Origin of the sequence: Pseudomonas sp. NPDC090755, assembly GCF_044769005.1 — a bacterium.
In the GTDB taxonomy this organism is placed as follows: domain Bacteria; phylum Pseudomonadota; class Gammaproteobacteria; order Pseudomonadales; family Pseudomonadaceae; genus Aquipseudomonas.
Genome location: NZ_JBIVXC010000012.1, coordinates 57,672 through 170,413 on the forward strand (window position 1 = coordinate 57,672; position 112,742 = coordinate 170,413).

101 protein-coding genes, 2 tRNA genes and 1 pseudogene (2 of these 104 cut by a window edge) are annotated in these 112,742 nt (G+C 63.3%); 25 read left to right on the forward strand and 79 right to left on the reverse strand.

Annotated elements, in window-relative coordinates; genetic code table 11:
• The 10 genes from ACIQUS_RS17995 to ACIQUS_RS18040 form a co-directional block, all read right to left on the reverse strand.
• Positions 1–433, reverse strand: the start of a protein-coding gene (locus ACIQUS_RS17995; protein ID WP_403049165.1) for a DUF1329 domain-containing protein. The gene continues 950 nt to the left of window position 1, outside the view; the window shows 433 of its 1,383 coding nt (coding positions 1–433); it begins with the start codon at positions 431–433; its stop codon lies beyond the left edge, outside the window.
• 80 nt (positions 434–513) lie between these two features.
• Positions 514–2,202 carry a class I adenylate-forming enzyme family protein gene (locus ACIQUS_RS18000; RefSeq protein ID WP_403049168.1) on the reverse strand — a complete coding sequence of 563 codons (1,689 nt, stop codon included), beginning with the start codon at positions 2,200–2,202 and terminating at the stop codon, positions 514–516.
• Positions 2,195–3,355, reverse strand: coding sequence for an acyl-CoA dehydrogenase family protein (locus ACIQUS_RS18005; protein WP_403049171.1), 1,161 nt, complete (start codon positions 3,353–3,355; stop codon positions 2,195–2,197). The genes ACIQUS_RS18000 and ACIQUS_RS18005 overlap by 8 nt, the downstream gene beginning before the upstream one ends.
• The gene (locus tag ACIQUS_RS18010; protein ID WP_403049174.1) at positions 3,352–4,557 is read right to left on the reverse strand and encodes an acyl-CoA dehydrogenase family protein; all 1,206 of its coding nucleotides are present in this window, start codon (positions 4,555–4,557) and stop codon (positions 3,352–3,354) included. The genes ACIQUS_RS18005 and ACIQUS_RS18010 overlap by 4 nt, the downstream gene beginning before the upstream one ends.
• Positions 4,558–4,663: 106 nt before the next feature.
• Positions 4,664–5,833, reverse strand: coding sequence for an acyl-CoA dehydrogenase family protein (locus tag ACIQUS_RS18015; RefSeq protein ID WP_403049177.1), 1,170 nt, complete (start codon positions 5,831–5,833; stop codon positions 4,664–4,666).
• Between the two features lie 10 nt (positions 5,834–5,843).
• Positions 5,844–7,022: a lipid-transfer protein gene (locus ACIQUS_RS18020; RefSeq protein WP_403049180.1), complete on the reverse strand. Its 1,179-nt coding sequence runs from the start codon at positions 7,020–7,022 to the stop codon at positions 5,844–5,846.
• A 17-nt stretch (positions 7,023–7,039) separates the two neighbouring features.
• Complete coding sequence (locus ACIQUS_RS18025; protein ID WP_285863393.1) at positions 7,040–7,459, reverse strand: MaoC family dehydratase; 420 nt, start codon at positions 7,457–7,459, stop codon at positions 7,040–7,042.
• A complete protein-coding gene (locus ACIQUS_RS18030; protein ID WP_403049184.1) occupies positions 7,431–8,564 on the reverse strand; it encodes an acyl-CoA dehydrogenase family protein in 1,134 nt (377 codons plus the stop codon). Before ACIQUS_RS18030 ends, ACIQUS_RS18025 begins: the two co-directional genes overlap by 29 nt.
• The gene (locus ACIQUS_RS18035) at positions 8,549–9,541 is read right to left on the reverse strand and encodes a bifunctional MaoC family dehydratase N-terminal/OB-fold nucleic acid binding domain-containing protein (protein ID WP_403049187.1); all 993 of its coding nucleotides are present in this window, start codon (positions 9,539–9,541) and stop codon (positions 8,549–8,551) included. Before ACIQUS_RS18035 ends, ACIQUS_RS18030 begins: the two co-directional genes overlap by 16 nt.
• Positions 9,542–9,597: 56 nt before the next feature.
• The gene (locus tag ACIQUS_RS18040) at positions 9,598–10,383 is read right to left on the reverse strand and encodes an SDR family oxidoreductase (RefSeq protein WP_403049190.1); all 786 of its coding nucleotides are present in this window, start codon (positions 10,381–10,383) and stop codon (positions 9,598–9,600) included.
• 135 nt (positions 10,384–10,518) lie between these two features.
• Here ACIQUS_RS18040 and ACIQUS_RS18045 point away from each other — a divergent pair, with 135 nt between their 5' ends.
• Positions 10,519–11,304, forward strand: a complete 786-nt coding sequence (locus ACIQUS_RS18045) for an enoyl-CoA hydratase (RefSeq protein WP_403049193.1) — start codon at positions 10,519–10,521, stop codon at positions 11,302–11,304.
• A gap of 160 nt (positions 11,305–11,464) precedes the next feature.
• Here the strand turns inward: ACIQUS_RS18045 and ACIQUS_RS18050 are convergent, their stop codons facing one another.
• The 6 genes from ACIQUS_RS18050 to ACIQUS_RS18075 all read right to left on the reverse strand — a co-directional run bounded on the left by ACIQUS_RS18050 (position 11,465) and on the right by ACIQUS_RS18075 (position 20,764).
• Entirely contained in the window at positions 11,465–12,223 is a 759-nt protein-coding gene (locus tag ACIQUS_RS18050; protein ID WP_403049196.1) for an SDR family oxidoreductase, read from the reverse strand.
• The gene (locus ACIQUS_RS18055; RefSeq protein WP_403049199.1) at positions 12,220–13,920 is read right to left on the reverse strand and encodes an FAD-binding protein; all 1,701 of its coding nucleotides are present in this window, start codon (positions 13,918–13,920) and stop codon (positions 12,220–12,222) included. Before ACIQUS_RS18055 ends, ACIQUS_RS18050 begins: the two co-directional genes overlap by 4 nt.
• A gap of 8 nt (positions 13,921–13,928) precedes the next feature.
• Complete coding sequence (locus ACIQUS_RS18060; protein WP_403049202.1) at positions 13,929–15,638, reverse strand: FAD-binding protein; 1,710 nt, start codon at positions 15,636–15,638, stop codon at positions 13,929–13,931.
• A gap of 125 nt (positions 15,639–15,763) precedes the next feature.
• Complete coding sequence (locus tag ACIQUS_RS18065; protein ID WP_403049205.1) at positions 15,764–17,290, reverse strand: MFS transporter; 1,527 nt, start codon at positions 17,288–17,290, stop codon at positions 15,764–15,766.
• A gap of 416 nt (positions 17,291–17,706) precedes the next feature.
• Positions 17,707–19,275: an amidase gene (locus ACIQUS_RS18070; protein WP_403049208.1), complete on the reverse strand. Its 1,569-nt coding sequence runs from the start codon at positions 19,273–19,275 to the stop codon at positions 17,707–17,709.
• 52 nt (positions 19,276–19,327) lie between these two features.
• Entirely contained in the window at positions 19,328–20,764 is a 1,437-nt protein-coding gene (locus ACIQUS_RS18075) for a coniferyl aldehyde dehydrogenase (protein WP_403049211.1), read from the reverse strand.
• A 178-nt stretch (positions 20,765–20,942) separates the two neighbouring features.
• Here ACIQUS_RS18075 and ACIQUS_RS18080 point away from each other — a divergent pair, with 178 nt between their 5' ends.
• Positions 20,943–21,926 carry a flavin reductase gene (locus ACIQUS_RS18080; RefSeq protein WP_403049214.1) on the forward strand — a complete coding sequence of 328 codons (984 nt, stop codon included), beginning with the start codon at positions 20,943–20,945 and terminating at the stop codon, positions 21,924–21,926.
• Entirely contained in the window at positions 21,911–23,230 is a 1,320-nt protein-coding gene (locus tag ACIQUS_RS18085) for a spinster family MFS transporter (protein WP_403049217.1), read from the forward strand. The genes ACIQUS_RS18080 and ACIQUS_RS18085 overlap by 16 nt, the downstream gene beginning before the upstream one ends.
• Before the next feature lie 628 nt (positions 23,231–23,858).
• On the opposite strand, the gene ACIQUS_RS18090 is transcribed toward ACIQUS_RS18085, so the two are convergent.
• Genes ACIQUS_RS18090 through ACIQUS_RS18100 form a run of 3 tightly spaced genes read right to left on the reverse strand, consistent with a single transcriptional unit; the run spans position 23,859 to position 27,456 of the window.
• Complete coding sequence (locus ACIQUS_RS18090) at positions 23,859–24,884, reverse strand: histone deacetylase family protein (protein WP_403049220.1); 1,026 nt, start codon at positions 24,882–24,884, stop codon at positions 23,859–23,861.
• Positions 24,885–24,894: 10 nt separating this feature from the next.
• Positions 24,895–26,124: a Zn-dependent hydrolase gene (locus tag ACIQUS_RS18095; RefSeq protein ID WP_403049223.1), complete on the reverse strand. Its 1,230-nt coding sequence runs from the start codon at positions 26,122–26,124 to the stop codon at positions 24,895–24,897.
• A gap of 27 nt (positions 26,125–26,151) precedes the next feature.
• Entirely contained in the window at positions 26,152–27,456 is a 1,305-nt protein-coding gene (locus tag ACIQUS_RS18100) for an MFS transporter (protein WP_403049226.1), read from the reverse strand.
• Between the two features lie 167 nt (positions 27,457–27,623).
• Here ACIQUS_RS18100 and ACIQUS_RS18105 point away from each other — a divergent pair, with 167 nt between their 5' ends.
• The 3 genes from ACIQUS_RS18105 to ACIQUS_RS18115 all read left to right on the forward strand — a co-directional run bounded on the left by ACIQUS_RS18105 (position 27,624) and on the right by ACIQUS_RS18115 (position 32,430).
• Positions 27,624–28,559: a LysR family transcriptional regulator gene (locus ACIQUS_RS18105; protein ID WP_403049229.1), complete on the forward strand. Its 936-nt coding sequence runs from the start codon at positions 27,624–27,626 to the stop codon at positions 28,557–28,559.
• Between the two features lie 291 nt (positions 28,560–28,850).
• Entirely contained in the window at positions 28,851–30,239 is a 1,389-nt protein-coding gene (locus tag ACIQUS_RS18110) for an APC family permease (RefSeq protein WP_403049232.1), read from the forward strand.
• 64 nt (positions 30,240–30,303) lie between these two features.
• Entirely contained in the window at positions 30,304–32,430 is a 2,127-nt protein-coding gene (locus ACIQUS_RS18115) for a methyl-accepting chemotaxis protein (RefSeq protein ID WP_403049235.1), read from the forward strand.
• 10 nt (positions 32,431–32,440) lie between these two features.
• Here ACIQUS_RS18115 and ACIQUS_RS18120 read toward each other — a convergent pair whose 3' ends face one another.
• The 6 genes from ACIQUS_RS18120 to ACIQUS_RS18145 form a co-directional block, all read right to left on the reverse strand.
• Positions 32,441–38,224 carry a CHAT domain-containing protein gene (locus ACIQUS_RS18120; protein ID WP_403049238.1) on the reverse strand — a complete coding sequence of 1,928 codons (5,784 nt, stop codon included), beginning with the start codon at positions 38,222–38,224 and terminating at the stop codon, positions 32,441–32,443.
• Positions 38,225–38,368: 144 nt separating this feature from the next.
• Complete coding sequence (locus ACIQUS_RS18125) at positions 38,369–38,491, reverse strand: hypothetical protein (protein ID WP_403049241.1); 123 nt, start codon at positions 38,489–38,491, stop codon at positions 38,369–38,371.
• A 54-nt stretch (positions 38,492–38,545) separates the two neighbouring features.
• Positions 38,546–39,775 (reverse strand): phospholipase D-like domain-containing protein, encoded by a 1,230-nt coding sequence (locus tag ACIQUS_RS18130; protein ID WP_403049244.1) that lies wholly within the window; start codon positions 39,773–39,775, stop codon positions 38,546–38,548.
• Between the two features lie 192 nt (positions 39,776–39,967).
• Positions 39,968–41,320, reverse strand: a complete 1,353-nt coding sequence (locus ACIQUS_RS18135; protein WP_403049247.1) for an MFS transporter — start codon at positions 41,318–41,320, stop codon at positions 39,968–39,970.
• A gap of 53 nt (positions 41,321–41,373) precedes the next feature.
• Complete coding sequence (locus ACIQUS_RS18140; protein WP_403049250.1) at positions 41,374–42,897, reverse strand: class I adenylate-forming enzyme family protein; 1,524 nt, start codon at positions 42,895–42,897, stop codon at positions 41,374–41,376.
• Between the two features lie 2 nt (positions 42,898–42,899).
• The gene (locus tag ACIQUS_RS18145) at positions 42,900–44,078 is read right to left on the reverse strand and encodes an acetyl-CoA acetyltransferase (protein ID WP_403049253.1); all 1,179 of its coding nucleotides are present in this window, start codon (positions 44,076–44,078) and stop codon (positions 42,900–42,902) included.
• 148 nt (positions 44,079–44,226) lie between these two features.
• Between ACIQUS_RS18145 and ACIQUS_RS18150 the strand changes: the two genes are divergently transcribed.
• From ACIQUS_RS18150 to ACIQUS_RS18175, 6 genes are all read left to right on the forward strand, one after another.
• Positions 44,227–44,799, forward strand: coding sequence for a LuxR C-terminal-related transcriptional regulator (locus ACIQUS_RS18150; RefSeq protein ID WP_403049256.1), 573 nt, complete (start codon positions 44,227–44,229; stop codon positions 44,797–44,799).
• An 845-nt stretch (positions 44,800–45,644) separates the two neighbouring features.
• Positions 45,645–45,842 (forward strand): hypothetical protein, encoded by a 198-nt coding sequence (locus tag ACIQUS_RS18155; protein WP_403049259.1) that lies wholly within the window; start codon positions 45,645–45,647, stop codon positions 45,840–45,842.
• A 370-nt stretch (positions 45,843–46,212) separates the two neighbouring features.
• Positions 46,213–46,776, forward strand: coding sequence for an FMN reductase (gene msuE / locus ACIQUS_RS18160; RefSeq protein ID WP_403049262.1), 564 nt, complete (start codon positions 46,213–46,215; stop codon positions 46,774–46,776).
• Between the two features lie 11 nt (positions 46,777–46,787).
• On the forward strand, positions 46,788–47,933 hold the full coding sequence (ssuD, locus tag ACIQUS_RS18165; RefSeq protein ID WP_403049265.1) for an FMNH2-dependent alkanesulfonate monooxygenase: 1,146 nt from the start codon (positions 46,788–46,790) through the stop codon (positions 47,931–47,933).
• Positions 47,934–47,976: 43 nt separating this feature from the next.
• Positions 47,977–49,167, forward strand: a complete 1,191-nt coding sequence (locus ACIQUS_RS18170) for an acyl-CoA dehydrogenase family protein (RefSeq protein ID WP_403049268.1) — start codon at positions 47,977–47,979, stop codon at positions 49,165–49,167.
• A gap of 9 nt (positions 49,168–49,176) precedes the next feature.
• Positions 49,177–50,277, forward strand: a complete 1,101-nt coding sequence (locus ACIQUS_RS18175; protein WP_403049271.1) for a sigma-54 interaction domain-containing protein — start codon at positions 49,177–49,179, stop codon at positions 50,275–50,277.
• On the opposite strand, the gene ACIQUS_RS18180 is transcribed toward ACIQUS_RS18175, so the two are convergent.
• The 8 genes from ACIQUS_RS18180 to ACIQUS_RS18215 form a co-directional block, all read right to left on the reverse strand.
• Positions 50,261–51,304 carry a methionine ABC transporter ATP-binding protein gene (locus ACIQUS_RS18180; protein ID WP_403049274.1) on the reverse strand — a complete coding sequence of 348 codons (1,044 nt, stop codon included), beginning with the start codon at positions 51,302–51,304 and terminating at the stop codon, positions 50,261–50,263. The two genes, ACIQUS_RS18175 and ACIQUS_RS18180, sit on opposite strands and share 17 nt — an antisense overlap.
• 36 nt (positions 51,305–51,340) lie before the next feature.
• Complete coding sequence (locus ACIQUS_RS18185) at positions 51,341–52,111, reverse strand: MetQ/NlpA family ABC transporter substrate-binding protein (RefSeq protein WP_403049277.1); 771 nt, start codon at positions 52,109–52,111, stop codon at positions 51,341–51,343.
• A 91-nt stretch (positions 52,112–52,202) separates the two neighbouring features.
• On the reverse strand, positions 52,203–52,868 hold the full coding sequence (locus ACIQUS_RS18190; RefSeq protein WP_403049280.1) for a methionine ABC transporter permease: 666 nt from the start codon (positions 52,866–52,868) through the stop codon (positions 52,203–52,205).
• 7 nt (positions 52,869–52,875) lie between these two features.
• Positions 52,876–54,093 carry an SfnB family sulfur acquisition oxidoreductase gene (locus ACIQUS_RS18195; protein WP_403049283.1) on the reverse strand — a complete coding sequence of 406 codons (1,218 nt, stop codon included), beginning with the start codon at positions 54,091–54,093 and terminating at the stop codon, positions 52,876–52,878.
• Positions 54,094–54,121: 28 nt separating this feature from the next.
• On the reverse strand, positions 54,122–55,525 hold the full coding sequence (locus ACIQUS_RS18200; protein WP_403049286.1) for an LLM class flavin-dependent oxidoreductase: 1,404 nt from the start codon (positions 55,523–55,525) through the stop codon (positions 54,122–54,124).
• A gap of 210 nt (positions 55,526–55,735) precedes the next feature.
• Positions 55,736–56,452 carry a hypothetical protein gene (locus tag ACIQUS_RS18205; protein ID WP_403049289.1) on the reverse strand — a complete coding sequence of 239 codons (717 nt, stop codon included), beginning with the start codon at positions 56,450–56,452 and terminating at the stop codon, positions 55,736–55,738.
• A 77-nt stretch (positions 56,453–56,529) separates the two neighbouring features.
• On the reverse strand, positions 56,530–57,381 hold the full coding sequence (locus ACIQUS_RS18210; RefSeq protein WP_403049292.1) for a hypothetical protein: 852 nt from the start codon (positions 57,379–57,381) through the stop codon (positions 56,530–56,532).
• Between the two features lie 312 nt (positions 57,382–57,693).
• On the reverse strand, positions 57,694–58,485 hold the full coding sequence (locus ACIQUS_RS18215; protein ID WP_403049295.1) for an SDR family NAD(P)-dependent oxidoreductase: 792 nt from the start codon (positions 58,483–58,485) through the stop codon (positions 57,694–57,696).
• 103 nt (positions 58,486–58,588) lie between these two features.
• On the opposite strand from ACIQUS_RS18215, the gene ACIQUS_RS18220 reads away from it, so the two are divergent.
• Positions 58,589–59,542 (forward strand): GlxA family transcriptional regulator, encoded by a 954-nt coding sequence (locus ACIQUS_RS18220; protein ID WP_403049298.1) that lies wholly within the window; start codon positions 58,589–58,591, stop codon positions 59,540–59,542.
• On the opposite strand, the gene ACIQUS_RS18225 is transcribed toward ACIQUS_RS18220, so the two are convergent.
• The 3 genes from ACIQUS_RS18225 to ACIQUS_RS18235 all read right to left on the reverse strand — a co-directional run bounded on the left by ACIQUS_RS18225 (position 59,537) and on the right by ACIQUS_RS18235 (position 64,447).
• On the reverse strand, positions 59,537–62,659 hold the full coding sequence (locus ACIQUS_RS18225) for an efflux RND transporter permease subunit (RefSeq protein ID WP_403049301.1): 3,123 nt from the start codon (positions 62,657–62,659) through the stop codon (positions 59,537–59,539). The genes ACIQUS_RS18220 and ACIQUS_RS18225 overlap by 6 nt on opposite strands.
• The gene (locus ACIQUS_RS18230) at positions 62,646–63,746 is read right to left on the reverse strand and encodes an efflux RND transporter periplasmic adaptor subunit (RefSeq protein WP_403049304.1); all 1,101 of its coding nucleotides are present in this window, start codon (positions 63,744–63,746) and stop codon (positions 62,646–62,648) included. The genes ACIQUS_RS18225 and ACIQUS_RS18230 overlap by 14 nt, the downstream gene beginning before the upstream one ends.
• A gap of 65 nt (positions 63,747–63,811) precedes the next feature.
• Positions 63,812–64,447, reverse strand: a complete 636-nt coding sequence (locus ACIQUS_RS18235) for a TetR/AcrR family transcriptional regulator (protein ID WP_403049307.1) — start codon at positions 64,445–64,447, stop codon at positions 63,812–63,814.
• Between the two features lie 78 nt (positions 64,448–64,525).
• On the opposite strand from ACIQUS_RS18235, the gene ACIQUS_RS18240 reads away from it, so the two are divergent.
• Positions 64,526–65,992 (forward strand): efflux transporter outer membrane subunit, encoded by a 1,467-nt coding sequence (locus ACIQUS_RS18240; RefSeq protein WP_403049310.1) that lies wholly within the window; start codon positions 64,526–64,528, stop codon positions 65,990–65,992.
• Between the two features lie 316 nt (positions 65,993–66,308).
• Here ACIQUS_RS18240 and ACIQUS_RS18245 read toward each other — a convergent pair whose 3' ends face one another.
• The 5 genes from ACIQUS_RS18245 to ACIQUS_RS18265 all read right to left on the reverse strand — a co-directional run bounded on the left by ACIQUS_RS18245 (position 66,309) and on the right by ACIQUS_RS18265 (position 73,684).
• A complete protein-coding gene (locus ACIQUS_RS18245) occupies positions 66,309–67,262 on the reverse strand; it encodes a PD-(D/E)XK motif protein (RefSeq protein ID WP_403049313.1) in 954 nt (317 codons plus the stop codon).
• Positions 67,255–69,573, reverse strand: a complete 2,319-nt coding sequence (locus tag ACIQUS_RS18250; protein ID WP_403049316.1) for a Z1 domain-containing protein — start codon at positions 69,571–69,573, stop codon at positions 67,255–67,257. Before ACIQUS_RS18250 ends, ACIQUS_RS18245 begins: the two co-directional genes overlap by 8 nt.
• Complete coding sequence (locus ACIQUS_RS18255) at positions 69,573–71,591, reverse strand: ATP-binding protein (RefSeq protein ID WP_403049319.1); 2,019 nt, start codon at positions 71,589–71,591, stop codon at positions 69,573–69,575. The genes ACIQUS_RS18250 and ACIQUS_RS18255 overlap by 1 nt, the downstream gene beginning before the upstream one ends.
• A complete protein-coding gene (locus ACIQUS_RS18260; RefSeq protein ID WP_403049322.1) occupies positions 71,588–73,249 on the reverse strand; it encodes a DNA cytosine methyltransferase in 1,662 nt (553 codons plus the stop codon). Before ACIQUS_RS18260 ends, ACIQUS_RS18255 begins: the two co-directional genes overlap by 4 nt.
• A gap of 267 nt (positions 73,250–73,516) precedes the next feature.
• On the reverse strand, positions 73,517–73,684 hold the full coding sequence (locus tag ACIQUS_RS18265) for a hypothetical protein (RefSeq protein ID WP_403049325.1): 168 nt from the start codon (positions 73,682–73,684) through the stop codon (positions 73,517–73,519).
• Between ACIQUS_RS18265 and ACIQUS_RS18270 the strand changes: the two genes are divergently transcribed.
• Entirely contained in the window at positions 73,683–74,162 is a 480-nt protein-coding gene (locus ACIQUS_RS18270; protein ID WP_403049328.1) for a very short patch repair endonuclease, read from the forward strand. The two genes, ACIQUS_RS18265 and ACIQUS_RS18270, sit on opposite strands and share 2 nt — an antisense overlap.
• A gap of 691 nt (positions 74,163–74,853) precedes the next feature.
• Here the strand turns inward: ACIQUS_RS18270 and ACIQUS_RS18275 are convergent.
• A complete protein-coding gene (locus tag ACIQUS_RS18275) occupies positions 74,854–75,147 on the reverse strand; it encodes a DUF3077 domain-containing protein (RefSeq protein WP_403049331.1) in 294 nt (97 codons plus the stop codon).
• Between the two features lie 126 nt (positions 75,148–75,273).
• Entirely contained in the window at positions 75,274–75,501 is a 228-nt protein-coding gene (locus tag ACIQUS_RS18280) for a hypothetical protein (RefSeq protein ID WP_403049334.1), read from the reverse strand.
• A 1,063-nt stretch (positions 75,502–76,564) separates the two neighbouring features.
• On the opposite strand from ACIQUS_RS18280, the gene ACIQUS_RS18285 reads away from it, so the two are divergent.
• Positions 76,565–76,807: an HNH endonuclease gene (locus tag ACIQUS_RS18285; protein WP_403049463.1), complete on the forward strand. Its 243-nt coding sequence runs from the start codon at positions 76,565–76,567 to the stop codon at positions 76,805–76,807.
• 145 nt (positions 76,808–76,952) lie between these two features.
• On the opposite strand, the gene gspM is transcribed toward ACIQUS_RS18285, so the two are convergent.
• The 23 genes and pseudogenes from gspM to thrS all read right to left on the reverse strand — a co-directional run bounded on the left by gspM (position 76,953) and on the right by thrS (position 97,102).
• Complete coding sequence (gspM, locus tag ACIQUS_RS18290) at positions 76,953–77,426, reverse strand: type II secretion system protein GspM (protein ID WP_403049337.1); 474 nt, start codon at positions 77,424–77,426, stop codon at positions 76,953–76,955.
• Positions 77,427–77,429: 3 nt separating this feature from the next.
• A complete protein-coding gene (gene gspL / locus ACIQUS_RS18295; RefSeq protein WP_403049340.1) occupies positions 77,430–78,515 on the reverse strand; it encodes a type II secretion system protein GspL in 1,086 nt (361 codons plus the stop codon).
• 6 nt (positions 78,516–78,521) lie between these two features.
• A complete protein-coding gene (gspK, locus tag ACIQUS_RS18300) occupies positions 78,522–79,397 on the reverse strand; it encodes a type II secretion system minor pseudopilin GspK (protein WP_403049343.1) in 876 nt (291 codons plus the stop codon).
• Positions 79,390–79,986, reverse strand: a complete 597-nt coding sequence (gene gspJ, locus ACIQUS_RS18305) for a type II secretion system minor pseudopilin GspJ (protein WP_403049346.1) — start codon at positions 79,984–79,986, stop codon at positions 79,390–79,392. Before gspJ ends, gspK begins: the two co-directional genes overlap by 8 nt.
• Entirely contained in the window at positions 79,983–80,360 is a 378-nt protein-coding gene (gspI, locus tag ACIQUS_RS18310) for a type II secretion system minor pseudopilin GspI (protein WP_403049349.1), read from the reverse strand. Before gspI ends, gspJ begins: the two co-directional genes overlap by 4 nt.
• The gene (gene gspH, locus ACIQUS_RS18315; protein WP_403049352.1) at positions 80,344–80,835 is read right to left on the reverse strand and encodes a type II secretion system minor pseudopilin GspH; all 492 of its coding nucleotides are present in this window, start codon (positions 80,833–80,835) and stop codon (positions 80,344–80,346) included. Before gspH ends, gspI begins: the two co-directional genes overlap by 17 nt.
• A 1-nt stretch (position 80,836) precedes the next feature.
• Positions 80,837–81,265 carry a type II secretion system major pseudopilin GspG gene (gspG, locus tag ACIQUS_RS18320; RefSeq protein WP_403049355.1) on the reverse strand — a complete coding sequence of 143 codons (429 nt, stop codon included), beginning with the start codon at positions 81,263–81,265 and terminating at the stop codon, positions 80,837–80,839.
• 15 nt (positions 81,266–81,280) lie between these two features.
• Entirely contained in the window at positions 81,281–82,486 is a 1,206-nt protein-coding gene (gene gspF, locus ACIQUS_RS18325; RefSeq protein ID WP_403049358.1) for a type II secretion system inner membrane protein GspF, read from the reverse strand.
• Positions 82,487–82,488: 2 nt separating this feature from the next.
• Positions 82,489–83,973, reverse strand: coding sequence for a type II secretion system ATPase GspE (gspE, locus tag ACIQUS_RS18330; RefSeq protein ID WP_403049361.1), 1,485 nt, complete (start codon positions 83,971–83,973; stop codon positions 82,489–82,491).
• A complete protein-coding gene (gene gspD / locus ACIQUS_RS18335) occupies positions 83,970–85,856 on the reverse strand; it encodes a type II secretion system secretin GspD (RefSeq protein ID WP_403049364.1) in 1,887 nt (628 codons plus the stop codon). The genes gspE and gspD overlap by 4 nt, the downstream gene beginning before the upstream one ends.
• Positions 85,853–86,416 (reverse strand): type II secretion system protein N, encoded by a 564-nt coding sequence (locus tag ACIQUS_RS18340; RefSeq protein WP_403049367.1) that lies wholly within the window; start codon positions 86,414–86,416, stop codon positions 85,853–85,855. The genes gspD and ACIQUS_RS18340 overlap by 4 nt, the downstream gene beginning before the upstream one ends.
• Positions 86,416–86,928, reverse strand: coding sequence for a cytochrome b/b6 domain-containing protein (locus ACIQUS_RS18345; RefSeq protein WP_403049370.1), 513 nt, complete (start codon positions 86,926–86,928; stop codon positions 86,416–86,418). The genes ACIQUS_RS18340 and ACIQUS_RS18345 overlap by 1 nt, the downstream gene beginning before the upstream one ends.
• 55 nt (positions 86,929–86,983) lie before the next feature.
• Positions 86,984–88,483 (reverse strand): N-acetylglucosamine-binding protein GbpA, encoded by a 1,500-nt coding sequence (gene gbpA / locus ACIQUS_RS18350; protein ID WP_403049373.1) that lies wholly within the window; start codon positions 88,481–88,483, stop codon positions 86,984–86,986.
• A gap of 548 nt (positions 88,484–89,031) precedes the next feature.
• Positions 89,032–89,489: pseudogene (locus tag ACIQUS_RS18355) on the reverse strand (transposase); the annotation flags it as partial.
• A 150-nt stretch (positions 89,490–89,639) separates the two neighbouring features.
• Positions 89,640–89,716, reverse strand: a tRNA-Pro gene (locus tag ACIQUS_RS18360).
• A 94-nt stretch (positions 89,717–89,810) separates the two neighbouring features.
• Positions 89,811–90,167, reverse strand: coding sequence for a MerR family transcriptional regulator (locus ACIQUS_RS18365; protein ID WP_403049376.1), 357 nt, complete (start codon positions 90,165–90,167; stop codon positions 89,811–89,813).
• Entirely contained in the window at positions 90,148–90,450 is a 303-nt protein-coding gene (gene ihfA, locus ACIQUS_RS18370) for an integration host factor subunit alpha (protein ID WP_002553164.1), read from the reverse strand. The genes ACIQUS_RS18365 and ihfA overlap by 20 nt, the downstream gene beginning before the upstream one ends.
• A gap of 3 nt (positions 90,451–90,453) precedes the next feature.
• A complete protein-coding gene (gene pheT, locus ACIQUS_RS18375) occupies positions 90,454–92,829 on the reverse strand; it encodes a phenylalanine--tRNA ligase subunit beta (protein WP_403049379.1) in 2,376 nt (791 codons plus the stop codon).
• Positions 92,830–92,864: 35 nt separating this feature from the next.
• A complete protein-coding gene (gene pheS / locus ACIQUS_RS18380; protein ID WP_403049382.1) occupies positions 92,865–93,881 on the reverse strand; it encodes a phenylalanine--tRNA ligase subunit alpha in 1,017 nt (338 codons plus the stop codon).
• 107 nt (positions 93,882–93,988) lie between these two features.
• On the reverse strand, positions 93,989–94,345 hold the full coding sequence (rplT, locus tag ACIQUS_RS18385) for a 50S ribosomal protein L20 (RefSeq protein WP_095159233.1): 357 nt from the start codon (positions 94,343–94,345) through the stop codon (positions 93,989–93,991).
• Positions 94,346–94,373: 28 nt separating this feature from the next.
• Entirely contained in the window at positions 94,374–94,568 is a 195-nt protein-coding gene (gene rpmI / locus ACIQUS_RS18390; RefSeq protein WP_009394045.1) for a 50S ribosomal protein L35, read from the reverse strand.
• 60 nt (positions 94,569–94,628) lie between these two features.
• A complete protein-coding gene (infC, locus tag ACIQUS_RS18395) occupies positions 94,629–95,180 on the reverse strand; it encodes a translation initiation factor IF-3 (protein WP_403049466.1) in 552 nt (183 codons plus the stop codon).
• A complete protein-coding gene (gene thrS / locus ACIQUS_RS18400) occupies positions 95,180–97,102 on the reverse strand; it encodes a threonine--tRNA ligase (RefSeq protein WP_403049385.1) in 1,923 nt (640 codons plus the stop codon). The genes infC and thrS overlap by 1 nt, the downstream gene beginning before the upstream one ends.
• 143 nt (positions 97,103–97,245) lie before the next feature.
• On the opposite strand from thrS, the gene ACIQUS_RS18405 reads away from it, so the two are divergent.
• The 3 genes from ACIQUS_RS18405 to ACIQUS_RS18415 all read left to right on the forward strand — a co-directional run bounded on the left by ACIQUS_RS18405 (position 97,246) and on the right by ACIQUS_RS18415 (position 98,112).
• Positions 97,246–97,404, forward strand: a complete 159-nt coding sequence (locus ACIQUS_RS18405) for a hypothetical protein (protein WP_403049388.1) — start codon at positions 97,246–97,248, stop codon at positions 97,402–97,404.
• 27 nt (positions 97,405–97,431) lie between these two features.
• A complete protein-coding gene (locus ACIQUS_RS18410; protein WP_403049391.1) occupies positions 97,432–97,740 on the forward strand; it encodes a hypothetical protein in 309 nt (102 codons plus the stop codon).
• A gap of 159 nt (positions 97,741–97,899) precedes the next feature.
• The gene (locus ACIQUS_RS18415; protein ID WP_007956027.1) at positions 97,900–98,112 is read left to right on the forward strand and encodes a cold-shock protein; all 213 of its coding nucleotides are present in this window, start codon (positions 97,900–97,902) and stop codon (positions 98,110–98,112) included.
• A 172-nt stretch (positions 98,113–98,284) separates the two neighbouring features.
• On the opposite strand, the gene ACIQUS_RS18420 is transcribed toward ACIQUS_RS18415, so the two are convergent.
• Both ACIQUS_RS18420 and ACIQUS_RS18425 read right to left on the reverse strand, forming a co-directional pair.
• Positions 98,285–98,599, reverse strand: a complete 315-nt coding sequence (locus ACIQUS_RS18420; protein ID WP_403049395.1) for an I78 family peptidase inhibitor — start codon at positions 98,597–98,599, stop codon at positions 98,285–98,287.
• 130 nt (positions 98,600–98,729) lie between these two features.
• Entirely contained in the window at positions 98,730–99,032 is a 303-nt protein-coding gene (locus ACIQUS_RS18425) for a hypothetical protein (RefSeq protein WP_403049398.1), read from the reverse strand.
• Between the two features lie 194 nt (positions 99,033–99,226).
• Here ACIQUS_RS18425 and ACIQUS_RS18430 point away from each other — a divergent pair, with 194 nt between their 5' ends.
• On the forward strand, positions 99,227–99,421 hold the full coding sequence (locus ACIQUS_RS18430) for a hypothetical protein (protein ID WP_403049401.1): 195 nt from the start codon (positions 99,227–99,229) through the stop codon (positions 99,419–99,421).
• Here the strand turns inward: ACIQUS_RS18430 and ACIQUS_RS18435 are convergent.
• The 7 genes from ACIQUS_RS18435 to ACIQUS_RS18465 are packed head-to-tail and all read right to left on the reverse strand — an operon-like array spanning position 99,405 to position 106,239.
• Positions 99,405–100,349, reverse strand: a complete 945-nt coding sequence (locus tag ACIQUS_RS18435; RefSeq protein WP_403049404.1) for a nucleoside hydrolase — start codon at positions 100,347–100,349, stop codon at positions 99,405–99,407. The genes ACIQUS_RS18430 and ACIQUS_RS18435 overlap by 17 nt on opposite strands.
• Positions 100,350–100,754, reverse strand: a complete 405-nt coding sequence (rbsD, locus tag ACIQUS_RS18440; protein WP_403049407.1) for a D-ribose pyranase — start codon at positions 100,752–100,754, stop codon at positions 100,350–100,352. It abuts the gene before it with no gap.
• Positions 100,751–101,659 (reverse strand): ribokinase, encoded by a 909-nt coding sequence (rbsK, locus tag ACIQUS_RS18445; protein ID WP_403049410.1) that lies wholly within the window; start codon positions 101,657–101,659, stop codon positions 100,751–100,753. The genes rbsD and rbsK overlap by 4 nt, the downstream gene beginning before the upstream one ends.
• Before the next feature lie 13 nt (positions 101,660–101,672).
• Positions 101,673–102,695, reverse strand: coding sequence for a LacI family DNA-binding transcriptional regulator (locus ACIQUS_RS18450; RefSeq protein WP_403049413.1), 1,023 nt, complete (start codon positions 102,693–102,695; stop codon positions 101,673–101,675).
• 3 nt (positions 102,696–102,698) lie between these two features.
• Complete coding sequence (locus ACIQUS_RS18455) at positions 102,699–103,691, reverse strand: ABC transporter permease (RefSeq protein WP_403049416.1); 993 nt, start codon at positions 103,689–103,691, stop codon at positions 102,699–102,701.
• Positions 103,688–105,238, reverse strand: a complete 1,551-nt coding sequence (locus ACIQUS_RS18460) for a sugar ABC transporter ATP-binding protein (protein WP_403049418.1) — start codon at positions 105,236–105,238, stop codon at positions 103,688–103,690. Before ACIQUS_RS18460 ends, ACIQUS_RS18455 begins: the two co-directional genes overlap by 4 nt.
• A gap of 47 nt (positions 105,239–105,285) precedes the next feature.
• A complete protein-coding gene (locus tag ACIQUS_RS18465) occupies positions 105,286–106,239 on the reverse strand; it encodes a sugar ABC transporter substrate-binding protein (protein WP_403049421.1) in 954 nt (317 codons plus the stop codon).
• A gap of 334 nt (positions 106,240–106,573) precedes the next feature.
• Here ACIQUS_RS18465 and ACIQUS_RS18470 point away from each other — a divergent pair, with 334 nt between their 5' ends.
• From ACIQUS_RS18470 to ACIQUS_RS18480, 3 genes are all read left to right on the forward strand, one after another.
• Positions 106,574–107,662 carry an asparaginase gene (locus tag ACIQUS_RS18470; protein WP_403049424.1) on the forward strand — a complete coding sequence of 363 codons (1,089 nt, stop codon included), beginning with the start codon at positions 106,574–106,576 and terminating at the stop codon, positions 107,660–107,662.
• A 158-nt stretch (positions 107,663–107,820) separates the two neighbouring features.
• Positions 107,821–108,090, forward strand: a complete 270-nt coding sequence (locus ACIQUS_RS18475; RefSeq protein ID WP_403049427.1) for a DUF1654 domain-containing protein — start codon at positions 107,821–107,823, stop codon at positions 108,088–108,090.
• 6 nt (positions 108,091–108,096) lie between these two features.
• Positions 108,097–108,789 (forward strand): endonuclease, encoded by a 693-nt coding sequence (locus ACIQUS_RS18480; RefSeq protein ID WP_403049430.1) that lies wholly within the window; start codon positions 108,097–108,099, stop codon positions 108,787–108,789.
• Between the two features lie 3 nt (positions 108,790–108,792).
• Here ACIQUS_RS18480 and ACIQUS_RS18485 read toward each other — a convergent pair whose 3' ends face one another.
• From ACIQUS_RS18485 to ACIQUS_RS18500, 4 genes are all read right to left on the reverse strand, one after another.
• The gene (locus ACIQUS_RS18485; RefSeq protein WP_403049433.1) at positions 108,793–109,218 is read right to left on the reverse strand and encodes a GTP pyrophosphokinase; all 426 of its coding nucleotides are present in this window, start codon (positions 109,216–109,218) and stop codon (positions 108,793–108,795) included.
• Positions 109,219–109,231: 13 nt separating this feature from the next.
• The gene (locus ACIQUS_RS18490) at positions 109,232–109,753 is read right to left on the reverse strand and encodes a GNAT family N-acetyltransferase (RefSeq protein WP_403049436.1); all 522 of its coding nucleotides are present in this window, start codon (positions 109,751–109,753) and stop codon (positions 109,232–109,234) included.
• A 53-nt stretch (positions 109,754–109,806) separates the two neighbouring features.
• A complete protein-coding gene (locus tag ACIQUS_RS18495; protein WP_403049439.1) occupies positions 109,807–110,376 on the reverse strand; it encodes an SPOR domain-containing protein in 570 nt (189 codons plus the stop codon).
• 183 nt (positions 110,377–110,559) lie between these two features.
• Positions 110,560–110,636, reverse strand: a tRNA-Val gene (locus tag ACIQUS_RS18500).
• Between the two features lie 265 nt (positions 110,637–110,901).
• Between ACIQUS_RS18500 and ACIQUS_RS18505 the strand changes: the two genes are divergently transcribed.
• The gene (locus tag ACIQUS_RS18505) at positions 110,902–112,227 is read left to right on the forward strand and encodes a hypothetical protein (protein ID WP_403049442.1); all 1,326 of its coding nucleotides are present in this window, start codon (positions 110,902–110,904) and stop codon (positions 112,225–112,227) included.
• Positions 112,228–112,401: 174 nt separating this feature from the next.
• A protein-coding gene (locus ACIQUS_RS18510; RefSeq protein ID WP_403049445.1) for an amine dehydrogenase large subunit crosses the window boundary here: on the forward strand, positions 112,402–112,742 show its 5' portion. The gene runs 814 nt beyond the window's last position; 341 of the gene's 1,155 nt are visible here — the first part of the coding sequence; it begins with the start codon at positions 112,402–112,404; its stop codon lies beyond the right edge, outside the window.

Consider the following 112,742-nt stretch of genomic DNA (forward strand, 5'->3'; position numbering starts at 1 on the left):
GGGCGTTGTACTTGACCCGCTCGCAGACGTAGTCCGGGTAGCGGAAGTCCCTGTGGCCGGGGTAGATGTTCATCTTGTAGCTATCGGGGTACTTCTTGAGCAGGGCCTTCTGCCCTTCGGTCAGGCGCGATTCGTACTGGGCCATGTTCTGCGCGGTGATCACCAGGATCGGCTTTTCCGCAGCGTACGGGTCCACCGGCTGGTCGCCGGAGAATTTCACATGACTCCAGCCCGGCACCTCGCCCAGGTACTTGCCGGTATAAGGCGGGATGCTGCCATCGGCGTTGCCGGCTTTTTCGGCACCGACACAGGTCAGTTCCTTGCCCAGCTTGTCGGCTTCCTGGGGCGACACCTGTGCCGCCGCGCTACCGATCAGGCCGGTATTGACCACCATCGTGGCCGCGAGCACGACACCTGTTGTTGTTATTTTCATGTATTGCCTCCTTCGCTGATAAGGCTTTCGGGTAGTCCCCATTCTTCGCGTTCTGGCTGTGTATTCATCGTCCGGAAAGACTAAGAATCGAACGCGCCGACAAATTGCTGCAGCTGGGCCTTGAGCACTTTGCCGGTGGCGTTGCGCGGAAACGGCGTGGCATGCAGGTAGACCTGTGCCGGCACCTTGTAGGCCGCAAGGCGAGCGGCGATGAAGGCCTGGATCGCACTCGCCTCCAGCTGCGGCTCAGCGCGCACCGCCAGGGCGACCGCCTCGCCCAGCTGGCTGTCGGCAACGGCAAAGGCCGCCGCCTCCTGCACCCCGGGCATGTCGCCGATGCAGGCTTCGATCTCGGCTGCCGAAATCTTCTCGCCGCCGCGGTTGATCAGGTCCTTGACCCGCCCGCTGATGTACAGGAAGCCCTCGTCATCGAGGTAGCCGGTGTCGCCGGTGTCGAGCCAACCATCGCGCAAGGTCACGGCGTTCTGCGCGGCCTGGTTCCAGTAGCCGCTCATCAGGGTCGGCGAGCGCAGCCAGATCAGCCCGGGACTGCCCGCTGGCAAGGGGTGCTGCGGGTCATCGCCGATGCGGACATCGACAATCGGCAGCGGCCAGCCACAACTGCCCGGTTTGTAGACGAACTGGTCACCGCCAACGGCCGCACCGATGCCGTTGCTTTCGGTCAGGCCATAGCCGCTGCCGCCGATGGCGTCGGGCTTGCGTTCGATCATGCTGGCCAGCAGGCTGCTGGACGACGCGCCGCCGCCCAGCCCCAGGCCGAACAAACTGGCGGTGTCGGCACCGCCGAAGCGTGGCGAGGCCAGCAATTGCTGCATCATCACCGGCGCGCCGTTGAACTGCGTGCAGCGCTCGTCACGGATCAGGTCCAGCGCCCGCTCCACCTCCCATTTGTACATCAGCACCAGGCGTCGTCCGGCACGCAGGGCCAGGAGGAACTGCGCGTGCAAACCGCTGACATGGAACAGCGGCACCGCCATCAGGGTGGTCGGCGCCAGGCCGCTGTTGATCACCACGCCGATCCGCTCGGGCGAGCTCATGGCGCAGAACGCGCCCTGGAATTCCAGCGCGGTCAGTGACTGGCAGATCGCCCGGTGGCTGGACAGCACGCCCTTGGCGCGGCTGGTGGTGCCGGAGGTGTAGAGGATCAGTGCCGCGGCGTCGGGGTCAGGTTGCAGGCTCGGCACCGGCAAGGGCGTTGCGGCCAGCAGGTCCTCATAGCGCTGGCAGCGCCTGGGCAGTACCTGGTCGGGTGCGGTGCCGACGACGATGGCCGACAGTTGCCCATCCCCCAGGTCACCCTCCAGCACCCGCAGCCGCGCCTCATCACACAACAGCAGGCAGGCGCCGCTGTCCTGCAGGCCGTGCAGCAGCTCGTCGCGCAACCCCCAGCTGTTGAGCGGCACGCACACCGCACCGCAGCGCTGGATCGCGGCGAAGGCCACCAGCCAGGCCGGCTGGTTGCGCATGGCGATCGCCACACGCTCACCCGCTTGCAGGTTGAAGGTGCCGACAAGTTGCCCGGCCAGGCGGTCGACCTGATCGAAGTACTGGGCGAAGGTCAGGCGCAGGTCCTGCCACACCAGAAATTCACGGTCGCCATGCGCGCGGCCGGCGTCGATGGCCTGCAGCAGGTCTGGCGCAGTGTGGCGAAAACAGCGGGGGCCGCCGTCTTCGGGGGTCACGACTTCAAAGGGCGAGCCTGGGGCAATCAGTTGCGCCCAGGCGTTGTGCCAACGTTGCTCAGTCATGCTGTTCCCCCTGGGCCAGGGCCCCGTAGCGCTGGCAATGGAAGTCACGATCGCCCAGGCTTGCCTGGGCCACGCGCACGCGCTTGAGGTACAGGCCGACGTCCAGCTCGTCGGTCACGCCGATGCCGCCGTGCATCTGCACCGCTTCGTTGGCGACCTTGATCGCAGTATCGCCGGCTTTCCATTTCGCCAGGCTGACCAGGCGGCCGCGGGCGGCGGCGTCCAGGGTGTCGTCATCCAGGGCCGACAATGCGGCCATGACCGCGCTGCGGCTCAGGGCCAGGTCGACATACAGCTGCGCGGCGCGGTGTTGCAGGGCCTGGAAACTGCCGATCGGGGTGTCGAACTGCACCCGGGTCTTGAGGTAGTCCAGGGTGGTTTCGAACAGGTGCCCGGCGGCGCCCAGCAGTTCGGCAGCCAGGCAGGCGCGGCCCCGGTCCAGGGCCAGGTCGAGGCTGGCCCAGCCCTCGCCCGCCTGGCCGAGCAGGGCCTCGGCGCCAACCCGCACCTGCTGCAACTGCAACCGTGCGCAGTTGCGTGCATCGATCAGCGGCAAGGCGCTGACACTCAGGCCCGGGGTATCGGCCGGCAGCAGGAACAGGCTGATGCCCTGGGGATCTCCCGCAAGCCCGGCCACCCTCGCCGCCACCAGGTAGGCATCGGCGCCCAGGCCATCGAGTACCCAGTACTTGTCACCGTTCAGGCAGTAACCGTCGCCGTCGGCCCGGGCCTGCAGCGCAGTGCTTTGCGGCGCGTGGCGGGCCTGCTCGTCCAGGGCCAGGGCCAGGCGCAGGTCACCGGCGATCACCGGCGCCAGCCAGCGGGCCTGCTGCGCGGCATTGCCGGCCAGGTGCAACAGCGAGCCGCCGAGCACCACGCTGGACAGCAAGGGCGTGGCCGCAAGATTACGGCCAATTGACTCGAAGACAGGCCCCAGGCCCATACAACCAAAATCCAGCCCACCCAGTTGCTCAGGGAAGGGAATGGCGCTCCAGCCCAGCGCCACCGCCTCGCGCCACAGCTGTGGATCGAAGCCACTGGCGCTGCCCTCGTCACGCAGCCGGCGCTGGGCCACAACCGGGCTGCGGGCGGCGAGAAAATCCCGCGCGCTGTCGGCCAGCAGGCGCTGCTCGTCGCTGTAGACCAGGTTCATGGCGTCACTCCTTTCTTGGCTTCGGGCAGGCCAAGCACGCGCTTGGCAATCACATTGAGCTGCACCTCCGACGCACCGCCGGAGATGGTCAGGGCATAGCTGTTGAGCCAGCCGCGGGTAATGGCCAGTTGCGGATCGTTGCCGGCCTCGGCCTGCCAGCCCATGGCATGGCCGCCCATGAGGTCGAGCAGCACCTCGAACTTGTCGCGCTCCTGCTCGGTGTGCACCAGCTTCATGGTCGCCATCAGGCCGCTGATGTCATCGCCGGCCTGGGCTGCCTGGCCCATGCGCTGCACGGTCAGGTCATAGGCACGCTCGTTCATCGCGCAGGCCAGGGCACGACCGTGCAACACGTGTTCGCCCTGCCCTTGCGGACGCGGCAGGTACTGGCGCAGCAGGGCCAGCAGGTCGACATGGGACGGCAGGCTGATCTCGCCGAACTTGGACATGGCCTTGCGCTCGTGCTGGAGCAGGCGCTTGGCCAGGTTCCAGCCGCCGTTGAGCGGCCCGATCAGTTGCGTCTTGGGCACCTTCACCCCATCGAAGAACACCTGGCAGAACGCCGACTTGCCGCTGATCAGGTCGATGGGCACCGGATTGACGCCGGGGCTGCGCATGTCCAGCACGATCAGGCTGATGCCTTCATGCTTGGGCGCGCTCGGGTCGGTGCGCACCAGGGCGTACATCCAGTCGGACTTGTCGCCATAGGACGTCCAGATCTTGCTGCCATCGACCACGAAGTGATCGCCGGCATCGCGGGCGCTCATCTTCAGGCTGGCCAGGTCCGAGCCTGCATTGGGCTCGGAAAAGCCCTGGCACCAACGCACTTCGCCACGGGCCATGGGCGGCAGCAAGGTGCGCTTCTGTTCCTCGCTGCCGAATTCCAGCAGCAGCGGGCCGAGCATCCACACGCCCAGGTTGATTTGCGGCGGCCGGCACTTGAGGCGGCGCAATTCGCCCTCCAGCACGGCCAGCTGCTCGGCGTCCAAACCGGCGCCGCCGTAGGCTGGCGGCCACTCGGGGCAGAACCAGCCCTTGTCGCGCATGCGTTCGAACCACAGCTGCGCGTCGCTGCTGGGGAACTGCGGCTGCTGCGCGCCCCAGACCACGTCGCCCTCGCCCATGGCGGTGCGCATCGATGGCGGGCAGTTGGCCTCAAGCCAAGCCCGGGTGTCGTGCCTGAATTGCTCGATGGTGCTCATATGATTGACCCTTGTTTTTGTTTGATTTGCAGGAGCGGGCTTGTCCCGCGATGCGATGTGACTGACAGACCGCATTCGCGGGGCAAGCCCGCTCCTACACCGGGCGCTAGCGCTGTGGACGCGGCATGCCCAGGCCGAACTGGGCGATCAGTTCGCGCTGGATCTCGTTGGTGCCGCCGCCGAAGGTCACCGTCACCGACGCGCGCACTTCGTATTCCAGCTCGCCCTGCAGCAAGGCCGCGGCCGAGCCGCTGCGCAGCGCGCCATTGGCGCCGAGGATGGCGGCCAGGCGACGAAGGATCTCGATGGCCGACTCCGAGCCGTAGACCTTGGTGGTCGAGGCCAGCGCCACGTCCACCCGGTCGCGTTCAAGATCGGCGGCGATCCTGAAGTTGATCAGGCGCATGGCCTCAAGGCGCGCATAGCACTCGGCCAGGGAGGTGCGTACCCAGGCCTTGTCCACCGCCCGGCGCCCCTGCTCGTCGCGGCTGCGCGCCCACAGGTAGACCCGGCGGAACAGCCCGGCGACCTTGTCCGACCAGGAGCCCAGACCCAGGCGCTCGTGGTTGAGCTGCGCGGTGATCAGCTTCCAGCCGCCGTGCAGCTCGCCCACCAGCATGTCGCGGGGCACGCGCACGTTGTCGTAGTAGGTGGCGGCGGTCGGGTTGCTGGTGGTCGGGATCAGGGTGCTGGAGAAGCCGGGCAATTGCGTGTCGAGGATCAGGATCGACACGCCCTTGTGCCGGGCCCGCTCCGGGTCGGTGCGCGCCGCCAGCCAGATGTAGTCGGCCGACTCGGCACCGGAGGTCCACAGCTTGTTGCCGTTGACCACGAAGTGCTCGCCGTCGAGCCGGGCACTCGTCTTGAGTACCGCCAGGTCGCTGCCGGCACCGGGCTCGGAATAGCCGATGGCGAACATGATTTCGCCCCCTGCGATGCCGGGCAGGAAGCGCTCTTTTTGCGCTGCGCTGCCATGGGCGATCAGCGCAGGGCCCACGGTGCTGATGGTCACGAACGGCAAGGGCGCGCCGGCGATATTGGCCTCTTCGAAGAAGATCAACTGCTCGGTGGCGGCATAGCCCTGGCCGCCGTGTTCCTTGGGCCAGCCGACCGCCAGCCAGCCGTCGCGGCCCATCTGGCGCACGGTCTGGCGGAACAGTTCGCCGCCCTCCTGGCCGCGCAGCTGCTCGCGCAGTTGCGGGGTCATCAGGGCCTGGAAGTAGTCGCGCACCTTCAGGCGCAGCTGCTGTTGCTCGGGAGTAAGATCGACGAACATAAGCTGCTCCTTAGGCCGCGCCGAGAATCAGGCCGCTGGTGGGCACGCCGGTACCGGCAGTCACCAGCACGTTGTGTACATCGGCCACCTGGTTGACCGCCGTGCCGCGCACCTGGCGCACCGCTTCGGCGACGCCGTTCATGCCATGGATATAGGCCTCGCCCAACTGGCCGCCGTGGGTGTTGATCGGCAGCTTGCCGCCCCGGGCATGGTGGCCGGCGCGGATGAATTCCTTGGCCTCGCCGCGCGGGGCCAGGCCGAATTCTTCCAGCTGCGGCAGTACGAACGGGGTGAAGTGGTCGTAGATCACCGCGGTCTGCAGGTCCTCAGGGCCCAGCTTCGACTGGCGGTACAGCTCGCGGGCCACCACGCCCATCTCCGGCAGGCCGGTGATGTCGTCACGGTAGAACGAGGTCATGATCTGCTGGCCGTCGGTGATGCCCTGGGAGCCGGCCTTGATGATCACCGGCTTGTTCGGCAGGTCGCGGGCGCGCTCGGCCGAGGTGATGACCATGGCCACCGCGCCGTCGGACTCCTGGCAGCAGTCGAGCAGGTGCAGGGGCTCGCAGATCCAGCGCGAGGCCTGGTGCTCTTCCAGGGTAATGGGCTTGCCGTGGAAGAACGCCGCCGGGTTGGTCGCGGCGAAGTCGCGCACCGCCACCGCCACCCGGCCGAAGTCTTCGGACGTGGCGCCGTAGGTGTGCATGTAGCGCTGGGCGAACATGCCGACCCAGGCCGCCGGGGTGTGGAAGCCGTGGGGCATGTACCAGCCGTAGTTGACGTTCTCGAAGATCGGCGTCGAGGCAAAGCCGTAGGTACCGGTGCCGAAGCGGTACCAGGAGCGCTCGTTCATCGCCCGGTAGACCACCACCACCTTGGCCACCCCGGTGGCCACCGCCATGGCCGCATGCATCACCGGCCCACAGGCCGCGCCGCCGCCGTGGGGTACCTGGGAGAAGAACTTGACGTCCTTGCAGCCGAGCAGGCGGGCAATCTCGTACTCGGGCACCTTGTCCACCGAGTAGGAGCTGAAGCCCTCGACCTCGGAGGGGTCGATGCCGGCGTCCTTGAGTGCGCTCAAGGTGGCTTCCATGGCCAGGTGCAGCTCGGTGCGGCCGGAGTGCTTGGAAAATTCGGTGGCGCCCAGGCCAACAATGGCGGCGCGCCCGCTGATCGATGAATCGGTCATCTGTGTGTCTCCCCCTGTCAGGGCAGGATCAGCGCGACCGTGCCGGTCACGTGATTGCCCATGGAATTCTTGCCGCTCAGGGTCACTTCCACCGTGCGGGTGGCCGGGTCCTGGCGGGTCACGCTGCCGTTGAAGGTCATGCAGTCGCCGGGGTAGTTGGGTGCACCCAGCTTGATCTTCAGCGACACGAACTGCGCCAGCGGGCCGGCCCAGCCTTCGACGAAGCGCTGGACCAGGCCGTTGGTAGTGAGGATGTTCATGAAGATGTGCTGCGAGCCCAGGGCCTTGGCCGCTTCCAGGTCATGGTGACCGGGGAAGTAGTCGCGGGTGGCGATCGCGCCACCTGTGATCAGGCCGACGGTGATGGGAATCGCCAGCGCCGGCAACGCTTCGCCGGGCTGCACGTCTTCAAAGCGCTTGGTGTTCTTCGAGGTCATATTTCCATCCCAGCTTGTCGTTATCGCCCAGCCAGTCGCCGAGGCGTTCCAGGCATGCCGCCGATCCTCCCAGGGCAAGGCCCAGGGCACGGCTCCAGTAGAGAAAACGGTGAATCGGGTAGGTCAGGTCGACGCCTATCCCGCCATGCACGTGCTGCGCGCTGTGGCCGATGCGGTGCCCGGCCTCGCAGGCCAGCCAGGCCGTGGCCAGCGCCTCGCAAGGCGCCCCAAGGCCGGCATCGAGTCGGTAGCACAGCTGCCAGAGCGCACTGCGCAGGGCTTCCAGGTCGATGTGCGCATCGGCCATGCGCATCTGCACGGCCTGGAAGCTGCCGATCGGCCGGTCGAACTGCTCGCGTTCGCTGACATAGGCCACGGTGCGGCGGATGTGCGCTTCGCTGACGCCCAGTTGCAAGGCTGCCAGGGCCGCCTGTACACGCGGCTCCAGCCAGTCCAGTGCCGGCCCCGGCAACAGCTGCTCGGCGCTGATGCGCAGGCCTTCGATCTCGACGTCGGCCACAGGCTCGCCATGGGTGAGCACACCGGGCACGCATCGCACCTGCGCTGTACCCAGGTCCACCAGTACCAGGCGTGGCTGGCCTTCGGCCTCGGCCAGCACCAGCGCGGCCTGGGCCTGCTGGCCGAAGGCGAGCGCGGCGACCTTGCCGTCCAGCACCCAGCCACCTTCGCAAGGCCGGGCCTGCAGCTCGATACCGCAGGCACTGGCACGGGCCTCGATAGACAGGCTCAACAGCACCTCGGCGCTGGCCGCCCGTGCAGCCCAGGTCGCCGCTTCGCCCAGGGCGAAGTGCGCCAGGGTCGCCGCCGCCAGTTGATGACGCCACAGCGGCACCTGGCCCAGGCTGCGCCCCTGGGCCTGGAGCACCAGCATCAGCTCGGTGATGCCCAGGTCGCTGCCGCCGGCCTGTTCGGGAATGGCCAGGGCATGCAGGCCGGTCTCCACGCACAGGCCCCAGAGGTCGCTCATCATCGCTTCGCCGCTGTTGTCCCACTGGCGCAGGGCATCGTCGTCGCAATGGTCGGTGAACAGGCTGTCGGCCATCTCGGCGATGGCGCGCTGGTCTTCGCTCAGTTCGAAGTCCATGTGCCCTCCTCGACCGGCGACGGCCGGAACAATGGCAGGGTCAGCTGCTCATCGAAGGTCTGGAACTCGACCTGCAGGCGCTGGCCGATCTTCAGCTGGCCGGACTCGACGCCGACCAGGCCGGCGATCAGGCGCACGCCTTCCTCCAACTCGATCAGGCCGATGGGGTTGGGGTGCTCGAACGGCGCCACCACCGGGTAGTGCATGACTACGAAGGAATACAGGCTGCCCCGGCCACTGGCCTGGACGCTGTCCCAGTCGAAGCTGTGGCACTTGATGCACACCGGTGCCGGCGGATGACGCAAGGTCGCGCAGGCGGTGCAGCGCTGGATCAGCAACTGCCCCTTGGTGCAGCCATCCCAGAAAAACCGGGTGTCGTCGCTGATGCCGGGCAGCGGTCGCTTGGCCACCGCCGGTGCTTCTACAGCCGGTGCCGGGGCAGCCGCTGCGGCCGGACGGAACTTGAACACGCGAAACAGCAACTCGCCCACCGGCTCGTCGCCGCCGGCTTTCTCGACGAAGTGGCTCATCACCAGAGTGACGAAGAAGCCGGTGCCCAGGGCGGTGGTCTTCTCGTCGCCGACCGACTCCAGGCGGGTGGTGTAGTACAGCTTTTCGCCCAGGCGCAGCGGCCGGGTGAAACTCAGTTCGGAGTTGACCGCCACCGTCGAGGTGTAGCCTTCGGCCTCGAACAGCTTGAGCACCTCGTAGGGGTTCTCGTCGGTGGAGCCTGGCGGGTAGTTGTTGGCGTGAAAGCCCTCCAGGGTCCACACCTGGAGCATCGCCGGCGGTGCGATCAGGCCTTCGTGGACGGTTTCGAGGGCCGCGGCCGGGTCGGTGTAGAGGGGGTTTTCCACGCCCATGATCTCGCACCACTGGCGAATCATCGGCGCGTTGACCTCGTCCCAGGCATACACCCGCCCGTACTGGCGCCCCACCAGGGCGCTCACATTGGACAGCAATTGTGGATCTGCCACAGTCGTCTCCTGCAAAGTGAGGGCAGCGCCCGGCACCCGGGCGCTGCCGGGGTGAATCAGGTCGGCAGCACCTGGGCCGCGTCGAGGAAGGCCGGACGCTCGCCGCCGCCATGCAGCAGCAGGTTGCAGCCGCTGGCGTAGGCGGCGAGCGGCGAAGCCATGTACAGGCAGGCGTTGGCGATGTCTTCGGCCACCGCCATGCGCCCGGCAGGAATGCCGGCGCTGACGGCGGCGATGCCGGCGTCGGTGCCGTAGTGCAGATGCGCCTGCTCGGTCAGCACCAGGCCGGGGCTGACCGCCACCACCCGCACCTTCGGCGCCCACTCCACCGCCAGCGACTGCACCAGCGCCAGCACCCCGGCCTTGGCCGCGCCGTAGGCAGCGGTGCCGGGCGAGGAGCGCAAGGCGCTGATGCTGCCGATGAACAGGATGCAGCCGCCTTCGGCCTGTGCCTGCATCAGCCGGTTGGCGTGCTGGGCGACATTGAAGGGCGCGATCAGGTTGAGGCGGATGATGCTCTCGTGAAACCGTGGTGAGGCTTCGGCGGCCGGTGCCCGGGGGCTGCCGCCGGCGTTGTTGACCAGTACATCGAGACGGCCGTACTCGCGGCCAATCGTGTCGAACAGCGCCTGCAGCGACTCGCTGTCGCGCACGTCCGCCGGCATGAACGCAGCGCTGTTGCTGCCGTGTGACGGCAGCAACAGCGGCGCATGCCGGGCGCAAACAATCACGCGTGCCCCGGCGGCGAGAAACTCGCTGGCGATACCCGCGCCGATCCCCTTGGTGCCGCCCGTGACGAGCACCACCTTGCCGCTGTAATCCAACCCCGCGTGCTGACCCATGTCGTGCTCCTTGTGCTTCTGACCAGGGTCACTCTAGGGACAACCTGCAGCGCGTTCTTCGTCTGAACGGACGATGAATCGACCCGGTGCGCTGGTGACACTGACGGCCATCGCCACGCGCGCACGAGGATCATCATGCTTGATGCCACCGCTCCACCCGTCCTGCTCGACCACCCCCTGCCCGGCGTGGCCCGGCTGCGCCTGCACCGGCCCCAGGCCACCAATGCCCTGAGCCTGGAACTGCAGGCGCTGCTGTCGTCGCACTTCACTGCCCTGGCCCAGGACCCCGGGGTGCGCTGCATCCTGCTCACCGGCGGCGACAAGGTGTTTGCCGCCGGTGGCGACATCACCAGCATGGCCGGGGTCGGCGCCATCGACATCTACAAGCGCCACACCGAACGGGTCTGGGCGCCGATACAACACTGCCCCAAGCCTGTGATCGCCGCAGTATGCGGCTATGCCTATGGCGGCGGCTGCGAACTGGCGATGCTCGCCGACCTGATCGTCGCCGGTCGCAGTGCGCGCTTCTGCCAGCCGGAAATCCGCATCGGCATCATGCCCGGCATCGGCGGCACCCAGCGCCTGGTGCGGGCGGTGGGCAAGGTCAAGGCCATGCGCATGGCGCTGACCGGACAACCGATCAGCGCCGAGGAAGCCTGGGTGGCCGGCCTGGTCAGTGACCTGGTGGACGATGACCAGGTACAGGCCAAGGCGCTGGAGCTGGCGGCGCTGATTGCCGGGATGCCGGCGCTGGCCGCCGAGCAGATCAAGGAGGTGATCCTGGCGGGCATGGACGGGCCGCTGGAAACGGGGTTGGCCCTGGAGCGCAAGGCCAACGCCCTGCTGTTCGCCTCGCGCGACCAGAAAGAAGGCATGCAGGCGTTCATCGACAAGCGCGCGCCGCAGTTCGAAGGACACTGACACCTCTGTAGCCGCTGCCGCCAGGCTGCGATCGGCCGCGCAGCGGTCGTAAAACCTGACCTGCCGCGTACTTCCGGCCAACCGAGTCGGCCGGGTTGCGACTGCTACGCAGTCGATCGCAGCCTGGCGGCAGCGGCTACAAAAGCGTCCAGGATGAGCGTCAGATACTCATCAACAACTGACCACTGTCGATACGCATCTCCATGCCATTGATCGCCCGCGACTCGTCACTGGCCAGGAACAGCACGCTCGCCGCCACATCCTCGGGCAGGCACATGCGCTGCATCGGGTCGTTGTCGATGGTCATGCGCTCGGGGTCCAGCCCGGCGGGCCAGCTGGCGCGGGTCATGGCGGTGAGCACGCTGTCCGGGTGCAGGGTGTTGCAGCGGATCCGGTACTTGCGCTGGCGGCAGTGCACCGCCACCGAACGCGACAGGGCCGCCACCGCGCCTTTGGAGGCACTGTAGGCCATATAGTCGCCACGCCCGCCCAGGGCGGCGATCGACGACATGTTGATGATCGAACCACCGGTGGCCTTCATCAAGCCAATCGCCTCGCGGCAGCCGAGGAACACGCTGTCGCTGTTGACCCGCAGCAGCTGGTGCCAGTCGGCCAGCGAAGTGTCCTCCACCGAACCGCTGCGCAGGATGCCGGCGTTGTTGAAGAGAATATCCAGGCGCCCGTAACGGTCGCGCAGGTACGCCATCACCTGCTGCCAGTCGCTTTCGCTGCTGGCGTCGTGGCGGATGAAGGTGGCCTGCTCACCGATCTCGGCGGCCAGGGCCTGGCCGGCCTCGACGTCGATATCGCTGATCAGCACCTGGGCACCTTCGGCCGCCAGCAGGCGCGCGCAGGCGCGACCGATGCCGTTGGCGCCGCCGGTGACCAGGGCGACTTTGCCGTGTACACGTCCGCTCATGCGGGGGTCCTCTTGTTGTTGGCTAAGGGGGTTTGCTCTGCACTCGCGCTGACCACCGCCGCCCCGGCACGGCGGCCGGAGAACACGCAATCGGCCAGCGACAGGCCACTGATATACAAGTGCGACGGAATACCCAGCGCCGTTCGCCCGGCGGCATACAGGCCGGCAATCGGCTGCCCCTGTTCATCCAGCACGGCGCCGCTGCTTTCATCGACCTTCAAGCCCCCCAGGGTCAGCGCCCCCAGCGGAAAGATCGGGTTGCCCACGGAAATGTCGCAGGCATAGAACGGCCCCTGGTCGAGCACCTCGCGGCTGCCCGGCGACTTGCCGAAGGCATCCTCGGCCTCACCGCGTGCGGCGGCATTGTTGCGCTGCAGCGCCTGGGCCAGGGCCTCGGCCTGCATGCCGGTAGCCGCGGCCAGCTGCGCCGGGGTCTTGCCCTTGCGTGGTTTGAGCAACATCAGCGCCAGCGCCGGCACGCTCTGGAACCACCAGTAACCACCGAACAGCGCCTGGCGGATGGCCTTGGCCCGCAACCTGGCATCGAGCACCAGCCAGGCGCGGCCGCCCTGCTCTTCCATCAGCGGCTGGCCGAGGGTCGCGCCGTAGACTTCCTCGTTGCAGAAGCGCCGGCCATCGCGGTTCACCACAATCCCCTTGGGCCAGCAATGCGGCGGATTGATGAAGCGCCAGGCCGACACCCGCTCGAGCCCGGTGCTGGCGGCTCCGACCGTCTGCCCCAGGCGCAGGCCGCTGCCGTCGCAGCCGGTGGCACCGACCTTGAAGTTGCGCCGATAGGCCGGTGCATGCTGTCGCATCAAGTCGCGGTTGAAGATGAAGCCACCGGTGCTGAGGATCACGCCCTGGCGCGCCCGTACCCGGTACGGCTGGGCGTGCTCGCGCTCCAACTGGCTGACACGCTGGCGCAGCTTGTCGCAGTAGCCCGGCGCCAGGTTCTGCCAGCGCTCGGCGCGGGCGGCCAGGCGGGCGTGGTCATGGGCGGCCTTGCTCCCCGGTGGCAGGCGCCACAGCTCGACGCCGAGCACCCGCCCCTGATGATCCTGCACCAGGCGCCGCGCTGCCGCTTGCAGCACGGGGCGCACCCCGGCTTTGAGGCAGGCCGCCTTGAGGTGACCGTAGAGCACCGCGCCGCACTGGCCCTTGCCCACGGTGCGATGGCCACGGGGCGCGGGAGGCAGCGCGCCGCCGTGAGACGGCACCAGCTCGTTGCCGGAGTAATAGAGGAAGTAGCCATCGGCGGGGTACGAGGTCTTGCCGCCCGGAGGCATCTCGTGACCGTACGGCGCGCCGTGGCCCTGCAACCATTCGAGGTTGGCCACGCTCTGCTCGCAGAAGCTGCGCAGGGTGGCGTCGCTGACCACGCCGCAGGTTTCATGCTTGAGGTAGTCGAACATGGCCTGGGGGCTGTCGTTGATACCGGCCGCCCGTTGCTGGCGGGTGCCGCCACCGGCATACACCACCCCGCCGCTCTTGGCGCTGGCGCCACCGCCGGTGAAGCGGTCGGCGATCAGCACGTCGGCGCCATTGGCGCGGGCTTCCAGGGCGGCGCAGGCACCTGCGGCGCCCCAACCGACCACCAGCACATCGCACTGGTTGTCCCACTTGAGCGCCTGGCTGTCGGTCACCCGCACCGGCGGCAGGATGGTGCTGCAGGTTGAAATCTCAGCAGTCTGCATGGCGGCTCCTAGCGCTGGCTGGCGAGGTGGTTCGCAGCGACATAGGCGAAGGTCAGCGCCGGCCCCAGGGTGCCGCCAGCACCGGGGTAGCTGGTGCCCATCACCGAGGCCGAGCAGTTGCCGATGGCGTACAGCCCGGCAATCGGCTCGCCGTCCTCGCGCACCACCTGGGCGTCGGCGTTGGTCAGCAGGCCGCCCTTGGTGCCGATATCGCCGGCATCCATGCGCATGGCATAGAACGGCCCCTTGCGCAGCGGCGCCAGGCACGGGTTGGGCTTGATGTTGCTGTCACCGTAGTAGCGGTCGAAGACATTGCCGCCGCGGCCGAAGTCGGGATCGACGCCGGTGCGCGCGTAGTCGTTGACCTTGGCCACGGTGTGCTCCAGGCCCGCGGCATCGACGCCGATCAACTGCGCAAGCTCGGCCAGAGTATCGGCCTTCCAGTACAGGGTGTTGCGCCACTCCTTGCGCAGGCGGCTGTCGGGCATCACCTGGGCCGGCATCAACGGCCCCATGGCATAGTTGTGGCGAAAATGCGCGTCGAAGATCACCCAGGCCGGCACGCTCTTGCCACCGGTGACCTGGTTGTCGCGGTACATGGCGTCGACGAACTCCAGGTACGGCGCCGCCTCGTTGACGAAGCGCCTGCCCTGGCCGTTGACCACCAGTGCCCCGGGAAACGCTCGCTCGGCGAACACGCCGCGGGGCTTTTCTTCACCGGGCACGGCGATGGTCGGCGCCCACCAGGCCCAGTCGAGCAAGGCGGTCGCCGCGCCCTCGGCCATGCCCGCCTGCAGCGCGGCGCCGGTGTTGTTGCCAGGTGGCGTGGCGCTCCAGGCCATGCGCGTCGGTTGCGGCAGGTACTGCTCGCGTAGTGCCTGGTTCTGCTCGAAACCGCCGGAGCCTAGGATCACCCCGTGGCGGGCCTTCAACTGCAACGGGCGACCGTCACGGGTTACCTTCACCCCAGTGATGCGCCCGCCTTCATTGACCAGCCCGGTGAAATCGGTGTTCAGCCACAGCGGCACGTTGCGGTCCATCAACGAGCGGCGCAGCGCCGCCACCAGCGAACTGCCCAGGGCGGCGCGGCGGTCGTGCTTGCTCTTGCGCCGCCATGTGAAGTCCAGCTTGTAGCGCAGCATCAGGCCGATGATCAGCAGGCGCCAGCCGAAGCTGCGGGCCATGACCTTGTGGGCGTGGCGGGCGGTCCAGGCGATGCGGCCCATCAGCAGGGTCGAGGGCGATGGCTTGCGCAGGTTGTCCAGTTCTTCGGCCAACAGGCTCGTGTCGAACAGCTCCGGGTCCAGGGTGCGGCCACCGGGCAGCGAACCTGGCAGGTGCGGGTAGTAATCGGGGTATTTTTCCGCCACGGCGTAGCGCACGCGGCTGGTGCGAGTCAGGGCCTCGATCATCTTCGGCGCATTGTCCAGGTAGGCGCGCAGACGGGCTTCGTCCACCTGCTCGCCGGCGGCGGCCTTGAGGTATTGCAGGGCCAGCTCGACGCTGTCGTGGCCCCCCAGGCGGGCGAAGTAATGGTTGTTGGGGATCCAGATCCCGCCGCCGGAAATCGCCGAGGTGCCGCCGTACTTGTCGCTCTTTTCCACGACCAGCACGCTGAAGCCCTGGTCGGCGAGAAACACCGCCGAGGCCATGGCGCCGGCCCCCGAACCGACGACGATCACGTCATAGGCACTTTGAGTCTGAACTTGAGCTGTCATTGTTGTTATGCCATTGGCTGAGAATCAGATTCGATCATCGACTCAGCCAATGGCGGGCTCATCGTCAAAGTGGACTAGGTGTTTGCCGATGGGCTGTGCGGTCGATCGCAGCCTGGCGACAGCGGCTACGAGGCCGATTTCGGGTGCGCACCGGCCTTCAATACATGCCAGGCCATGAGCATCGTCAACGCCGTCAACACGACCGCCAGCCAACTGACTTGGGTGGTGGCGGTGTTGAAGGCCAGATTGGCCGCCGCGATCAAGCTGCTGCCCTGCTCCCCGGCCATCGCCGCCACGCCATGGGCACCCGCCAACGTTTCGCCGGCAAGCCAGGCCTGTTCGCCTTCCAGGTTGGCCGGCACGGCCAGTGCACTGCGATACCCGGCCGCCAACACCCCACCCAGCACCGTGGTGCCGAACACCACACCCACCTCATAGGCGGTTTCACTGATCGCCGAGGCCTCCCCCGCCTTGGCCGGCGGTGCGGCGTTCAACACCAGGTCGGTGGACACCGAGGCAATTGCGCCCACGCCGATATTGAGCAAGGCGAAGGCCGCCACCAGCGTGGCCACCTCACCTGCGGCCACGGCCACCAGCAGGAACGCGACGCCGGCAAACCCCAGCAGCACCGGGATCAACCGATAGGCTGGAACCCGCTGGGCAATCGGGACGATGGCCATGCCCACAACGATGGCCAGCGCCTGCCCGGGCACCAGGGCCAGGCTGGCCCGCAGTGGCTCAAGGCCCAGAACGATCTGCAACGACTGGGTGGCGAAGAACACAAAGCCCACCAACAACGCCAGACTCAAGAGATTGACCACAATGGCGCCGGCAAAGGTGCCGTTGCGCAACAACGACAGATCCAGCAACGGCACGCTCAGGCGCAACTGCCGGCGTACGAAGGCAAACCCGGCGCCCGCTCCGATCACCAGCGCCATTGCCATCACCCCGTCGGCACCGACCCCGGCCAGGTGCTTGATGGCATAGACAACGCCGGTCAACGCCAGCACCGACAACAGCACACTCGGCAAATCAATGTTGCCCACTTGCTCCATGGGCGACTCGGGCAGCAGCCAGGGCCCACAGACCAACAAGGGCAGCAGCACCGGAATCGCCAGCAGAAAAATCGAAGCCCAGCTGAAGTATTGCAGCAGCACCCCGCCCATCAACGGCCCCAACGCCGAACCGACCGTCAGGCAGGTCGCCCAGACCGCCACTGCAAACCGGCGCTGCTCTCGGTCGGTGAACAACGTACCGATCAAGGCCAGGGTGGAAGGCATCAACATAGCGCCGAAGATACCCATCAGCGCACGCCCGGCGATCAACTGGCCGGGTGTGCTCGACAGCGCGGTGAGGGCCGATACCACGGCAAAGCCGGACGCGCCCAGCAGCAGCAACCAGCGATGCCCTACGCGGTCGCCGACCCCACCCATGGTCACCAGCAGCCCGGCCAGCACCAACGAGTAGGCGTCGATCATCCACAACTGCTGGCGGGCATCGGGCGCCAGCGCCTCGGCGATTTTCGGCAGGGCGAAGCCCAGGATGGTGTTGTCGATGGTGACCAACAGTACCGGCAGCATCAGCAGCATCAGGCCCAGCCAGTGCCGGGGGGTGGCGCGTGAAACCGTGGTTGCCTCATCGTTCGCGGACATCGTTGAGCTCCTTGCTGATAGTACTTTACGCACTGTGTGGTGCGGGACGCCCAATACGCATTAGGTTAGAGCGTCAAAAGCAGAGGCCATTTCTATTTCAACCTCGAAGCAGCATCAACGACTTACACGTTTCATGTTGTATCAATTCAATATCAATACCCGCCGTGCCCGGAAATCCCCTACACAAACAACCAGCACAATAAACAGACAATACAAACAACCAGACAAGCCCGAACCATTAACCGCGCATCAATCAAACGACAATAACGGCGCAGGGATTTAATTTACATACAGATTGTTTATTAGTGGATCTATCGCGATGGCAAGTTTCATGGCCGCTACGCGGCCGATCGCAGGCTTCGCCAGCTCTCACTGGCCACTGTGGGAGCTGGCTTGCCCCGCGATGCGGCCCTGAGTCAGAGCACCGCGCGCTTGCCCACCCAAGGCATTGCCTGCTCCAGTTGCCGCGCCAGACGCAACAACACATCCTCGCCGCCCAGGCGTGCGGTGAACATCATGCCCACCGGCAACCCCTCCTGGCTCCAGCCCAACGGCAAGGAGATCGCCGGCTGGCCGCTGACGTTGGCCAATGCGGTAAACCCGGCACTGCCCATGGCATGGCGGGCATAGGTGTCCCAGTCCTGGTCCAGCGACAACAGGCCGATACGCGGGGTGAGGTTGGCGGTGACCGGCGAGAGGATCAGGTCGAAACGTTCGAAGTGGCTTTCCATCAGCGCGCCGATGCGCTCGAACGACTGGCGCGCGCGGTACAGGCCCTCCCCCGTGGTACCTCGGGCCCGTTCGAGCACGACCTGGGTGATCTTCTCCAGATCTCCGGCAGCGGCTGCCCGTCCCAGCGCCTGCTCGCGATCGCGCACCAGGGTGGTCAGGGCCGTGCCGATCACCGTGCCATGGGCGCCGAACATCTGCCGGGGATCGACCGCCAGGTTCAGTTCTTCAAGTTCGTGGCCCAGGCCGGCCAATTGCTTGATGGTCTGCTCCAGGGTGGCGGCAATCGCCGGGTCCAGCGGCGTGCCGGTCAGGGACTGGCGCACCACCGCCACCCGCAGCTTGCCAGGCTCGCGCTCCAGTTCCTGGACATAGGGCCTTGCCAGCGGCGCGCTCCAGTACGGGCTGCCCGGCTCGTGACCCTGGCCGACATCGAGAAACAGCGCCATGTCACGCACACTGCGCGACACCACGTTGCCGACGCTGGCCCCGAACCAGCCTTCGAAATGCCCCGGCCCGCTGGGCGTGCGATAGCGGCTGGGCTTGAGCCCGACCAGCCCGCAATAGGACGCCGGAATGCGGATCGAGCCGCCGCCATCGGTGGCATGGGCCACCGGCACGATGCCGGCCGCCACCGCACTGGCAGCGCCACCGGAGGAGCCTCCAGCGCTGTGTTCCAGGTTCCAGGGGTTGCGGGTCTGGCCCCAGAGCAGCGACTCGGTGGTGGTGGTCAAGCCGAACTCAGGGCACGTGGTTTTGCCGAACGGCAGCGCCCCGGCCTGTTCGTAGCGGCTGATCAGGGTGCTGGTGCGGGCGGCCGGTGGCGCATCCTTGAACAGGCGGCTGCCGTTGCTGGTGACCGTGCCCTTGAGGTAGGTGTTGAGGTCCTTGACCAGGATCGGCACGCCGGCCAGGGCGCCCTGGGCCTGGCCGCCCTGCTTGAGCAAGGCGCGGGCGTAGTCCTCATGCAGCATGTTGACCGCCTTGACCTTCGGGTTGACCGCGCTGCAGCGCGCCAGGGCCGCCGCCAGCAGGTCTTCGCCGCTGAGTTCGCCCTTGCGCACCGCTTCGCTCATGGCCCAGGCATCCAGGCCTTGATAGTCAAGGTCCGACAGGCCCGCCGCGCGGGCATCGGCAAAACGCCCGAGCAGGCCGACACCGGCCGCCAGGGCGCCAGCCTTGAGAACGCTGCGCCGCGGCCAGCTGGCAGGCCCTTCGGTGGCTTGGGGGGTGTTGGCTGGGATGTGCTCGGTCATGGGGACGTCCTGGGCAGTGGGTCGAAGGTCGGGCATCGGGCGGATCACCTTATCAGTCGGCGGTGACCATGGCGGTCATGGCCGCCAGGTAGTGATCGCCATAGGGCGGCAGCACGCCCCACTCACGGCGCGGGTCATGGGCCGGGGCCTTGAACACGGTACGCATGTGGCTGAATTCGAGGAAGCCCTCGCGCCCATGGTAATGACCCAGGCCCGAAGCGCCGACGCCACCGAAAGGGGCATCGTGCATAGCGGCATGCATCATCACCTCGTTGATGGTCACACCGCCCGACAGGCTGTGCTCCAGCACATGACGCTGCTCGTCCAGGTCGGCGCCGAAGTAGTACAGGGCCAGTGGCCGCGGGCGCGCATTGATGTCGGCCAGCACCGGGTCGAGCTGCTGGTAGGTCAGCACCACCATGGCCGGGCCGAAGATTTCCTCGCGCATGATCAGGCTGTCGCGAGGCGGGTTGACCACCACCTGCAGCGGTCGCCGACGGTCGGCGGCATCCAGCGGCACGGCTTCGGGCAGGCACTCCACCCTCGCCCCCAGGGCCCGCGCCTCCTGCACATAGCTTTCGACGCGCTCGACATGGCGCTGGTTGACCACCGCCACCACATCCGGGTTGCCGGCTACGGTCGGGTTGAGCTCGGAATAGGCACTGCGCAGGGCTGCGAGGAAGGCTTCGAGGTTATCTTGCGGCACATAGACCAGGTCCGGGTTGATGCAGATCTGCCCGCCGTTGCTGGCCTTGGCCACCGCGATGCTGAAGGCGGCGCGCGCGAGATCGGCGCTGGGCGAGACGATCACCGGCGACTTGCCGCCCAGTTCCAGGGTCACGGGCACCAGGTTCTGCGCCGCGTTGCGCATCACCGAACGACCGACCTCGGTGCTGCCGGTGAACACCAGGTGATCGAACGGCATGCCGGAGAACACCTTGGCCACCGAAGAGTCGCCGGTGACCACGGCCACCTCCAGCGGATCGATGGACTCGGCGAACAGGCGCTCCAGCAACTGCGCCGTGCGCGGTACCACGTCGGAGGGTTTGAGGATCGCCCGGTTGCCCGCCGCCAGGGCCGAGGCCAGCGGGCTGAGCAAGGTGTACAGCGGCGCGTTCCAGGTGCCGATGATGCCGACGCTGCCCTTGGGCTGGTGCATCACCCAGGCTTCGGCGCCGAGCAGGTCGTAGGGCGCGAATGGCTGGCGGCGCTCGTCCTGCATCCAGTCTTCGAGGTGGTCGCGGGCATGCTTGAGCGAGCCCAGGGCACCCAGCACGTCGTTCATCAATGAGAAACCGGCGGGCCGGCCACCGAAATCCAGGTCGATGGCTTCGGTCAGCTCGGCATGGTGACGCACCAGCAGCTCGATCACCTGCTGCAGGCGTCGGCGGCGGGTGGCGGCGGATACGGCGCCGGCGGTGTTGAAGGCCTGCTTCTGTTCGGCCAGAAGGCCCGTCAGTGTATCCAGGATTGGGCTCGCTGCGTTCATCAAGGTCCCCTTGGCTCGGGTGGGTGGTGGCTGGCGCCACACTAGCGGTACCCAGGGGGCTGGCGCCTCGTCCGATCGGACGAGAATCCGGCAAAAGCGTTAGTCCGTTAAGACGATGTGTCGGCACGGGCCGCGACCAATACTGGCAACACGAAAATCCCATCCCATGAGGTCAGTCATGGCAACGCCAAACACAGGTTTCGACCCCCAGGCCTTCCGCACCGCGCTGGGCACCTTCACCACCGGGGTCACCATCATTACCACCCAGGCCGAGGACGGCTCGCCGGTGGGCATCACCGCCAACAGCTTCAACTCGGTGTCGCTCAACCCGCCGCTGGTGCTCTGGAGCCTGTCGAAAAAAGCCCGCAGCCTGCCGGTGTTCAGCAGCGGCAAGCACTGGAACGTGCATGTGCTGTCCACCGAGCAAGAGTCACTGTCGGGCCGTTTCGCCACCCAGGGCGAGGACAAGTTCGCCCAGATCCAGTTCGACAACGGCGTCAGCGAAGCGCCGCTGCTACAGGACTGTACCGCGCGCTTCCAGTGCCGCACGGCCTTCCAGTATGAAGGCGGCGATCATGTGATCTTCGTCGGCGAGGTGCTGGCCTTCGACCACAGCGAGCGTGCACCGCTGGCCTTCCAGAGCGGCCAGTACGCCCTGGCCACGCGCAAGCCGCGCCATGAGTTACGCCTGGCCACCACCCCGCCGCCACCGGAGTGCAGCTACACCGAGGACCTGCTCGGCTACCTGCTGGGCCGCGCCCACTACCAGTTGCTCAACGAACTGCGCCGGCTGCTGAACAACCAGCAACTGGACGAACAGGCATTCTTCATCCTCTCGGTGCTGTGCATCCGCGACAACTTGAGCCTGGACGAGATCAACACGTTCGTTAACTACACCGGCCATGAAGTGACGCTGGCGAGCATGCGTTTCCTCGAACGGCAAAACCTGGTGGCCATCGAAGGCGAACCCGAACACCGGCGCTTCGTGCTCACCGCCAACGGCCGCGAAGCCTCGCTGCAGCAACTGGCCCTGGCCAAGGTGGTGGAAGAAGAGCTGGCGGCCAAGCTCGGGCCTGCCGATGCCCAGGCGCTGAAAGTGCTGCTCAAGCGCCTGATCGTGGTCAGCGACCCCGGTTTGCCGGACCTGTGGGCGCCGCGTTGAACGTCGGCGTGCACGGCCTGCCGGCGACCAGGGTCGGCTGGCGCAGCCACGGCTTGTTGCTGTTGCTGGCCCTGGTGTTTGCCGACAACTTCGTCGGCCGGCAGATCCTGGCGGTGATGATCGACCCGATCAAGACCGAGTTCGGCGTCGGCGACACGGCCATGGGGCTGATCTCGGGCCTGGCCTTCGCCGCGGTCTATGCCGTGCTCGGCTTGCCGGCCGGACGCCTGGTCGACCGCCTGCCGCGTACGCGCCTGTTGGCCCTGTCGTGCCTGCTCTGGGCGTTGGCGACCCTGGCCTGCGGACTGGCCGGCAGCTTTCTGGTGCTGGCCATTGCGCGGATGCTGGTGGCGGTGAGCGAATCGCCGACCACCTCGGCCTCGCTGTCGGTGATCGCCGACCTGTACCCGCCGCACCGGCGTTCATTCGCCATCAGCTGCTTCACGGCGGCGCCGACCTTTTCCTCGATCATCGGTTTGAGCATCGGTGCCTGGGTGGTCGAGCACCATGGCTGGCGTAGTGCGTTCATTGCGCTGAGCCTGCCGGCCCTGGTGTTTGGCGTACTGCTGGCGCTGGCGCGCGACCCGCTGCGCGGCCGCTGGGACCTTCGCAGCAGCGTACCGGCCACCCCGCCGCTGAGCCTGGGTAACGAAGCGCGGGCGCTCTGGGCCCTGCCGGCCTATCGCTGCCTGATCCTGGCCGGCGGCCTGACCACCCTGAGTTCGTATGCCATCGGCATGTGGAACACCAGCTTTCTGATCCGCTCCCATGGCCTGTCGCTGCAACATGCCGGCCTATTGGCCGGGGTCATCTGCGGCGTGGCGGCCGGCATCGGCGGGCTGTTCGCCGGCTGGCTCAACGATCGGCTGAGCCACCGGGGTGCGCACTGGCAGATCCTGATCCCGGTGCTGGGCAACCTCACCGCCCTCGCCGCCCTGGTGGTCTACCTGCTGTGGCCGGCCGGGGTCCTGGGCGTATGGGCGGGTGTGCCGATTCCGCAGGCCATGCTCTGGTGCGCGCTGTACAGCTTCTTCGTGGTCTGGTGGGTGGCGCCCTGCTACAACCTGGTGACCCAACTGGTGCCCACCAGCCGTCGCGGTACGGCCATGGCCTTGCAGACCATTGTCAGTACCTTGCTGGGGGTGGGTATCGGGCCGGTGCTGACGGGGGTGTTCAGTGATTTGCTGCTGCCGTGGTGGGGGGAGGAATCGTTGCGGTATGCGTTGGTGCTGGTGAGCTTGCCGTTGCTCGGGGCGGTGGGGTTGTTGGGGCGGGTGGCGGTGCATGCGGGGCGGCAGGGGTAAGGGGGTGCCTGGGTTGCGACCGCTTTGCGGTCGATCGCAGCCTGGCGGCAGCGGCTACACCTGCCAGGACAGGCGCCGTACCCTGTAGCCGCTGCCGAGGTACGAGGCTGCGATCGGCTGCGTAGCAGCCGCATACCGGCTGCCTCGGTGTGCCAGGAAGTAGTGTGGCGGCAGCGGCTTGTATCTACAGGAAATTGGCGTTCAGTGGCCATCGCCGGCGCTGCCGGCTCCCACAGGGTTTCGGTGTAAACCACCCCCTGTGTGGGAGCTGGCGAAGCCTGCGATCGACTGCGCAGCAGTCGCAATACCTCTACGGCCGCTTCGCAGCCTGGCGGCAGCGGCTACACCTGCCAGGACAGGCGCCGTACCCTGTAGCCGCTGCCGAGGTACGAGGCTGCGATCGGCTGCGAAGCAGCCGTAATCCGGTCACCCCGATGTACCTGATGACACGCAGGGGCAGGTTTGGCGACCGCTTTGCGGTCGATCGCAGCCTGGCGGCAGCGGCTACACCTGCCAGGGCAGGCGCCGTCACCCTGTAGCCGCTGCCGAGGCACGAGGCTGCGATCGGCTGCGTAGCAGCCGCAAACGGGCCGCCTCGGTGTGCCAGGAAGTAGTGTGGCGGCAGCGGTTACAGGTGCCAGTCCTGAGGATCGGCAAAGAACGCCTTCGCGTTGTCTTCCAGGCTCTCCAGGTGATACCCACCCTCCTGCACGATCAGACACGGCACGCCCAGGCTGCGGATACGCTCACCCAGCGCGGCGAAGCCTTCGCGGGTGACCGCCACCTTGCTTTGCGGGTCGAGCTCGAAGATGTCGAAACCCAGCGACAGCACCAGCACCTCGGCGCCGAAGTCCTGCACTGCCTTCAAGGCGACATCCAGTTCGGCAAGAAAGTCCGCCTCGCTGGCGCCGTGGGCCATGGGCAGGTTGAGGTTGTAGCCCTCGCCCGCGCCGCTTCCGCGCTCGTCGGCAAAGCCGGCGACGCCCGGGTAGAAGTTGGTCGGGTCACCATGCACCGAGACATACAGCACGTCGTCTCGCTCATAGAAAATTTCCTGGATGCCCTGGCCGTGGTGCATGTCGGTGTCGAGCACCGCCACCCGGGCATGGCGCTCGCGCAGCACCTGGGCGGCGATGGCGGCGTTGTTCAGGTAGCAGAAGCCACCCGCCGCTTCGGCGCGGGCGTGGTGTCCCGGTGGCCGGCACAAGGCATAGGCCGCCGGCTCACCGTCGAGCAGCGCCCGGGCGCCGGCCACCGCGCTTTGCGCCGACCAGTAGGCCGAACGCCAGGTCAGTTCGCCCACCGGGCAACTGCCGTCGGCCAGGTAGCGCGCCGCCTGGGCGAGGATGCCGCGCAAGGCATTGGGCTCGCGGACGAAGATGTTCGACATCACCTCATCGCCCCAGTCCTCGGGCACTTCTTTCCAGCGCTGGTGGGCTTCTTCGAGAAAACCCAAGTACGGCGCGCCATGCACGGCCTGCAAGGGTTGCAGACCGGCATCCTCCGGCTGGCGGATGTCGAAACCGAGATTTTTCGCGGCCTGCAAGAGATTCCGGGCACGCTCGGGGACTTCCTGCGGGGTGCGCATCTGGCCGCGGGAATAGTAGCTGCGCGGATGGTGCAGCAGTTGTTCGGGATGAAAATAGCAGCGCATCGAGCTCTCCTTATTCGACCCGGCCGGCACGGGCCAGCACGGCATTGAGCAGTACATCGGCACCCTGGCGCACGTCCTCGGGCAGCACGTCTTCGGCTTCGTTGTGGCTCAGGCCGCCGACGCAGGGAATGAACACCATCGCCGTCGGGCAGTAACGGGCCAGCAGGATGGCGTCATGGCCGGCGCCGCTGACGATCGACTGTTGGGCATAACCCAGGCCATCCACCGCTGCCTGCACCGCCGCCACGCAGTCGGCATCGAACGGGGTGGCCGGGCTGACCCAGTGGCGCTCGATGCTGACCTTCAGGCCACGCTGGCGGGCGATGCTCTGCAGACGCTCGCCAACCTGTCGTTCCATGGCCTCGATGGCACTGTCGTGGTGATGACGCAGGTCGACAGTGAACTGCAACAGGCCGGGAATGGTGTTGCGCGACGACTTGGCGATGCTCAGTTCGCCCACCGTGGTCAGGCCCTGGGGGCTGAAGTCGCACGCCAGTTGCTCGACCGCAAGGATCATCTGCGCCGCACCGTAGAGGGCGTCCTTGCGCAGCGGCATCGGCGTGGTGCCCGCGTGGGCGGCCATGCCCTCGACCCGCACGTCGAGCCAGCGAATCGCCTGGCCGCCGCTGACCACGCCGATGCTTTTGGCGTTGTCTTCAAGGATCGGGCCTTGCTCGATATGTGCCTCGAAATAGGCATCCACCGCCCCGCCCAGCGGGCGCTGACCGGCATAACCGGTACGCGCCAGGGCCTCGGCGACGCTGATGCCGTCGGCATCGGACACCGCCAGGGCGTCTTCAAGTTTCATGCTGCCGGTGAACACCGCCGAACCGAACATGGCCGGGGTGAAGCGGGCGCCCTCCTCGTTGGTCCACACCGCGATCTCCAGCGGTTTGCGGGTCTGGATCTGCAGGTCGTTGAGGCGACGCGCCACCTCAAGGCCGGCCAGCACGCCGTACACGCCATCGAAGCGCCCGCCTTCGGGCTGGGTGTCGAGGTGGCTGCCCATCATCACCGGGGCAGCGTCGGGGTCGGTGCCGGGGCGGCGGGCAAAGAGATTACCGATGGGGTCGACGCTAAGGGTCAAGCCGGCTTCGCGGCACCAGTGGGCGAACAGTTCGCGACCGGCCTTGTCGTCGTCGCTCAGGGCCAGGCGGCAGCTGCCGCCGCGCGCCGTCGCGCCGACTTCGGCCATGGCCATCAGGCTCGCCCACAGGCGTTCGCCATTGCTTTTCAACATGCTTTGTACTCCAGCAATCGTCAGGATTCAGGCCATTTCCAGGCGGTGGGCGGCGGCGTGGCGGCGCGCCAGGGCCAGTACGCAGACCAGCGAGATCGCCGCGATCAGGCTGTAGAACACCGCCATCGGCCACCACTGGCCAACGAACTTGTGCGCAAGCCAGGTGCCGACCAGCGGGGTCAGGCCACCGGCGATCGCGCCGCACACCTGATAGGCCATGGAGATGGCGGTGTAGCGCACGCGGGTCTCGAACATGCCGCTGACGTAGCCGGCGATCACCGCATAGAAAGACGCCATGCACACCACCGCCAGGGCGATGCCGACAATGATCAGCGGCGCCTGCCCGGAGCTGACCAGCACGAACATCGGATACGGCGAGGCCATGGCCAGCAGCGAGGCCAGGCAGAGGAATCGGGTGGCACCGATCTTCTCCGCCACCCAGGCGCCGACCGGCTGGATGCAAAACTGGATGATCGCCACCACGAACAGGCATTCAAGGATCAGCGAACGTGGCAGGGCCAGTTGCTGGGTGCTGTAGGCGATCATGAAGGTGTTGGTGAAATACACCCCGGCGATGCCCAGGGTGTTGGCGCCGATGCACAGCAGCAGCGGGCGCCAGGCGGTGCGCAGCACTTCCATCACCGGCGCCTGCTCCTTGCGCTTGGCCTTGCTGGCCTGCTCACGGCTGGCGAGGAACTCCGGCGATTCGTTGACCCCCAGGCGAATCGCCAGGCCCACCAACAGCAACAGCGCACTGGCCAGGAACGGCAGGCGCCAGCCCCAGCTCATCAGGTCTTCCTCGGGCAGGCGGGTGACCGCGCTGAAGGCCAGCAGCGACAGGATCAACCCCGCCGGGCTACCCAGCTGGGCAAACGAGGCGAAGAAATTACGCCGACCCTTGGGCGCATGCTCGCCGGCCATCAGCACCGCCCCGCCCCACTCGCCACCCACGGCGATGCCCTGGACGATGCGCAAGAGGATCAGCAGCACCGGCGCCGTGGCACCGATCTGCGCGTAGGTCGGCAGCAGGCCGATGCACACCGTGACCACACCCATCATCAGCAAGGTGATCACCAGGGACTTCTTGCGGCCGATGCGGTCGCCGATATGACCGAAGACAATGCCGCCCAGCGGCCGGGCGAAAAAGCCCACGGCAAAGGTGCCGAAGGCGGCCATGGTGCTGAACAGTTTGTCGTCGGAGGGGAAGAACAAGGCGCCGAACACCAGCGCCGCGGCAGTGGCGTAGATGTAGAAGTCGTACCACTCGATCATGGTGCCGATAAAGGCGGCGGCTGCGGCCCGGCGTGGCTGGGGCGAAGCGGATGGCTGCATGGGTCAGGCTCCTTTGATTATTTTTCTGGCAGGAGAACGGTGCTTTCGCGGCGCTCTGGGTGGCGCCTGTGGTGTAAGGATTTTTCGCCCGGGGCTATGATTAGTCAATTTTCTATTTATTATTCGAACTATAAGCATGTTTTATAGTTAACCGAGCGAGTCCCGCCATGCCCGACCACCTGCTCAACGACCGTCTGGACTGGAACCTGCTGCGCACCTTCCGGGTGATCGGCCAGGAGCTGAGCATCAGCCGCGCCGCCGCCCGCCTGCACCTGACCCAGCCGGCGGTCAGCCAGGCCCTCAAGCGCCTGGAAGAGCAGCTGGGCCGCCAGTTGATCGCCCGCCGCGGCCCGCGCTTCGCCCTGACCGAGGTGGGCGAGCAGATCTTCCACCTGGCCGGGGAAATCTACGGGCAGATGTCCCAGGTCAGCAGCGTGCTGGAGCAGCCGGCCGACGAAGTGATCGGCAAGGTGCGGCTGCTGATGATCAGCCGGATCGAGTCCCCGGGTTTCGACAGTTTCCTGGCCGACTTCCATCGCCAGCACCCACGGGTGGACCTGGAGATCGACGTGATGCGCAGCTCCGACATCGTCAGCGCCCTGCAGGAAAAGACCGCGACCCTGGGCCTGAGCCTGAACCGCCGGCCACAACCGCGCCTGGAACAGCGCCTGTTCCTGCGCCAGCGCTATGGCTTTTTCTGCGGCAAGCACCATGCCCTGTTCGGCAAGGCCGATGTCGCCGAGGGCGATCTGCAGCGCGAGAACTTCGTCAGTTTCACCAGCGACCAGATCGGCGGGATGCTCTCGCCCCTGACCATCTTCCGTGATCAGCAGGGCTTCAGCGGGCGCATCGTCGCCTCGTCGCCGAGCCTGGAGGAAGTGCGGCGCCTGGTGGTCGCAGGCTTCGGTATCGGTTGCCTGCCGGCGCATGTGGTGGCGGCGGATGTCGAGGCCGGGTTGCTCTGGCCGCTGCCGCCCCATGAAGGGATTGCCGATGTGGATATTCATCTGCTGTGGAACCGCGAGCAGCGCATGAGTCGGGCGGAGACAGTGTTTCTCGAGGCGCTGCAGGGGTGCCTTGATCCGCAAATGGGGACTCTGTAGGAGCGGGCTTGCCCCGCGATGCGATGTGACTGACAGACTGCAATCGCGGGACAAGCCCGCTCCTACGCAGATCGATTTTAATCGGCCTTCTGTCTATTTTTATCAACATCGAACAATTGCCGAACCAGGCTGAAAGCTACGCAATACAAGGCCAAGGCTCAAAATCCAGCCTCACCCAGGAAACACACTGTAAAAATTTAATTGACACACCTCCCGCACTCTTTCTATTTTGCCCCTGCCTCACGGCTCCCCAAAATAATTCCAAACACATACGGGCAAGCACCAACGATCATGCCAGTTCCCTCGAGTGCACCTCATCAGCAGAACAACGGACCTGTTCTGAGCTCAGCACCGGACGCGCAATTCAGAAAGACCCTGAAACTCTGGCACGTGGTCATCATCGGCCTGGCCTACATCGCCCCGATGACCGTCTTCGACACCTTCGGCATCGTCTCCGGCATTACCAGCGGCCACGTGCCCAGCGCCTATGTGCTGGCCCTGATCGGTATTCTCTTCACCGCCGTCAGCTACGGCATCCTGGTACGCCGTTTTCCTGAAGCCGGCTCGGCCTACACCTACACCCGCCGGGCCATCAATCCGCATGTGGGCTTCCTGGTCGGCTGGTCGTCGCTGCTCGACTACCTGCTGCTGCCCATGGTCAACGCTTTGCTGGCCAAGCTTTACCTCTCGGTGATGTTCCCGGAAGTGCCCGCCTGGGCCTGGGTGGTCGGCTTCGTCACGATCATGAGCCTGATCAACATTCGCAGCATCAACCTGGTGGCCAACTTCAACACCCTGTTCGTGGCCGTCCAGGCGATCATCATCGGCGTGTTCATCTACCTGACCATCCGTGGCCTGCACAGCGGCGAAGGCCTGGGCACGGCGTGGAGCCTGCAGCCCTTCGTGGGCGCCGACACCCACCTGAACGTGCTGATCACCGGCGCCACCATCCTGTGCTTCTCGTTCCTGGGCTTTGACGCGGTCACCACCCTGAGCGAAGAAACCGAGAACGCGCACAAGGTCATCCCCCGCGCGATCTTCCTGATCGCCCTGATCGGCGGCCTGGTGTTCATCGTCGTGTCGTACTACATCCAGTCGTTCTTCCCGAACATGGATCGCTTCCAGGATTCTGAAGCCGCCCTGCCGGAAATCGCCCTGTATGTCGGCGGCAAGCTGTTCCAGTCGATCTTCATCTGCTGCACCATCATCAACACCATGGCCTCGGGCCTGGCCTCGCAAGCCAGCGTCTCGCGCCTGCTGTACGTGATGGGCCGCGACAACGTGATTCCCAAGCGCTTCTTCGGCCAGCTGCATGGCAAGTGGAAAACCCCGGTCATCAATATCGTCATCGTCGGCCTGATCTCGCTGTCGGCGATCGTCTTCGACCTGGTGACCGCCGCCTCGGTGATCAACTTCGGCGCGCTGGTGGCCTTCAGCTTCGTCAACCTGTCGGTGATCGTGCACTGCTACCTGCGCGAAGGCTGTAACCGCACCTTGGGCGACAAGCTCAAGTACCTGGTGATGCCGACCATCGGCTTCTGCATCATCGCCATCCTCTGGCTCGACCTCGACGAACACTCACTGCTGTTTGGTGGGGTCTGGGCCAGCCTCGGGGTGCTGTACCTGGCGTACCTGACCAAAGCCTTCAGGGTCGCGCCGCCCAGTTACGTAGCCGAGTAAATGAAAAGCCCGTCGTGCGCGACGGGCTTTTGTCGTTTTCCCCTCTAACAACAAGGACGTCACCATGCTGCTGCGTCGCCTGCTGATCCAATGGAAGATCACCCTGCTCTCCGGCCTGTGCCTGCTGGCCATCGTCGCCCTGCTGATGGCCGCGACGCTGTTCCAGTCCAGCCGCAGCGCCGCCCTGGTGAACAGCGCCAGCACGCAGATGCTCGACCAGAACGCACGCCTGCGCCTGCAAACCTACGCCCAGTTGCAGGCCACGCGCATCCAGCGCTACTTCAAGGACGCCTACCTGTATGGCAACGGCCTGTCGCGCCTGGTGCTGGTGCTGCAGCAGCAAGGCCAGGACAACCTGCGCCAGGCCCTGACCCTGCAGATGCAAACCGCCCTGGGCGACAACCCCGACCTGCTCGGCCTGTACCTGGTGTTCCTGCCCGATGCGCTGGATGGCAAGGACGAGCGCTTCGTCGACCAGGCCGCCCAGGGCAGCAACGAAAGCGGCCGTTTTTCCCTGTACTGGTCGCAGCCCAAGCCCGGTACCCTGGAGTCCGAGGCGATGCCCGAGTCGATGCTCGCCGACACCAGCCTGTCGGCCAACGGCTCGGCCTACAACCGCTGGCTGACCTGCCCGCTGGAAACCGGTGAAGCCTGTGTGGTCGATCCTTATTTCGATACCGTCGGCGACCGTACGCCGCTGATGACCAGCATCGCCCTGCCGCTCAAGCAGGACGGCAAGCTCATCGGCGTGCTGGGACTGGACATCAGCCTCGACAACCTGCAGCAGCTGAGCCTGGACGGTCGCCAGGACCTGTTCGACGGCAACGGCCAGGTCAGCATCGTCAGCCCCGCCGGCCTGCTGGCCGGGCACAGCCGCGACGCCGGGCAATTGAGCAAGAAGGTCGAGCAGGTATTCGGCGCCCACGCCAGCGCTCTGCTCGCCCAGATGCGCGCCGGCAAGGCGGCAGAGTTCAACAGCGATGGCCTGCTGCAGGTGAGCCAGTCGTTCGCCCCAGTGCCCGGTGCCCAGCCCTGGAGTGTGCTGCTGGAGGTGCCCGAGCAGGTACTGCAGGCCCCGGCCATCGCACTCAATGCCCGCCTGGATGAACACAACACCTCCGCCAACCTCAACAGCCTGGCCATGGCCCTGGGCGCGGCGCTGCTGGGCCTGCTGGTGATCTGGCTCAGCGCCCGGGGCGTGACCCGGCCGATCCTCGACGTGGCGGCCCGACTCAAGGACATCGCCAGCGGCGACGGCGACCTGACCCGGCGCCTGGACTACGCCCGCGAGGACGAACTGGGTGAACTGACCGGCGGCTTCAACCGCTTCCTCGACAAGCTGCAGCCACTGATTTCAGCGGTGAAGGTCTCGGTACTGGATGCCCGTGGCACCGCCGACCAGTCGGCGGCCATCGCCAGCCAGACCAGCGCCGGCATGCAGCAGCAGTACCGCGAAGTGGACCAGGTGGCCACCGCCTCCCAGGAGATGAGCGCCACCGCCCAGGACGTCGCCCGCAACGCCGCCCAGGCCGCCGAAGCGGCACGCGGTGCCGACCAGGCCACCCGCGAAGGCCTGGCCCTGATCCGCACCACCACCCAGGCTATCGAGCAACTGGCCTGTGAAATGAACGCCGGCATGGAAGAAGTCCAGCAACTGGCCGAGCGCAGCGAACAGATCGGCTCGGTGCTGGAAGTGATTCGCGCCATCGCCGAACAAACCAACCTGCTGGCCCTCAACGCCGCCATCGAAGCGGCCCGCGCCGGTGAAGCCGGTCGTGGTTTTGCCGTGGTGGCGGATGAAGTGCGCAACCTGGCGCGCCGCACCCAGGACTCGGTGGACGAGATCCGTCAGGTCATCGAAGGTTTGCAGCAAGGCACCCGCGAAGTGGTCGGTTCGATGCACAGCAGCCACCGCCAGGCCCAGGGCAGCGTGGCCCGGGCCGAGCAGGCGGTGCCGGCGTTGCAGCGCATCAGCGAAGCGGTGGCGGTGATCACCGACATGAACCTGCAGATCGCGTCGGCGGCCGAGGAGCAGAGCGCGGTGGCCGAGGAAGTGAACCGCAACGTCGCCAGCATTCGCGACGTGACCGAGTCGCTCTCAGGTCAAGCCGAGGAGTCGGCGCAGATCAGCCAGGCGCTGAACCGCCTGGCCAACCACCAGCAAGGCCTGATGGCGACGTTCAAGGTTTAGCGGCTACGGGTCAGCGGCGCTTCATCAGGACCCGGGCGATATTGCCCGGGACCTGCGCCTGTCTAGGCTTGCCGGTCCAGTTCAGCCAGCACTCGATCAGCTGCAACTGGCGGACGACCGACTCGAACTGCCGCGCCGAAATGCGCTGGCCAGCCAGCGCATCATCGTAGCTGTCGATCAGTACGCACTCGGCAACGTCCCGCGAGCCCTCCGTGCCCCCGGAAACCCCGATCAGCCAGCGGGTCAACTGCACATCGGCCTTCATCACCGCATCGAAAACGCCGAACGTTTGTTTGTAGCGGGCCTGTGCTTCGGCTTCGCAGCGAGCCAGATCGGGGGCTGAAGGCGATGCCAGAGGCGACATGACCTCCAGTTGAATCCGGTTGATCATCGCATAGGGATTCCAGTCGGGTGTCAGCCCGTCTTCACCCGCCGCATACGCCTTCCTGGCGTCTTCAAGGCTTTTACTGATGGCTTTGTCCAGTGCCTTGGACCCGGCCTGCTGACGCTGGAGCAGCTCGATATACGCTTTACGCTTGAGGGCGCGCCCCCGCATGACCTGACGGCGCGCCAGCAATATGCCTGGCTCGGCTTCGCAGACCTGGCTCAATCCATCGGCACGCTTGATGGCCGCAGCAATCAACTTGCCAGCCGTCTTGAAATCGGCAGCGTCGCCCACCTGACTCGGGGCCGCCGCCAGACAGGCTTGACGAATCTCCACATCGATCAGTTTTTCCACCGCGGTCAGCGGCACACAACCGCGGCCATTGAAGCGGGCAAGGGCCTGCAGAAAGGCCTTGTGCGCCGCTTGCAGTGCCTTGGCCTCGCTCCACTCGTTGTACAACAACCCCAAGCCATACTGGACTTCGGCCTGGTTGATCCAGTTTTCCGGCAGCCCCTCAAGACGCTTCTGTACCTGATCGAATACTTGCTGGAACCCTCCTCCCGCGCTCGCCGGGTTCAGGTTGGCTGCCTGCAGTCGCCTGCCCTCCAGCCAGTCGAGCAGTTCCGGGGAGCCTCGCAGGCAACGGTTACTGCCGTCACCGGGCGGCAGCAGCCTGAGCTGGAACAACGGGTCACCGTAAGCCTGGTAAGCGCCCCAGGTGTTGCAGCCGGGGAACTGTTCAAGGGTTTCCAGACGCGCGCAGGCAATGGCTTCGGCGAAGTGATCACCGTGGATGGCCAGGCGGTTGAAGAAGGTTTCGCTGAAGCAGCAGGCGGCACTGTCATCGACCTCCCAGCCGGCCGCCACCACACAGCGCACGCCCATGTTGATCAGCTCTTGCGCCAGACTCGCCGCCAGCCGATTGCCACCAGGTTCCGACACCCCGACCTTGCCCAGGTGGCAGCAGCTGAGGAACACCAGGTCCGGCACGGTTTCCATCCGGTCGATCTCGGCGGCGGTCAGCAGCAAGCCGTCGGACAACACCACCCCGCTGCGCATCTGCCCATTGGTGTCTTCGCTGCGAAACACCCCATGGGCACAGATCACCAGCACCCGGTACGGCCTGGCAAAGAGCTGATCGAACACCTCCACGGCGCTGGCGTCATCGGCCAGGCTCCAGGTGGCGTAGCCCGCGCCATCGAGCACCCGGCCCACCGCCTGGCTTTCGCGCCGGGCGCCGGGCAGGCTCACCAGGCGGTCCGGCCAAGGCCCATCACCCTTGGGTTTGAACTGCTTGAAGTAACCCTGGGTGTCGGGGTTGCCAATCACGCAGGCATTCATCAGGTCGGTGCGCACCACTTCGCGCCGGTAGCGCTGGGTGATGAACTGGCGCACCAGGCGGGTACGCTTGATCAGCGGCTCACCATCGGTCTCGAGCATCTCCCAGGGCAGGTTGGCGCTGCTTTCATCGAGCACCAGCACCAGGTTGTCCGATTTGCGCACGGCGCTTTTGAAGGCGAGCGGCAGCATCAGCTGGAACAGGCTGTTGCCGAAGAACGCCGCAGAATCGTAGCGGGTGCTGGCGGGCCCGCGCACGGCGCTGTCGACCATCTTCTCCAGCAATCCTGGCTGACGTTGGTCGACCAGCGCCTCGACCCGGGCGCGCTGGCCCATGTACAGGTAGTTGAAGCGCTGCGCCGGTCTGGCCTCCCCCGCCTCTGCCGGGTCATAGTTACGTTGCACGCCATCGGCGCTGCTGACCTGCAGGCGCGGCCAATAGTCGCCGGGCGGCGTAATGCTCAGGCGCGGCCGTGCGCCTTCACCGAACTGCACGGCCTGGGCCAGCTCCAGCCGGCTGTTCAGGCGTTGCAGCTCGCCGGCCAGCTCGTGCTCCAGGGTGGCGACTGCGTAGCCGGCACAAATCGCCGCATCGACGAACATTTCCACAATGTCCAGGCGCGTTACCGCTGCCGGGCGGCCCTTGGGCCCGGCGCAGACCGCAGCATAGTCGCGGTTGGCCTGCAGCACGCCGAGGGTCACGGCGCGGATGGATTCCTCCACGGTCAACTGGGCGCTGGAATTGGTGCCCAGCAACAGGCTGGCGATATGCAGCGGCAGCAAAGCCTCCGGCTTGTCGGGGTCGACGATGAGTTGAGCCTGGGTGTACTGGTCCACGGCGCTCAGCAGGTAACGCAACACGCCGTTGCGCACCGCGTGGGTCACCACCTCGGCGGTGAGTTCACCCATTTCGCCAAGGCCGACCATCAAGGCGCCACGGCCCGTGCCACGGCGCACTTCCTCGGCCGTGCGCGGCACCAGCACCACCGTGGCATTGCCCAGCTCGCCGGAGTACAGGCCCAGGCGCTGGCGCTGGGAGAGCACGCCATTGACCAGGGTCTGGTCGATGGCAGCTTCGGCGCCGGAAATCGGATCGCCGCGGAAGTGGCCACAAATCAGCGGCACCTGGGCACAGCTCAGGTCCATCGCCAGCACGTTGACCTGCAGGGTGATGAGTTCGGGTTTCGGCTCCAGGCTGTTGGTGCGGCCAAGCACCTGGCTGAGCAACTGGGCATCGGACGGATAACCCGGCGGCCCGCCACGGAAGCTGACCTGCGCGCTCGCCCGCTCTGCGGTCCGACTGATGGGTAGCCGCTCCAGGCGTTTAGGCATGCGCTTGAGCAGCAGGCTTTCGATCTCGGGGAAGTAGCGCGCGGTCGACGCCAGCTCACCATGCACCACCGGCATGTACCAGTAGCGGCTGTCGGGCAGGTTGGGCAGTTTGCCAGAGCGCCAGGTCACGGTGCCGTCGCCCTGGGGGGTGCCGCGCAGCATCAACTGCTTGCCACTGATGTCCAGGCCGCAGGGGGTGTTCTTGCCCTGGCCGTAGACATAGGCGACCCGTTGCGGATCCTCGTCGATCCATGAGTTGTCGCCAAGCGCCAGCCAGGACTGCTTGACCTGGTCCAGTACCGTGGCCTCGGGACGCGCGCCCAGTTCGTCGCCGAACCAGAAGTCATCGTTTTTCAGCGCCAGCTGACTCCAGCTGGCATTGCCGAAGAAGTCCACTGGGCTGCTCCCGCCGACGTCCTCGAACCCGGGGGCGGGCAACAGGTGCAAGGCCCCCGGGAACTTGCCGACGATGTCGAGGATCTGCGGCAGGCTGTTGTTCAGGTCCACCCGCGCCAGCATGCGGATGGTGTCGGACTGCCCCAGCAGGGTTTCCACCATGGAGTAGGCACCGTGGTTCGGGGTGCCGAGCATCACCACCAGCCCGTCGGCGTGCTTGATCAGGTCCTTCCAGAGGCCTTGGTCGTGTTTGAAGGCCGCGCGCACGACCAGCCCGCCCATGCTGTGGGCCAGCAGGCGGATGCTCTTGCCCGGGTGATTGGCGAGTTGCTTGCGCAACGCCGCGGCCAACTGGCTACCCAGTTTCGGCAGGGGCTGGCGCCAGTCGTAATGATGGTCGATCACCTCATGGGTGGCTTCAAGGTAGTGGTGCAAGTCCCCATAGGCTTGGTTGATCAGGCCCTGGCTGCCGACCTTCGGCACCTCCATGGCAATACGCCCCAGGCCGCCCACGGCAAGCTCCAGCGGGTCGAGCCAGACGGTGTTCTCGCCAACGCCCAGGCGGCTGCCCAGGATGCCGGGCAGGATGAACACCACCGCGTCGGTCGCCAGTTGGCTCCTGACCAGCAAGGCTTCTTCTACAGACCGCTGCGGTTGCTCAGCAGCGCCCCGCGAGGCCATGCTCCTGTCCAGCAACCAGTCGCCCATGCTGCTGGGCAGCGGACGGTTGCGGTACCTGACCGTGTCGCGAAAGTAATGGAAGTGATTGACCTGCGGCCCGTCGACCGCCATGGCATGGGCTTCCTGGGCATGGTCGAACAGGCCGCCGTACATGGAGTCGGTGTTGACCACCAGGTCATTGCGGGCCAGGTCGAACAGCGCCCAGTTGACGAACATATATCCGATACGCTGGAGGATGCCGCTGGCCGACTCGTCGGTATCGCCGGCGACGATGGCCATTTTCAGGTTTGGCTGTGGCCGGGCCCGGGCCAGCAACATGCCCATGGGCGCCTCGGGCAGCATGGCCTCGATGCCGGGCACCACTTGCGGCTGCATACGTTTGTCGGCGATTTCCAGGACCACCCGTTCGAGCAGCTTCAGGCTGCGGGCCGCGACCTGGGCGACCGCACTGCCGGCGGCCGGCGTGGCAATCGCACCCACCGCGGCGCCGACGCCCCAGGTGGCGAACTTGCGCACCAGGCTCAGCAGGCAGGAGAGGAACACATCGAGGTTGTCGGACAGCAGCGCGGTGCCACGGGCCGGGGCGGCCACGCGTACGTAGTGGGTGATGTTCAGTTGCTTTTGTTGAAGCAGTTTGACGAGCGCGTGGAGCTTGGCCTGTTCGGTTTCGGCAAAGGCCAGGCGCTCCTGGGCCCGGGCCGGGTCCTGCTTTTCCTGCTCGATTTCATCGGGCCTGGGATCACGGCGGTAGTGCTCGATCCATTTCGACAACTGCGCATCGTTGGGGTCCATGCACAGCAAATCGGCCACCAGCCCGCCGCGCGAATGGCTGACCACTTGCAACCGGGCACCTTTGGGCAGCCGCTCGACCGCCTGCAGCGCATTGTCGATCGGGCTTTGCGAGAAGGTGCGATGCTCCAGGGCAACAATCTGCGTACCGAACCTCAGTTGCAGGTCTTTCCAGGCCATGGTGCTCGGCAGCTCGCCAAAACTGCCCATCGTGTGCGAGCCCGTGCCGTGGATGAACAACAGGATCGGCTTGCCGGCATCCAGCACGCTGTCGCTGGCAATCATGTCCTGAGGGCTCAACACTCCGCCGTTCCAGCGGTACAACCCGGGCGGACCGGCAAGCTGGCTTTCGATGGCGGTCATCAGGGCCGTGGCCCCCTTTTGCGCTGCCCAGTCCACGGCAAGGCCGGTGGCCCTGTCGATGACCAGCGCCTTGGCGGCTTCAGTGATGGCGTCATCTTCCAGCACCAACTGCCGGACCTGGCGCCAGACCCAATCCACCGCACCGCGGTTGCGGCCCTGACTGTCGGTGAAGCGGGCGAAATCGATGGCGCCGTCGCTGTCGACCACATCCGGGCGGGTGCGGCGCAACTGCTCGACCAGCGCATCGGCGCGAATATAGATGGTCGAGCCATCGGCGGCGTCCAGCGCCAGCAGAGCATGGGGATCATTCAAGGTTTTGCTGCGGGGGGCATCGCTGGCGCGCGCGGCGGGCGCCAGTTGCCAGCTATGCAGCACGCGCAGGTTGTCCAGGGTGCTGACCGACCCGCCACTGGCGCTGCGACTGGTCGAGGATGCCGGTTGCGCCGGCGTGCCATCGGCGGATTGTTGCAGGGGCAGCCTGATCAGCGGGGGGGCGTCAGTTGGCTTCATGGTCAAACCCTCGGCATCCATCCCCTCACTAAAGTTCATGCTTAGTTACATTTCAAGATCACCTTAAACATAGAGATTTTGGTGATTCAAAAAGATAACAATGCTGCTTTAGTTAATAGCGAAAGTTTCGGGGTTATTATTTTTTTATCGAGGTGTGTAGCCGCTGCCGCCAGGCTGCGATCGACTGCGTAGCAGTCGCAAACCGGACAGGCCCTGGACGAAACCGGCGACCATGGCGCCCAGGGCAATCAGATAAAGGGGGTCCATGCGCAGGAACATCCTTCGAGAACCGAAAGACGCATTCCAACCCTGCGTGTGGCTTTAAACCGGAGCGTCGATCACCCGTATGGCACAGCTTTCACCCAGATCGACCAGGCGCAGGTAATGCGTTGAACCATCGGCACCGAAGAACTTGTCGGCTCGCTCGCCGGTCAGCTTTTCCTGGAACTTGAATGGCTGGGTGATGAGTCGTTTGATGTCCTCGCCAACACTGCGGGCATGAGCGTCGATCCATTCGATGGCGTTGCGACGGTCTGCCAGCGGTGCCTTGGTGTTATTTGTCGCCCTGGGCATCACGGCGGGGTACACGACCAACTTCTCGGTGTTGTAACGCATGAACACGTGGCACAACTCGTGGCCTTGCTCGTCGAAAACGGCGGCACGCAGGTTGGCCTCACCCTGCTTGTACTTCCACGCCTCATGGCTGGCATCGACGAATACGCCCCACGAAACCTGGCCTTTGATACCGCCTTTATCGAATTCGACCTGATTTTCGATAAATGAATACACCGTTTTGTTTACCCGCACCCAGCCAATCTTTCCCGCGGCCGAAACACAGAGGTAGCGATACTTGGGTTTAAGCGAGTGCTCTTCAGCGCCGATTGGCCAGTTCAACAAGTCATCGCCTTGCAACGAGTGTTGAAAGCGGGCTTGCTTGTGATCATAGCGAGCGACCACCGTACACTTCCTCGGGTTGGACTGCGGCCTTTTGGCGAGCACAGACCTGACCTCAGCCTCGATCGACCGTTCGGCAGGCACACCACTCAAGGCAGCATCGGCTTTTTCCAGCGCCTCGCGCAGCTTGTTGTACCTGCCTGCCAGCTTGCCCGCCGCCTTGCTGGCCGCTGCGAGAAAGTCAGGCGTGAGTCGGATAGCGCTACGCTCCAGGTCCCGGACCAGTGCATTGACCTGCTTGCTGACACCCCGAAAACGCAGGCTGACTTCCCTGTTCCTGCGCTCCCCTCCGTTGGTGAGGTTCTGGCTGCCCACGGTCACGAACACACCTTCTGCCACGATCATCTTGGCGTGAAGGTTCGGCACCCGGTAAACCGGAATCCGGTTTTCAAGTAACGTATCGATGGCCTCGAAGGTCGACGCGCCTGAAGCAAGTACCTGGGTATCCACCAGGGTATAGACCTCGGCAGTCTTGCCCAGCCGGGCAATCTCAAGGGCTACGGAACCGGTCAGGTAGGGAGAGAAAATCTTCAGCCTGGCGCTCTTGCCAGCAAGCTCGGCCTTGACCAGAGGCACGATATTTTCAGTGAACTTCAACACCGGCATCCTTGTATTCACAGCGTGTGTCGAAACCGGCTAAATGCTCTGTGTAGCAGGCTTCAGGCGCCTTGCGCGCCTTCAGCAGACAATACCATATTGACATCACTGGTTCAGTAGTGCGGAAACGCTCGCGCCCATGCCCAAGAGGGATGTGCCCCACACCAACCATCTTCGGAGTGGGGCGCCCCCTTAGTTGTGAGCTGGCCGGGCCGCCATGTCCGCACCCGAAGCTACCGGTTCACGCGTCCCATGCGCCGCGCTCCGGCAGGCAACGAAATCCTCCTTGCGCAACACCACCAGGGCAATCAGCGAGACGATCCCGGTGCCGATATAGAAGTACCAGGGCGAGGAAATATCCCCGGTCTGCTGGATCAACCAGGTGGAAATCAACGGCGCACTCCCGCCGAACACTGCCACCGGAATGTTGTAGGCCACGGCAATACCCGTGGAGCGAATCCGCGTAGGCAACAGCTCGCTCATGGTCGCGTAGGTGGACGAGGCGTACAGCCCGAAAAGAATCGCCACCGCCATCAACGGCAAGAAGAACGAAGCCGGGGTCGCCGTGGGCGCGGCCTTGAAGAACCAGAACATCGCCAGCGTCGCCAACACCCCCACCACCATCAGGAACGGCTTGCGTCCGTATTTGTCGGTGAACATCCCGCCAAAAGGCATGACGAAGGCCGCCGACAGGCTGGCGATGAACACGTAGAGCAAGGTGGTGCCACTGTCGAACTTGAGGATGCGCGACATGTAGGTGGAAGCGAAGGTCAGCACCAGATAGAAGATCGAGCTGTGCAGGGTGATGATGAAGAACACCAGGGTAATCGCCCGCTTCCACTGCCAGACTTCACGCAGCGGCGCCTTGGAAGTTTCGCCGGCGTGCTGCAGGGCGAGGAACTCCGGGCTGTCTTCGAGCTTGAGGCGGATGTACATGGAGACCAGGCCCATGGGGCCGGCGGCCAGGAAGGGAATGCGCCAGCCCCAGTCCTGCATCAGTTCGGCGCCCAGCATCCAGGTCATGCCATTGGCCACCACGCCGCCCAGCACCAGGCCCAGCACCGCCGTGACCATCAGCCAGCAGGTGGAGAAACCCCGCCGTCCGGGGCCGGCGTACTCGGAGATGAAGCTGGTGATGGTGCCGATCTCGCCCCCGGCGGAAAAACCCTGCACGCAGCGAATCAGTACCAGCAGGATCGGCGCGGCAATGCCGATGGACGCATAGGTGGGCAGCAAGCCCAGCAAGCACGTGGAGCCGGACATCATGACCAGCACGGTGATCAGGGTCTTGCGTCGACCGATGCGGTCAGCCAGCGGACCGAAGAACAACCCGCCCAGGGGACGGATGAAAAAGCTCAGGGCAAAAGCGGCAAAGCTGCTGAGCAAACTGGTGGTGGGGTCGTCGGACACGAAGAACGCCTGGCCGATGTACACCGCCAGAAAACCGTACACGCCATAGTCATACCATTCGATAAGGTGCCCCGAGGTCGCCCCGATAAAAGCGCGCCGCCGTTGCCGGGCCGGGTTGTGCTGATGCGTTGCCATAGTAGTGTTCCTGTCTTGTTCTTATTGATGGAAACCCGTCATGGAAAAACCGTTCACGCGATAGCGGCCTCCTTCAGCCATTGACGCAGTTCGGTCTTGAGCACCTTGCCGTAGCTGTTCTTCGGCAGCTCGGCGAGGAACACGTATTTCTTCGGTTTCTTGAACGAGGCCATGCGCTCGACGAACCAGGCCGTGAGTGCAGGCTCATCCGGCGGACTGTCGCCACGCGCGACCACGAAGGCCACCACCGACTCGCCCCACGCCTCGTCCGCCTCGCCCACCACGCACACCTCGAACACTTCGGGGTGCAGCGCCAGTACCTCCTCCACCTCCCGCGGGTACACGTTGCTGCCGCCGGAAATGATCACGTCCTTGCAGCGGTCGGTGAGGGTCAGGTAGCCCTGGTCGTCGAGGTAACCGATATCGCCAGTCAGCAGCCAGCCATCGACCAGCGTCTCGCGGGTAGCCACCTCGTTGCGCCAGTAGCCGTGCATTACCGTCGGACCGCGCACGGCGATCTGGCCGGCGAGCCCCGGGGCAAGGGGGTGCAGTCGGGCGTCCAGCACCTGGATGTCCACGCAGGAATGCGCCCGCCCGACCGATGACGCAATACGCGCCCATTCAGGCCGCTGGCGATCGGCGATCAATTCGCGGGACAAGGCGCTGATGGTCATCGGGCTCTCGCCCTGGCCGTAGATCTGCACCAGGCGCGGGCCGAAGGTGTCGACGGCGTCCTGCAGGTCGGCCAGGTACATCGGCGCACCGCCGTAGACGATGGTCTTGATGCCCTCGCCGGCATAGCCCGTCGCCCGCGCCTGCTCGACCATGCGTTTGACCATGGTCGGCGCCGCGAACAGCGACACATCGCCGAGCCCGGCCGCCAGCGCGAACACTTCCTCGGCCTTGAAGCCACGGGACTCCGGCACCACATGACGGGCGCCGCAACGCACATGAATGAAGTTGTACAACCCGGCGCCATGGGACATGGGCGCGGCATAGACCACCGCGTCGTCGCTGGTGACCGCATCGACATCCAGCGAATAGCACAGCGACATCGCCATCAGGTTGCCATGGGACAGCATCACCCCCTTGGAGCGCCCAGTGGTGCCGGAGGTGTAGAACAGCCAGGCCAGATGGTCGGCATTGCAGCTGTAGGGCGTTGCCAGCGCATCGCCAATCGCCGCTGCCACCCGCCCGCGTCCTGCCAGCTCACGGCAATCGTCCGTCAGCTCGCCAGGCGCAAACACCTGGCCATCATCGGTAAAGACCACCCGCGCCCGGGCGTTATCGACAATCCAGCCCGCCTCGCTGCGATGCAGCTTGCAGTTGATCGGCACCACCACGGCACCGATCCACCACGCGGCATACATCAACTCCAGGTACTCGCAGCAGTTTTTCATGAACAGCGCCACGCGATCGCCCGGCTCGACCCGGTGCTCATGAATGAGGTCATGGGCCAGGCCGCGCACCTGGGTGGCAAAGCCCCGGTAATCGGCACGCTGCCGGTGCCCCTCGTACAGTGCCCCACGTTCGGGCCAGCACTGGGCGGCATTATGTAGCCAGTTGGCAATATTCACCGTCACGCCCTCCGTGCCTGAAGCACCGAGGCATAGTTGGCGACCGCCATGCCGCCCATGTTGAACAACAGGCCGAACTCGGCGTCGGCCGCCGCCAGGCCGATGGGATTACCGGTCAACTGGCCGAACGCCAGGGCATACATTGACACGCCCGTGGCCCCGACCGGATGGCCCTTGGCCTTGAGCCCGCCGGAGAGGTTCACTGGCAGCTTGCCACCGGCCTGCACTACGCCCTCCTCCAGCGCCCGGTAGCCCTGGCCTTTGGGCGCCAGGCCCATGGCTTCATAGATCAGCAGTTCGGCGATGGTGAAGCAGTCGTGCACCTCGGCAAAACCCAGGTCATCCAGGCTCACCTGCGCCTTGCCCAGGGCCGACTGGATCGCCCGCTGCGGTCCTTCGAAGGCCAGCAGGTCGCGTTTGGACAGCGGCAGAAAATCGTTCACCTGCACCAGGCTGCGAATCGCCACCTCGCGGCGGAACTGCCGGGCACGGGCTGGCGAGGCCAGCACAATCGCCGCCGCACCATCGGTGACCAGCGAACAGTCGGTCAGGCGCAGTGGCTCGGCGATATAGGGGTTGCTCTCGGACACCGTGTTGCAGTGCTCGAAGCTCATCGCCTTGTGCATCTGCGCCAGGGGGTTGGCCATGGCGTTGGCGTGGTTCTTCGCCGCAATCGCAGCCATGGCCGACAGCGGGCTCTGGTAGCGCTCCCCGTAGCCGGCCGCTGCCAGCCCGAACAACTGCGGAAAACTCAGCCCCGCCTCCTGCGCATCATGCTGATACCCCGCCCCGGCCAGGGCCTGGGTCACCTGGGCGGTGGCGTTGGAGGTCATCTTCTCCGCCCCCACCACCAGCACCAACTCGGCGGCGCCGGACAGGATCGCGTTGATCCCCGCTTGAATCGCCGCCGAACCCGAGGCGCAGGCGTTTTCGCAGCGAGTGGCCGGTTTGAAACGCAGGGCGGGATCGGCCTGCAGCATCAACGACGCCGGAAAACCATCCGGCACCAGCCCGGAATTGAAATGCCCGAGAAACAGCGCATCGATCTCGGCGGCGTCCACCTGCGCATCCGCCAGGGCGGCACGGGTGACATCGACGATCAAATCTTCCAGGGTGGCCTCGGCCAGGCGGCCAAAACGCGAATGCGCGGCGGCGACGATGCTGACGGAGTCGGTAGCCATGGTGGTTATCCTTGTGGTTGAACAGGCGTTACCTACAATGGCCCCAACCCCGAAGCCCTCGCTATTCGTGCAACTACGTATAGGGATCCGTAGCCCGACTGATGGATACTGCGTGGGAAATCCCACTCGCACGAGGCAGGCCAGCCCCATGACCGACCCCGCCCGACAACTGCAAGACCTGGAGCGCCTGGCGTTCCAGGTATCGCCTGCGCCGCAAGTGATCACCGGCAACCGCCGCATGCTCGACCTCAACGAAGCCTTCCAGAGCCTGTTCGGCTACGAGCGCGACGAGTTGATCGGCGAACTCATCCTCAAGCTCTACCCTTCGCAGGCCGACTACAACGCCATCGGCGAACGCAGTTTGAGCTGGCTGCGCCATGCCAAGAACGGCGCCTACTCGGATGAACGCTTCATGCAGCACCACAGCGGCGAAGTGTTCTGGGCCCGGGCCAATGGCTACACCCTGACGCCGGAGGATCCGTTTCAGTTGATGGTGTGGCATTTCGAGCGGATGGACCGGGTGTTTCGGCCCACGGTGAACTTGACGCCCAGGGAGCGGGAGATCTCGGCGCACATCGTCAACGGCCTGACGTGCAAGGAGATCGGGCGCAAGCTGGCCATTTCCCACCGGACGGTGGAAGTGCATCGGGCGCGGTTGATGAAGAAATTGCAGGCCAAGAACAGTGCGGAGCTGGTGTCGCGGATCATCGTCCTCAACTGACCCCCTCACCCGATGTAGCCGCTGCCGCCAGGCTGCGATCGGGCGCGAAGCGGCCGCAAAACCTGACCACCCGAATCCGCCTGGTCCACCGAGGTGCCCGAGTTACGGCTGCTGCGCAGCCGATCGCAGCCTCGTTCCTCGGCAGCGGCTACACCATGCACCCAGGCCCATTGTGGGAGCTGAACACCACTCCACCAAGGCGCCTGACCTACGCCAGATGTAGCCGCTGCCGCCAGGCTGCGATCGGGCGCGAAGCGGCCGCAAAACCTGACCACCCGAATCCGCCTGTTCCACCGAGGTGCCTGAGTTACGGCTGCTGCGCAGCCGATCGCAGCCTCGTTCCTCGGCAGCGGCTACACCAGGCACCCAGGCCCATTGTGGGAGCAGGCATCGTCGCAGAGCCCTGGCCAAACGCCCCCCCACCAAGGCGCCTGATCCACGCCAGATGTAGCCGCTGCCGCCAGGCTGCGATCGGGCGCGAAGCGGCTGCAAAACCTGACGCCTCGAATCCAACTGTCCCATTGAGGCGCCCGAGTTACGGCTGCTGCGCAGCCGATCGCAGCCTCGTTCCTCGGCAGCGGCTACACCAGCCATCCAGGCACCCAGGCCCATTGTGGGAGCCGGCATAGCCGGCGATGGCCACACCACGGAACTCTGGCCAAACGCCACTCCACCACTCGTCGCCTAGAGCTCCCCGCCCCCCAATCCCCACCACCCTCTGGCTTATCAATTGCACAAGCCGGCCCCAGCAGCCCCGCAAAGACGTAATTCTGACGCGGCAGCGGCCAAAATTATCGTCCAAGGGGCGCTCCCAGAGACGCCTGCCCAGTTATCGGAGATGTAACGTGTCAACGCTCAGTGAAATCGCAATGAACCACGCGCGAATGGTCAAAAGGCTGGCGGAAGAGTCGATCGCAACGCAGGAGCGGCAGCCTCTGGTCGTAGGAAATTTTGACGTTTCTGCCATGGATACACCGCACCACCTGCCGCTGCATTTCCTGATGGAAGACAGAAACATCGACCTGATCAGCGCAGCTGTCTGATACAGGCATCTCCCCTTGGAGGACTGGGCCGGTTTTCACAACCAGAAACAGGCTCAGCCCTCTTATTCAAAATAAGCAGTATTATATTTTTATTGATTCTTTTACGGAATAAGCAGCCCTCCGTATAACAGTCGCACATTCATACCCCTGTGCGAATCGAATCATGTCTCCCGGACAACACCACCCCACACTGTTCGCCCAGCAACTGTTGCCCGGGCAACAGCCAAGCAACAAAACACCTCCCGCAGCAACAGCGCAAGGTCGAAAAAACCGGCAAAACCCCCATAAAACGGGGCTTTGGAGTGTGGTACAGCATTTGCTCAAGCCTGTGTACCGCTCTGTCCGCAGAGCATCACTACAGGACCTGAACATGACTGCAGCACTCAACGTGGTCGCCGTTTCCGGCGGCGCCTATCGCCCCTCCCGTACCCTGGCCCTGACCCAGGCCATCCTTGCCGAACTGGGCAACCACCTGACTATCGATGCACGTATCGTCGAGCTCAGCGAGATCGCCCGCCCGTTGGGCAATGCCATGGCGCGCAGCGAGCTGCCTGACGAGGTGGAGCAACAGCTACAAGCCATCGAGAACGCCGACCTGTTGATCGTCGCCTCGCCCGTTTACCGCGGCTCCTACCCCGGCCTGCTCAAGCACCTGTTCGACCTGGTGGGCCAGCACAGCCTGGTCGACACCCCGGTCCTGCTCGTGGCCAACGGTGGCAGCCCGCTGCACGCGCTGGTCATCGATCACCAGTTGCGTCCACTGTTCAGCTTCTTCCAGTCGCTGACCCTGCCCATCGGCGTGTACGCCAGCGAAAGCGACCTGCGCGATTACCAGGTCAGCAGCGACGCCTTGCAAGCCCGTATCCGCCTGGCCGCCGAACGCGCCCTGCCACTGTTCACCCCATACGCGCACAGCCTGCGCAAGATCGCCTGAGGAGCCGAACGATGAACGTATTCTGGTTCCTGCCCACCCACGGCGATGGCCATTTTCTCGGCACCAGCGAAGGCGCCCGCCCGGTCAGCCTCAACTACCTGAAGCAGATCGCCCAGGCCGCCGATGGCCTGGGCTACTACGGCGTACTGATTCCCACCGGCCGCTCCTGCGAAGACTCCTGGGTGGTCGCCTCGGCCCTGGCGCCGCTGACCGAGCGCCTGCGCTACCTGGTGGCGATCCGCCCCGGGATCATCTCGCCGACGGTATCGGCGCGCATGAGCGCAACCCTCGACCGGCTGTCCGGCGGGCGCCTGCTGATCAACGTGGTCACCGGTGGCGACCCGGACGAAAACCGTGGCGACGGCATCCACTTGAGCCACAGCGAACGCTACGAGGTCAGCGACGAATTCCTGCGCATCTGGCGCCGCGTATTGCAGGGCGAAGCGGTGGACTTCGAGGGCAAGCACTTCAAGGTGCAGAACGCCAAGGCGCTCTACCCACCGGTGCAGAAGCCCTACCCGCCGCTGTATTTCGGCGGCTCTTCCGAGGCCGCCCATGAGCTGGCCGCCGAGCAGCTGGACGTTTACCTGACCTGGGGCGAGCCACCTGCCGCCGTCGCCGAGAAGATCGCCGATGTACGCGCCCGCGCCGCCCGCCACGGGCGCACGGTGAAGTTCGGTATCCGACTGCATGTGATCGTGCGCGAGACCGCCGATGAAGCGTGGCAGGCCGCCGACCGCCTGATCGCGTCGATCTCCGACGACACCATCGCCGCCGCCCAGCAATCCTTCGCCCGTTTCGACTCCGAAGGCCAGCGGCGCATGGCCGCCCTGCACGGTGGCCGCCGCGACCAGCTGGAAATCGCCCCCAACCTGTGGGCCGGGGTCGGCCTGGTGCGTGGCGGGGCCGGCACCGCTTTGGTCGGCGATCCACAGCAGGTGGCGGCGCGTATCAAGGAGTACGCGGACCTGGGCATCGACAGCTTCATCTTCTCCGGCTACCCGCACCTGGAAGAGGCCTATCGCTTTGCCGAGCTGGTTTTCCCGCTGCTGCCGGAACCCTACAGAAGCCTGGCCGGACGCGGCGTGACCAACCTCACCGGGCCATTCGGCGAAATGATCGCCAACGACGTACTGCCGCAGGCGCAGCACGCATGAGCCACGCCCTGCCCGCCCAACAAGGACAATCGAGGAACCCTGTGTGAACGCACACCACCCGCAAGCCGCTGTACTCAGCCCGCTGCAGACCGCCCGCCAGCTGGCCGCCGACTTCGCCGAAACCGCGAGCGAGCGCGACGAGCGTGGCGGCACGCCGAAAGCCGAGCGCGATGCCCTGCGCCAGAGCGGCCTGCTCGCCCTGAGCATTCCCAGCCAGTTCGGCGGCCTGGGCGCCAGCTGGAGCGACACCCTGAACATCGTGCGCGAGTTCGCCAAGGTCGACAGCTCCATCGCCCATGTCTTCGGCTTCCAGCACCTGATGCTGGCCACCGTACGCCTGTTCGCCCGCCCCGAGCAGTGGCAGCCCTGGTTCGAACAGACCGCGCGCAAGAACTGGTTCTGGGGCAATGCCCTGAACCCGCTGGATACCCGCACCGTGGTGCGCAAATTCGACGGCTGGCGCGAGTTCTCCGGCAAGAAGAGCTTCTGCTCCGGCGCCAGCGACTCGGAAATGCTCATCGCTTCGGCGGTGGACGAAAGCGCCGGCGGCAAGCTGCTGATCGCCGCCATCCCCAGCGCCCGCTCCGGCATCACCCTGCATGGCGACTGGAACAACATGGGCCAGCGCCAGACCGACAGCGGCAGCGCCACCTTCGAACGGGTACGCGTCGAGGAGTCGGAACTGCTGCTCGACCCCGGCCCGCTGAGCACCCCGTTCGCCTGCCTGCGCCCGCTGATCGCGCAGCTGCACTTTGCCCATGTGTTCCTCGGCATCGCCGAAGGCGCCCTGGAAGAGGCCCGCCAGTACACCCTCAAGGAGGGCCGGCCCTGGTTCAAGTCCAAGGCCGGGCACGTAAGTGAGGACCCCTACATCCTGCGCCACTACGGTGAGTTCTGGGTGGGCCTCGAAGGCGTGCGGCTGCTGGTCGAGCGCGCCGCCAGCCAGCTCGACGAGGCCTGGCGCAAGGAACACACCCTCGGCAGTGAAGAGCGCGCGAAGCTGGCGCTGTCGATCTCCACCGCCAAGGTGGCGGCCACCCGCACGGGCCTTGACCTGTGCAGCCGCCTGTTCGAAGTCACCGGCGCGCGGGCCACCCATGCCTCGCTGCGCTTCGATCGCTACTGGCGCAACCTGCGGACCCAGACCCTGCACGACCCGGTGGACTACAAGATCCACGAACTGGGTGAATGGGCCCTGAACCAGACGCGCCCCACGCCGACTTTCTACTCCTGAGACATGCCCATGCAACTGTTGACGCTGCCACCCTCCCCGACACTGGCTACCTCGATCCGGGCGACCGCACAGGTCTTCGAAGACCCCAAATCGCAGGCGCTGCTCGCTCACTTGCAACAGGTCGCCCCCAGCGAGGCCAGCGTCCTGATCATTGGTGAGACCGGTACGGGCAAGGAGCTGGTGGCGCGACACCTGCACAACCTCAGCGGCCGGCGCAACGGGCCGTTCGTTGCGGTCAACTGCGGGGCGTTTTCCGAGTCGCTGGTGGAGGCCGAGCTGTTCGGCCACGAGAAAGGCGCCTTCACCGGCGCCCTGACCGCCAAGGCCGGCTGGTTCGAGGAAGCCAACGGCGGCACCTTGTTCCTCGACGAGATCGGCGACTTGCCCATGGCCATCCAGGTCAAGCTGCTGCGCGTGCTGCAGGAGCGCGAAGTGGTGCGCCTGGGCTCGCGCAAGAGCATCCCGATCAACGTCCGCGTGCTGGCCGCCACCAACGTGCAACTGGAGCGGGCGATCAACGCAGGCCATTTTCGCGAAGACCTCTACTACCGTCTCAACGTGGTCAGCCTGCAGCTCTACCCGCTGCGCGAACGGCCCGGCGACATCCTGCCGCTGACCCGTCACTTCATCAACAGCTACAGCGAGCGCCTGGGCTACGGCGACGTGCGCCTGAGCAGCGACGCCGAGCACAAGCTTGCCCGCTACGACTGGCCGGGCAATATTCGCGAGCTGGAAAACGTCATCCACCACACGCTGCTGATCTGCCAGGATGGCCTTGTCCGCCAGGACGACCTGCGCCTGTCCAACCTGCGCATCGAACGGCCGCAAAGCGCCCCGCCGGTCGACGAGTCCGCCGACGCCTTGCTGCAACGCGCCTTCCAGAAACTCTTCGAAGAACAGAGCGGCGCCCTGCATGAAAAGGTCGAGGAGGCGCTGCTGCGCAGTGCCTACCGTTTCTGCCATCACAACCAGGTGCACACCGCGAGCCTGGTGGGCCTGAGCCGCAACGTCACCCGCGCCCTGCTGATCAAGATCGGCGAGCTGGTGGTGAACAAGCGCCGGCCGGGGCAAAGCACACAGGGCGACCGGGTGATCAACCTGTCGATCTGACCGGTTCGATGCGATCGGCCACCTGGCGCGCCTGCTCCAGCACCTGGGCAAACACCTCGGCGGGCGCCTCCACCCGAACGCGCAGCCTGCCAAGGGTGCGACCCTGGATACGCTCCAGGCTGCCCTGCACCAGGCGAGTGGTGTAACCCAGCGCACAGGTGATGGCAGTAAGCTCCGGCTCGTGGCCGCTGGCGCCGGTGTAATGCAGGTCGAGCAGCAACGCCTTCGACGCCCGCACCTCGCTGGCACCCGGCTGCGCAGTGTGCAACAGGGTGCGGGTCACCTCATGCCGGGGATTGCCGAACACCTGCCACACCTCGCCCTGCTCCACCACCTCGCCCCGCTCCAGTACCACCACGCGATCGCACAGGTCGCGGATCACCTCCATCTCGTGGGTAATCAGGACGATGGTCAGGTTCAGGCGCCGATTGATATCGCGCAGCAGGGCCAGGATCGACTGGGTGCTCTCCGGATCGAGCGCCGAGGTCGCCTCGTCGCACAGCAGCAGGTCCGGCTCAAGCACCAACGCCCGGGCGATGCCGACCCGCTGCTTCTGGCCACCGGACAGTTGCGCGGGCCAGGCATCGCGCTTGTCCTCCAGGCCCACCAGTTGCAGCATCAGGGTCACCCTTCGATCGCGCTCGGCAGCGCCGATGCCCGCCAGCCGAAGCGGCAGGGCGATATTCTCGCCCACGGTTTTCGCCGCCATCAGGTTGAAGTGCTGGAAGATCATGCCGGTGCGCTGACGCTGGCGCGCCAGCCGGGCCTTGTCGAAGCCGGCGATGTCCTCGCCGTCGATCAACACCTGGCCACGACTGGGATCTTCCAGGCGGTTCAGCGAACGCAGCAACGAGGACTTGCCCGCACCGCTGCGCCCAATGATGCCGAACACCTCGCCACGGCGCACCTCGAGGTTGATGTCGCGCAAGGCGTGAACGGCTTGCTCACGCCCCGGGTACTGCTTGCCGAGCCCCACCAGGCGGATATGCACGGCAGCCGCCAGCGGCTGCGAATTGAAACTGACCATGAGCTGAACCTTCAGTCGGGAGCACGTAACCGCGGCTCAAAAGCCGGGGGCGATCTGGCCCTTGTAGCGGGTCAGGATGAACTGGCGCACTTCGGGCGAATTCAACGCCTTGGCCAGCTTCTGGATACGCGGGTCGTTGATGTTGTCCGGACGCGCCACCAGGAACTCGATGTACAGGTCCTTGCCCTTCTCGACGATCAGCGCGCTGTTGGTGTCGATGCCGGCTTCCAGTGCGTAGTTGGCGAAGATGAACGCCAGGTCGACCTGGTTCACCGCCCGCGCCAGCAAGGCCCCTTCCAGCTCACGGATCTTCAGCTTCTTGGGGTTGGCGACGATGTCACGCTGGGTCGCCAGGGTATTGCTCGGGTCCTTCAGGGTAATCAGCCCGGCCTCATGCAGCAGCACCAGGGCACGCCCCGTGTTCACCGGGTCGTTGGGAATGGCCACGCTGGCGCCATCCTTGAGCTCGGAGAGGTTCTTGATCCGGGTCGAATAGGCACCGAAGGGCTCGATATGCACGCCAACCACGGGCACCAGATCAGTCTTGCGAGTGGCGTTGAACTCGTCGAGAAATGGCCGGTACTGGTAGTAGTTGGCATCGAGGTTCTTCTCGGCCAGTTGCAGGTTGGGCTGGATGAAATCGGTGAACACCTTGAGGTCCAGGTCCACCCCTTCCTTGGCCAGCGTCGGTTTGACGAACTCGAGGATTTCCGCGTGGGGCACCGGGGTAGCCCCCACCACCAGCTTCTCGTTGGCGTGGGCGGACAGCGACAGAACAGCAGCCAGTACGGCCAGGGTCTTCTTCATGGTCTTGCTCCTGAACATTGAACAGTGGCCGTCGTGGGGAGGACGTGGGCCGGCGGCAGCTGAACCCGGCTGCCGCTGACGGGAAAAACAATCAACGCCTTGTGAAATGCCGCACCAGGCGATCGCCGCTAAGCTGCAGTGTTTGCACCAGCAGGATCAGCAGCAGCACGGTGACCACCATCACATCGGTCTGGAAGCGCTGGTAACCGAAACGGATCGCCAGATCGCCCAGGCCGCCACCGCCGACCACGCCGGCCATGGCGGTGTAATCCACCAGCACGATGGCGGTCACCGTGACGGCGGCGATCAACCCGGTACGCGCCTCCGGCAGCAAGGTGTGCCAGACGGTTTGCCAGGTGCCGGCCCCCATGGACTGGGTCGCCTCCACCAGGCCGCGGTCGACTTCACGCAGGGCGGTTTCCACCAGCCGGGCGAAAAACGGTGTGCAGCCGATCACCAGCGGCGGCGTCGCCCCGGCAACGCCCAGCGACGTGCCGGTGATCAGCGTGGTCAGCGGAATCAACACGATCAGCAGAATGATGAACGGCATCGAACGCAGCACATTCGCCATTACCGAGAGCAGGCGATACCCCCGGGGCGAGGCCAGCAACTGGCGCTGGCCGGTCAGGTACAGCAGCACACCCAGCGGCAGCCCCAGCAACACGGTAAAACCGAGCGCGGCGCCGAGCATGGTCAGGGTGTCCAGGCAGGCCTGGCCGATCTCCGACCAGTCGATATTGGCGAGCCACTCGTTCACAAACACCTCAAGACCAGTCATGGCGCGGCGGCTTGATATCATTGAGCAGCCAGTTGCCGACCACGTGGTACTTCCAGCGCACCGGATCATGCAGGGTATGCACCCGCGCATTGCGCCAGTGGCGATCGAGGTTGTGACGGCGCAGGGTCGAGCGGGTGCCGCTCAGCTCGAACAGCTTGTTGCTTGCCTCGATGGCGATCTCGGTGGTCAGCACCTTGGCTCGCGCCACCGCAATCGAGGCGGCGGCGACATTCTCTACATCCGGCGCCGGCCGGGCCTGATCGAGCACCAGGCCGGCACGTTCAAGCAGCGCCTCGGCCGCTTCCAGGCGGATATCCAGGGCACCGACCTGGATGATGGTCAGCGGATCTTCACTGGCCTTGTCCACCCCGGCATCGATCCACGGCCGTGCCTGCTCGCGCACGAAGCTGATGGTGTCCTGCAATGCAGCGCGGGCAATACCGGCATCAATGGCCGCCGTGGTGATCTGCGCGAACGGCCCGGCCAGGGTCGGGTTTTCGTAGGAGCGATAGCTGGGGAACAGATTGAACGCCGGCACCCGCAGCCCATCGGCCAGCACCGTACCGCTGGAGGTGTTGCGCTGGCCGATGCTGTCCCAGTCATCGACCACCACCAGCCCGGGCGTGTCACGGGGCACGAAGGCCAGTTGCCCGCGGCCCTCCTCGTCCACGGCCAGCACCCCGAGCCAGTGGGCATAGAGCGAACCGGTGCAGTAACCCTTGCGCCCGTCGATACGATAACCGTCGCCTTCACGCACGATGCGTGTGCGGATGTCCTGCACATTCTTGCCGCCGGTTTCCGACAGGGCATTGGCGAAGCGATGGCCCTTGAGCACCAGGTCGAAGAAAAAGCGCTGCTGCGCCTCGCTACCCTGCAGGCGAATATCTTCCAGCAGGCAATAGTGGTTCTGCGGAATCTGTCCCAGGGATGGATCGGCCGCCGAAATGATCGCGATCACCCGGGCCAGCGTCGCATAAGACACCTCGGCCCCACCGTAGGCCTTGGGCACGGTGATGCCCCACAGACCGCTGTTGGAAAACGCATCGACCACCTCAGCCGGCACCGCGCGCTGCGCATCGCGCTCGGCAGCCCCCGGTTGCAGCAGTGCGGCAACCTGGTGAGCAACGGCAATGGCTTCGGCATCGTCGCGAATGACATGGGCATCCGGCTGGTGGATGGGGTAATGGGCAGTGGTAACAGACATGATTGCTCTCTTATGCAAACGAAGGAATTCAGGCCAGCTCAGGCGTGCTGGCGAGCGCGTGCAGGCGGGACAGGTCGCGGTACCCCGCGCCCGGATGGCTGGCCGGCAGACGCGGGCCGTCGCCGAATAACTTGTCGCGCAAGGTGCCGGGGCGGTATTCGGTCTTGTACACACCGCGCTTCTGCAACTCGGGTACCAGCAGCTCGACCACATCGTGGAAGGTCTCGTGGGCCAGCGCGTAGGTGAAGTTGAAGCCGTCGACATCGGTCTCCTCGACCCAGGCCTGCAACTCATCGGCAACGGTTTCGGCGCTACCGACAATCAACGGCCCCATGCCGCCGATACCGGCCCAGTCGGCCAGCTCCTGCACCGTCCACTGCTTGTTGGGGTCGGCGGTGGAAAAGGTTTCCACCGCCGACTGAATGGCGTTGGTGTGAATGTGCTTGAGCACCTGGTCGGGCCGGTACTGGCCGAAATCGATCCCGGTCCAGCCGGACAACAGCGCCAGCGCGCCCTCATAACTGGTGTAGGACTTCAACTCCCGCCACTTGGCCTGCGCCTTGGCATCGGTCTCATCGACGATCACCGTCTGCATATTGAAGATCAGCACCTTGCGCGGATCGCGCCCGGCCTCCGCTGCGCGGCGGCGGATATCGGCCACGGTCTTCTTCAGCGTCACCTTCGATGGCGAGGCGACGAACACACACTCGGCATGCCCGGCGGCAAAGTGCTTGCCCCGACTCGACGCCCCGGCCTGATACAGCACCGGCGTGCGCTGCGGCGACGGCTCGCACAAATGAATCCCCGGCACCTGGAAATGCTTGCCGTGATGGCGAATCTCATGAACCTTGGCCGGGTCGGTGAACAGCCCCCGCACCCGGTCGCGCACCACCGCATCCTCTTCCCAGCTGCCCTCCAGCAACTTGTAGAGCACCTCAAGGTACTCATCGGCGAAATCGTAGCGGGCATCGTGATCGCTCAACGCCTTCTGCCCGAGATTACGCGCCCCGCTGTCCAGGTAGGAGGTGACGATATTCCAGCCGATGCGGCCCTTGGTCAGGTGATCCAGGGTCGACAGCCTGCGGGCGAAGGGATAGGGATGCTCGAAGGTCAGCGACGCCGTCAGGCCGAACCCCAGGTGCTCTGTCACCAGCGCCATGGGCGTGATCAACGCCAGCGGATCATTGACCGGCACCTGCGCCGCCTGGCGAATGGCGGCATCGCCGTTGCCGTTGAGCACGTCGTAGATGCCGATGACGTCGGCGATGAAGATACCGTCGAACTTGCCGCGTTCCAGGAGCTTGGCAAGGTCGGTCCAGTAGGAGAGGTCCTTGTATTGCCAGGAGCGGTCGCGGGGGTGTGCCCAGAGGCCGGGGGATTGGTGGCCTACGCAGTTCATTTCGAATGCGTTTAGACGGATTTCGCGTGGCATGGGGGGGCTCCTGATGGAATAGGCTTCGCGCTGTGGGGCGCGTCTTACAGCTCTATTTCAGGATCCGTGCCAACGATAAAAACGTTGAATTTCAATTACTTACAAAAATTTAAAACAGTATCAAGTGCACGCATCACTACAGGCTGTTGATCAACTGTTTGAAAATGAACAGGTGATGCGGCCCTTGAACTGTTTACCGGTCAAGCGTGCTCAGGCCTCTTCCCAGCGTTTACGCAGCGTCCTGATAAAAGCATTGCCCCGCAGCGGACGACCGTCTGGCCCGCACAACGCTACCGACCCCGCCGGCAGCCCGAAGACCTCCTCGATACGCGAACGAATACTGCTGACCTTGGCGTCAGAGCGCGCCGCACGATAACGGGCGGCCTTTGTGCTGGTGACCACGACCTGGTCCGCTTCCTGATCCTCCGGATCTTCAGCGTCCCACTCCGCTTCCTCCTCGAAATCCTCGTCCTCCACCTCGTCTTCGTCAGCATCGACCTCGCTGGCAGCTACCTCCTGCTGGCTACGGGAATACCAGGTACTGCCATCCTCCTTTTCCCACACCATGCCATCCTCGACATGGAAGGTGCGCACCGCTTCCGAGGCTGGCACGTAATCGCTGAATCGCGACCTCACCCCAGGCAACCGCCCAAAGGCAGCACCAAGGGCCGTCAGCACCTTCTTCGGCCCGGCCACCAGCAGGAACTCGGACCAGCACGGGTCTCGGAAATTGACACTGACCGTGCCATACAGAAACAGCGTGGCCCGCAGCGATGCATCTTCTGCTGCCAAGCGGGACAGCACCTCCATCACCGTGCGCGTGATGCTGAAACCCGCATCCTCCATACTTTGCGAATCGATTTCGACGGTGGGCAGGGGCGACCTGCTGCTGACGAATTGGAGCTCGGTTACCGATTTCTTGATCATGACATCCATTCCTTGCGCAGATTTGCAGGCGGGCGACTACCAGCCTGGAGCGTTTTGTCCTGAATACTCACCCACCGTCACGCCGGCTGCGCCCGATGCTTGTCCAGCACCTCGCGCGCCTTGCGCACCATCAGGTCGAAGCGGTCCACCAGTTGGGTCATCGCCTCCAGCGTATCGATTTCCTCGTCGCCATCGTGCTGCTCCAACAACTTGCTGATACCCGCCAGCACCGCTGGCGACCAACGCTCGTTTTCCTCACCTATCTCCTGCAGCGAATGCAGGGTATTGAGCCCACGCTGCCCACCTGCCTTAATAGCCTCAGCCTCCTCGTTCAAGGCAAAGCCTGGCTGCTCACCAGCGGACAGATCCGGAGCGAAGTCTTCTTCCTGCAACTCAAAGGCCGCCTCGGTAGAGGCCGAGGTTTCCCCCGGCTCCCCTTCGATCTCAACCGACCGAACCAGCTCACGGATAAAGCCTTTCGCCTCGCTGCTAAGAAACTGCACCGTGCCCAGATGGGTATTGCGTCTGGGCGATTGGGGCAGATAGAAGCGAACCTGCTCGCCCTCCCCCAATACCGCATCGCTCCAGTCACGCAAAGTATTGCCGGAACCCAGTCGCGGATAATTGACACGCGGATACAGACGCTCGACCACCTCGTCGCTCAAGGACTCAGGATCCACCAGCACACCGTACTTATGCAGTAAATCGAAGGTGACCTTAAAGCGCTTATCCAGCTGATTCGGATCGACCCCCTTGTGATACGGCCCGGCCTGGACTCGCTGAGCGGCCAGCAACGTACGGTTGTCCAGCACCCCCACCAGCTCACCCAAAGCCTGCTTGTCGCTGATGCCCTCTGACGGTACCCACTCAGCAAGAATGGACTGGGCGCTGGCCACCGCGTTGGCGATGGTCTGGTTGGCACTCGGCATGGGAAATCCTTTCGAAATGATCCGGGAAATTAAGGTGGTACGGCGATAATGGCGAATCGATGGCCACTTGCGCAAGTACGCCTTGGTGGTCGTCGTTCAGAGGGTTCTTGCGGCTGATCTGGCATGGTGTGCGCAACATCTTCCACCAGGGCGTTGGCCATGCCGCTGAGGTAATGGGCTGCCCAGATCAGTTCGCCGCAGAATAAGCGGTGGGTGGAGGTGCTGGTTTTGTTTGAGTCCACATTCATGCAAGCGCCCTGCGCACAAGTGTCATCTCAGGGCGCTCCAACTTTAGCGGCAACCAACGAAGCCTCAAAGCCGATATCGAGCCGCTGGTATGTTCAAAGACAGATTCGGCATCATCTTTTGCCGCGCGGCCTCGTAGCCATCCAGGTCCGCTATTTCCGGAAGAGACGGCACCGTGATGAACTCTCCCTGATCCAACCCGGAAAGTGCCGCATCCACCAGGTTATCTGCTTTCATCACGATAGCGCTCGGCAAGTACTCCAGCGGGGTGCCTGCATCGGCCCAGAAATCGGTGGCCGTCGCGCCGGGAAGAACGACCTGGACCCGGACGTTTTTGTCCGCAAGTTCATGGCGCAGCGACTGACTGAATGCCAGGACGAACGCCTTGGACCCGCCGTACACACCATTGAGCTTCTCCGGGGCAATCGCGACGATCGAGGCAATATTGATCAGCGTGCCCTGGCGCGCGACCAAGCCTGGCACCGCGGCGTACGTCAAACGCATCAGCGCATTCACATTGAGCGCGAGCATTTCCTCCATCCGATCGACATCCGATACCAACAGCGGGTCCGTCGCGCCGATGCCGGCATTGTTCACCAGCAGGGTAATGCTGGCATCGCTACGGAGCAGCGCTTCCACCCGGCGCAAGTCGGCTTTGTCGCCCAGGTCAGCGACCACCACTTCGACGGAGCGGCCGGTTTCATCGGTCAAGCGCTTGGCCAGCGCATTGAGCCGTTCACGGCTTCGCGCGACCAGGATCAGATCATAGCCACGATGGGCCAAACGTTCGGCGTACAGGGCGCCGATTCCGGCCGAGGCACCTGTAATGAGGGCGGTGCCAAGAGAAAGCGTAGTCATGATGGTGCTCCAGGTTGGGTAGGACTGGATGCAGAATGCTACGGTCTTGCGATATCTCAAATGACGTATAAGGTACTGTTTAAGGACATTTGAGGACCACACCATGCACCGCATCAGCTACCTGCTGACAGACGGCTTCCAAGTACTCTCCCTGGCGACCCAGGCAGTATTCGAATTCGCCAACATCGCCGCGCAGGAGCCCTTCTATACCGTCGAGCATTTCTCGCTCACAGGCGGCACGGTGCGCTCCTCCCTGGGCCTTGCACTCGACACACAACCGCTCGAGGCGCCACGGCTGGCCGATACCTGGATCATCGTCGGCGTCACAAACCCGTTGCCGACACAATCTTCGCCGCAGACACTCGAATTTCTACGCCGAGCCCAAGCCCATGCACGTCGTACCGTGGGCATTTGCACCGGGGCCTTCATTCTGGCCGAGGCCGGGCTGCTGGCAGGGCGTCGCGCCACTACGCACTGGGCCTACGCCCATGAAATGCAACGACGCTACCCTGACGTCAGCGTCGAACCAGACCGCATCTACATCGTCGATGGGGCCATCTGGACCTCGGCCGGCATGACCGCCGGGCTCGACCTTGCCCTCGGCCTGGTGGAAAAAGACCTTGGCGCGGACATCGCCCGTTCCGTAGCGCGCAAGCTGGTGATGCACCACTACCGTTCCGGCGGGCAATCCCAACATTCGGAGATGCTCCAGCTCGCGCCCAAGTCGGACCGGATCCAGCGTGCGCTGGAGCATGCACGCAAGCACCTCAGCCACCCACTGAGCGTCGAGGAACTGGCGGAGGTCGTGAACCTCAGCCCACGTCAGTTCTCCAGGGTGTTCAGTGCCGAAACCGGACAATCCCCGGCCAAGGCCATCGAGGGCCTACGCCTGGAAGCGGCACGGCTGATGATCGAGCAGAGCCGACACTCCCTGGACGTGGTCGCCAGGGAGACCGGCTTTCGCGATCGTCGCCACATGCGTGAGGTGTTTCTCCGAGGCTTCGGCATTCCGCCGCAGGCGGTACGCCGGGATGCCCGCACACCCCCGCGCTCATAGCTGTGGTACGCCCTCGGCTTTGGCGTGTTTTCTTGCTGCAACCAACGCCGGCTGCACAGGCCGAGGCGGCTTGGGCTGGATCTTGAACCAGATGGCATACAGCGCGGGCAGGAACACCAGCGTAAGGACGGTCCCACCCAGGGTTCCGCCGATCAAGGTGTAGGCCAACGTACCCCAGAACACGGACTGGGTCAGCGGGATGAACGCAAGCACGGCCGCCAATGCCGTGAGCAGAACCGGCCGCGCGCGTTGTACCGTCGCCTCGACCACCGCATCGAATGCCCCCAACCCGTTCTTCTCATTGGTGTGGATCTGGCCAATCAGGATCAACGTGTTACGCATCAGGATCCCTGCCAGGCCAATCAACCCGATCAGGGCATTGAAGCCGAACGGCTGGCCGAAGATCAGCAAGATCGGCACCACGCCCACCAGGCCGAGCGGCGCGGTGGCCAGGACCATTGCCATGGCCGCGAACGATCGCACCTGGAAGATGATCACGACCATCGTCAGGACCAGCATGATGGGGAACAGCGGCGCCAGCGCGGTATTGGCCTTGGCAGATTCCTCAATGGCGCCAGCGATCTCAATTCGGTAGCCCGCAGGCAACTGCGCCACGACCGGCTGCAGGTCTTTCCAAACGCTCATGGACACGTCTGGCGGTTGCAACCCTTCGCCGATATCACCTCGCACCGTGATCGTCGGCGTCCGATCGCGGCGATGCAAAACCGGCTCTTCTGGGCGAATGTCGAGGTCGGCCACTTGCGAAAGCGGGATTCGCTGACCGCCTTTGGCGACAAGCGTGAAGTCCTGGAGCTTGTTCGGGTCCAGCCGCGTCTGGCCTGCCGAGCGGGCCATGACCTCAACGTTGCGAATATTCTCCCGCACCTGGGTGACCGCAGTGCCCTTGAGCAAAAGCTGCAATTGTCGGCTTGCCTCGGACGACGTGAGGCCGAATGCCTGCAAGCGGTCCTGATCCAGCACCAGGTGCACGGTCGGCACCCGCTCCATCCAGTCGGTATTGACTGTTCGCATGTGGGTATTGGCCTGCATGACCGAACGCACGCGCTCGGCGAGCTCACGCACCTTGCCCAGCTCCGGGCCCATGACCCGGAACGCCACTGGATAGGGTGAATAAGGGCCGAACACCAGTTGGGTCACGCGGACACGCGCCTGGGGCGCCAGGCCGTTGGCAACGGCTTCACGCAATCTGTGCTTGAGCTCGTCCCGCGCCTGCTCGTCACGGGTGAGCACCACGATCTTGGCGAACGACGGGTCGGGCAATTCTGGCGCCATGGCGAGATAGAACCGAGGCGCGCCTTGCCCGAGGTAGGCGGTGATCATCTGGCTCTGCGGTTGCGCTGCAAGCCACTTCTCGACTTCTGCCGACGCGGCGTCTGTTTGTTCAATGGAACTGCCCTGCGGCATCTGGATTTCCACCAGCACTTCTGGCCGGTCCGACGAGGGGAAGAACTGCTTCTTGACCGCGCCCATGCCAACGATCGCAGCAACGAACACAGCCACCACCATCGACGCGACCCTCCACTTGCGCTGGATCACCCAACCAAGAAGCGCGCGAAAGCGGTTGTAATGACGGGTGTTGTAGATAGCTTCATGGCCACCTTCCACCTTCTTGATTGCGGGCAGCATCTTCACCCCGAGATAGGGCGTGAAGATCACCGCCACCAGCCAGGACGTGATCAGTGCGAAGCCGACGATCCAGAAGATGTTGCCCGCGTACTCACCTGCCGTGCTCTTGGCGAAACCTACAGGGAGGAAGCCGATGATGGTGACCAGTGTGCCCGATAGCATGGGGGCTGCGGTGTGGCTCCATGCGTAGGCGCTCGCCTGAAGACGATCGAACCCCTCCTCCAGCTTCACCACCATCGTCTCGATCGCGATGATCGCGTCGTCCACCAACAACCCCAGCGCAAGGATCAACGAGCCCAGGGTGATCCGATCGAAATCACGCCCCGTGGCCAGCATGATGAGAAACACCGCCGACAACGTCAGGGGCACGGCGGCGGCAACGACCAGGCCAACCCGCCATCCGAGGCTGAGCAGGCAGACCACCATCACCACCGCCAAGGCGATGAAGAACTTCAGCATGAACTCGCCGACCGCTTCGTTGATGTTCACGGCTTGGTCGGTCACTTTCGTCAGGCTCAGGCCCAAGGGCAGTTCTGCATTGATCGCAGCCACTTCGGCGTTCAATGCCTTGCCCAGCTCAAGGCCGTTCCAGCCTTCGCGCATCACCACGCCCAGCACAAGCGCATCTTCGCCATTGTTGCGAATTCTGAAGGTCGCCGGGTCCTCGTAGCCTCTTTTGACCTCGGCAACATCGGACAACTTGATCGACCTGCCGTCCGCCACGATTGGCGTGTTGCGAATCTGCTCGAGATCATTGAGCGCGCCGTCGAGGCGCACCTGCACCTGCGGCCCGCGCGCTTCGATGGAACCCGCCGGCGTAACCGCATTTTGCTCATGCAGCGCACTGAAGATGTCGGCCGGGGTAATACCGAGCGTGGCGAGACGGTCGTGGTTCAGGTCGACATAGATGCGTTCCGGCCGCTCACCAATGATGTTGACCTTCTTCACCCCCGGCACATGCAACAGCCGCTGGCGTAGCACCTCGGCGTGTCGCGTGAGCTTCCTGAGCGGCAGCCCCTGGGCCTTCACGGCAAACAGCGCAAAGGAGACATCGGCGTACTCGTCGTTCACCAGCGTAGGAGAAACGCCCGGCGGTCGACGGAGGGCTTCATCGTGTATTTTCTTGCGCGCCTGGTAGAACTCCTCCTGCACATCGCCGGGGGGCGTGCTGTCACGCAGGTAGAGGGTGGTGAACGCAAGGCCCGGGCGTGTGAAGGTCTCGGTGCGGTCGTACCAGCGCAGCTCCTGCATGCGCTTCTCCAGCGGCTCGGCAACCAGCTCCTGCATCTCCTGGGCGGTTGCACCCGGCCAGGCGGTGACCATGGTCATCTGCTTGACGGTGAAGGCCGGGTCTTCGGCCCTGCCCAGTTTCAGGAAAGCCAACACGCCGGACGCAAAGATCGCGATCATCAGGAAGAGCGTGATGGCACGTTCCCTGACAGCCAGTTCGGAAAGGTTAAATCGACTCATCGCTGGCCTCCTCCATCACACGAACCTGTTGGCCTTCGTGCAATTGGTGACCCCCCAGTGCAATCACTCGCTCCCCAGGCGCAAGGCCTTCGCTCACGACAGCGCTTTCGTCGGTAACCCGCGCAAGCTTGATGACCCGGTAATGCACTGTGCTGTCGGAAGCGACAACCCATACACCAGGTCCTTCGCCACGGTCGTACAGCGCGCCAAGAGGGACCTCTCGATCGTTGGAGGCATTGGGCATCCCAAGCCCGACCACCACGGTGGCGCCTAACGCAATTCCCCCGGATGCGCCTTCGAGCACATAACGCGCCCTGAACGTTCGGGTAACCGGGTCTGCAGAACCGGACAGCTCTCGCAGCTGGGCGGTGAACGCCTGGCCCTGGTCGCCATGCAACCGCGCGGTGACCCGCGAACCCAGCACGGGGCGCAACGTCTCGGGCAGCTCGACCCGAGCCTCGCGCGGGCCATCCTTGGCAAGCACGACGACCGGCTGGCCGGCCGCAACCACCTGCCCGCTATCGGCGAACCGCTCCACCACGATGCCGTCCACATCGGCACGCAGCACCGCATAGCCATAGGCGTTTTTCGCAAGTTCAAGCTTCGACTTGGCGGCGTTCCAATTCGACCGGGCGCCCTTCTGCGCTTCCTGCGCCTGGTCGAATGTCTTCGCTGACACCGCCCCTAGCGCAACCAACCCCTGCAAGCGGGCAAAGTCGGCCTGCGCCTTGACCAGCGCTGCATGGGCCGCATCAGCCAGCGCCTGCTGATTCTGAACATCCAGGCCAAAGTCGGTGATATCCAACAGCAGCAAAGGGTCACCGCGCTTGACGTGCTGCCCGACATCGACCAGCCGCTGGACAATCTTCCCGCCTACGCGAAATCCAATCGCGCTTTCCACCCGTGCTGCGATTACGCCGGTGAACTGCCGCTCTCGTAAAGCCGCGTCAGCACGCACGATGGCCGTGCTGACCGCTGGGGGGCGATCGACCCGTGGGTCGGGGGTGCGGTGATCGCCGCAGGCTGAAAGCAATACGCTCACAGCGACAGAAGCAAAAACAAGGCGCACACGAACAGGGATTGTCATTGGAAAGCCTCCTCAGTTGGAGGCATTTTGTTTACGAGTTACGAAACTGTCAACTCGAATACAAACTAGGGCGCCAGGCTCCGAAGGATCATATCGGTGACAGCCGTGACGCCACGCTCCAGCTCAGCCAGGCTCCTGCGCTCCATCGCAGGCGGGTGGGTGTAGGGAATCAAAGCTTCCTGGATCGCCAGCGCCACATCATCCAGCGGCGTCTTGCGCTCGAATTCGCCTGATGATCGGCCTGCCTCTACGATGGCCCGGATCATTTCGCCCAAGGCGCTCTGATGGCCGGCCGCCGTGCACCACTGCTCTTCCACTGCGACCACGACCAGCTCGAACAACTTGCTCTCGTTCATGAAAAGCGCATGGCTAAGCAGCAGCGCCTGCTGCGTGAATGCCCGCATCTTGCGGGTTGCGGTGGTTTGTTCGGCCGTCAGGTTACGCAGCTCGGTGTCCATCTCGCCCAGCACCATGGCAACGATCGCCTCGCCAATCGCCTGCTTGGAGTCGAAGAAGCGATAGATGTAGGCCGTCGTGATGCCGATGGCCTTGGACAGGTCGGCCACCGTGGTCTTGCGATAGCCGAACTGGCGGAACTGCTCGTTCGCCACGTGCAGTATCTGCAGGCGGCGGTCGTGCTCGGCAGGGCCACGCTGGCCGGAGGATGGCAGCTCGATGCTGTCTGTTGAAGTCTGCTTCATGAGGTCAATAGTCCATTGACAGATTAGGTAACGACTTTAAGATACCGTAAACAGAAATTAGTTTCTGAGGAAACGCAAATGAATCGATACCTGGTTGGAGGCGCCCATAGTGTACTCGCGCTCATGGCACTGGCGGGCCTTAATGGTTGCATGGTGGGCCCGGATTACGAACGGCCACAGGTTGAGGCCAACGCGCAATTCAAAGGAGCGCAGACGCTTGACGGACGCATAGCCCGCCCCTCCTCTGTGGCCTTCGACCGTTGGTGGCAAGGGTTCGGCGACCCGGTACTCGACCACCTGGTGGATACCGCCCTGGTTCAAAACCTCACGCTCGAGCAAACCATCGCCCGTAGCGCCCAAGCCGAAGCGGTGGCGCAAGGCGCCCGGGCTGAGTTGTTTCCAACGGGGCAGGCTTCGGTAAACGTAGCCCGCGCACGGCAATCACTGGAAGACCCGGTGGTGGCTACACAGAACGCTGTGCTCCCAGGGTTCGATCGCACGGGAAACCTTTATGGTGCAGGCGTCTCCAGCCTTTGGGAAATCGATTTGTCAGGTGGTTTGCGCCGCGGCTCGCACGCCGCGCTGGCCGAATATGAAGCGGCGCAGGCGGATGTCGCGGCGGCAAGGCTTCGGGTGACGGCCAGCGTGGTCGACAACTACCTGCTGATACGCCTGCTCCAGGCGCGCCTGGGTGTTGCCCAGGAGCAGGTCAACACCCAAGGCGATATCGAACGCCTGGTAGAAGCCTTGACCGCACGTGGGCTTGCGCCCGACCAAGAGTTGCAGCAAGCAAAGTCGGAGTTGGCGTTAACCCGCGCCACAGTGCCCGTCCTGGAGACCCGATTGACTGCGGCAAGGAACAGCCTTGACGTTCTTCTGGGCCGGCAACCCGGCACCCTGGAGGCGGCCTTGGACAAGCCGAAACCAATCCCCAGCGCGCCCTCAATCGAGGCCGCGGGTGGCACCACCGCCCTCTTGCGTAGACGGCCTGACCTGATGGTCGCAGAGCGTCGACTTGCAGCATCGAACGAACGCATCGGTCAGGCCATCGCCGAGTACTACCCGAAAGTGTCCCTGTCCGCACTCATCGGCACCACGACGACACAGGCCTCGAACCTGTTCAGCGGTGACGCCGGCCAGGCGATGGGAGCGCTCGGGCTGCGCTGGCGCCTGTTCGACTTCGGCCGCGTGGATGCCCAGGTAAAAGCAGCCAAAGGCAGCTACCGCGAACGTCTGGCGGGGTATCGCCAGAGCGTGCTCGAAGCGAGCGCCGAGGTGGAAGATGCGATCTCGGCGCTGGTCAACGGCGAGGTACAGGAAAAGCTTCTGGCCAATGGCGAAGCGTCTCGAAAACACGCCCGCGATGCCGTCCTCGCCAGTTACCAGCAGGGGAACAGCAGCTACATCGAACTGCTCGAAACCCAATCCCGACTGCAACTGATCCAGGCCCAGCGCCTGGATGCGACCTACGCCGCCTCTTCTTCGGCGGTGGCGCTGTACAAGGCTTTGGGAGGTGGCTGGGACGAGCCCACGGCAGTCGAGTAACAGCTCTCGGCTCTTCGGACTAAGCATTTCCCCAGAGCAAGCCACAAGTTGAATCACTTGTGGCGTGAGGCATCGTTGTCAGCGGCACTGGTCGAGGGGCTTGGCTGCACCATTGGCGTGCAGGTGCCTGTTGCACAAGACCCGGAGGCTGGGCTGGCGCAGCTTGGCTACTGGAGCGGCTCAACCGCGAACCGACCGACGATGAGATTGCCTACCGGCGACTATGGAAAAGCTAGGGAAGGTCTTCAAACAACCCTGCGCACAAGCGACGTCAACCTGCCACGGCGTACGGCAGCGCAGATTGTGCGGTGACGCGTTAGGCGGTTAGAAGAACTTCCTGAACGTCCGATACGTCGAGCGACGGCAGGTTGCCGACATTGATGCTGTACCTAATGCCTGTCACACCGAGTGGCGGCACGTAGTCATCGGGGAGCCTGGGGAAGTTGCCGGCGACTTCGAAGACATGGACATCGCGGAATGTGAATCGGAGGAGTGCGCCTGTCTGTCGTAGGCCCTCGTGCCAACCGAGTTGTGCTAGGCGTGAATCGAAAACATCTAGCGCACGCCCATCGGATGCCAGCTTCTCCCGAATTTCATCGACGCGGTCTGCCAGTGTTTCGTCGCCGCCAAGACTGCGCTCCAGCATGACGCTGACAAACAGGAGGCGCTTGCTGGCGGGTGCCTTCAGCTGATCAAAACGGGATATTTCGTGCTTCGGTTCCGATCGTGTGGTGGTCTTCACTTCGACGTGGACGCCATGTCCGACGAAATCATGACGTTCGCTTTCAGGGCCACTCCAAAGGTGGCTGACGCGCGGGCCGATGGTCGGGAGTAACACGTTGGACAGCACCCAGAGTTCGCCGAAAAGACCGATCTGCTCTGCCATGCTCAGGTCAGGTGCGACCGGGCGCAATGCCGCACGCATGTCGTCGATAACGCGTTCCACCGAGACAGCAGGATCGCGGCCTTCAATGCGGATAGCGTGGAGGACCTTGTTGGCTACTAGCGTAAGCAGTTCTTCGTGGTGGCTGCGTGCGGAAACGTCCAGCCAAGTCTGTCCGCCTTCCAGGATGCGGACCTGAAGGCTCTGCAGGTCCGGCGGCAGGTTTTGCGGGGCGACATCGATGGCCAGCAGCAGGTGCAGGCGTCCGTCGTCTGACACTCCGATCAGCGCTGCTTCCAGGTCTTCGGCCACCTGTTCGTAGATATACTCGTGCGGAAGTCGCTGCTCGCGCAGACTTGCCCAGCGGTCTTGCGTGATCTCAACCATTGCGTACCCCACGGTTCACGACAAGCCGTTGTTCGCCGTCCGCAGTGCGGGGCAGCGAAAGCGCAAGGCCCAGCACTGCCTGTGTTGGCGCGCGGAGCGGTTCGGGATCCAGGGGGTAGAGCAGGAGCAGGCCCTGCTGCGCGGGTCGGTCCTCGCGCATTGCCCGTGCATTGAAGCCGGAGCCAGCGCGGTAGTTCTCCGGTCCGCCATGCAGGTCGGCACCTTCATGGCGTGGATCGATCAGGATGCCGATCGACTCGTTGGCCTGCAACGAACGTCGAACAAGGCCGAAAGGCCTTCCACCCAGGAGTACCTGTCGTTCCCGCTGCGGGTTGGCTACGAACACGGTCCAGTTCGTCAGCTCTCCCGCTTCGGCTCGCTCCAGGATCCAGTCGGCAATCTCTGCGCCCTGAAATGCAATGCTGTTCGGGTGCCCTTCATAACGCCTCAGGAACAGTGCGATGTCCTCGGGTGGTACATCGTGTGCTATGGCGCCGCCGTGTGCGTCCTGTGTCGGGGGGTGCTGTCGCAACAGGCCGGACGCCAAGTCCACGTTCCGTTCCAGCAGTTCCCGGTCCTGCATCGGAAACAGGATCGTCTGCGGGTTTTCGCCAGACCATGACCGTGCATCATCCATCTGCATCCTGCTCTTATTCTTGCTGGTGAGCAGGAGCTTTGAATGGGCGCGCATCCGGATGGCCATCTGGTCAGGCCTGCGGCCGGCCTTGTTCAGTGCCGTGATGGAATCACGCAGGGATTCTTCGACCAGCGCCAACTCCACAAACCACTGAGCGATGCCTTCGGTTGTCCAGATGCGGATCAGGTCTTCATAACCTGTCCTGAAACCATACCAGCGGGCCATCTGCAGCAGAGCGTCCGCCAGCGTTGTGGTGCGCAGGAAATAGGCGATCGTCAGTCCCTCAAGCGTCAATCCGCGCGACAGCCGATTGCCGCCCACTGCAACGAGCTGCCGCCCAGGCTTGGCGTCGTATTCCAGTTCGTCGCCCGTCGTGCTGTTGAGCACAACGACGACCAGACGAGCCAGATTCGTCACTGCCTCTTCCAGCAGAACCTCTTCGCTGCAAGGCAGATCTACCGGTCCCAGCCCTGCGAGCGTTGACCTGAACATCAATTTGAGCACACCGGGTTCGGCGTCCTCATGATGGAACCAGTTGCGGATCTGTTCCTTGATCGCCTCTCCAATACGCAACTGGTCCTGCTGGAACTGGGATACGTGCACCAGCATCGTGTTCGGCTTACCCATCTGGCCGCGCTGCAGTCTGATGGCGCCAGCAAGTGCAAAGGTCAGGAGGGCATCGGCGAGCGACTGGGGAAGATCCAGCGGTCCCCGAACAACAATCGCCTCGCCCCTTTTGCGCTGCTTCGGCTTCAGAGCCTTCACATCTGCCGCGTCTACAGGGCGCAGTACATCGCGGCCCTGCGAGCTGACGCCGAAAAGCTCTTCCGTTCCGGTGTAGCCGTCCGGCCGCGGAAGCTGCACGACGAAGTCCTTGGGGAACAGGTCTTCGCCGACCTGGCTGTCACTGGCGTCTGGGTCGATGAGGATGTTGGCGAATGGCGTAGCCGTGTAGGCGATGTATGTGGCCCGCGGAATCTTTCGGAGAATGTCGCGAATCAGGGCGTTGGTCAGTGACGGGGCCGTGTCGTCATCCGGTTCGGTGTCGGTGTCGATACTGGGGTCGCGCCGATTTCCGCGTGTATTGATGGAGGCCTGATCGGCTTCGTCATCAATGAGAAGAACCGGTACATCAGCGAGCCGGCCTTCGAGTTTGCCGAACCACTGGTTGAGCCGTTTCAGGATCGGCGTGATCTTCTTCGCGACGATCAGAACGGTACCGGTCGATGCGAATCCGTCGGCCACCTCCGGCTCACGAAAGTCTGAAGCCTCATCGGTCAGCTTGATCCAGTCGACGCCGGTCCCGGCCAACTCCAGATCCAGGCGCTTCTGCGTCTGGTTCCGCAGTGAATCGTGAATGCCTGAAAGAACGATGATCAGGCGGTAGCCGACATCGGCTGCGCGCGCTGCCACAGCCGTGAAGTTGGCGGTCTTGCCGGACTGAACGTAGCCGACGACCAGACCGCGGCACTGGAATTCCGGGCGACCTACTGGTGTGGTCTTCGAGATGATCCGCAGTGACTCTTCCGCGACCGACGCAATCTGGTGCGGCTTCCATTTGGGCTGGGCCCGCAGATAGGCTTCATGCCGGGACCAGTTGGTCCAGGCGGTTGCATCAGTCCACAGGGTCAGCCTGGGTTTCAGTGTAAGGGGAAGTGGAAGCCGGACCTGCATCAGGCGTTGTCCATCAGCTGGTCCGGGACACCGGCCGTCTCCAGTGCGCGAAGGAATTCAGACAGAGCCGTCTTGGCCTCAGCATCCTTGTCGATGAGCTGCACGAGCGTCACCAGCGTCGGCATCAGCGGGGTGACCTCGACTTCCTCCCCCTTGAACCCGGTTTTGCGTTGCCATGGCTTGTCGCCGCTACTGACAAGGCGGATTGAAGTTCTGTCCTTCTTTGCAGCCGGGGCCGGAGCAGGTGCCGCCACGGGAGTACCTCCCACTACAGTCGTTGGAGGCAAGAAGCCGCCTGGCGCTGGCGTGCCGGCCGGCGACACAGTCTTGCCGCCTCCTTTCGGAGTCGGCGCAGGTTTTTCCTTCTTGTTGTACCGGTGGCGGGCTGCTGCGCGAGGGGTCTTGATCAGGTCTCCGAGGGGCTTGGTGATTGCAAAGGGCAAGCGAATGAGCTGCTTGCTGATATCTACCTGCAGCTGCTCATCTGCCAGCCTGTCGAAGTCGACTGCGACACGAATCAGCTTGGTGTGCTCATCCTTGGCGAAGAGATCTTCCCAGCCGCCCCATTTGATGAGACGGTCAAGTCGATAGAAGTACAGGCCCTGAGCATCGTTTGCGCGGCCATTCAGGGAGTGGCGGTCGCGTTCGACGCGTTGTTCCAGCGGCGACAGATCCTTGATGTATTCGTCGAACTCTGCCTCGTTTGGCGTGACGTACGCACGAACATAGAGGGCAGGCGTCTTGTCCGGAGAAGCGCCGGGAAGCTCGATGCGATGCTGGTCGTACTCTTTCGTCAGCGGGTGCCCCATAGGGTTGTTGGCACGTAGAACGTCATCGTTCAGCCGGATGACTACCTTCTCGCGCCCGCGCGCCTTGCCTTCAAGATACCGGTGGAAGACCAGTTCGAGGTGCGACTTGATGGCAGCAAGTTCCTGCGCGTAGGGAGAATCTGCCCTGCCTCTCGCAGGCTCCATCGAGGGGCGCATCTGCGTGAGCAGCACGGCCGTGCCCGAGTCTCCGATGTCCACTGCCGAGGCATGCTCGGGAGCTACCGGGTCGCTCAGAAGCGCCCAGCGGCGCGTCTTGGCAAGATGGCCCTTGTCCCAGGTGAGTGTCGTGCTCTCGTTTCCGGCAGCTTTCGATACGACCGTCAGTCGATCGGCCTGGGACCAGGCCGCACCCTTCAGCCCATAGCCGAACTTGCCCAGATCGCCGTCGTCATATTCACGCTGGTGCCCAATCTTCATGGCGTCGCGCAGACCCGATGGAGTCATGCCCGTGCCGTCGTCACGAATGCACATCCACCGGCCGCCCGCATTGGGATTCGGGAAGGTGATGTCGATCTCCCGAGCGCCATGCGACAGGCTGTTGTCCACCAGATCGGCCACGGCGCTGGGCAGGCTGTGCCCGGCACGTGCCAGGATCTTGAAGAGACCGAGCGGGTCCGGTGCGGCGTCATCATCGTTGCGGTTGTTGTCGTTTTCTTTTTGTGACGTCTCGGACACTGTTTCTGCCTCCTTGAATAGCTGCGGGAAGTGATCCGAGAGCACTGTCTGGCAGTGCTGGCCTTCCTCACCGTACAACGCAATCATTGCGGATTTGCCGAGCTGGGCACTCTCTCCATGGCCCAGGATCGAAGAACGGGCTGGGTGGTCTGCCGGGATGACAACCCAGGATGCATTGGCCGGGGTGCTCGAGGCGTCAACTACCATCGCGAACAGGACGCCTGGGTCGACGAAACTGTAGAAGGAGCTTTTCGGGCAATCGCCTTCGAATCTCCAATTCTTGTGCTGCCGCTTGAGCCATGAAGCAACCTCAACCACGGTACCTTCGTCTTCGAGACGCCGGCAGGTGATTGCGATGGTGTCCGGGTTCTCTGCTGAAGGAAAAACCTTGCCGACGACGTCCCAGTCGAAGTTGATGGAACGCTGTTTGGCGCGTTCCTTCCCCTGGCGGCGATACTCATGAAACATGCCGAGTTCGGAATGAGTAAGCAGTCGGAGAATGGTGAACTTCACTTCCTGCCCTCTGTCGTCTTGATTTGTGATTGCTCCAAATCGAACAATGCTACACGCATGTCCTGTGTCTCCGGTGCCCCCAGGCACTCCCGCATTCCACGAGCGATGGCATAGGCAAATAGTGGTGGCACGGCGTTGCCAATCTGCTTGAATGCCGGGTTCATCGATCCTTTGAAAACGAAGCCGTCAGGGAATGACTGGAGCCGCGCAGCCTCACGGACGGTGATGGTGCGTGCCTGTTTCGAGTCGAAGTGGATGTGGGAATAAGAGTCCTTGCCGAGGTGCGCCATCAGCGTACGTACCGGGGCATCGGCGCGGAGCTTCCACCACTTGTTCGGAAACTTTCCCGGGTCATACGGGATGCGCCAGGACATGATGTATGTGCTGACGTCTGCGTTTCTGGGGTCGGTGGGCAAACCGAGTCTCCTGCGGTCGGCAAGCCAGTTCGCAATTTTCTGCTCTACATAGGCATGCACCTGCGGGTACTCCCAGCCAGGCTGAATCTCAGCGAAGATCTTGTAGTCGCGCGGCAGATACCGGAAAACATGGCCAGTCGTAGACCTAGTCGCAAATCCGTGCCACTCCCGCATCAGGCGGGAATAGGCAGTCGACGGCTTGTTTGCTGTGTACTCGACAGGTTCTGACGGGTCCTTCGCCCCGCGACGAATGGCACCCGAGCGAAGCATTTCTTCGGCGTACAAGTGCGGCAGATCTGCCAGCGCATCAGAGGCCGACGTGGCCGCGGGAGAGTCGGGAGCTGGATCGGGAATCCAGCGGTGGTGCGCCGAGCCTTCGGCTTTGATGACTCGCCTCGCAGCATTCTTGGAGCTGGTGTAGCCGGATGGCAGAATCAAATGGTGCGTTGGCACCGGGAATCTTGGCTTGATGCCGGTCGAACGATGGAAGCCGACCAGAATCATGCGCTCCCGCATCTGCGGAACACCATACCAGACGGAATTCAGCAGTGTGTAGGCTACGTCGTAGCCTTCTTCGGCAAGGCTTTTAGAAACGAGCTCGGCAACATTGGTGCCGCCATGGTTGAGGATGTCTGGCACGTTTTCCATCAGAAGCGCAACAGGCTTTGTCGCCCGGATGAATGCGACGTACCGCTCCCACAGGCTGACCCGTCCATCCACCAGGAAGGCTTGATCTGCGGTCACCTCTTCGCGCAGGCGGGCCTGCTCGCGGAGCTTAGCCCGGCCTACACGGGCGAACGCCTGACAGGGTGGCCCGCCGACGAGGACATCGATCTGACGGTCCGTGGCACCCTGCAGCCCGAGATCGCCGAAGACGGTGTCAGCGGTTTCGGTTACCGCGTCACGCGGGGCGTGGTGCGCTTCCTTGTCACCCCCGACCGAGCGCGAGCCGAAGTTGGCTCCGTGCGACTTTGCAGCCCACGGGTCCATTTCGATCGATGCGACCGGTGTGAATCCGGCGGTCAGGAAGCCAAGAGATATGCCGCCACAGCCTGCGAACATGTCCATGTAGCGGATTTCGCCGCCTTCCTGAATACGCTGCAGCTTGCTGCGGATAAGCTCGTCTGGGGTGGAGGAGCGTGAATTCTTGCCAGTCGAGGGGGTCAGGCCTGCAGCCGGGTTAATGGGCTCTTCATAGGTATTGCTGGGCTGCGATTTGCGCAGCTCGGTTTGGATGGACATCCGGTATCTCTCATAGGGAACATGCGCCAAGACCAGCTGCACGGAGCGCAGAAGGACGGCGGCTCAGGCCTGCTCAGACCACGCGGCGCAGCCCGGCTTGACGAATCGTCAACCGGGCGCCAAATGTTACATCGTGTCAGAGTGTAATGAAAATGCCGCGAGGTGTCGCCTGCGCAGGCTGCGTGAACCTTCATAATTAGCCAGCCTCAACCGGCGAAAGAATGCCCTTAGCCTCAAGGTTTCACGGGCAACGGGGTCCATCTCGGCCTAAACGACGATATCTAATCGCTTACCATTGCCTGATGAGGCAAAGCTTTCGCCCAGGCCTCCGGGACCTGCGAAGAAATCCACGATTTGAATTGGCTCGCGAAGCGGAATAGTTTTTTCCAAGGAGGTATCCTGCGTCAGGGGCAAGCTCATCTGGGGATTGTTCATGGACATAGTCAGCAGAGAAGTCAGGTCTCGAATGATGTCGGGCATCCGCGGCAGCGATACATTGCCAGAGATGAAGGTCAGGAAAATGCTTCATCGGCACGGCTTCAGGTATCGCTTGCATCAGCGAAATCTTCCAGGCAAACCCGATGTCGTACTCCCTCGCCACCGTGTCTGCATCTTCGTTCAGGGTTGCTTCTGGCACAGGCATCCGGGCTGCAGATACGCCACGATCCCAAAGACCCGCGAGGATTTTTGGCAGACGAAATTCGATCAGAACGTGAAGCGTGACATCAGGAACCGAGAGGAACTGCTCAGGTCAGGCTGGCGAGTGATCGAGCTCTGGGAGTGCGGAATACGCGGACCGGAAGCGGGGATGAACTGGCTTCTGGAAACGATCCCGGATTGTACCCAAAAATACGTCTCATGGCCCAATTTCTCCGACCTGCTCGTCCCCAGCGATCAGCTTACAGTAAACTGAGCCTATCGGCTTTGAGCACTCCATTTCCAAGCACTCCAAAAGACTCTTCAAAGTAGTCTGGCGCGGGTGGCGCGCAACGATCAACAGCAACTCTTCACCAGCCATGGCTAACGTTTTCACGACCATTTGCTTGATAGGTTCAAGCCCTACGGCTTAAGGGGGGCAGAGCTCAAATTGCACCGTCCATCGGAATCCAAATCACGCAGCGTTCCAACTGGTATTCCAAGCTAGGTAACCCATTAATTATTAACCAACAAAAACAGATAGATACCCATTTGTTTCAGTTTACCCCGGCGCGCGCACTGTCAAGCCCGCCATCAGCATCGAGTTCAAGACGAGCCAGCGGCAGCTGGATTTCCGCGCCGTAATGCGCCCAGGACCGCACCGGAGCGGATCCGGGCCAGGTGCGTTAGCTTGGCAGTGCTCAGTATTTGCTGCCGCCCGTACAGCGAATGGCCACGCGAGTCAGTGTCGTCATTGGCGCGGTAATACTGGATCGGCAGTTCGAACTGCATCCCAGGTAGTACAACACCATCAATGAAACTAGTGTTACCTAAGAGCAATGGCGACAAACTGACAGCGTCGGGCATAGCACTCGCGCAGCTCAGCGCCGAAGTCAGCGACAGTAGCGCGACGGGCACTTCAACTGGCTTCCCCCGTCGAGAACTGGCCCTAGGTCACAGCTTCAGCCCTATGCAGATGCCAGCACGCCGTGCGCCAGGTCCTCGACCAGCGCCTTGGCCATCCCTACCAGATAGTGAGCTGCCCAAGCCGATGTTGCGTCCTGCTCAATGCCTGCTTGCAAGGTGAGTTTGTGCACACAACCCATCAACAAGGTGACCTGCTCCAGGACGAACGCGGCGCTGTGTCCGGGTTCGACGCGGAACAGCCTATCAGAGGTTGCCCCGCCCTCGCCTTCACCGAAGGTACCTACGCCTACAGTCTTGAGGCCTGAAACAGCCTTCAACAACGACTCCTCTTCCATCTCAACCTCCCTGGCCGCACCTACTGCAGTGCACTGCACCAAAAGAATGCTGGGACCGGGCAAAGCCCGCGATCAAGCGCAAAGCGCTTATCCGATCACGGGCAACCCGCTGTTACTGTCACCTGATTAATGCTGCAACTGAACTTTGCTTAACGCCACTTCAACCAATGCGTGGGCATTTTCGATTTCATGCAGGGTGGCCAAGGTCAGGGCCTGCTCTGGGGGTTTGGAATGCAACTGCAGGACCTGCTGGGCGATGGTCTGGGCACAGACCAAGTGCTCGGAGGTTTGGACAAGGATGTCTTCGAGCGAATGATTGGGGGGGTGCGGTGGGTCGGGGACTATTTTCAACATTGGGTATTACTCCGTTTAGTGGAGCTACCACACACATGCTGTCAAACAAAGGGGTGGCAGCTGTACGCGGGTTGACAGACCGGTAAACGAAGAAACCCGGCGCACACGTAGGTGCCCCACGCACAGCCGCCATTACACGGATGCACAGATGGTTTCATTTAATGCGGCCTGTCAAAACCGGTCGTTGAATTGGCAACGACTGGGCGAGACTAGAGACCTAACGGAACCACTGCAATGGCTTGAAAGCAGCAAAAGTATGATTGGGAAATGGACTACATGGAATCAGGAAAATCTGACGACTTCCTTGTTAGTGCCTGTCATTTCACCAGCATTACGAGCTGGACCAGAACCGCTCAAAAATGATGGCCACTTGAAATTCGTCCACTCACATCGCAACATCCCTTTCCTACACAATCAAGGGAACAGTCGCGCAGTGTCAAAGGCAACGCCGAAGGACCGGGTTCAACATGCACTTAGTGAGTTCGACGAGAAGTTCAGCCCCCCCAACTGGGCGAACTGGGAAACCAATCGTCGCTACTGCTCTTGCATCACGGTTCATGGCAAACGCTACCCAGCCAAAGCCATCGTGGCTTGGCCCGAAAGATTGCTGAAGCGTCGTTCTCCGGTGCGTTTGAAACCACTCGATACCTACGCAAAGCAGGAATTAATACCGAACCACTCAAACACCCTCCAGCATCATGCTCGATCTCCATTTAGAGCGCGAAGCTGTGTATGACCGCAGAACAGAAATTCATGATCCCTTTGGTGGAAGCCACCAAACCGAGTTGATTTTGTTTGCGAAGGCTTGTTCACCGAAGAGCAGCTTGATCAAAAAGACACCCCTCGTAGTGCGATTGTCTTTCGCCTCACACGGGTTGAAGCGATCCCCGACTGCGATCCAAGCCTTCCTTTAGAGGCTACTGAAACGCCCCCGCTCCAAGACAGTTTGGAGGCGGCGCGAGAGGCTGCCCTCGCCGTTACGCAACGAGCACCATCCACCTCATCTCAAGCGACCGCCCGAAACATATATCAACGCAGCCGCGTGGTAGCTCACTACGTTTTAATGAGAGCCGATGGGACATGCGAAAGCTGCGAAAAACCCGCCCCCTTTAACAAGCCTGACGGTAGTCCATACCTGGAGCCTCACCATACCAACCGTGTCTCAGATGGTGGCCTGGACCACCCTCAGTACGTAGCCGCTATCTGCCCGAACTGCCACCGGGAAATACATTCTGGGAGTGAGGGCGCCGAGAAGAATCTGGCCTTGGCGCAAAAAATCAGAAGCTATGAGCGTTCTCAATCCTGAATATGCATCTGGACTACCCCCATTCCAATAGATATTTTCCGGCCAAGTAACCTTCCGAACTCCAGCTTTAAGGGCAATGGTGTCTCGCGTAATTCGCTGCCTGCAGAGTCATACTGTTTCCCCTGGGTCGATGTTCCAACCCCGTTCAGCGAGGTTGCACTGCCAGTGTCGCCTTCACCTCGGCGCTGGGGCTCACCTCCACCCCCAGCGCGGTTACTGCTACTCCACTGGCCTCCAGTTTTTCCAGCCATTTCAGCACGCTGTCCAGAGTGCCGCCCAGGCTGAGGCTCATACTTCCCGAGCCATCACCCTCCATGCGTTCGATGACAACTCCGACATTGTCGCTGGTGCGGGCCAAAAAGCTGGGCAAGGTGGTGGCGACCACCTGATCGGCCTGCTGGTTAGCAACGCTTTGAGGCAGGTTGAGTATCTCGACCTGTAGTTGTAGTCCCTGCTGGTAACGGCGCTCGGCATCCAATAGGGCATTTCGTTGAGGTTGCCAGATCAGCATCCAGAACAGCACCAGGCTGACGAATAGGCCAAGCGCGCTCAACGCGACCCGCTCGCGTTGATGCAAACGCTGCCAGTGCTGGTACAACGGAGCAAAAAAGCCAGACATGGGTCACTCCTTGATTTGCAGGCGCGCGCTGACACCCTTCGCGTCGCGCACGGAAGAATCAGACAGCACGCTCAGTCCCTGGCTCACCAGACCTTCACGCAGACGTTCGATATCGGCGAAGGTGGGTGCCTGAATGCGCAAAGTCCAGCCCTCGCCAGCCAGATAGTCAAGGCGATCAACTTGAGCAATGGCACCGCCGCTGCTGCGCCAAAGGCGGGCCAGCCTGTCCAGGCCGTGGGCCACGCCCAGGCGTGTTTCGCCAAGCTGTTGTCGACGGGCGCGCACTTGGCGGGCCAGGTCCACCACCCGGCTCTGCTCGGGATAGCGCTTCTGCCAACTGGCCAGGTTGCTCTGGGCCAACGCCTCGGTGCGTTGATCCAGCAACAGGCGATGGCTGACATCCTGCACCAGCTGCGCGCCGACACCCACAGCGACCAGCAATGCCAGCGCGGGCCAAAGTCTATGACTGTTATCGCGACGGGCCAGCACCCCCTGGCACACATCAATGGCCTGGTGCGAGCCTGCGGCCAACAGCGGCCAAGGTATGGCTTCGCTCCACTGCAAGTGCGGCGGCAACTGTCCCTTGAGGTCCTCGACTTCATTATCGAGCAGTGCCAGGCGCTGGGGCGTGGCGCCGCCAATCAGCCAGCGGCCGCCGCAGCGTAGGGCCAGTGCACGATCGCCGGGCAAGCAGTCGGCATCGATATGAATGCGCCGGGGTTGCAAGTTGCACTGGGCGAGACTGGCGAGCACCTGATGCAGCCAGTCGCGCTTCAGAACGAACAACCGGCAATACCGCCGCTCACGCAAAGGGCCTTGGGCCAGGAGCAGGTCGTCGAAGTCGTCGAGTAGCTTCTCTTCCAAAGCCGAGCGAATGGCCTGGCGCAGCCAGCGGCCGCTGCGGGCTGGCACTTCAATATTGTGATGGCTGGCGATTTCGGCGGGCAGCAGCAAGGTCAGCTCCACGCCCTTGAGGTCTGCGGCGGCCTGCTCCAGGTCGCCCTGGGACACCTCGCCATTGGATTGCCACCAGATCAGCGGCCGGTCGTTGGTCCCGGCGGGGGTAGTGAGATAAAGCCAGGCTTGCACGTAGGGTTACTCCAACAAGGTGCTATCGGGAACGGCGAGTCGGCGGCGAATCACAGTCACCCGGCCTTCAAGACTGGTGTGCAGGTCACTGAGCAGTCGCAAGCGCTGGTCACCCACTTTCACATCGAGGGTCGCGCGAAAGAATTCGCTGCTAACACCCAATCCCAGGGAGCGAACCTCACGGTCCTGCAACAGGGGCTGCTCGATGAAGGCCTGGACGCTGCCATAGCCCTCGGCCGGGCGCACCTGGACGATGGCGCGGGCGACGGCCAGATCAAGCCCTTCAAGTGCGGCGAGCACCTCAGCCGGGGCAGTGTTCAGGTTCAGCGCACCATCCATTGTCCTGAGCCAGGGCTGCAGCCGACGCAGACTCGCGCCATCCACCCGATCCAGGCGCTGCAGTTCGCTACTGTCGGCATACGGCAGCGGCTTGCCGTCATTGGCAAAACGCTGAGGCAGACCGGCCGGGTCGTGTGCGGGTACCTTGAGCACCGCCAACAACCGCTGGTAGCGGGCACGCTGGATACGGTTGCCATCCGGGCGCTGGGTGTTGAGATTGAAGCGACCGCCGAGATCTTCCAGTTGAATGCGAATATGCCCTCCCTCGATTTCGAATACCTGTGTGCCCTGGGCCCAGTGCTGAGCGAGATGTACGCGCTTGAGGCTGTCCTTCTCGCCAAGATCAGCCAGCAGTTGCTGTCGTGCCCAGGCCTCGCCACTCAGGGCCAGTTGCCAGAGTTGCTGGTGGTTGAGCTGATTGGCACTGCTGACCAGGCTCATGCGCTGGCGGGCAAGCATGTCGCTGACAATCAGAGTGACCAGGGCAGTGATCAGCAGCACACTGATCAAGGCCACGCCTCGTTGGTTTTGGTACTCAGGCATCACCGGGCCCTTCGTAGCCGGAAAGCAGGATGACCCTGCGCAGGTCCGGAAAACCCGGCACATCCAATTCCAGTACCACCGCTTGCGGCAGGCTCAGTGGCGAGCTGACGACCGGCCAGGCGTCGTGAATCCGACCCTTGCCATCGATGTACCGCAGGCGCTTGAGGCGGATGCCTTCGAGCAGGCGCTGTAAATGTGCTTGCGGGGTTTGCAGTTCGCGTCCGGGCAGGCTGCGGTACTGGCGTAACCACGTGCCATCGTGCCAGCTATGGCTGACTTCCAGCACTTCACTGCGTCGCTGCTGCAACGGATTGCTCCAGCCACCGCGCACCAGGCGCATGTTGTCTGTCTGGCCGATCAACGCTTGGCGGCTGGGGGCGTCGCTCAACGGATAGGCGATGGCCTGAGTCAGGTCGCGCTCAAAAATACCAAGGGCGCGCTGTACTTCGCGCAACCGGGTTTCATGCACAGCGATGCGTTGCTCGCTGTGCAGCACCCGTTCCAGCAACTGATAGCAGGCAAGCCCCAGCAGGCTGAACAACGCCATGGCAATCAGCACTTCCAGCAAGGTAAAGCCGCGTTGGGTCATGGTTGCCTCTCGATGAAACCCACCAGTTGCGCGCGGCGTACCGGTACTCTGCCTGTGATCTGCACCTGCAGGCTGACCTTGAACAGGCGCGGATCCGGTGCCGGGCCAATGTCACTGAGCAGCAGCCAGTTGCGCCCGGCGAAACTCAGGCGCTCCTCGCTGTGGCCATTGGCGATGGGTCGCAGGCGGGCGCGCAATTCATTCATACGGTTTTCCGCCAACCATTGAGCCAGGCTGCGCTCGGTCAGACCAGCGCTGTTGCCGACGACATGCTGCGCGGCACTGTAGAGCGCTATCGAGAGGGTGGCGAAGATGGCCAGCGCGATCATCACCTCCAACAGCGTGAAGCCGCGTTGCTCAGTTCTCCATTCCACTAAGGCGCACCTCCTGTATGCCGTCGCTGGACAACTCCAACAGCGGGGTCTTGCGCAGTTCCACCAGCAGCGTGAAAGGGCTCAGCTCGTCGCTGGAGAGCACCAGCAACTGCGGGGCGTGGCGCCGATTGCGGGCACTGATGACAGGGGCATTCTCGTCCAGCACAAGGCGCAGACTCAGACTGTCCGGCAGGCGCTGCGCCCGGTAGTGAGGGACGGGCTCCCAGTCGCCGTCCGGAGCTAGGCGTTGCACAGAATAGCCGTCGCTATCGATGCGCAGGCCGAACTCGCGCTGATTGATCTGGGCGTCTTCGCGTAGCAGGCCGATCAGGGTGCGCAGGCGTTCGGCCTCGCGACGCGCCTGCTGTCCGCCAGTATCACTCTGCACCAGGGTGCCAAGGCCGGCCAACAGGCCGATGACAACAATCACCACCAGCACTTCCAGCAAGGTGAAGCCAGCGCTGCGCCGTGGCATGTCAAAGGTCCCAGTTACCAATGTCCGCATTCAATCCCTCGCCCCCGGCACGGCCATCGGCACCGAAGGAAAACAGCTCGTAGGCACTGCCTTCGCCACCGGGCACGATGAATTGGTAGGCGTTGCCCCACGGATCGACGGGCAGACGTTTGAGGTAACCGCCAGGATTCCAGCTGCGCGCTAGCGGGGTACCCGAGGGTTTGCTCACCAAGGCATCGAGGCCCTGTTGGGTGCTGGGGTAGCCGTGGTTGTCGAGTTTGTAGATGTCCAGGGCCATGCTGATGGCCTGGATATCGCTTCGGGCGGCGGTGACCTTGGCCTGGTCTGGACGGTTCATGATCTGCGGCACTACCAGGGCGGCGAGCACCCCGAGAATGACCACCACTACCATGATTTCGATCAGGGTGAACCCCCGTTGTTGCGCGCGCATGTGTCCACCTTTCTGTCAGGTAATGAGTTGGTTGAGGCTGAGAATGGGCATCAGGATCGCTAGCACGATGAGCAGCACGCTAGCGCCCATGAACACCAGCATTGCCGGCTCGAACAAACCGACCAGCATGGCGATGCGGTGCGCCAGTTGCGTTTCTTGCTGGCGTGTGGCGCGGTCAAGCATGGCGATCAGGTCACCGGAGCGCTCGCCGCTGGCGATCATGTAGAGCATCATCGGCGGAAAATGGCCGCTGCGCTCCAGCGCCCGGGTCAGGCCGCCACCTTCGCGCACTGCCTGGGCGATGTCTTGCAGAGCGCTGCGAATCCGCTGGTTGGCCACCACCTCGACGGCGATATCCAATGCATCCACCAAGGGCACACCGCTACGCCCGAGAATCGCCAGGGTGCTGGTGAACCGGGTGCAGTTGCTCGCCCGCAGTACTTTGCCCAACACCGGCAGACGCAGCTGCGCGCCGTGCCAGCGCAGGCTCAGGGCTGGTTTGCGCAGGGCCAGACGGGCTGCACCGAGTAGCCCGCCCAGCAGCACCAGCAACAACACCCCGTAGTCACGCAGCGCGCCGCTGCTGGCGATCAGTCCTCGGGTCAGCGCTGGCAGTTCCTGGCCACTGTCGATGAACACCTTCACCACATCAGGTACCACGAAGCCGAGCAGGAAGCCAACGATGCCGAAAGCGGCCAGCAGCAGGATGCTCGGGTAAAGCATGGCGAGCTGGATCTGTTGGCGCGCGGCCTGGCGCGCCTCGGTGTAGTCAGCCAGTTGCAGTAACACCTGGTCGAGGTGACCGGCGCGCTCACCTGCTGCCACCGTGGCGCGGTACAGCGGCGGGAAAGCACGCGGGAATTCGGCCATGGCGCGGGCCAGGCCGTGACCTTCCAGAACACGGGCGCGGATCGCCAGCACCATGCTTTGCTGGCTGCGCTTTTCGCACTGGGCCGCCACTGCAGCGAGTACTTCTGCTAAAGGAAGGGCCGCCTGCACCAGGGTGGCGAACTGGCGGGTAAGCAGAGCCAGTTCGGCGGCGCCCAGACTGCGCCGGCTACTACCTTTGTGCCGCTGGCTGCCATGGGTGGTACGCAGGCGCAGCGGCACCAGATGGCGCTCACGCAGCAGCTGGCGGGCGTGGCGTTCACTGTCGGCTTCCTGCACCCCGCGCAACTTGCGCCCACTCGGATCCATGGCAAGATAGTCGAAGGCAGCCATGCTCAGTCCTCCCGCGTCACGCGCAGCAGTTCTTCCAGACTGGTGACGCCGGCCAGCACCTTGTCGCGGCCATCAGAGAACAGGCTGGCACCGTACTGCCGTGCATGGCGAGCGAGCTCGGCCTCACCGGCACCCTGATGGATGAGTTGGCGCAAGGTTTCATCCAGCACTACCAGCTCATAAATTCCCTGGCGGCCGCGATAGCCATTGTGCTGACAAGCATCACAGCCCAGCGCATGCCAGAGTCTGGGCGGCGTCGCTGGATTCAGCCCCAGATGTGCGCAGGCCGCTTCGTCAGCCTGGGTTTCGCGCTTGCAATGGGGACAAAGCACTCGTACCAGACGCTGGGCCAGTACACCCAGCAGCGAGGTGCTGAGCAGGAAGGGCTCCACCCCCATGTCCACCAGACGGGTAACGGCTCCAACAGCGCTGTTGGTATGCAGGGTGGAAAGCACCAAATGGCCGGTAAGCGAGGCCTGCACAGCAATTTCGGCGGTTTCACGGTCGCGGATCTCGCCCAGCATCACCACGTCGGGATCCTGGCGCAAAATGGCGCGAAGGCCACGCGCGAAGGTCATGCCCACCTTGGTGTTGACCTGGGTCTGGCCGATGCCGGGCAGGTAGTATTCCACCGGATCTTCGATGGTGAGAATGTTGCGGCTAAGGCTGTTGAGGCTGGCCAGGCCGGCATAGAGGGTGGTGGTCTTGCCCGATCCGGTGGGCCCGGTCACCAGAAGAATACCGTGGGGTCGACGCAAGGCGCCTTCCAGCTGTTCCCGAGTGAGGCGCGCCATACCCAGGCGCGACAACTCGAGCCGCCCGGCCTGTTTGTCCAGAAGACGCATCACCACCCGCTCACCATGGGCCGAGGGTAGAGTCGAGACACGCACGTCGACCTCATGACCTGCGATGCGCAAAGTAATGCGGCCGTCCTGAGGGATGCGTTTCTCGGCGATATCCAGCCTGGCCATGACCTTGATCCGCGACACCAGCAACCCCGCCAGTTCGCGACGCGGGCGCAGGATCTCGCGCAGCAGGCCATCCACCCGCAAGCGTACGGACAAGTGTTGCTCGAAGGTTTCCAGATGGATATCCGAGGCGTTGGCCTTTACCGCCTCGCTGAGGATGGCGTTGATCAAGCGAATGATCGGCGCATCGTCTTGCTGATCCAGCAGGTCGGTGGTTTGCGGCAGTTGCTCGGCCAAGCTGGCCAAGTCGTTCTGCCCGGCGATCTGTTCGCCCAATCCTTCGGCCACCTGCATGGCGTCGTCGCCACCGTCGCGGTAGTGGCTGGCCAGGCGTTGGGCGAAGTCCTCGGTTTCGACCACCAGAGTGTGCTGGATGGCGCCACAATGACGACGAACCTCGGAACGGATTTCCAGCGGCGTACCGACGCGGCAAACCAGCCGCGTGCCAGTCTCACCTTGTTCGAGCAGCACGCCGTGGCGCCGGGCGTAACTGAACGGCAGTCCGGCGAACGAGGTCATGGGCGGGCCTCACGCATACCCACCGTGCTGCCATCATCGCGGTTGTCGAACAGGCGCCGCTTGTCGCTCGGCAGCAGGTTGTTGGCGGCGTCCTTGGACGAACGGAGCTTGCGCAGGTCGTCATACTTGCGTGAGCTGAGCGCATCGCCATCCCCGCTGTTGCGCAGCAGGGTCGGGCGCAGGAAAACCATCAGGTTGGTTTTCTCATTGACCTCCTTGGTGCTGGAGAACAAGCGCCCCAGCAGCGGAATGTCGCCCAGCAACGGCACCTTGCTCACCTGGTTCTTCACATTGTCCTTGATCAGGCCCCCGAGAACGATGATCTGGCCGTCCTCGGCCAGGATGGTGCTTTTTACCGAGCGCTTGTTGGTAATCACGTCGCTGGTGCTGACGCCCGCCGGGGCGGCGGCAAGTTCGGAGCTCTCCTGCTCTACCTTCAGGCGTAGCGAGTCGCCCTCGTTGATATGCGGGGTTACCTTCAAGGTGATGCCGACATCCTTGCGCTCAACGGTGGTAAAGGGATTACTCGCGCCAGCCGTATCGGTGGTGTAGGAACCGGTCTGGAATGGCACGTTCTGCCCAACGAGGATTTCCGCCGGCTCGTTGTCCAGGGTCAGCAGGCTGGGCGTGGACAGCAAATTATTGTTGGAGTCGCTGGACAGGGCGGTGATCAGTGCGCCGAAATCACTACTGCCCAGGCCGATAATGGCGCCATCCAGCAGACTCGGCAGCTTGTCCCCTTCCTGGCGCAGCAGCGTGCCAATGGACAGGCCCGTGCCGCTGAAATTAGTACCGCCGATGATATGGTCGGAGCGGGTTCTCCACTGCACACCAAGGGCCTCGTTAATGTCACCGCTTACTTCGACGATGGCTGCCTCAACCAGCACCTGCGAGCGAGGGCGATCAAGTTCGCTGATGATTTTATCGAGCATGGCCAGTTGTGCGGGTTCGGCCATCAACACCAGAGCGTTCTGGCTAATGTCGGCACTCACCAGGACTGAGTCGCCCTGAGCGTTGCCATCGTTGCCACGGCCGTTTTTCAGGCGCTTACCGATACCGTTAAGCAATTCCGACAGTTGTTTGGCATCACTGTGGCGCAGGCGCACGACGCGGGCGCTGTCGTTGGCGCTGCCCGGTACGTCGAGCGACTTGGCCAGCTCGGCCATTCGTTGGCGCATCTGCGCCGGGCCGATCAGGATGACCCGGTTGCTGCGTGCATCGCCCATCGCTTTGGCGTTACTTGGGCCATTTACATTCTGGGCGACGCTATCGGTGAGGGTCTTGGCCATTTCCAGCGCCCAGGCGTGCTTGAGTTCGACGGTGGAGAACGCGCGGCTGCCGGCACTGTCCAGCTCGCGCACCACCTGGTGGATACGTGCGACGTTGCTGGCGCTGTCGGTCACCACCAGCGCATTGGAGGTGGCTGAGGGCGCCACATAGGCGTCCGACGCCACCAGCGGACGAACCACGGCGGCTACCTCATTAGCGGTGGCGTTGTGCAGGGTCAGCACTTCGGTGACGAATTCGTCCCCGGCGGTCACGCTGGACTTGGTCTTGGCATCGGCCACCGGCACGATCAGCACCCGGTCGCCCTGATCAAGAGCGGCGTAGCCCTGGCTGCGCAAAACAGTGAGGAACAGCGAGTAGATACCGCTCTGGTTCATCGCGGTGGCGGACTGCACTGTCACCTTGCCGTTCATGCGTGGGTCCAGAACCATAGTCTTGCCGGTAATCTGGCCGACCTCGCTTACCAAATCACGCAGTTCGGCATCTTTCATGTTCAAGGTCCACTGGCGCTCGTCACCTATGGTGGCCAGTGTCGGTAACGGGGTGAAAAGGGTGCCGAGCATCAGCACGACCCCAGTGAGTCGGGTCGGGTTCATGGTGTGGTCTCTGCCTGGGAGCTATGGGCGCGCCGCCCTGCTTGAAGGTTCTGTCGAGTTGACTGGGGCTGGCTTCTCTGTGCGGTAGCCAGCAAACGATTCTGATGCTGAGGAAATTGCAGGCTGTGTTCGCGGCCGCCGCGCTGAATCAACACGTGATCGACGTATACGGCCTTGAGCAGGGCGCCGCCGGGCAGACGTTCGCCGATCCTGTAGAACGCGGCGCCTTGCGGTGACTGGATCAGCGCGCGCGACTCCAGCGCCTGACTTTCGCTGAGGCTGGCCAGCAAGGTCAGCGCCATCGCGCCCTGACCGGCTTCCAAGGGCGTCGGCGGTATCGCGCCGAACAGTTCGGCGATGGCCTGGCTGTCCAGCGGCGAATGGCCCACACCCGCACGAGGCGTCGGCTCAGCCGGCGGTTGTGGTTGCATGCTCAGGGCTTGTTGGTACTTCCAACTGTTTTGTCCGAGCCAGCCCAGCCAGGCACACAGCATGGCGATACCGAGAACCAGCAGGGGGTGACGCAGTGGCAGGCGCATTAACACGGGAAGGGGGCGCATCATTTCGTACGTTTGAGCAAACCACGTCCGCTGCGCTGGTGGATGATCACCGCGGCGACATGGCCAGCCACCAGCAGCGCAAACATCACGCAGCTGTAGCGCTGGATAAGATTGAAGAATCCGGTCAGTTGCGGGTCATCGAACGGCTGCGACATTACCAGCAACATGAAGACACTGATCGTGTGCGTTATCACGAGTACGCCGGTCACCAGCACCACGGCGATGTACACATAGATCGCAAGGTGGCCAGCTTGTGCCAGTCGATGCGCGACGTGACTCCCGTGTACTGGCTCCTGTGGATCAGAGTCGGCGAAGATATAGAACAGCCACAGAACGAACAGAGATATCAGCAGGGTGGTCAGCGAGACATTGATGAAGCCGATGGTGTCCTTGATGGAAGAAGGCAGTTGCATCAATTCGCTGGCAAAGTTACTGGCGATAGCCCAGATGACCACCACAGCAAAGCACCAATGCAGCCACCGGCGTGGTGTCGAGTATTTTTCGCAGGTCATGTCAGGATTCCTGAGAAGAAGAGTGGCGAAGGGGCCACCCTCCTTCTACTCGGGGTTACTTACGAATCCAGGCGTCTTGCCAGTTAGAACCGACACCTGGCTCGAACTGGTTGGAGCCCGCGTTCCACTGTATGCAGTAACCGCTGTACGGGAAGGGCTTACACTCGTAGGTATTACCATCCTTGGCCAGCACTTGAGTGCCGGCCGTGTAACTGTTCAGACCGTCGGGGAATACAAAGTCATACTCGCCGCCACCGCCCTGCTCTTCCGCCTTTAGGATGAAGCGGTGAGTGATTTGCAACAGTTCGCCGTTTTCCGGCTTGGCCACGACCACCACATCATGCTCGCCCTGGCTGGCGTTGCGCAGTGCGATGCTAAAGTGCTGGGAATTGTTACCCGCCTGGCCCGCCTGGTAAGTGATGCTCTCACCCTTGCCGTTGAACACGGTGGCGTCAATGGTGTACTTACCGCTGCCCTGGACGATGGCATTGAAGTGAAGATCTGCTGCACCATCCTCAAGTATGTAGCTATCCTGCAGGCCCGATAGGGTCAAATCGCCTGGCAGACTCGGCTGTTCCTTCTGGATCTCCACACGCACGACATCGCTGCCGTTCTTGGTGAAGATGTTGTTGGTGCCGTAGTTGGGAACCACTTCATCGTTCGCATTCAACTGACCCATCATATAGCCGGCGTTGGTCTTGTTGACTTTCTCGGCCAATTGGAACGGCCATGTGTTGGCCTGCGCCTGTTCGGCGCTGTCGATAGATAACAGGGTCTGGCGGCTGCTTTGTTCACCGGTATCAGTGAACACACGGGTCATCACCTTGTCACCGATCCGCAGTTGCTCCGGATGTACCGCGCCGATCGTGGTCCACTCGGAGGCTGGCGCACCGTCATTTTCGATGTTCACATCGACGGCCTGGTAGAAGGTGGCGGCTGTATCGCCGACCCTCCACGTCCCGAGGACGATGTGATAGCCGCTACGGTCGGACGGGATATTGACCTGATGGGTCGTCGTGCTACCTGAAGGGGGGCGTACTCCGCCGGCATCTTCATTGAGCAGAGGCTTGAGCTCAAAGGAATCGCGAGTCAGAGGCTGGTTCGGGTTCCAGTCCTTCTTGGTGATATAGAACTGGTAATAGGCACTGGCGTGGCCCGCCGTATAGTGCCAGGTAAAGTCATTCATTCCGGGCCGGATAGTGTTTTTCTGCCAGCGGTTGGCCGATTGCTCGTTCAACAGGGCGAAGTTGGATATACCGCCGGCAGCAATGGTGCCGTCCCCCGGGCCGCACTGGGTGAAATCGCCCGCACAGTAGTTACCGTTCGGGTAGTGGTGTGCAACCCCAGGTGTGTATTCAACGCTCTGCGGCTCGTAGGCGACGGAGCCACACGCTTTGTTCAGACTGCCACCGCCACCGGAGCACATGAAGGAGCGGGATTTCGGGCTTTCAATATAGCCGTGGGCAGAGGCTTGCGAGGCGCCGAGGGCGGCCATGCAGAAGGAGATGGCCAGGGGTAGTAAGCGATTGCCCTGGGAAGGTGTGCAGTGATTCATTGATATTATTCGTTAGGTAATTGGAAACAACCAAGAGGTAATGCGGAATCAAACCAAGTAGTACGTAATAAGTGATCTAGGGATATCCTGAATTGCATTGAAGCTGCCAAACGGCCTCGCGCAGCGTCACTTGCACCAAATTCTCTATAATCGAATGTAATGGTATAAAACCCTGCGTGCGTAAAATACTCAGCAAAGGACGGTAACGACACCTCCTGAATCCCGCAAAAACCACAATGACAAGGGCCTTCTCAGCCCTACCAAGCGTCTCAGTGTTACAGCGATGCCAACGGCGAAAACGACATCTGCTGGGCACTTTCTCCCAGCGAAATTGCGGAGTGGATTTTGCCCAACGCGAGAAATATTAAATTGACTTTTAATGACATAGTTTTGACTATCGCTGATTTCGACATCGTTCGTATCCGGAAAGTTATCGCCTGAACTGATTCGACGGTCGGTAGGAGTTCGGAGACATTCGCGGTGCGACCAGGTGAGCGGAATGCAAGAGTATTTAAGGGTCAATCCGAATCGCCCTGAATTCTTTAGACAACTCCATCACTCTCCAGCCAAGAATACTTGATCAAATACAGCAATCGCTGGTCGTCTTTAGCGCGTGTAGATTGCGGCTCTGATAACCAAGCGTAATAGTCACTGGGATGGACTTTCAGCGTCAGGCAAAGCCTTCGAATGGAATAGTCGCCCGCTCGCTGCTTAATAAAGGCGTACTTCAGCCGCACTCCTTGGCAAAGTACGCGGCGGCCTTTTTAAGATGTCTCGCTCTTCACTAACTCGCTTGAGTTCCGCCCGCAGGCGGCGGAGTTCAGCGTGCTGATCGTCGTATTGCTGCCGTTCTTCCTGAGGTTTGCTGTAGCGCTTGATACAGGCATAGAGGCTATGAGGCGACACGCCAAGACGCGCCGCTACATCGGCGACAGCCAGTTTCTTTTCGGTCACTTGATTGACTGCTTGGATTTTGAATGCTTCGGAGGTAACGCGGGTTGCTCATAGCACCTCCAGATTGGCCTCATGTTACGGCATGGAGGTGTCTACGAAACCCGGGGCGATTCATGGTGGGGTAAACATCAGATCAACTGAAAAACACACGCCCATAAAAAAATCCAGTCACCGCTAAGTGACTGGATTTTTTAGGGATTTTTGGTCGGGACGGAGTGATTCGAACACTCGACCCCTTGCACCCCATGCAAGTGCGCTACCGGGCTGCGCTACGCCCCGAATCATTCTCGATGCTGCTGAGAACTTTTAAGAATGTAACCTAACCTTTTGAATTATGGAAGCATTTTTTCCAAAATTCTCTAACCGATCACGGTCACTTCTTCAACACCCCCAACACATCCTCCAACTCAACAATCATCTGCCGAATCAGTTGCTTGTACTGGGTAGTGTCATCCTTGGCCTCATCTCCGGAGAGGCGCAAGCGCGCCCCGCCGATGGTGAAGCCCTGGTCGTACAGCAGCGCGCGGATCTGGCGGATCATCAGCACGTCCTGGCGCTGATAGTACCGCCGGTTGCCGCGGCGCTTGACCGGGTTGAGTTGCGGGAACTCCTGCTCCCAGTAGCGCAGCACGTGCGGTTTGACCGCACAAAGCTCGCTCACTTCACCAATGGTGAAGTACCGTTTGCCTGGAATCGGCGGAAGCTCGTCGTTATGACTTGGTTCCAGCATAGGCCTCAACTCGGGCTTTCAACTTTTGCCCCGGACGAAAGGTGACGACTCGACGCGCCGTGATCGGGATTTCTTCCCCGGTCTTGGGGTTGCGGCCCGGCCGCTGGCGCTTGTCACGCAGGTCGAAATTGCCGAAACCGGACAATTTGACCTGCTCGTTGTCTTCAAGAGCGTGCCTGATTTCCTCAAAAAACAGCTCAACCAATTCCTTGGCCTCGCGCTTGTTCAGGCCCAGCTCCTCGTACAGCCGTTCGGCCATCTCAGCTTTCGTCAGAGCACCCATACGCTATTTCCTTAACGTGGTGTTCAACCTTTGTTCGAGCGAGGTGAGGATGTTCTGGGTCGCAGTGTTCACCTCTTCGTCATTAAGAGTGCGCGATGGATGCTGCCAGGTCAAGCCGACTGCCAGGCTTTTTCTATCAGGATCAATGCCTTTACCCTGGTAAACGTCAAACAGTCTGAGGTCTGTCAGCCATTCACCTGCATTGTCACGAATTACTTCAAGCACCGAGCTCGAAGCTACATCACGTCCTGCGACTAAGGCCAGGTCACGACGTACTTCCGGGAACTTCGACAGTTCGCTGAACTTCGGCAGGCGACCTTCAACCACTTCGCCCAGGACCAGCTCGAAGACGAAGACCGGACGGTCCAGGCCCAGGGTCTTGGCCAGTTCCGGGTGGATGGCGCCCAGGTAGCCGACTTCGCGACCGTCACGCTCGATGCGAGCGGTCTGGCCCGGGTGCAGCGCTGGGTGCTTGCCTGGGACGAAGGTGAATTCGGCCAGGGAGCCTGCGTAACCCAGTACGGCTTCAACGTCAGCTTTGGCGTCGAAGAAGTCGATGCCGTCACGGCCGTTGGCCCAGCCTTCCGGCAGGCGGCTGCCGCAGACGACGCCGGCGAGCATCGGCTGTTGCTTGAGGTCGCCCAGCTGGCCGACGAAGCGCAGGCCGCTTTCGAACAGGCGCACGCGGTCTTGCTGGCGGTTGAGGTTGTGTTGCAGCGCCTTGACCAGGCCCGGCCACAGCGAGGCGCGCATGGCAGCCATGTCGTTGGAGATCGGGTTGGCCAGCAGCAGCGGCTCGATGCCCGGGCTGAACAGTTCGAACAGTTTCGGGTCGATGAAGCTGTAGGTGATGGCTTCCTGGTAACCACGGGCGACCAGCAGGCGACGCAGCTCCGGCAGTTCGCCACGGGCTTCGGCCTTGGCCTGCGGGGCCAGGCGCGCTTGCGGGTAACGGACCGGCAGGCGGTTGTAGCCGTACAGGCGGGCCAGTTCTTCGATCAGGTCGACTTCCAGGCTGATGTCGAAGCGATGGCTTGGTACTTCGACCTGCCACTGCCCTTCGCCAGCGGTGGTTTTCAGGCCCAGGCCGTTGAGCAGTTGCTCGACTTCGGCGCTGGCCATTTCCATGCCCAGCATCTGGGTCAGGCGCTCGGCACGCAGGGTGATCGGTGCGACGTTCGGCAGGTCGGCTTCGCTCGACACATCGATGACCGGGCCGGCTTCGCCGCCGACGATCTCCAGCAGCAGGCCGGTGGCGCGCTCGATGGCTTCGCGGGCGAGCTGCGAGTCGACGCCACGCTCGTAGCGGTGCGAGGCATCGGTGTGCAGGCCGTAGGAACGGGCTTTACCGGCAACGGAAATCGGCTCGAAGAAGGCGCTTTCGAGGAACAGGTCGCGGGTAGTGGCGCTAACGCCACTGTGCTCGCCACCCATCACGCCGGCGATGGCCAGGGCGCGGCTGTGGTCGGCGATGACCAGGGTGTCGGGACGCAGGGTCACTTCCTGGCCGTCGAGCAGAACGAGCTTCTCGCCCTCCTCGGCCATGCGCACGCGGATGCCACCGTTGATTTCGGCGAGGTCGAAGGCGTGCATCGGCTGGCCCAGTTCGAGCATCACGTAGTTGGTGATGTCGACGGCGGCGTCGATGCTGCGCACGTCGGAGCGGCGCAGACGCTCGACCATCCACAGCGGCGTCGGGCGCGACAGGTCGACGTTACGGATGACACGGCCCAGGTAGCGCGGGCAAGCCGCTGGAGCCGAGACTTCAACCGGACGCACTTCGTCATGGGCGGCGGCAACGGCCGGCACTGTCACGCGAGTGACCGGTGCGTCGTACAGGGCGCCCACGTCACGGGCAAGGCCTGCAATGGACAGGCAGTCGCCGCGGTTCGGGGTCAGGCCGATCTCGATGCTGGCGTCGTCCAACTGCAGGTAGGCGCGGATGTCTTCGCCCACCGGGGCGTCGGCGGCCAGTTCCAGCAGGCCGTCGTTTTCTTCGCTGATCTGCAGTTCTGCAGCCGAGCACAGCATGCCGCTGGACTCAACGCCACGCAGCTTGGCTTTCTTGATCTTGAAGTCGCCCGGCAGTTCGGCGCCGATCATGGCGAACGGGATCTTCAGGCCAGGGCGCACATTCGGCGCGCCGCACACTACCTGGAAAGTCTCGCTGCCGTTGCTGACCTGGCACACGCGCAGTTTGTCGGCGTCGGGGTGCTGTTCGGTGCTCAGCACCTCACCGACGACGATGCCGCTGAATTGACCGGCGGCCGGGGTGACGCTGTCGACTTCGAGGCCGGCCATGGACAGACGAGCGACCAGCTCGTCACGGGATACCTGCGGGTTGACCCAACCGCGCAGCCACATTTCACTGAATTTCATGCTGTTCTCCTGAAAGATGCGTTACGGGTGCGGACCTAGCGAAACTGCGCGAGGAACCGCAAGTCGTTGTCGAAGAACAGACGCAAATCGTTGACGCCATACCGCAACATCGCCAGGCGCTCGGCACCCATGCCGAAGGCGAAGCCCTGGTACTCTTCCGGGTCGATGCCGGACATGCGCAGCACGTTCGGGTGAACCATGCCGCAGCCCATGACTTCCAGCCAGCCGGTCTGCTTGCACACGCGGCAGCCTTTGCCGCTGCACATCACGCACTGGATGTCGACTTCAGCCGAAGGTTCGGTGAAGGGGAAGAAGGACGGACGGAAACGCACCGCCAGTTCCTTTTCGAAGAACACCCGCAGGAATTCTTCGATGGTGCCTTTGAGGTCGGCGAAATTGATCCCGCGATCGACCAGCAGGCCTTCGACCTGGTGGAACATCGGCGAGTGGGTGATATCCGAGTCGCAGCGGTAGACGCGGCCCGGGCAGACAATGCGGATCGGCGGCTGGCTGGACTCCATGGTCCGTACCTGCACCGGCGAGGTGTGGGTACGCAGCAGCATGTTGGCATTGAAGTAGAAGGTGTCGTGCATTGCCCGGGCCGGGTGGTGGCCGGGAATGTTGAGCGCTTCGAAGTTGTGGTAGTCGTCTTCGACCTCAGGGCCTTCGGCGATGCCGTAGCCGATGTGGGTGAAGAACTGCTCGATGCGCTCCAGGGTGCGGGTGATCGGGTGCAGGCCACCGGTAGTCTGGCCACGACCTGGCAGGGTCACATCAATGCATTCGGCCGCCAGACGAGCGCTGAGCTCGGCTTCTTCGAAGGCCGCCTTGCGTGCGTTGAGCACCTCGGTGACGCGCTCCTTGGCGTCGTTGATCAGCGCGCCAACCTTTGGCCGCTCGTCGGCAGGCAGGTTGCCCAGGGTCTTCATCACCTGGGTCAGTTCGCCCTTCTTGCCAAGGAATTGAACCCGGATCTGTTCCAGGGCATTGATGTCTTCAGCGCGCTCCACGGCCTCCAGGGCTTGAGAGACCAGCGCATCCAGGTTTTCCATGTACAGACTCCAGATACGAAATAGGGGAAGAGCTTACAGGCTCTTCCCCTATCGATGACGTTTAACATTCGCTGCCGCGAACGGCAGCGAATGATTGTCGCGGGTACTTAAGCCAGGACGGCTTTAGCTTTCTCGACAATCGCAGCAAACGCCGCTTTTTCGTTCACTGCCAGATCAGCCAGAACTTTACGGTCGATTTCGATCGACGCTTTTTTCAGGCCAGCGATCAGGCGGCTGTAGGACAGACCGTTGATACGCGCACCAGCGTTGATACGAGCGATCCACAGAGCGCGGAACTGACGTTTTTTCTGGCGACGGTCGCGGTAGGCGTATTGGCCTGCCTTGATGACCGCTTGCTTGGCAACACGGAATACGCGCGAGCGTGCGCCGTAGTAGCCTTTAGCCAGTTTCAGGATTTTCTTGTGACGCTTACGAGCGATGACGCCACGCTTTACACGAGCCATGAGTAACTTCCTCTATCTTTGACCGAAATTAACGTACGCGCAGCATGCGCTCGACTTTTGCAACGTCCGACGGGTGCAGCAGGCTGCTACCACGCAGTTGACGCTTACGCTTGGTCGACATTTTGGTCAGGATGTGGCTCTTGAAAGCGTGCTTGTGCTTGAAGCCCGAAGCGGTTTTCAAGAAACGCTTCGCTGCACCGCTTTTGGTTTTCATTTTTGGCATGTTCGGATACTCCGCATTCAGTGGATAAACATAACCGCAAGGCCTGCCGTGCCCTGGTGGTTATTTCTTTTTCTTGGGGGCGATGACCATCATAAGCTGGCGTCCTTCCATCTTCGGATGCTGCTCAACGGTGCCGTATTCGGCGAGGTCAGTTTCAACCCGCTTCAACAGCTCCATGCCCAGCTCCTGGTGAGCCATCTCACGGCCACGGAATCTCAGAGAGATCTTGGCCTTGTCCCCATCACTAAGGAAACGTACCAGGTTGCGTAGTTTTACCTGGTAATCCCCTTCCTCCGTCCCTGGACGAAACTTGATTTCTTTAATCTGGATCTGCTTCTGGTTCTTCTTGGCCTCGCTGGCCTGTTTCTTCTTCTCGAACAGGTGCTTGCCGTAGTCCATGACCTTGCAGACCGGCGGTACCGCGTCTGCAGAGATCTCTACCAGATCCAGCTTCGCTTCTTCAGCGATACGAAGCGCTTCATCAATCGAGACGATGCCAATCTGCTCGCCGTCAGCGCCAATTAACCGAACCTCGCGTGCCGAGATATTCTCGTTGATCGGGGCTTTCGGTGCAGTTCGTTTATCGTTTCTCATTTCACGCTTAATGGTAATTACTCCGATTCTTGGCGACCACGCCGGGAAACCGACTGCGCAAGGAACTCCGCGAACTGGGCGACCGGCATCGAGCCAAGGTCTGCGCCTTCTCGGGTACGTACGGCGACGGTTTGCGTTTCGACCTCACGATCCCCTATAACCAAAAGATAAGGGACCTTGAGCAAGGTATGCTCGCGGATTTTAAAGCCGATCTTCTCATTTCTCAAGTCGGACTTGGCACGGAATCCGCTTTCGTTGAGAGTTTTTTCAACTTCCAGGGCGAATTCGGCCTGCTTGTCGGTGATATTCATGACCACCGCCTGGGTTGGCGCGAGCCAAGCCGGGAACGCACCTTCGTAGTGCTCGATCAGGATTCCGACGAAACGCTCGAACGATCCGAGGATGGCGCGGTGCAGCATTACCGGGTGCTTGCGGCCGTTGTCTTCGGAGACGAACTCGGCGCCCAGGCGGATCGGCAGGTTGAAGTCCAGCTGCAGGGTACCACACTGCCAGACGCGGCCCAGGCAGTCCTTGAGCGAGAACTCGATCTTCGGACCGTAGAAGGCGCCCTCGCCCGGTTGCAGGTCGTACGGCAGGCCGGCGCTGTCGAGCGCGGCAGCCAGGGCGGCTTCGGCGCGATCCCACAGCTCATCGGAACCCACGCGCTTTTCAGGACGGGTGGAGAGCTTCATTTCGATGTCTTTGAAGCCGAAGTCGGCGTAGACATCCATGGTCAGCTTGATGAAGGCGGCGGACTCGGACTGCATCTGCTCTTCGGTGCAGAAAATGTGCGCGTCGTCCTGGGTGAAACCACGCACGCGCATGATGCCGTGCAGGGCACCGGACGGCTCGTTACGGTGGCAGGCACCGAACTCGGCCAGGCGCAGCGGCAGCTCGCGGTAGCTCTTCAGGCCCTGGTTGAACACCTGCACGTGGCACGGGCAGTTCATCGGCTTGATGGCGTAGTCGCGGTTTTCCGACTGGGTGGTGAACATGTTGTCGGCGTAGTTGGCCCAGTGGCCAGACTTTTCCCACAGCGAACGGTCGACAACCTGAGGCGTCTTGATCTCGAGGTAGCCGTTCTCGCGCTGGACTTTACGCATGTACTGTTCCAGTACCTGGTACAGGGTCCAGCCGTTGGGGTGCCAGAACACCATACCCGGTGCTTCTTCCTGGAGGTGGAACAGGCCCAGGCGCTTGCCGATCTTGCGGTGGTCGCGTTTTTCCGCTTCTTCGATGCGCTGGATGTAGGCGGCCAGCTGCTTCTTGTCGGCCCAGGCGGTGCCGTAGACGCGTTGCAGCTGCTCGTTCTTGGCATCGCCGCGCCAGTAGGCGCCGGACAGCTTGGTCAGCTTGAACGACTTGAGGAAGCGGGTGTTCGGCACGTGCGGACCGCGGCACATGTCGACGTATTCTTCGTGGTAGTACAGGCCCATGGCCTGTTCATCCGGCATGTCCTCGACCAGGCGCAGCTTGTAATCTTCGCCACGGCTCTGGAACACGTCGATCACCTCGGCGCGCGGGGTGACCTTCTTGATGACGTCGTAGTCCTTGTCGATCAGCTGCTGCATGCGCTGCTCGATCGCCGCCATGTCGTCCGGGGTGAAAGGACGCTCGTAGGCGATGTCGTAATAAAAGCCTTCGTCAATGACCGGACCGATGACCATTTTCGCGGTCGGGTACAGCTGCTTGACCGCGTGGCCGACCAGGTGGGCGCACGAGTGACGGATGATCTCCAGCCCCTCTTCGTCCTTGGGCGTGATGATTTGCAGGCGAGCGTCGTGTTCGATCAGGTCGCAGGCGTCGACCAGCTTGCCGTCGACCTTGCCGGCCAGGGTGGCCTTGGCAAGGCCTGCGCCAATGGATGCGGCGACTTCGGCTACGGATACGGCCTTGTCGAAAGTACGTTGACTGCCATCGGGAAGAGTAATAACGGGCATGGCGCCTCCTCTCCTAGTGGTGACCCCTACCAAAGGTCACGTGGGTTGGGATGAGCCAGTACGCGATCCGCCCCTGTCTTTGCTGACGCAAAGCCTGCCTCACAGTGGCAGAAGCCCGAAGGCCTGCCAGGGAACGAACCAGAGTGACTGGAATAAAAAAACTGGGCGCTCTAAGCCGCAAGCTGCATGAAAAAGCTGGCGGCGAGCTTGAACTGCGCATGCTAGCACAAAGCTTTGCGGCGATTGCGGGGAACTTGAATGGAAATTTTCCGTTCAGAGCTTCTGAAGCGTCCTACTCTTGAGAGACCCGCCCCAAGGAGTGTTTGGCTATGCGACTTCAGTCCCTTTTGGCCCTGGCGGCCACCTCTGCCCTGCTACTGCCGCTGGGCGCCCATGCCGGGAAGCTGCCAGGTGGTTACCTCGAGGCCTGTGTTGCCAATGCACAGCAAGTGAACAAGGCCATGACCACGGACCAGGCGACAAAGCATTGCGATTGCGCCGGCAAGGCGATCGAGAAAAATTTCTCCGACGATGAAATTGCCGATCTGGACAGCAAGGACGGCATCGATGCCAGGACAATGCAGCGTGCCGAGACGCTGGTGAAGCGCGTCTGCCCGCCCGAAACCCAGAAAAAATAAGCCTTTGGGCCAATAAACTCGCGCTATTTTGCTCCAGATCAGCAATCTGCGCAGGTAAAAGGGGCTACAAGCCCATAATTAGACTATGATGGTGGCGTGCACCCTGTTGGCCTCGGCAACACCGCACTACTGAAAATCATGTTTCCTGGAGATACACCCATGTCTAATCGCCAAACCGGCACCGTAAAATGGTTCAACGATGAGAAAGGCTTCGGCTTCATCACTCCACAAGGTGGCGGCGACGACCTGTTCGTTCACTTCAAGGCTATCGAAACCGACGGTTTCAAAAGCCTGAAGGAAGGCCAGACCGTTTCCTTCGTTGCCGAAAAAGGCCAGAAGGGCATGCAGGCTGCACAAGTTCGTCCAGAGTAAGTTCTGAGCGAATAAAAAAACCCGTCCTTGTGACGGGTTTTTTTGTGCCCGGATTTCGGGTGGCGGCGCGCTCTATCGCCGGATATGCCGGCTCCCACACAGGTACCGGCCACACAACCGCCCCTGTGGGAGCTGGCATCGCCAGCGATGGGCTGCGAAGCAGCCCGGGTCATCAGCCGCAATGAACGCCGGTGACCACACCCTGGGCATTAGTGTTGAGGTTCAGGCGCTCGGAGCGGTACTCCAGGGTCATGACATCATTCGGCCCGACGGCACGGGCCAGCTGCGAGCCGCTGGCCTTGCGGGCCTGCTCGACCAGGGCCGGCGACACCTGCTTGCCCACGGCAAACCCGGCACCGCTGGCCTGGCAACGGCCGTCGCTGTTGGCCGCTTGCGGCTCAGATGCCTTCGACGACGTGCCGCCCGTGCCGCTGCAACCGCTCAACACGGCGACCGCCAACAGGCCCATCAATGATGCACGAAACATGAATCCTCCTTTGAATACGGGAATGCTGTCCGTTGGACAGCCTCGCTGGTTTTTCGTTGCAAAACCCGTCAAGTCTGCCTGAGCCAGCGCCCCCAGGTAAAAATGCAATCGTCACGGAATTTTGCACAGCTCAGTACAGGTCGATGTAGTCGCTCGACGGTTTCGGCCAGTTGCGCTGCAAGGCGGTGAACACCTGCTGCACCCAGCGCTCGTCGGCCGCCGCCGCTTCACCGACGCATCCCGAGCCTGCCGCCCAGGTTTCCAGACGAAAGGCCAGGCCGTCCAGCTCGCGACCACCCACCACCTGGGACAGCCAGGCGACGCCGCCACGACTGACGCGCAACTGGTTGTGCTGGGCATTGTTACCATCAGCCAGGAGGCTGCGCACTGCCTCAAGCGTGAACTGTTCGGGATTGTTCAGATCGATTTGCACGGTCAGGCTCCGACCTGCTGAAAACCATTAGTTTGCCACGCCCACTGCCCTTATGCCTAAAGTCGCAGTGCCGCGGCAGGCGCCGCCATGATTTACTACACACTTGGGGCGCCGTGCAGACAGGCCGGGCCCTTCAAACGCCAGGGCCCGGCATTTGAACCCATTGCGCGCGCAGCATTCATCCGGACGACGTCATGACAAGCCACACCATCGATGCCGACATCAAGGTCAAATGGGCCGAGGGCCAGAGCGCCTACAGCCCCGCCACCGCCGAAGAGTTGATGCTGATTGCCATCGACCTGCTGGTCAAGGACCTGGGTAACGAAGCGGCACGCGAATTCGTCGAGAAGGTCCTGGAACACCACACCCACGCTACGTCAGGCGCGTAAGCCGCGCACTGAGCAGGTCGAAAAAGCCCTGGGCGTCGGCACGGGCGATCCATGTCACGTTGGCAGGCTGCTGCAAGGCGCCGTACCAGTCGGCAATGCTCTGGCCGAAGGTCGGGCCTTCACGGCTGTCGACCTGCAGGTGGATCTGCCGGCCCTGGAACAATTGTGGCTTGAGCAGGTAGGCAATCACACAGGCATCATGCACCGGCCCGCCCGGCAGGCCGTAACGCGCCATGTCGGCCTTGATATAGGCCTCGAGGATGGCGACCACCCGCTGGCTGGCCGCATTGTTCACGGCCTTGAGTTGCGCCAGCCGTGCTTCACTGGTCAGCACCTGGTGGGTGGCATCCAGCGGCAGGTAGGTGAGCTTGACGCCGCTGCCCAGCACCACCTCGGCCGCATGAGGATCGGCGAACAGGTTGAACTCGGCCACCGGGGTGATGTTGCCGCCATTGAAGTGGGCGCCGCCCATCACCACCACTTCCCTGATGCCTTTGACGATCTCCGGGGCCTGGACCAATGCCAGGGCCAGGTTGGTCTGTGGACCGAGCATGGCCAGGGTGATGCTGTGAGGCTCGGCATTGCCCAGGGTGTCGACCAGGTAGCGCACCGCGCTGCCTTCGGCCAGCCCCTGCCCGGGCTCGTACACCTCGACACCCGGCAGCCCCTCGTCACCATGGATGTCTTGCGCGTAAACCGGTGTGCGCTGCAACGGCGCGGGCGCCCCGGCGTACACCGGAATGCCTTCGCGCCCACCCCACTCCCGCGCCAGCCGGGCATTGCGCGCAGCCTTGTCGAGGCACACATTGCCGGCCACGGTAGTAATGGCGCGGATCTTCAGCTCATCGGGTGATGCCATGGCCAGCAGCAAGGCCACCACGTCGTCGGCACCCGGGTCGGTGTCGATAATCAGGTCGATGGGCGCCATCTAGAAGGTAACCCCCGCGACCAGGGCGATATTGCTGTAGGGCTTGCACTCGCCGGTACGCACCACCGCACGGGCGCCCCGGCACAGCTGCTTGAACCCGGCATGGTCGATCAGGTTGCGGGCGCCGAGCTGGCCGTGGGCATGGCACTGTTCGATGGTGGTCAGGCCCGGTGGATTGGCCTTGAAGATTTCGTCGGCGAGCACATGGCTTTCCACCTGCATTTCGCTGAGTACGGTGCGAAGGGTGCTGGCAAAGTCGGGAATCCCGGCGGTCAGCGCCAGGTCGATGAGTTCGACGCCCGGCGGTACCGGCAGGCCGGCATCGCCAATCACCAGGATATCGCCATGACCCAGGGAGGCGATGACCCGCGACAGGGCAATATTGAGCAGCGGCGTCTTTTTCATGGTTGCACCTCGGCCAGGTAAGGGATCGACGGCTGGGCGCCGGCGCGGGTAACCGACAAGGCGGCGGCACGCTGGCCAAAGGCGATGGCCTCGCCCTCCTCCACACCTCGCGCCAGGGCAGCGGCGAAGCCCCCGACAAAGGTGTCGCCCGCCGCCGTGGTGTCCAGCGGACGGACCACCGGCGCCGGGAAGTGCTGCACGCCCCGGGCACTGGCAAACAACGCACCCTGGGCACCGAGGGTGACGATCACGTTCCTCGCCCCCAGGCTGCGCAACTGGTTGGCTGCGACTTCGGCGCTGGTCAGGTCGTTCACTACTACGCCGGTCAGGGCCTGGGCCTCGCTTTCGTTGGGAATCAGGTAGTCGATGGCGCCGTACCAGTCCTGGGGCAAGGGGCCGGTGCACGGCGCCGGATTGAGGATCACCGTCTTGCCCAGGGCACGGCCACGCGCCAGGGTATGAGCGACGGTCGGCGGCGGCACTTCCAGCTGGCAGATGATCACCTCGGCGCCTTGCAGCAGGGCATCGAAGGCTTGCACCGATTCGGGCAACAACTGGCCATTGCCGCCGGGAATGATGACGATGGAGTTCTGGCTGCTGGCATCCACCACGATCAGCGCCAGGCCGCTGGACACGCCGGCGCACACCGCCACGCCCTGGCAGTCGATGCCCTCGTCGAGCAGGGCCTGGCGCAGCTGCTGGCCGTAGGCGTCCTCACCGACGTTGCCGATCATCGCCACCGGCGCGCCCAGGCGCGCCACCGCCACCGCCTGGTTGGCGCCCTTGCCGCCCGGTACCGTGGCAAAAGATTCGCCCGCCAGGGTCTCGCCGGCACGCGGCAAGCGTGGGGCGCGGGCCACCAGGTCCATGTTCAGGCTTCCTACCACCACTACCTTGGCTTGCATGTTCGGCTCGCTCTCAGCGGTAATCATTGAACAGGTCGGGGCGCGGCGCGGTGGACTCGCGCAGCACGATCTTCGGCGCGACGATGCGCTGCTCCGGGGCGCCACGCAGTGGCTGGGCGATGCGCGACAGCAACAGGGCCGCCGCACTCTCCCCCAGCTCACGAATCGACTGGCCGACCGTGGTCAGCGCCGGGAACACGTAGCGGCTGAGCTGGATATCGTCGAAGCCGATCACCGACAGCTCATTGGGCACGCAGATGTTGCGCTCGGCGGCGGCGCGCAACACCCCGATGCCGATCATGTCGTTGCCGGCAAAAATCGCCGTCGGCCGCCGGCCTTCCAGCAACGGCACCGCAGCGGCATAACCGCCCAGGCTGGTGAAGTCGCTGCTGACGATACGGTCTTGCCCCACCGTCACGCCGGCCTCGGCCAGGGCGCGCTGGAAACCGGCCAGACGCAATTGCGCGGTACTGGTGGTGGCCGGCCCGCCGATGCAGGCGATGTCGCGATGGCCCAACTCCAGCAGATGACGCGTTGCCAGGTAGGCACCCTGTTCATGATCGATGCTCACCAGGTCCGCCTCCACCCCTTCCAGGGCGCGGTCGACGATGACCATTGGGGTGCGCACGCTGGCCAGGCTTTGCAGCAGGTCGCTGTCTTCGCCCACCGAGGCGACGATCAGACCGTCGATGCGTTTTTCCAGCAGCACGCGCAGGTAGCTGCGCTGTTTTTGCGGGTTGTCGTCGGAGTTGCAGAGGATCACGCAGTAGCCGTTGCGCTCGCAGCCGTCCTCGATACCCCGGGCCAGTTCCGCGAAGTACGGGTTGACCGCGTTGGGCACCAGCAGGCCGATGGTGGCGGTGCTGCGCGCCTTGAGCGAACGGGCCACGGCGCTGGGCACGTAGTCGAGCTCGGCGATGGCCGCCTCGACTTTCAGGCGCACCTGCTCACTGACCGGACGGGTCTTGTTCAGTACATGGGACACGGTGGTATAGGAAATACCTGCCAGTGCCGCGACATCTTTGATGGTTGCCATTGTTCAGTTCCGCCGACTTGCACGTCGGCTGCGGTAGGTGTCGAGAACCACGGCGATCACGATGACCGCCCCGGTGATAATGCGTTTGGTCGGCTCGGAGGCGCCGATCTGTGCCAGGCCCGCGGCCAGCACCGAGATAATCAGGACGCCGAAGAAGGTACTGATCACCGAACCGCGTCCGCCCATCAGGCTAGTGCCGCCGATGACCACGGCAGCGATGACCTGCAGTTCGAGGCCGGCACCGGCGTTGGGGTCGGCCGCCTCCAGGCGGGATATCTGGAACAGTGCGGCCAGCCCGGCGAGCAGGCCCATCAGGGCGAACACCAGGACCTTGTACGGACGCGGGTCGATACCGGCCAGGCGCACGGCCTCTTCGTTGGTGCCGATGCCGATCAGGTAGCGGCCGAACACGGTGCGGGTCAGCACCAGTTGGGCGAGGATGATCACCAGCAAGGCAATCAGGAACGACGGCGACACGCCGAACGCCACCGGGTTGGACAGCCAGGCGAAGGCGTCGCCGATGTAGGCGGTGCGCGAGTCGGTCAACTGGTAGGCCAGGCCCCGGGCCATTTCCAGCACGCCCAGGGAGACGATGAACGAGGGAATTCGCCAGGCCACGGTGATGGCGCCGGTGATGCTCCCGGCCAGCGCCGCCACGCCCATGCCCAGCAAGGCCGCCGGCAGCACGCTCCAGCCCCAGCCGAGGATCGCCACGCTGACCGCCGAGGCTGCCAGGGCCAGCACCGAGCCCACCGACAGGTCGATGCCACCGATGATCAGGACGAAGGTCATGCCCACCGCCAGCACCATCAAGTCGGGAATCTGGTTGGCCAGGGTGCTGAAGGTGGCGTAGGACAGAAAGTGACTGCTGAGCAGGGAAAACAGCACGATCATCGCCAGCAAGGCGCCGGCCAGGCCCAGGTAGGTGCCCAGGCCATAGTAGTTGCCGCTGCGCTTGACGCTCGGGGCGCCGGTGTCCATCGGAGTGGTTTTCATGGGGTGGTCCTGGTTGCTGCTTCATGCAGCAACGCATCACGTTTCTGATAGCCGGCGAAGGCCGCGGCCAGTAGTTGGTCCTGGGTCCAGTGCTCGCGCTCGAAGGTGTCGATCAGGCGCCCGGCACTGAGCACGCCGATGCGGTCGCAGATCAGCATCAGCTCGCGCAGGTCGCTGGACACCACCACGATCGCCTTGCCCTGGCGCGCCAGCTCTGCCAGCAGGCCGTAGATGTCGAATTTGGCACCGACGTCGATGCCACGGGTCGGCTCGTCGAACAGCAGCACGGCACAGTCGCGCTCCAGCCAGCGGCCAATCACCACTTTCTGCTGGTTGCCGCCGGACAGCTCGCCGACCACCTGCTCGGGGCCGGCGCTGCGAATGCGCATGGCGCCGATCTGGCGCTGGGCCAGCTCGCGTTCGGCACTGCTGTCGACGACGCCGGCACGGGAGATCGCCGGCAGGTTGCCCAGGGCGATGTTGGCGCTGATCGACTGCGACAGCAGCAGGCCTTCGCCCTTGCGGTCTTCGGTGATCAGGGCGATGCCTTCGCGTACCGCGGTCACGGGCGAGTCGATGCGCACCGCCCGCAGTGGATTGCCCAGTTCGATACTGCCGCTGTCGGCGCGGTCGGCGCCGTAGATCAGGCGCAGCAGTTCGGTTCGTCCGGCACCGATCAAGCCGGAGATGCCGAAGATCTCGCCGCTGCGCACCTCGAAGGACACCTCGCGCACCTTGTCGCCACGGCTCAGGCCGTTGACCTTGAGGATCGGCGCGCCGATCTGGCGCTGGCCCAGGTCGATATGCTCGGCCAGTTCCCGGCCGACCATCAGGTTGACCAGCTGCGCGCTGTCGTAGCGGGCCATGGGCTCGACGCACACCAACTTGCCATCGCGCAGCACGGCGATGCGCTGGGCGATGCGCTTGAGTTCTTCCAGGCGATGGGAGATGTAGACAATGGCCACGCCGCGCTGCTGGAGGCGCTCGATCTGGGTGAACAGCAACTCGACTTCCCGCGCCGTGAGCATGGCCGTGGGCTCGTCGAAGATCAGCACATGGTAGTCGCCAATCAGGTTGCGGGCGATTTCCACCATCTGCTGGTGACCGATGCCCAGTTCACCCACCGGGGTATCCGGGTCGATGGCTTCCAGGCCGACCCGGGCCATGGCGGCCTGGGCCAGTTGGCGCAGGCGCTTGCGGCTGATCCAGCCGGCGCGGCTGGGCAGGTTGTCGAGAAACAGGTTCTCGGCCACCGTCAGGGTCGGCAGCAGGTTGAGCTCCTGCATGACCATGCGCACGCCCAGGCGCTCGGCGGCGGCGCGGCTGCCGGGCTGGTAAGGCTGGCCCTGGTAGCGCATCTGCCCGACGGTGGGCTGCTCGAGGCCACCAATGATTTTCGACAGGGTGCTCTTGCCCGCGCCGTTCTCGCCGGTCAGGGCCAGCACTTCGCCGCGATAGAGGCTCAGCTCGATATCGCCCAGCACCGGCTGGGCGTAGGTCTTGCCGATTGCGCTGACTGAAAGTACCACGTCCGTCGTCGCTGACATTGCCTGTTCTCCTGGCGCCCACGCCTGCGCGGGCGCACATGCTGCGACTACTGGGTGACCAGTTCGACCGGGGTCTGGATAACGTTGTCGGCGTCCACTTCAGGCTTTTCGCCCTTGATCATCTTCAGCGCCGCCTGGATGCCGAACACTGCCTGTTTAGCGGCGTGCTGATCGGCGGTGGCGAGCACGCGACCGTCCTTGAGCATCGGCTTGATGGCGTTGATGTTGTCGTAGCCGACCACCTGTACCTGGCCGGTCTTGCCCGCCGCCCGCACTGCCGACACTGCGCCCAGGGCCATGCTGTCGTTGCCGGCCAGCAGCGCCTTGAGGTCGGGGTTGGCGTTGAGCATGGAAGCGGCCACTTCATTGCCCTTGGAAATTTCCCAGTTGCCGGACTGCACCGAGACCACCTTCATCTGCGCCGCTTCCATTGCATCCTTGAAGCCGGCGGTGCGTTGCTGGGCGTTGGTGGTGGTGGAGACGCCTTCGATAATACCGACCTGGTCACCGGCCTTGAGCTTTTCCTTGGCCAGGTACTCGCCGACCAGCCGTGCGCCCTTGCGGTTGTCGGGGCCAACGAAGGGCACGCTGAGTGCTTTGCTCTTGAGCACTTGAGGGTCCAGGCGGTTGTCGATGTTGACCACGGTGATACCGGCATCCATGGCTTTCTTCACCACCGGCACCAGGGCCTTGGAGTCCGCCGGGGCGATGACCAGGGCGTCGACCTTGGCGACGATCATCTGCTCGACGATGCGGATCTGGTTGCTCGAATCGGTCTCGTCCTTGATGCCGTTGGAGACCAGCTCGAATTCGCCGGCGTGCTCTTTCTGGTAGGCCTTGGCGCCGTCTTCCATGGTCAGGAAGAATTCGTTGGCGAGGGATTTCATCACCAGGGCGACCTTGGGCTTTTCATCAGCCTGGGCCTGGGACAAGGGCATGGCGAGGGACAGTGAAGACAGAATGGCAGCGGCCAGGAGGCGTCCTGCGAACGGCAACTTCATGGGTTTACTCCGGATTTTATGATTTTTATCGGGTCGCAAACGTTTGCGTTAACTTACTATGCAAATAGTACCCAATTTTGTCAATTCCGCGACGTACACCCTTGGGACGCTATGCGTAGGAATTATCCTTAAATTCGCCGTAAAACCGAACACTCCTACAAATAATATTCGGTTATCCGAACCAGAATGGCAGTGGATGCAAGATTTCGGCGCGGTAAAACCCCTGCAAATCAACACAATGATGATGAAAACCGATGAACGGTTGAGTTGGTACGCTTTCTGCTCTCCCTCCCGGGCTGCACCGCGAACTCCATCTTAAGAAGAGAGATATTCGATGAAAGCTGCGCTTACTCCGTTCGTCCCGGGCGCCCTGGCCCTTCTGCTGTTGCTGCCCGCCGGCGTCAACGCCAAGGAAGTGGAACAGCAACAGAAACTGGCCAACGTGGTCATCCTCGCCACCGGCGGCACCATCGCCGGCGCCGGCGCCAGTGCCGCCAACAGCGCCACCTACCAGGCGGCCAAGCTGGGCGTGGACAAGCTGATCGCCGGCGTTCCGGAGCTGGCCAGCCTGGCCAATGTGCGCGGTGAACAAGTGATGCAGATCGCCTCGGAGAGCATCAGCAACGACAACCTGCTGCAACTGGGCAAGCGCGTGGCCGAACTTGCCGACAGCAAGGACGTCGACGGCATCGTCATCACCCACGGCACCGACACCCTGGAAGAGACCGCCTACTTCCTCAACCTGGTGGAGAAGACCGACAAACCAATCGTGGTGGTCGGCTCCATGCGGCCGGGCACCGCCATGTCGGCCGACGGCATGCTCAACCTGTACAACGCCGTGGCCGTGGCCAGCAACAAGGCTTCACGCGGCAAGGGCGTGCTGGTGACCATGAACGACGAGATCCAGTCCGGTCGCGACGTCAGCAAGACCGTCAACATCAAGACCGAAGCCTTCAAGAGCCCATGGGGCCCGCTGGGCATGGTAGTGGAAGGCAAGTCCTACTGGTTCCGCCTGCCGGCCAAGCGCCACACCCAGGATTCGGAATTCGACATCAAGAAGATCAGCAGCCTGCCTGCCGTGGACATCGCCTACGGTTACGGCAACGTCACCGACACCGCCTACAAGGCCCTGGCTGCGGGCGGCGCCAAGGCGATCATCCATGCCGGTACCGGCAATGGCTCGGTGTCGTCGCGGGTTGTTCCGGCGCTGCAGGAATTGCGCAAGGACGGCGTGCAGGTCATTCGCTCCTCCCACGTCAACACCGGCGGTTTCGTGCTGCGCAACGCCGAGCAGCCTGACGACAAGAACGACTGGGTCGTGGCCCACGACCTGAACCCGCAAAAAGCCCGGATCCTGGCCATGGTCGCCCTGACCCAGACCCAGGACAGCAAGGAGCTGCAGCGGATCTTCTGGGAATACTGATCCCGCCAGCGCTTGCCCGCCTGTAGGATGGGCAAGCGCACCCTCCCCCACCTTCAGCAAAAAAACCTTAAACAGACCGCAGCAAACCAGGCGGTTTGCGGTCACATGCGCTCTTTCACCGACGAGCTGTTGCGAAATTGCTTACAGTAAAATACTGTATGCACATACAGCACAACAAGGAACGCTTCGTGGCCAACACCTCCGCCCCCGCCAGCAGTTACGAGCAACTGGGTATCCGCATCCAGAAAATCATCAACGCGCCCACCGCGCAAAAAGCCCGGGCCGCGCTGATTTTCCGCCTAGAGCACGAGTCCCCTGAAGACTGGGAAACCCTGCTCGAGGAAATCGCCGAGAACGACAACGTCACCCTCGCCCACCGCGACGACGGTGGCGTGCAGATTTTCTGGGTTGTGCCGAAGGAAGACTGACTGCGCATGAGAGTTTCGTTTTTTGCCGTCGCCTGCCTGTTGTTCAGTGTCACCACCGCCCATGCCGACGCGCCACGCACCTTCACCGAAGCCAAGAAGGTGGCCTGGCGCCTGTATGCGCCGCAGTCCACCGAGTTCTACTGTGGCTGCAAGTACAACGGCAACAAGGTCGACCTCGCCGGCTGCGGCTACGTCCCGCGCAAGAACGCCAACCGCGCTTCACGCATCGAGTGGGAGCACATCGTCCCGGCCTGGCAGATCGGCCACCAGCGCCAGTGCTGGCAGGACGGCGGGCGCAAGAACTGCTCGAGCAACGACAAGGTCTACCAGCGCGCCGAAGCCGACCTGCACAACCTGGTGCCAAGCATTGGCGAGGTGAACGGGGATCGCAGCAATTTCAGTTTCGGCTGGTTGCCCGAGCAGCGCGGGCAGTACGGTTCGTGCCTGACCCAGGTGGATTTCAAGGCCAAGAAGGTCATGCCACGGCCGTCGATCCGCGGGATGATCGCGCGCACCTACTTCTATATGAGCAAGCAGTACAACCTCAAGCTGTCCAAGCAGGACCGCCAGCTCTATGAGGCCTGGAACAAGACCTACCCGCCGCAGCCCTGGGAGCGCCAGCGCAACCAGCGGGTGGCCTGCGTGATGGGACACGGCAACGCGTTCGTCGGCCCCGTGAACCTCAGCGCCTGCGGTTGAGGCTCAGGCCAGCGCCTGCAGGTAGGCGCTGGCCTGCTGGTAACGGGTCAGGCGCGCCAGGTCTTCAGGGCCTGGCATGGCAATGCGCGACAGGTCGCTGTTGTCGGCAAGATCGGCCAGCTTGACCACCCGTGCCAGCGGGTCGCCACCCAGGCGAGCGACAAAGGCTTCGTAGCTTTCGTCATCGCGCCGGCTCAGCGCCTGCACCGCCGCCAGGATCTTCAGGGCAAACCCCTCGCGCGCCAGGTCCGAGAGCGTCATGGGAGAATCTTCGAGCACATCGTGCAGCACGGCGACGATGCGCTGCTCCACCGTCGAGACCCTCATCATCACCCGCAACGGGTGCAGGATATAGGCGGCGCCACCCTTGTCGCACTGCCCTTCATGCGCCCTGGCCGCCACCGCAATGGCCCGCTCCAGCGTAGACATAAGGCCCTCCTGCTCAACTCCCGCGTCGTTTCAGACGCGCCATGCTATACACATCGCACAGCACGCCGTCACGCATAGCATAGTCGAGCAATTGTCCTTCAACTTCAAAGCCATGGCGCTTGTACAAGGCCAGCGCCGGTTGATTGTCGGTGAACACGGTCAGCTCGATGCGCCGCAGGCCCATCCAGTTATCGGCAATCTCCAGCGCCGCCGACAGCAGGCGAGTCCCCACCCCCTGCCCTTGCCAGGCCGATGCCACCCCCATGCCGATACTGCCGCAATGGCTACGGCGTACGCGGGGGTTTTGCTCCAGGGTACAGTTGCCGATCACTTGGCCCTGGTGCAGGGCAACCAGTCTCAGCACGCGCTCGTAGTCTTCGCCCGAACCCAGGCGCTTGCGCCAGTTGTCCAGCGACTGGTAAGGCAACTGCAAGGCCAGGCGGGAAACCCGGGGGTCGCTGTACAGTGCGGCCAGCCCTTCGAGATGATGCTCGTTGGCGCGTTGCAAGGTTATGGCGGGGGATGAATCCTTCATCACGGCTCTCCTTGGGGTGAGCCGTGAGTGTACGAGGCCAGGGAAGGCGTTGGCTAGCGGCTGGCGCCGTGCTGGATGACGATCGAGTCGGTGCCCAGGCGGGTCATGACGTCGGCCTGCTTCGCTTCGGCTTCGGCCTTGTCCGGGAACGGGCCCAGCAACACCACCGGCTTGCCGTCGCGGTACACCACCGAGGACGGGATCTGCTTTTCGATCAGGCGTGCGGTCATGTCGCTCAGGGCGCCCATGTTGGCTCCCTGGACGATCTCGACATCCCAGCCTTCCGGCGCCGGCTGGTCGGCCAGGGCCTCGGCACGGCGCTGCAGCTCGGCACCGCCGCAGGCTTCACGGATACGCAGGGTGCTGCCCTGGTCGGCGATGATGATGTCATAGCCGTCGGCTTTCTTGAACGCCACGTAACTGCGATAAGGAACGAAGGCGCCGGCGTCGTCCTTGCCGCGCACCTGGCCGCAGATCATGCCTTGCTGGTCGATCCGCACGTTGGCGAACTTGGCTGTCTTGGGGTTTTGCAGGTGTTCGGCCACCTGCTTGTGCACGCCTTCGACTTCATTCTCACAACCGGCCAGCGCCAGCACTGCCATTACCACCGCGATTTTACGCACGCGTCTTACTCCTGGATGCAAGCGGCGGATTCTAGCATTTATGCAGACGCGTAGGAGCGGGCTTGCCCCGCGATCGCGGTGTATCACTTACATCGCATCGCGGGGCAAGCCCGCTCCTACAGGGAGGTGTGTGGAAGCAGAATGCAAAAAGGGCGATCCTTGCGGATCGCCCTTTCTGGGATTTGGTAGGCACAATTGGACTCGAACCAACGACCCCCACCATGTCAAGGTGGTGCTCTAACCAACTGAGCTATGTGCCTGCTGTGGGGCGCATAATACGCAGGTACGTACATGTCGTAAAGCGAAATTTTTAAAAAAAACCAAAAAAATCAGCAGCTTTAGTCTGCGCTGGAAAAATCGGACCCCGCCCCCGGGAATACGCAGGTGAGGTGCAGCGCAATCAATCTGGCAGATACACGCAAACGGATGGCAAGCAGGTAAAAGGACAGCCTCAAGCGACGACTTAGTATCCGGACGAGCTCAATCGAGTTGCTCGCCGACACTAATAAGAACGGAACCCCGTCCATGCACACGTCGCCCCTGATTCACCTCTCCACGCTCGCATTGCTGGCAGGCGCTGCCGCCCAGGCCAGTGCCCATGAGCTGTATGCCGATCAGAACAGCCACCTGAACGCCAACCTGGAGGCGGTGTTCGGTGTGTTCCACAGCGAGGAAAACTATGCCCTCAGCGGACGTCTGCAACAGGGCTCGTCCTCCTGGCGCGAGGGTTACATCAAATATGGGCTCAGCGGCGACCAGGGCCTGGCCGGCGCCGGCACCGCCTATGGCGCATTCGCGCTGCTCAGCTCGGGGAGTTGGGGAGACGGTGATGCCGCAGGCTTGAGCGACGGTTCCGAGCGCACCACCAAGATCGAAGACGCCTACCTCGGCTGGCGCTCCGGCAACCTGTTCCAGGCCCTTGGCGAAGACGGTGTCGACCTGTCCTTCGGGCGCCAGACCATCAGCGTAGGCGATGGTTTCCTGATTCAAGGCGACTCGCTCAACCTGGGCAAAGGCCTGGCCGATGGCGAGTTCAATCGCGGCGGCGCCTACTACCTGGCCGCGCGCAAAAGCTTCGACCAGACCGCCGTGCTGCGCCTGGGCGGCAAGGAAGGCTGGCGCAGCGACCTGATGTGGCTGAAGTCGGATAACCGTGCCCAGGCCAAGACAGAGATGTACGTGGCCACCCTGGAGCACGTGGCCGAGGCCGGTACGCTGGGCCTGACCTATATCGACACCACGGATGTGGATGAGGCGTTCGCCTCGCCAGCACAACTCGAACGCGATGGCATGAAGACCTACAGCCTGCGTGCTGCCGGCAACGCCGGGGTTGAAAACCTGTTCCTCTCAGGCGAATACGCCAAGCAGGACAAACCCCACACCCCCACCGAGGACGCCTGGTACCTGGAGGCCGGCTGGACCTTCGCCGACGTGGCCTGGAAGCCGAACCTCAGTTATCGCTACAGCCGCTTCTCGGAAGGCTTCGACCCCCTGTTCTACGGAATGAGCCGCGGTTACGGCACCTGGTTCCAGGGCGAAGTCGCAGGCAACTATGCCGGCCCGTTCAACAGCAACTCGCGCATTCAGAAAGTCGAGTTCAAGGTATCGCCCCTGGACAACCTGAACCTCGGCGCACTCTGGTTCAACTTCGACACCATCGACCGCACCCTTGGCAACACCGACGGTCGCGAACTGGACCTGTACGCCGAATGGAGCGTCAACGAGCACCTGATGGTGATGCCCCTCATCGGCCTGTACCAGCCGGACAAGAGCGCCGAACAAGGCGGCACCCAGCTGGGCAGCAACAGCAACAACCTGTACAGCCAATTGGTGTTCGTCACCACCTTCTGATGCCCTTCGGGTGGCAGCCTCCGCCTACTGCTGATCGTCGCCCTCTGGCACAGGCAAACAACGGGTTGGCAGGCACAACAATGCCCGCTGTACGCCCTCAGGGCAGACTAGTGCAGCACCGCCCTGCCAATGCCTTCGCGATCCGCTACATCCAATAATTAAGGGAGCCCCCTGATGCGAATAACCAGGATCCTTGCACAAACCACCCTGGCTCTTGGCGTGTCGCTAGCCGGCGCACACCCTGCCCTCGCCGAGCTGCCCGCCGACACTGGCATCGGCCAGACGGTATTGCCGTTCCCACCTTCGCCGCACCGCGCCTATGTGGTCGATGTGGAATTCGACAACTTCGTCACCGGCCGCGTGGTCGTGGTCGACCCGGACCAGAAGCGCTTCCTCGGCATGGTCAGCACCGGCTTCGCCGCCCCCTCGACCCTGAGCCGTGACGGCAAGCAGCTGTATAGCGCCGACCTGTTCTATTCGCGCGGCACCCGCGGCACCCGCACCGACGTGCTGAC

What these genes read in the sequence shown, in the direction of transcription:
- ACIQUS_RS18000 (WP_403049168.1), bottom strand. Translation starts at nt 2,202, where the DNA reads ATGACTGAGCAACGTTGGCACAACGCCTGGGCGCAACTGATTGCCCCA.
- ACIQUS_RS18005 (WP_403049171.1), bottom strand. Translation starts at nt 3,355, where the DNA reads ATGAACCTGGTCTACAGCGACGAGCAGCGCCTGCTGGCCGACAGCGCG.
- ACIQUS_RS18010 (WP_403049174.1), bottom strand. Translation starts at nt 4,557, where the DNA reads ATGAGCACCATCGAGCAATTCAGGCACGACACCCGGGCTTGGCTTGAG.
- ACIQUS_RS18015 (WP_403049177.1), bottom strand. Translation starts at nt 5,833, where the DNA reads ATGTTCGTCGATCTTACTCCCGAGCAACAGCAGCTGCGCCTGAAGGTG.
- ACIQUS_RS18020 (WP_403049180.1), bottom strand. Translation starts at nt 7,022, where the DNA reads ATGACCGATTCATCGATCAGCGGGCGCGCCGCCATTGTTGGCCTGGGC.
- ACIQUS_RS18025 (WP_285863393.1), bottom strand. Translation starts at nt 7,459, where the DNA reads ATGACCTCGAAGAACACCAAGCGCTTTGAAGACGTGCAGCCCGGCGAA.
- ACIQUS_RS18030 (WP_403049184.1), bottom strand. Translation starts at nt 8,564, where the DNA reads ATGGACTTCGAACTGAGCGAAGACCAGCGCGCCATCGCCGAGATGGCC.
- ACIQUS_RS18040 (WP_403049190.1), bottom strand. Translation starts at nt 10,383, where the DNA reads ATGGGTCAGCACGCGGGGTTGGATTACAGCGGCAAGGTGGTGCTCGTC.
- ACIQUS_RS18045 (WP_403049193.1), top strand. Translation starts at nt 10,519, where the DNA reads ATGCTTGATGCCACCGCTCCACCCGTCCTGCTCGACCACCCCCTGCCC.
- ACIQUS_RS18050 (WP_403049196.1), bottom strand. Translation starts at nt 12,223, where the DNA reads ATGAGCGGACGTGTACACGGCAAAGTCGCCCTGGTCACCGGCGGCGCC.
- ACIQUS_RS18055 (WP_403049199.1), bottom strand. Translation starts at nt 13,920, where the DNA reads ATGCAGACTGCTGAGATTTCAACCTGCAGCACCATCCTGCCGCCGGTG.
- ACIQUS_RS18060 (WP_403049202.1), bottom strand. Translation starts at nt 15,638, where the DNA reads ATGACAGCTCAAGTTCAGACTCAAAGTGCCTATGACGTGATCGTCGTC.
- ACIQUS_RS18065 (WP_403049205.1), bottom strand. Translation starts at nt 17,290, where the DNA reads ATGTCCGCGAACGATGAGGCAACCACGGTTTCACGCGCCACCCCCCGG.
- ACIQUS_RS18070 (WP_403049208.1), bottom strand. Translation starts at nt 19,275, where the DNA reads ATGACCGAGCACATCCCAGCCAACACCCCCCAAGCCACCGAAGGGCCT.
- ACIQUS_RS18075 (WP_403049211.1), bottom strand. Translation starts at nt 20,764, where the DNA reads ATGAACGCAGCGAGCCCAATCCTGGATACACTGACGGGCCTTCTGGCC.
- ACIQUS_RS18080 (WP_403049214.1), top strand. Translation starts at nt 20,943, where the DNA reads ATGGCAACGCCAAACACAGGTTTCGACCCCCAGGCCTTCCGCACCGCG.
- ACIQUS_RS18090 (WP_403049220.1), bottom strand. Translation starts at nt 24,884, where the DNA reads ATGCGCTGCTATTTTCATCCCGAACAACTGCTGCACCATCCGCGCAGC.
- ACIQUS_RS18095 (WP_403049223.1), bottom strand. Translation starts at nt 26,124, where the DNA reads ATGTTGAAAAGCAATGGCGAACGCCTGTGGGCGAGCCTGATGGCCATG.
- ACIQUS_RS18100 (WP_403049226.1), bottom strand. Translation starts at nt 27,456, where the DNA reads ATGCAGCCATCCGCTTCGCCCCAGCCACGCCGGGCCGCAGCCGCCGCC.
- ACIQUS_RS18105 (WP_403049229.1), top strand. Translation starts at nt 27,624, where the DNA reads ATGCCCGACCACCTGCTCAACGACCGTCTGGACTGGAACCTGCTGCGC.
- ACIQUS_RS18110 (WP_403049232.1), top strand. Translation starts at nt 28,851, where the DNA reads ATGCCAGTTCCCTCGAGTGCACCTCATCAGCAGAACAACGGACCTGTT.
- ACIQUS_RS18115 (WP_403049235.1), top strand. Translation starts at nt 30,304, where the DNA reads ATGCTGCTGCGTCGCCTGCTGATCCAATGGAAGATCACCCTGCTCTCC.
- ACIQUS_RS18120 (WP_403049238.1), bottom strand. Translation starts at nt 38,224, where the DNA reads ATGAAGCCAACTGACGCCCCCCCGCTGATCAGGCTGCCCCTGCAACAA.
- ACIQUS_RS18125 (WP_403049241.1), bottom strand. Translation starts at nt 38,491, where the DNA reads ATGGACCCCCTTTATCTGATTGCCCTGGGCGCCATGGTCGCCGGTTTC.
- ACIQUS_RS18135 (WP_403049247.1), bottom strand. Translation starts at nt 41,320, where the DNA reads ATGGCAACGCATCAGCACAACCCGGCCCGGCAACGGCGGCGCGCTTTT.
- ACIQUS_RS18145 (WP_403049253.1), bottom strand. Translation starts at nt 44,078, where the DNA reads ATGGCTACCGACTCCGTCAGCATCGTCGCCGCCGCGCATTCGCGTTTT.
- ACIQUS_RS18150 (WP_403049256.1), top strand. Translation starts at nt 44,227, where the DNA reads ATGACCGACCCCGCCCGACAACTGCAAGACCTGGAGCGCCTGGCGTTC.
- msuE (WP_403049262.1), top strand. Translation starts at nt 46,213, where the DNA reads ATGACTGCAGCACTCAACGTGGTCGCCGTTTCCGGCGGCGCCTATCGC.
- ssuD (WP_403049265.1), top strand. Translation starts at nt 46,788, where the DNA reads ATGAACGTATTCTGGTTCCTGCCCACCCACGGCGATGGCCATTTTCTC.
- ACIQUS_RS18175 (WP_403049271.1), top strand. Translation starts at nt 49,177, where the DNA reads ATGCAACTGTTGACGCTGCCACCCTCCCCGACACTGGCTACCTCGATC.
- ACIQUS_RS18180 (WP_403049274.1), bottom strand. Translation starts at nt 51,304, where the DNA reads ATGGTCAGTTTCAATTCGCAGCCGCTGGCGGCTGCCGTGCATATCCGC.
- ACIQUS_RS18185 (WP_403049277.1), bottom strand. Translation starts at nt 52,111, where the DNA reads ATGAAGAAGACCCTGGCCGTACTGGCTGCTGTTCTGTCGCTGTCCGCC.
- ACIQUS_RS18195 (WP_403049283.1), bottom strand. Translation starts at nt 54,093, where the DNA reads ATGTCTGTTACCACTGCCCATTACCCCATCCACCAGCCGGATGCCCAT.
- ACIQUS_RS18200 (WP_403049286.1), bottom strand. Translation starts at nt 55,525, where the DNA reads ATGCCACGCGAAATCCGTCTAAACGCATTCGAAATGAACTGCGTAGGC.
- ACIQUS_RS18205 (WP_403049289.1), bottom strand. Translation starts at nt 56,452, where the DNA reads ATGATCAAGAAATCGGTAACCGAGCTCCAATTCGTCAGCAGCAGGTCG.
- ACIQUS_RS18210 (WP_403049292.1), bottom strand. Translation starts at nt 57,381, where the DNA reads ATGCCGAGTGCCAACCAGACCATCGCCAACGCGGTGGCCAGCGCCCAG.
- ACIQUS_RS18215 (WP_403049295.1), bottom strand. Translation starts at nt 58,485, where the DNA reads ATGACTACGCTTTCTCTTGGCACCGCCCTCATTACAGGTGCCTCGGCC.
- ACIQUS_RS18220 (WP_403049298.1), top strand. Translation starts at nt 58,589, where the DNA reads ATGCACCGCATCAGCTACCTGCTGACAGACGGCTTCCAAGTACTCTCC.
- ACIQUS_RS18225 (WP_403049301.1), bottom strand. Translation starts at nt 62,659, where the DNA reads ATGAGTCGATTTAACCTTTCCGAACTGGCTGTCAGGGAACGTGCCATC.
- ACIQUS_RS18230 (WP_403049304.1), bottom strand. Translation starts at nt 63,746, where the DNA reads ATGACAATCCCTGTTCGTGTGCGCCTTGTTTTTGCTTCTGTCGCTGTG.
- ACIQUS_RS18235 (WP_403049307.1), bottom strand. Translation starts at nt 64,447, where the DNA reads ATGAAGCAGACTTCAACAGACAGCATCGAGCTGCCATCCTCCGGCCAG.
- ACIQUS_RS18240 (WP_403049310.1), top strand. Translation starts at nt 64,526, where the DNA reads ATGAATCGATACCTGGTTGGAGGCGCCCATAGTGTACTCGCGCTCATG.
- ACIQUS_RS18245 (WP_403049313.1), bottom strand. Translation starts at nt 67,262, where the DNA reads ATGGTTGAGATCACGCAAGACCGCTGGGCAAGTCTGCGCGAGCAGCGA.
- ACIQUS_RS18250 (WP_403049316.1), bottom strand. Translation starts at nt 69,573, where the DNA reads ATGCAGGTCCGGCTTCCACTTCCCCTTACACTGAAACCCAGGCTGACC.
- ACIQUS_RS18260 (WP_403049322.1), bottom strand. Translation starts at nt 73,249, where the DNA reads ATGTCCATCCAAACCGAGCTGCGCAAATCGCAGCCCAGCAATACCTAT.
- ACIQUS_RS18270 (WP_403049328.1), top strand. Translation starts at nt 73,683, where the DNA reads ATGGACATAGTCAGCAGAGAAGTCAGGTCTCGAATGATGTCGGGCATC.
- ACIQUS_RS18265 (WP_403049325.1), bottom strand. Translation starts at nt 73,684, where the DNA reads ATGAACAATCCCCAGATGAGCTTGCCCCTGACGCAGGATACCTCCTTG.
- ACIQUS_RS18275 (WP_403049331.1), bottom strand. Translation starts at nt 75,147, where the DNA reads ATGGAAGAGGAGTCGTTGTTGAAGGCTGTTTCAGGCCTCAAGACTGTA.
- ACIQUS_RS18280 (WP_403049334.1), bottom strand. Translation starts at nt 75,501, where the DNA reads ATGTTGAAAATAGTCCCCGACCCACCGCACCCCCCCAATCATTCGCTC.
- ACIQUS_RS18285 (WP_403049463.1), top strand. Translation starts at nt 76,565, where the DNA reads ATGAGAGCCGATGGGACATGCGAAAGCTGCGAAAAACCCGCCCCCTTT.
- gspM (WP_403049337.1), bottom strand. Translation starts at nt 77,426, where the DNA reads ATGTCTGGCTTTTTTGCTCCGTTGTACCAGCACTGGCAGCGTTTGCAT.
- gspK (WP_403049343.1), bottom strand. Translation starts at nt 79,397, where the DNA reads ATGCCTGAGTACCAAAACCAACGAGGCGTGGCCTTGATCAGTGTGCTG.
- gspJ (WP_403049346.1), bottom strand. Translation starts at nt 79,986, where the DNA reads ATGACCCAACGCGGCTTTACCTTGCTGGAAGTGCTGATTGCCATGGCG.
- gspH (WP_403049352.1), bottom strand. Translation starts at nt 80,835, where the DNA reads ATGCCACGGCGCAGCGCTGGCTTCACCTTGCTGGAAGTGCTGGTGGTG.
- gspG (WP_403049355.1), bottom strand. Translation starts at nt 81,265, where the DNA reads ATGCGCGCGCAACAACGGGGGTTCACCCTGATCGAAATCATGGTAGTG.
- gspF (WP_403049358.1), bottom strand. Translation starts at nt 82,486, where the DNA reads ATGGCTGCCTTCGACTATCTTGCCATGGATCCGAGTGGGCGCAAGTTG.
- gspE (WP_403049361.1), bottom strand. Translation starts at nt 83,973, where the DNA reads ATGACCTCGTTCGCCGGACTGCCGTTCAGTTACGCCCGGCGCCACGGC.
- gspD (WP_403049364.1), bottom strand. Translation starts at nt 85,856, where the DNA reads ATGAACCCGACCCGACTCACTGGGGTCGTGCTGATGCTCGGCACCCTT.
- ACIQUS_RS18340 (WP_403049367.1), bottom strand. Translation starts at nt 86,416, where the DNA reads ATGCGCCCCCTTCCCGTGTTAATGCGCCTGCCACTGCGTCACCCCCTG.
- ACIQUS_RS18345 (WP_403049370.1), bottom strand. Translation starts at nt 86,928, where the DNA reads ATGACCTGCGAAAAATACTCGACACCACGCCGGTGGCTGCATTGGTGC.
- gbpA (WP_403049373.1), bottom strand. Translation starts at nt 88,483, where the DNA reads ATGAATCACTGCACACCTTCCCAGGGCAATCGCTTACTACCCCTGGCC.
- ACIQUS_RS18365 (WP_403049376.1), bottom strand. Translation starts at nt 90,167, where the DNA reads ATGCTGGAACCAAGTCATAACGACGAGCTTCCGCCGATTCCAGGCAAA.
- ihfA (WP_002553164.1), bottom strand. Translation starts at nt 90,450, where the DNA reads ATGGGTGCTCTGACGAAAGCTGAGATGGCCGAACGGCTGTACGAGGAG.
- pheT (WP_403049379.1), bottom strand. Translation starts at nt 92,829, where the DNA reads ATGAAATTCAGTGAAATGTGGCTGCGCGGTTGGGTCAACCCGCAGGTA.
- pheS (WP_403049382.1), bottom strand. Translation starts at nt 93,881, where the DNA reads ATGGAAAACCTGGATGCGCTGGTCTCTCAAGCCCTGGAGGCCGTGGAG.
- rplT (WP_095159233.1), bottom strand. Translation starts at nt 94,345, where the DNA reads ATGGCTCGTGTAAAGCGTGGCGTCATCGCTCGTAAGCGTCACAAGAAA.
- rpmI (WP_009394045.1), bottom strand. Translation starts at nt 94,568, where the DNA reads ATGCCAAAAATGAAAACCAAAAGCGGTGCAGCGAAGCGTTTCTTGAAA.
- thrS (WP_403049385.1), bottom strand. Translation starts at nt 97,102, where the DNA reads ATGCCCGTTATTACTCTTCCCGATGGCAGTCAACGTACTTTCGACAAG.
- ACIQUS_RS18410 (WP_403049391.1), top strand. Translation starts at nt 97,432, where the DNA reads ATGCGACTTCAGTCCCTTTTGGCCCTGGCGGCCACCTCTGCCCTGCTA.
- ACIQUS_RS18415 (WP_007956027.1), top strand. Translation starts at nt 97,900, where the DNA reads ATGTCTAATCGCCAAACCGGCACCGTAAAATGGTTCAACGATGAGAAA.
- ACIQUS_RS18420 (WP_403049395.1), bottom strand. Translation starts at nt 98,599, where the DNA reads ATGTTTCGTGCATCATTGATGGGCCTGTTGGCGGTCGCCGTGTTGAGC.
- ACIQUS_RS18430 (WP_403049401.1), top strand. Translation starts at nt 99,227, where the DNA reads ATGACAAGCCACACCATCGATGCCGACATCAAGGTCAAATGGGCCGAG.
- ACIQUS_RS18435 (WP_403049404.1), bottom strand. Translation starts at nt 100,349, where the DNA reads ATGGCGCCCATCGACCTGATTATCGACACCGACCCGGGTGCCGACGAC.
- rbsD (WP_403049407.1), bottom strand. Translation starts at nt 100,754, where the DNA reads ATGAAAAAGACGCCGCTGCTCAATATTGCCCTGTCGCGGGTCATCGCC.
- rbsK (WP_403049410.1), bottom strand. Translation starts at nt 101,659, where the DNA reads ATGCAAGCCAAGGTAGTGGTGGTAGGAAGCCTGAACATGGACCTGGTG.
- ACIQUS_RS18450 (WP_403049413.1), bottom strand. Translation starts at nt 102,695, where the DNA reads ATGGCAACCATCAAAGATGTCGCGGCACTGGCAGGTATTTCCTATACC.
- ACIQUS_RS18455 (WP_403049416.1), bottom strand. Translation starts at nt 103,691, where the DNA reads ATGAAAACCACTCCGATGGACACCGGCGCCCCGAGCGTCAAGCGCAGC.
- ACIQUS_RS18460 (WP_403049418.1), bottom strand. Translation starts at nt 105,238, where the DNA reads ATGTCAGCGACGACGGACGTGGTACTTTCAGTCAGCGCAATCGGCAAG.
- ACIQUS_RS18465 (WP_403049421.1), bottom strand. Translation starts at nt 106,239, where the DNA reads ATGAAGTTGCCGTTCGCAGGACGCCTCCTGGCCGCTGCCATTCTGTCT.
- ACIQUS_RS18470 (WP_403049424.1), top strand. Translation starts at nt 106,574, where the DNA reads ATGAAAGCTGCGCTTACTCCGTTCGTCCCGGGCGCCCTGGCCCTTCTG.
- ACIQUS_RS18475 (WP_403049427.1), top strand. Translation starts at nt 107,821, where the DNA reads ATGCACATACAGCACAACAAGGAACGCTTCGTGGCCAACACCTCCGCC.
- ACIQUS_RS18480 (WP_403049430.1), top strand. Translation starts at nt 108,097, where the DNA reads ATGAGAGTTTCGTTTTTTGCCGTCGCCTGCCTGTTGTTCAGTGTCACC.
- ACIQUS_RS18485 (WP_403049433.1), bottom strand. Translation starts at nt 109,218, where the DNA reads ATGTCTACGCTGGAGCGGGCCATTGCGGTGGCGGCCAGGGCGCATGAA.
- ACIQUS_RS18490 (WP_403049436.1), bottom strand. Translation starts at nt 109,753, where the DNA reads ATGAAGGATTCATCCCCCGCCATAACCTTGCAACGCGCCAACGAGCAT.
- ACIQUS_RS18505 (WP_403049442.1), top strand. Translation starts at nt 110,902, where the DNA reads ATGCACACGTCGCCCCTGATTCACCTCTCCACGCTCGCATTGCTGGCA.